Raw genomic sequence first — 115343 nt, 5'->3', positions numbered from 1 at the left:
CACGAAAGGGTAGAACGAGTTCCGCCCGATAATCGCCAGCATGGCAGGTACGAGCGTTAAGCTAGCGATTCCCATTATCAATATCGCGATGCTGAACGGAGCGGCGAATCGGTGATAGGCACCGTATTCCGCGACTAGCAGCGCAAGCAAGGATAGTACGACGGTCAAGCCGCTCATGGCGATCGCTCCCGATGATCCGGTAATCGCGCCTAGCAGCGCCTTGCCTTTGTCCCTCTCTACTTTCAGCAGTTGGCGGAAGCGGGAGATCAGGAACAAACAATAATCCGTTCCGGCTCCGAACAACAGCACGGTCATGATGGAGATGGCTTGACCGTCGACGACGATCCAGCCTTCATGCGCCATCCAGCCGAGAATCGGACTGATGACCCCATAAGCGAATCCTACCGCTACCAGAGGCATTAGCGCCAAGATTGGAGAACGGTAGATCAACAACAAAAGGACGAGCACGAGCAACACGGTACCGATCATCAAGCTGACGTCGGCGTTCTTGAACAATCCGGTCGCATCGATCTGAATGCCTACCGGACCGGTTACCCGGGCGCTTAATCCTTCTTCGGAACGATTGTCCGTCGCGAATGGATCCGTTCCGAATATCGTTTTCGTTTGTTCTTTCAGTTGCTCGATGCCTTCTTTCAACTGGTCGACATCCGCTTGTTTGCCGAAGAACACGGGAGACACGAAAGTGCTGCCGTCCTTCGATAATTGTCCCTTCAACGCAGGAAGCGGCAACTGATGAAGAGGGGGGACGGAAGTCTGATGCGGAACCGGTTCGCCCGCGAGTTGACCGTACAGCTTCTGAACGTTCTGCAAGTCGGATTCCGTTAACCCGCTTTGTTTATGCCAGACGAGAAGCGCCGGAATATCGGATCCGCTGGGGAATTCGCGTTCCGCGACGGCGTCGGCTCTTACCGACGGCTTGGAGTCGCTTAAGTTAGGAGCGTTATTGATTTCCTCATTATTGACCGACGGCAGCAGCGCGCTCAGAAGCCCGGCGGCGACGATCCAAACCAGCAGAGTGATCCACTTGCTTCTTTTCCCGGCTACCCATTTTCCTAGTCCTCGGTTTTCGTGCATGTTATCTCGTTCCTCCTTAACAAAATCGACGATGAAAGCATTTGGAATTTGGGATATAATCGTAAGATGAGTTGCAAATTAATTATATATACCGGAAGGTTAATTATGCAATGGCGAATTTCCGAACAAAGGAGGGGACCGCGATGACGACCCCCCGATCCAAGCGTTCTCCCGGCAGGCCGAAAGGAAACGTCGACCAACCCTCGATGCGCGATAAAGTATTGAACACGGCATCCGTTCTTTTCATGGAATTAGGCTATGAGCCGGTATCGATCAATATGATCGCGGAACGAGCCGGAGTGACCAAGGCGTCGGTCTATTACTATTTTACGAATAAAGCGGTGCTCTTCACGACTTCCGTTACGGAAATGATGGCGAGGATTTGCTTCTTTACGCAACGGATCATCGATGCTCACCCGGATATAAGGACGAGACTCGAACAGATCGCGTTTACGAAAATGTCCAAATCGCATGTGGAATTCGAGAGTCTGATGAGGGAAGCCATTCCTTTCTTGACCGTGGAGCAGCGGGACGATATCCGCTTGGCGGAGCATAAGATCCATGAGGTTATGGCGGCTACTTTCCGCCAAGCGATGGAGGCAGGGGATATCGCGGAGGGCAATCCGATGCTGCTTGCCCATGCTTTCGCCGCGTTGTTGATGATCGGGAACCGGGAGATTGTCGGCGATGCTGAATATTCCCCGCAAGAGTTGTCGTCGGCGATCGTCGGGGTGTTCTGGAACGGAATTTCGAACCGATGATCGGGGCAATCGGCGCTGTTCGCTTGACATGAATCGAGCAAATTGGCTATAATCATGGCATACTTTGGCTGTGATAAGGAGCAGTACTCGTTAGACGTTACCCAGAGAGCCGGCGGTTGGTGCAAGCCGGTTAACGCGAACGACGAACTCGCCTTGGAGCCTCCGAACCGAACGAATAAGCCGTTGGAATGCGGATGTTCGACAAGTTGGGCGTTTCCTCTCGTTACGAGGCACGAGTGGGCGGCAATCCAAGCAGGATGTCCGTCAACTAGGGTGGTACCACGGGAATTTATACTCTCGTCCCTAGCGATAACGCTAGAGGCGGGAGTTTTTTGTTGACCTTTCAGAAAGTATAAATTCGCTCTACTTTACTGAAACGTCTCCGACATAAACGCTCCCCCGCCATCCCAAAGGACGGCGTAGGCTGTTTATGCTTGCGCTTCAAGAACAAGAGAGATGATAACAAGGGAGTTAACACACATGTCGCATGAGAACGGGCAAGGCTATCAACCGCTGAAGATCGAGCCGAAATGGCAGAGCTATTGGGATAAGAACAAAACGTTCCGCACAACGGAAGAAGCGGGAAAACCTAAGTTTTACGCATTGGATATGTTCCCGTATCCATCCGGGGCCGGACTTCACGTCGGTCATCCGGAAGGTTATACGGCAACCGATATCGTCAGTCGCTTCAAACGGATGAAAGGCTTTAACGTGCTTCATCCGATGGGATGGGATGCCTTCGGCTTGCCGGCGGAGCAGTATGCGCTGCAGACGGGTCGCCATCCGCGCGAGATCACGGTGGAAAACATCGATAATTTCCGCCGTCAGATTAAGTCGCTAGGGTTTTCCTATGATTGGGATCGCGAATTCAGCACGACGGATCCGGATTATTACAAGTGGACGCAATGGATCTTCATTCAACTATATAAAAAAGGATTAGCATACGTCGCGGAAGTTCCGGTGAACTGGTGTCCGGCTCTCGGCACTGTGCTGGCGAACGAGGAAGTCATCGACGGACTAAGCGAGCGCGGAGGACATCCGGTCGTTCGCAAGCCGATGCGCCAATGGATGTTGAAAATTACCGAGTACGCGGAGAGATTGCTCGAAGACCTGGAAGAATTGGACTGGTCGGAAAGCATCAAGGACATGCAACGCAATTGGATCGGCAAATCGACTGGCGCCGAAGTGACGTTCGCCATCGATGGACACGACTCCGCGTTGACGGTGTTTACGACTCGACCGGATACGTTGTTCGGAGCGACCTATTGCGTACTCGCTCCCGAGCACGAGCTGGTAGGCGCGATCGCGTCTTCCGAGCAGAAAGCTGCGGTCGAAGCTTACGTTGAACAGGCTGCGCGGAAAAGCGATCTAGAACGTACGGACTTGGCTAAGGATAAGAGCGGAGTGTTCACGGGTGCTTATGCGATTAATCCGGTCAACGGCGGCAAAGTGCCGATCTGGATCGCGGATTACGTGCTTGGCGGATACGGTACGGGAGCGATCATGGCCGTTCCGGGACACGACGAGCGCGACTGGGAATTCGCGAAGAAATTCGGGTTGCCGATCGTTGAGGTCGTTGCGGGCGGAAACGTAGCCGAAGCGGCTTATACGGGAGACGGCAAACTGGTCAATTCCGATTTCTTGAACGGGTTGTCCACGGCGGAAGCGATCGCCGCGATGATTGCTCGTCTGGAGAAGGACGGCAATGGTAAGGGCAAAGTAACGTACCGTTTGCGCGATTGGCTGTTCAGCCGCCAACGCTACTGGGGCGAGCCGATTCCCGTCTTGCATTACGAAGACGGAACGATGGATACGATTCCGGAAGAAGATCTTCCGTTGCTATTGCCCGACGTAGAAGCGATTCAGCCATCGGGCACGGGCGAATCACCGCTAGCCAACGTTACGGAATGGGTGAACGTTATCGATCCGCGCAACGGACGCAAGGCGCGCCGCGAGACGAACACGATGCCGCAATGGGCGGGCAGCTGCTGGTATTACTTGCGCTTCATCGATCCGAAGAACGAGAAAGAAATTTGTTCGACGGAAAAACAAGCCGAGTGGCTGCCGGTAGATCTGTACATCGGCGGCGCGGAGCATGCGGTTCTGCACTTGCTGTACGCGCGCTTCTGGCACAAGGTACTGTACGACATCGGCGTCGTGAAGACGAAAGAGCCGTTCCATAAACTCGTCAACCAAGGCATGATTCTCGGCATGAACAACGAGAAGATGTCCAAATCCCGCGGCAACGTCATTAATCCGGACGATATCGTCGGAGAGTTCGGAGCCGATACGCTGCGGATGTACGAGATGTTCATGGGGCCTCTCGAAGCGACGAAGCCGTGGAACACGAACGGGGTGGAAGGCGTCTATCGTTTCTTGGCTCGCGTATGGAGACTGTTCGTAGACGATAACGGCAATTTGAACGGTAAAATCCAAGACGTTGCAGGAGACGATAGTTTCCGTAAAGTTTGGCATAAGAGCTTGAAGAAGGTCGGCGAGGATTACGAGGCATTGCGCTTTAACACGGCGATTAGCCAGATGATGATCTTCGTGAACGAGGCATACAAAACGGAAAAGTTGCCTAAGGAAGCGTTGGCTCATTTCGTTCAGATGTTGTCCCCGATCGCTCCGCATATCTCGGAAGAGCTGTGGGAGAAGCTGGGATACACGGGCTCTGTCTCCTACGTCGCGTGGCCGCAATACGATGTCTCGCTCACGGTGGATGCCGAAGTCGAGATCGTCGTGCAAGTAAGCGGCAAAATCGCCGATCGCCTGAACATTCCGGCCGATCTCGACGAGGCGGGCATGCAGGCGCTGGCGCTTGAGTCCGAGAAAGTGAAGGAGCTTATCGCCGGCAAGACGATTCGCAAGGTTATCGCGGTTAAAGGAAAACTCGTCAACATCGTCGCCAACTAATACTTTTTGCAGCGTGAAGCACACGCCGCTTGTCTCCACTTTATGGTGGAGCGGGCGGCTTTTTTTTATGAACATGGATGCGAACACGAAAAAGGCGGACTAAGCGCCCGCCATGGATAAACCCTATTTTTAACTGCGAATTTTACTCAAGCTCAATCCTGGCTCAAACCCGTTCACGTACGTTCGCTGGAAAATAAAGAAGAATCGACCCGATCCAGATCCTCGGCGAATTTCTCGTGCGTCGTATACAGCACTTGCAGGAATGCGCCGCGGGTAGACTTGCGCAGCACCTCCAATGCAGCCGCAGTGATGCCCCCGGGTACGGAAACTTTGGCTTGGAGCTCGCTCGGCGAGCAAGACTGCTCCAGCATCAGCCGCGCGGTTCCGAGCATCATTTCGCAGGCGAGTTCGGTAGCCGTTTCCCGTTCCATGCCGGTAGACATGACCGCCGCGTCGATAAATTGCTCTAACAAGCAAGCAAGGAACGCCGGCCCGCAACTGGATATATCGGATGCAACGCGGACCTCATCTTCTATGATGACGATGGGTCGGCTGATGGAGGAGAACATTTTCCATAATGCGGTTTGATCCTCGTCCGACAAACGATTGCCCCACATGAACAAAGACGCTCCGCTGCCGACGGCATTGACGACGCTTGGAATGATTTTGGCAACTTTGCACGGAAGCAGCTCTTCCAGCGATGAAATTTTTACGGGGCTCGTAATGGAGATGACGATCTGATCTTTCGTGAGCACGGACGAGATTTCATCGATGACTTTACGGAAATCCATCGGTTTGACGCACAAGAACAAATAATCGGCTCCGCTCGCCGCCTCCATATTAGTAGAGACAGGTTGTAATCCCGGATGTTGATCTGCCAGCGTTGACAGCTTGGAATACGTTCGTGAACTGACGACGATGTCGCCCGGCCGCATGGCACCGGCGCGAACGAATGCTCCAATAAGCAAGCTTCCCATGCTTCCCGCACCGATGAAGCCGATTTTCATCCCATTCCCTCCCACGACGAACTATCTATTTCATATTGTATGAATCAGCGCTTGGCCGACATGAACGATTTTTCATTCCCCGGATCGATTCTAAACCAGGAGGTTTGATTATGAAAAAAGTTAAGGAAATAGGTTCGATAAAAATAACCGCAATAAGCCTGCTCATCATGGGCGGGATTCTGCTCGGGTATGTTTTCTTGCAAGGATCGACGTCCGCATCCATACCTGGTTGGTCACCTGTCAATGAACCGTTGGAAGACGCAATCGACGACTTAACCGCAACCCGATCCAGCACGACTGAACCTATTGCCGGGTCGACAAACGATTCCCCGTCCGATACTCCGCTTCCGTCTGGCCGCACGGAAAGTACGGCCGATGTATCCCGTGAAACCGGCGTAACCCCGATAACCACCGAGTCGCCTGCATCGTCCGCAGATTTAAGCCCTCCGCCGCCTCACTCGGTAGCCGCTCAACCGGAGATTCCTTCTTCCGGTCTTATTGATCTCAACCAAGCAATCCAATCCCAGTTGGAAACGTTGCCCGGCATCGGACCATCTAAAGCAAAAGCGATCATAACCTATCGTGAACAGCATGGCGGCTTTCAAAATATCGATCAACTTCTTGAGGTGAAGGGAATCGGACCAAAGGTATACGAGAAGATTTCCGACTTAGTCGATGTATCAACCCGGAAATAAAATCCGTTTATGCTTTAACATTTGCCGTAAATATGAGAAAATGATAAAGAAATCTATTATTATCTATTTCGGGAGGTTTATTGAATGAGCCAAGAATCATCCTATTCATTGGAAACACTCGCCGTACACGGCGGCCAACAGATCGATCCGACAACGATGTCCCGCGCGGTACCGATTTACCAGACGACATCCTACGGGTTTCGCGATACGGAACATGCGGCCAACCTGTTCGCCCTGAAGGAATTCGGAAATATTTATACCCGCATCATGAACCCTACTTCGGATGTTTTCGAACAACGCGTTGCTGCTCTGGAAGGCGGTGCCGCGGCATTGGCCGTTGCTTCCGGTCAATCGGCGATTACATACTCGATTCTAAACATCGCGGGCGCGGGAGACGAGATCGTCTCCGCTGCAAGTCTGTACGGCGGTACGTATAACTTGTTCGCGATTACGTTGCCTAAGCTAGGAATTACGGTTAAATTCGTGGATCCTTCCAATCCGGAAAACTTCCGCGCGGCTATTACGCCGAAGACGAAAGCCATTTTCGCGGAAACGATCGGTAATCCTAGAGGAGATATTCTGGACATCTCCGCCGTTGCGGCCGTCGCGCATGACAACGGCATTCCGCTGATCATCGACAGCACTTTCGCGACTCCGTTCCTTTGCCGTCCGTTAGAGCACGGCGCGGATATCGTGCTTCACTCCGCAACTAAGTTTATCGGCGGACACGGAACTTCCATCGGAGGAATCGTCGTAGACGGCGGCAAGTTCGATTGGAAAGCAAGCGGCAAATTCCCGGGCTTGACCGAACCGGATCCGAGCTATCACGGCGTCGTATACGCGGATGCGGTCGGACCGGTGGCGTATATCATTAAGATGCGCGTGCAACTGTTGCGCGACATGGGAGCGGCACTAGCTCCGTTTAACTCCTTCATGTTCCTACAGGGCCTTGAAACTCTACATCTTCGCATGGAGCGCCATAGCAGCAATACGTTGGCCGTCGCCAAATTCCTGGAGTCGCATCCTGCGGTAGAGTGGGTTAACTATGCAGGGTTGGAGAGCCATCCTTCTTACGAGTTAGGTCAACGTTATTTGCCTAACGGACAAGGAGCGATTATGACTTTCGGAATTAAGGGCGGAGTAGAGGCCGGCAAAAAGGTCATTAACGCGGTCAAGTTATTTTCCCATCTGGCAAACGTCGGAGATTCCAAGTCGCTTATCATCCATCCCGCGAGCACGACGCATCAGCAGCTTACGGAAGAGGGCCAGCTTGCGGCGGGCGTTCAGCCTGGAATGATTCGTCTCTCGGTCGGTACGGAAGGGATCAAAGATATTATTCACGATTTGGAGCAAGCTTTGGCGGCAAGCCAGAAGTAAATCGTTCATGCAAGCTATAGTTGGAGGTTTTAACAGATGACAGGCCTACGTAAGGACTGGGACACGTATTTCATGGATATCGCTTTTATGGTTTCGACCCGGTCGCGCTGTCCAAGGCGTCACGTAGGTACGGTGCTCGTACAAGGGAAGAAGTTGTTAGGCACGGCTTACAACGGAGCTCCGATGGGCGTTCAAGATTGCTCCGAAGCAGGTTGTATGATCGTGGAGGAATTCGAATCCGCTCCCGAAGGCGCGCCATCGACTGAAATGATCAAGAAGCAGCGCTGCATCAGGACGATCCATGCGGAGCAGAATCTTCTGTTGTTCACGGATCGCGTGGACCGCGAAGGATCCGTCGTGTACGTAACGGACCAGCCTTGCTGGACTTGCGCGAATATGCTGGCGAACAGCGGCATCGCGGAGATCGTTTATTACCGGCCTTACCTGAAGGATCATGGAAAAGTAGCCGCGCTAATGGAACAACGAGGTTTGCTCTTCCGGCAAATCGGGAGTTACGTTCCTCCGGCGGATACGGAAGTACAAGACGGATCGTAGCTCTGCTGCGTCCTTACCTTTAGGTAGTCCTATGTAGAAGAGGAAGCACCTCTTCGCCGAGTTAACTCGGCGAAGGGGTGTTTTTTATTTGACGCGGATGAGGTGAAAGATGAACGGAAGACCGTTAGTCGCGGTATGTTGTTGCTGGATCGTCGGCGTTTCGATTGAATCGTTGGTTCAAGGGTTTAGCTCTATCATCGTTTTAGTAGCCTTAATATTATTTTTGATCGGATTGGCAATCTTGGGAAAGTTGAATCCGAAGCTAACGTTTATATGCGGGTTAGCATTACTGCTCGCTTATGGCGAAAGGGCGTGGGTAGAGAACCGGAACGAGTCGGATCTTGCGGTTTCGACGGACGCGGTAGGTGCGGAGGCCGTATTAACGGGTCGCTCCTCTTCGGTCATCGAAGTAGACGGGGACGTGGCGATGTTCAAGCTCAAAGCCGAATCCATAAAACGCTCTTCCGCCGGCAATGAACTTAAGATTACCGATACGGTGCTGATCAGAATTAAGCTGGCTAAGCAAGAGGATCAGCAGATCGTCTCCGATTGGCGCAGGGGCGATCGTATACGAATAGCGGGAGTTCTGGAATTGCCCGGCGAAGCGGGCAACTTCGGCGCGTTCGACTATCGTAACTATTTGAGCAAGCAAGGGATTCATTGGCAACTCTCCGCCAAAGGTTTGAATTCCGTCACGTTTACGGGAGAACCTGGATCAATCCTCAACGTGCCGCTTAGGGTTTTGGACGACTTGCGTATGGGGATCGGCAAAATCATGGATCGAATGTACCCGGGCGGCGACTCGGGATACATGAAAGGTTTGGTCGTCGGCATCCGTTCGGATTTGGAGCCCGAGCAGTTCGATCAATTTGCCCGCCTTGGCTTGACCCACGTGCTCGCGATCTCCGGATTGCATGTCGGAGTCGTCGTTTATTTACTGTTGCAAATCGGAGCATGGATGAGGCTAACCCGGGAACGCACGCTGGATATGACAATCGCGATGATGCCGCTATACATGCTGATAACCGGGGCTTCCCCATCGGCCGTACGCGCATGCGTGATGGCAATGATCGCATTGTGGTTAGCGCGTAAAAACGCGTTAAAGGACGGTCTCCATCTCTTGATGGCAGCGGCTTTGCTAATGCTCATATGGAATCCGTTGCTGATTGAGAACGTCAGTTTCCAACTATCTTTTATCGTCACGGCCGGATTGATACTATTCGTTCCAACGGTTACGGCGTCGCTCCCCATTCGCTGGAATTGGCTGAAGGGAGCGGTGGCCGTTACTTTAACCGCACAGTTCGTCTCTTTTCCGGTTACGGTTTATTATTTTAACGCCGTTCATTTGCTATCGCTGCCCGCTAATTTCGTGCTAGTGCCGTTTATCAGCTTTATTGTCATGCCGCTCGGTATGGCATCCATCGTATTGGGCGGGATATGGCTGCCTATGGGAATCATTCCGGCAAAGTTAGCCTCTATGGGAAATGCGTTGACCTTCGGCATCGTGGACTGGTTGGACGCATTCGTTGGACTTAGATCGGTATGGCCGAAGCCCTCTTTGCTGTGGGTAGCAAGCGCTTATGTTCTTATGGGGTTGGCTATTGCGGGGTTGAAGCAAAGATTAGCGCGCAAGCTGGAGCGAGAGTGGTGGAAACAACAAGCCGTTGAAAGCGAGGATTCCACGGCCCCGCTCTCCGCCGAGTATAGCGGTAACGTCAGGAACTTACGCAGGACTGTACTCCCCTATGTTGCGTTCGCGTTTCTCGCGGTAAGCTGGCTGTTATGGGGATATCGGCCGGCAGCGTTCGATCGCGATGCCTCAATTTCATTCCTTAATGTCGGGCAAGGCGACAGCATCTTGATTCGCACCGGTAAAGGCAAGATCATCATGATCGATGCCGGAGGAACGGTTAATTTCCGTAAACCGGGAGAGGAATGGAAAAATCGCAGCGATCCTTATGAAGTCGGGCGCAAGCTGATTGTGCCTTTATTGCTTAAACGGGGCTTTAGTGATATAGACGCGTTGGTGTTGACCCATTTCGATGCCGATCATATCGGCGGGGCGGAAGCCGTTCTGAACAATATTCCCGTACGTTCCCTGCTGTTCAACGGGACGTTGAAGGATTCTCCTAGCACCTTGAAGTTGCTTCGATTAACGATGGATAAAAATATTCCTTCCTATGCCGTTCAAGCAACGATGGAGTGGGAGGTGGATGAAACGACCAAATTACTAGCTCTGTATCCATACGTACAACAATCCGATCCCGAAAATAGGGTCGAGGTGCGGAACGAGCAAAACGACCTCAGCATCGTGTTCATTCTAACCGTATATGGTCGAAACTTCTTGCTTCCCGGAGATTTGGAAGCAGGCGGCGAGCGGGATATCGTCGAAATCGAATCCGAACGCGACGGGAATGTTATTTTCCGGCAGATAGACGTGCTTAAAGCGGGGCATCACGGCAGCAAAACTTCGACGACGGAACCATGGGTCGACTATTGGTCGCCTCGCGAAACGGTCATATCCGTCGGCATTAACAACTTCTATGGTCATCCTAACGAAGGCGTGCTCGAAAGGCTTAAAGATGCGGGCAGCCTTATTTGGCGGACGGATTTGCACGGTGAGGTACAATATCGAATTCAGCCAAACGGCGACATGGAACGAAGAATGATGCGGGATGCCGAATAGATAGCGAAAAAACCGCCGAAATCCATGGGAATCGGCGGTTGCGGGAATTTTATTCTGATGCATACCGGATATTAGAGATAACCGCGAGAAGTAAGGGGCGGAGTTTACCGATGTCGTCGGTACTGCACCGTACGGCGATATAGGTCCTATTGTCGGAGTCATGCTCGTATAAGAAATAGTCGTACCTAATGTTCTGCTCATCGCCCCAGAACTCCGTGCCCACGTAATCGGAGTAACTCTCAAGATCTTTTTCTTTACGCAGCGTTGGAAGATTGCCTTCATTCGCTTCCCTTAATTGAATGATGGCATCGCCGACCGTGGATTTGTACTCGTATCCGTCTTCGAACTTGACCGTCCGAATATCGGCCGGAAGGTAGATGCCGAATTTTTTGAGAGGATCTTTAACCCAGCTTGCATCAATCTTCGTCCCGTCCACGTTCAGTTGAATGGAGTCGTTGCCGTCGTAAGTACCGCCGACGATAAGCCGGTTCTGATCCTTCTCTATAGGATCAACGCGTTCTAAGATATCTTCGCCTTTTTTATATTGATAGCTTACACTGCGGTCGGCGAAGATAGCCGTGAAAGTTCGCGAGTTACCGTCATATTGGACGGAATTAGGATGTTCCGCTTGTAACGCGATATTCAGATCGACGAACTTGACTTGATCGTTAAAAGTTTTGTAGACTTGCACTTTGGCAATCGTTGACGATTCCGTAGAGACCAGTTCGGGAGTTCCGTCTTCGTCGAGATCGACTTCCTGAGCGTGGGCATTCAGTCGGATATCGCTGATCGGAACGCCGGGTACGTCTTCCTCGAAATGAATCCAGTTATTCGTTACGCAATTGGCGCCGCAAACTCCGTATATCCGGAGATGGAAACGTCCGAACAAATTGCTTTTCGTAATTTGGACGTCGTTCAGGTAGGTAAGGTCACCGACGATGCCAATCTCGTATATGTCATCCGTGGGAGAGGATCCCAGGCCAGCCGATACGATTTCCATCCCGGCGTAAAGCTGGGTATCGTTTTTATTTTTAACGTAAAGGAAATAATTTCCTAGTTCGTCGACTTCGATGACCCGTTTCACGATCACGGATGATTTCGGAATTCGAGTCGCTTCGATGCGATCCAATTCGACCGGATAATTTCCTAAAGTGCCTAACGAACCTCTGGGATCCTCATAAGCGAGCTTGACCTGTTCCTCGGCAATAGGGGGTTGCGTTTCGGTAGGCGGATTGCTCTCGGTAGGAAGCGGATTCGGGCTGTTAATATCAGGAGTCGTAAGGGTTCCGGCAGGGGCTGGAGGCTCATCGATCGTACGCGCAGGATTAATCAAGAGGAAGGCCGCGATGCATATTGCAAAGGCCGTAACGGCGGCAACAACCCATTTCCCGCTTTTTTTACGCTCGGGCTGACGCTCGAATATTTTCCGGCTTACTTCTTGTTTCATAGGTTCGGTGAAGTTGGCTTGACCTAGTCCTCCCTTGGCTTGCTCGTACCAATCCGGTTTGGTCGTATTCATTGTACCCACCCCTTTAATTGGTTCTCGACTTCCTTGCGAGCGCGATGAAGCCTGGATTTCACGGTTCCCTCCGGAAGATTAAGCAATTTAGCCGTTTCTTGAACGCTCAGCTCATGCTCTAGATCAAGAACGAGCACCTCGCGCAATTTGTGCGATAGTTTCATAATGATTCCCCAAACCTCCGAAGCGGATTGCTCGTCTAGAAAAGCCGTTTCGGCCGAAGGCGCCGACTGGGGCGTCTTCATGTTTCCGAATAAGAGAATTTTGCGAAAATAACCGGATGATAAGTAGTTTAACGATAGATTTCTCGTAATCGCAAGCAACCAGGTCTTAATCGTGGACTGCCCTCTAAACGTATGGATATTGTAGTGCGCTTTAATAAACACCTCTTGAGCGATATCTTTGGCTTGCTCTCTGTTTCTAGTTAAAATATAGGCATATTTCCATACTTCGTTTCCATATTGATCCATAAGCAGTCTAAGCTCCGAATCATCGACGGTATCGACATGCTTTAAGTATTCCGTCCTCATATGTTCACCTCTACCCTATTAGACAGTGTATAATGGGGATCGGTTCCGTTATCCAACATAAAACATTATGCCTTTGCGAACAATTTTGCTAGACTAAAAGTTAGAGAAATTAAAATACCGAAAATTCCCTCTAAGGGAATGCAACCTTTAATCCGACATTGACGTCTGAGAGGGTGCAGGGGAGGAGGATCTTCTGTGGTGGAGCCGGCTCTGATCAAAGCCGCACAAGCGGGCGACCGAGAAGCACTCGTTACGCTACTCCGCGAAATTGAGAATCAAGTTTATCGTACGGCTTATTATTTGCTTAATAACGAGCAAGATGCCATGGATGCGTCGCAAGACGCTTTAATCCGGATTTATACGAAAATTGATTCCTACGAGGAAAAAGCTCAATTTCGCACTTGGGTGCAGCGGATCGTGACCAACATATGTATCGATAAATTTCGGCGCAAGAAGCCTTCCGTATCGATTGACGAGCATGAAATGGTTTTTCATGCGGGAGATAACGTGGAGACCGAGGTTCTTTCCGCATACGCTGCGGAGGAAATACGCGAGGCCATCGGTAAGCTTCCCGAGCATCACCGCACTGTGGTCGTCCTCAGATATCTGCAGGATTTTTCGTACAACGAAATTGCCGACTCTTTAAATTTACCCTTGAACACCGTTAAGTCCTACTTATTTAGAGCCCGGCAACAATTGCAAATCCTACTTCACGATTATCAGAAAGGTGGTGTCCGGGGATGATTTGCCAAGAGGTGATGGAACTCATGCAGCGTCACATTGACGGGGATTTAGATCAACAAGAAACATCGCTCATGATGGATCATGCTGGTCAATGCCCTGACTGCGCCGCCATGTTAACTAGGTTGCAGAAGCTGTCGAGCGAGTTGGAGCAATTGCCCCGGGTCGTTCCCAAATACAGTCTCGTAGATGCCATACTTCCGGAATTGGAACGCTTGCATACCGCGGATAAGCTAAACCATTCGAACGTAAGTGGAGAAAACGCCGCTAACGTCGATTCGAATCCGGTACCGGTAAGGTCGAATCGTCCTGCGAGACATCTATTCCGCAAAATATCGGGAGTAGTGGCCGCTGGCGTCGTCGTTGGTTTGCTGCTGTTCAGCAATCCCGGCCAATGGACGCTGGGAGGCTCCGGCAGCCACAACGATGCGGCGGCTCCCGAGTTGATGTCTGCTGCGGAAGGTGCGGACTCCGTACAGAAAAGAAGCATGGGCATCACGGCCGAAGAAGTGCCACAACAAAAAATGGCGGATCAATACGGCGAGCCTGCCGCCAACTCCGCTTCCGAAGCGGGAGAGAGCGGCGGGGGAGCGGATAAACAAGATCTGGGCGACACGAAAGGTTTCGCGCTGGGTGGAGACAATCTGGAAGACCCGGAATCCGTGGGTCCTCTTAGATCGGCTTACGGTCTTCCGGCTACCGTAGACTCTCCGGATGGCAAATGGAAAGCGGTCGCGATGGAAAACGCGGGCACGTTCCAGATTCTCAACAACGAAGACGGCAGTTCCTACTACGACTCCAAAGCCAAGGAAGGTACGATCAGCTTGCTTAGTTGGAATGACGAAAGCAACGTGCTGTATTTTACGGTGACGGATGACGGCGGAACTCAAACTCAGTGGCAATTCGATATCGCGACTTCCGAAGAATCCCAGCGCTAAAACGTTAACCGATCGTCACCTTTCGCGCGTGCTCCGCGTATAGTGTACAGATGAAGTTGACGATCGTCTTTGGACCATCGTCACGGTCGTTCGCGCACGGCACCATGGGCCGGCCGGCGAACGTTGATATAGATGTCCGAGGACAAAGAGATCGCTCCTTGCATAAAGGTGTGATCTCTTTGTTGTTTGTTGTACAATCAAGGGAGTACATAAGGTTGGGGGCTCGCCGCAATGGATGCTAAACAGGCTTTTCGATCGATTAAACAAGGAAATTTATTGCCCGTATACGTTTGCTACGGAACTGAAGCTTATATCATGAACGAGTTCGTCGAACGATTGTTAGAGCAGCTCGTGCAGCCCGAACATCGGGAGATGGCCGTCGTTCGATTCGATTCCGCGGAGACGACGATCGATACGATCATCGAAGAGGCGGAAATGCTCCCGTTCCTCGTCCCCAGCAAAATCATACTCGTCCGGGATAGCGTACTCTTCGCGGCAGGCAAAGAATCCACACGCGTAGAACACCGTCCGGAGAGTTTGCTTGCTTATATGGGCCAGCCCTCGGATACGTCCGTACTGATTTTTATGGTGCCCCACGAGAAGCTGGATGAACGCAAGAAGCTTGTGAAAACGGCCAAAACGAAAGAATTCGTCATCTCTTTCAGTCCGTTGCAATCCGAAGAATTGCTGCAATGGTTGCTTAAACGCGCATCTTCCCAAGGCCGATCGATGGATGGGAAGACGGCGGAGGAATTATTGAGGCGCGTGGGCACGGACATGCACGCCCTGGCGGCCGAAACGGATAAGCTTTGCCTTCATGCTGGGTTGAGCGGCTCTGTCACTCTCGAAGCCGTACGATCGCTGGTGCCTATGGCCACGGAACAGAACGTTTTTAAGCTAACGGAGGAGCTGGCCGCGCTTCGAACGGCTGAAGCGATCGCGCTTTATTACGATTTGCTGAAGCAACGGGAGGAACCGATCAAGCTGATGGCGTTGCTCGTCCGGCAATTTCGCAACATGCTCTACGTCAAAGAACTCGGAAGCCAAGGGTACTCGCCGCAACAAATGGCTTCCCAGCTTGGCTTGCATCCGTACGCCGTGAAAATCACCGGCGAGCAAGCGCGCAAATTCAGCCAGGAGCGTTTGGCCTCGCTATTGTCCGAGCTTGCCGATCTCGATTATGCGATGAAAACAGGCCGCGTCGAGAAGACGCTGGGACTCGAGCTTTTCCTGCTCAAAACCGGTTCTCAAGGAGCGAGTTAATATCAAATTAGAAACCGGATAAATGAAAGAACACCAAAAAAGCCATCCTATAAGCGAGGATGGCTTTTTCATGGCTGCTACATCTGATGCGGCAGCCGCATATGCGTCAGGCACAAGCTTAGGCTTGCGCGGACAATGCGTTGAGTTTTTTGGCCAGACGGGACTTTTTGCGAGCAGCTGCATTTTTGTGAATGAGCCCTTTGGTTGCCGCTTTGTCCAACTTCTTCTGAGCCGCGCCGTAAGCCGCTTTAGCAGCGTTTACGTCCGTTCCTACGACCGCTACGTCAGCTTGTTTAACTGCTGTACGAAGAGCGGATTTAGCCGAAGCATTGCGCAGACGGCGAGCTTCGTTCGTTTTGGTACGTTTAATGGCGGATTTGATGTTTGGCATTCTTTTCACCTCCAGATAAAACAGAAGTATTTCTCCACACAACTTGTAACATTCTATCATGCAAGGGGGTAAAAAGCAAGCCGATTTCCCACCTCAATCCGCATGAGAAAGGGGTTTGATTTGACCCAATGGATCACGAATTGTCAATGTACAATATCCGCACGGATCTGGCGTTAGAGGCTCAGGAGATCGCGACGCAAGGGCAAGAGACATCGGCCATACCGGGAGTATGGTCGGAGAGCGAAAGCGCCGACGGCATTTCCGTAACCCGAATGGAGATTAAGACCGATCAAGCGGCCCAGCAGATCGGTAAAATGGTCGGGCATTACGTAACGCTCGAGGTGCCGGATTTACGGCAAGGAGATTCGACGTTGCAGGATAAGGTCGCGACTTCATTCGCGAAAGAATTCGAAGCCTTCTTGAAAAGGATCGGAATAACGGAGAATAGCAGCGTGCTTATCGTCGGTCTGGGCAATTTAAACGTAACCCCGGACGCGCTAGGTCCCGTCGTCGTGGACAACATTATGGTCACGAGGCATTTCTTCGAGCTGATGCCCGATCAAGTGAGCCCGGGCTACAGGCCGGTTAGCGCGATCGCTCCGGGCGTACTGGGCACGACGGGAATCGAATCGAGCGATATCGTACAGGGAATCGTCGAGAAGTCGAAGCCGGATCTGATTATCGCCGTCGACGCTTTGGCGGCCAAATCGCTCGAACGGGTGAACACGACGATCCAAATCGCGGATACCGGCATTCATCCGGGATCGGGAATCGGCAACAAACGCAAGGGGTTGACGAAAGACATCTTAGGCGTTCCCGTTATCGGAATCGGAGTTCCGACCGTCGTGTACGCTTCGACGATCGTGAACAATACGATGGACCTCGTGTTCGAGCATATGAAGAAGCATACGGAGAACACCGATCCGCTGTTCGGAGTGTTCGGGAAAATGGAGGAAACGGAGCGGCTCCAGCTCGTGAAAGAGGTGCTTAACCCTCTCGGGCACGATCTGCTCGTTACTCCCAAGGAAATCGATAAGTTCATGGAGGATATCGCCAACGTAATCGCGAGCGGACTTAACGCGGCGCTTCACGAAGCGGTGGATACGGATAACGTAGCCGCTTATACGCATTGACGCTGTCGACCGATCGTCTTTCCATCTTTTCAACGCTTCCGCCTGGCTTGCAAGAGCCGGGTTTTTTTGTTTTCTTTTTTGCGCGACTCTCAGACAATATAAAATCTCCGATTCTATTAACCTCTGAAATGTGGTGGTTCTATCATTTTCTGTTCGCTCATAGGATAGGATACCTAGGAAATAAGAGAAGGGGTCTTGGCAGGTTCGAGGCTCCGGGGAGGACATCGGATGAAACGCAACGTCGTGCCGAATTGGCCGTTAATGCGAGCGAGATGGCGTAGAATTCTCATTACCGGCCGAGCGTTTTTTATTTTGAGCGTCGGCTCCATGGTGCTGTTCGTTCTATTGGGAATAGGCGGAATGCTGCAGAAATCGATAGCGGCTTCTCCGGTCCAATCGATGAAAGGTTTTGCGGCATCGTTGTCCGGGCAGTTTTTTCAATCGTTGCTCAGCATGGAGCTGCCGCATATGGATGCACCGGAGAAGTCTCCTTTTCAAACCGGACGAATGGCCGCGTTCCTGCTGCGTTTTATGACGGACATGAACCCTAACGATCCCAAGAGCATGCTCGCGCTAGAGATGCCGGGGATGGCTAGGGATCAATCGGTGTTGCTCCGTCCGGGATCCGGCGAACCGGAAGCTCCCGAGGATCACGAGCCTTTGGGCGAAGCGGATCATCCTTCGGATAACGGCTTGCCCGGCATTCCCGGTTGGCCTGACCCGGACTTCGGGCAAGGAGAAGCGACGACGCCGAGGGAGGAAATCGCGCAGCCCGAGCCAAACCCTTCCGAAGAACCGCCTAGCATGACGGAGAAGCCATCCACGGAGGGACGGAAAGTCGTATTCATCTATCATTCGCACAATCGCGAGTCTTGGTATCCGGAGTTGAAATCGGACAAGAAGGATCCGAACTCCGATGACGTTAACGTAACTTTGGTGGGAAAAAGATTGGCCAAATCGTTAGAATCGTTCGGCGTCGGATCGACTCATTCGGCTAAGGATTATCCTACCGCCATTCAGGGCTATAATTGGAATTATTCGTACAAATATTCTTTGCAGACGGTCCGCCAAGCGCTGGCCTCCAATAAACAGTTGAAGTTTTTCTTCGATATTCACCGTGATTCCCAGCGGCGCAAGAAAACGACCGCAACGATCAAAGGAAAAGATTACGCTCAAGTTTATTTCATCATCGGGCATCGCAATCCGAATTGGCGGGAAAACGAACAATTCGCGAATCAAATACACGAGCAGTTGGAGCAATCGTACCCGGGCTTGTCGCGGGGAGTATGGGGCAAGACGGCTGCGAACGGCAACGGGGAATACAACCAATCGATCGCGCCGGATAGCGTTCTGCTTGAAATCGGCGGCGTCGATAACACGTTGGAGGAATGTTACCGGACGGCGGACGTGCTCGCGAAGGTCATCGCCGAATTGTATTGGAAGCAAGAAGATACGGTTAAAGCGAGCGCGCAGAAAAAATAGGAAGGAGAGAACGGAGATGCGTCGAGATTCGTTTAAACTGCTGATTTTTGCGGGTATTATCGGATTCGCGATTTTATACGGCATGGAGCTGTCCTCTAAGGGGATCGAAACCGTGAACGGCCCGTGGGAGACGCCGCAGCCAAGCTCGCAGGGGCAGACGCTTACCGAAGGAAGCGAAAGCGATTGGACGCTGCCGGCTAGAGGAAGAGAGCAGAGTCCGGCCGAATCGCCTGCGTATCCGCCGGACAGTGAACAAACGGAGCAGTATGGAATCCCTCGCTACGACAGGGAACCGATCGTCGATCGGGTTTCCGGCAAAACGGCGGAAGTGCTACACGATTTGTCCCGCAACGGAATCCGCATGGTCGTCTCGATATTCGATCGCGTGTTGGGCTGATGGATCGAATGGGTAATGGCTACCGTATGCGAACATCGGGCCATATGCGAACATCGGGCTTGACGTCATCGTTGCGCTGGTCTAATATGATGTTAATTATGTTCTAAGGGGAAATTTTAATGTTGGTATTGGTTCTGAACTGATTTATCGATATGTCGCGATTGAGCATTAGGAATGATGACCGTCGATTCGAGGGTTTATTTTCTAGTGGCTTGGCGCGGCTCTGATAACCAGTGAAGAACCGGTCAAGACCGCCCCTTACGAAGAAAATTTCGGGGAGATCAGCCGTGCTCATCAGGGTACGGCTTTTTTTGCGCAATAAAAACGGGATGGATCCTGTCCCGCTTTCTTGCGATTCCGCGAAATTTACATTTCGATAGGCTGCGAGCTTGCGCCGATGGCGCTTGTTCGCGGCCTATTTTTACGTTTCAGAAAGTATAAAATTCGTTCTACTTTTCTGAAACGTCTTCGACATAACCGTTCTCCCGCTGTCCCTAAGGACTGCGCAAGCCGCTTATGCTTGATTTCCAACAAAACAGGAGGGTTTATTCTTGAGAACACATTCGCTAAACAAACTGGAGTACGACCGCGTGATCGGCATTCTTTCGAGTTACGTTTCCACCTACTTGGGCAAACGCCATGTCGAGCAGCTATCGCCGTTTCAGGATCGGAACGTTATCGCGCGTAGGCTTGCGGAGACGCAAGAAGCTAGCCGCTTGCTTGCCAAGGGAGGACACCCGCCATTGCCTTCGCTTGAAGGCATGGAGACGTTAACGGCATTACTGGGGACGGGATACGTGATGACCGAGCAGGAATTCGGATTCGCCGCGCAATTCGCCCGCAGCTGCGAGCAATTGCGCCAATATATGGCGGCTAAGAAAGCCGACTCTCCGGAGGTCGCGGCTTACGGGACATCCATGTTCGATCTTAAACCGCTGCGCGAGACGATCGAAGCTTGCATCGATCGAGGGCACATCGTAGATACGGCCAGCGCAGAGTTGCACAAAATCCGCAAAAAAATACGCACGGCGGAAGAAAGGTTGCAGAAGAAGCTGGAAGGAATGCTATCGCGCTACTCGGATATTTTGCAGGAGAGGCTAGTTAGCCAACGGAGCGGAAGGTATGTACTGCCGATAAAGAAAGAATACCGCAAGCGAGTTCCCGGAACGGTGCTCGATGAATCTTCCAGCGGGCAAACGGTATTCGTCGAGCCGTCCGAATCAGCGGGGCTGCAAATGGAACTAAGCGCTCTAAGGACCGAGGAGAATCGGGAACAATCGCAAATTCTCGCTCGGCTTACGGGTGAAATAGAATCTTACTCGCACGAGATTTCCGTGAATATGGAAACCGTAGGCCATTACGACTTTCTATTCGCGAAAGCGAAATGGGGTCTTGCGATCGGAGGAGTCGCCCCGGAGCTAAACGACGATCGCTTGATCGATCTGCGGGAAGCCCGCCATCCGTTGCTCGCGGCCAAACCCGTTCCGCTGAACGTTCGGTTGGGAGACGGTTATCAAGCCCTGCTCGTAACCGGTCCGAATACGGGAGGAAAGACCGTAGCGCTCAAAACCGTCGGCCTATTGACGTTAATGGCGCAGTCCGGCTTGCTTATTCCGGCTGCGCCAGGCAGCCGAATAGCGGTGTTCCGCTCGGTTGAAGTCGATATCGGCGACGACCAGAGCTTGGATTCTTCCCTAAGCACGTTCTCTTCGCATCTGCGCAACGTCATCGACATTCTCGCTCATGCCGGATCGTCTACGCTCGTTCTGCTCGATGAGCTGGCGACCGGAACGGATCCGGGAGAGGGCGTAGGCTTATCCATCGCGGTGCTGGAGGAATTGCATCGCAGAGGTTCCGTGCTTATGGCCACGACCCATTTTAACGAGATCAAAGAATACGCCCGGGTAACGCCGGGATTCCGTAACGCGAGAATGGCGTTCGATGAAGAAACGTTAAGTCCGCTGTACCGTCTGGATATGGGGGAAGCGGGTAATAGCTACGCTTTCGTCATCGCGGCGAAACTCGGCATCTCCAAGGCGATTATCGAGAGGGCGCGCACGATCGCTGACAGCTTAAAAGAAAACCGGGGCCAGACGTCGATTCCGGCGCAATCGGCCGCACCTTCGGGATCCCCGTATGCCCGATCAGGACGCGACAATCGCAACGAGAACAGAAAACCGATCAAAGAAGTCGCGGAAGGCGGAGATTCATTAAAGAAGATAAGCTGGTCCGTCGGGGACGTCGTCTTCATCCCGCAGCTTCGTAAGCCGGGAGTCGTCTACCGGTTGCCCGACGAGAAAGGAAACATGATCGTTCAGGTACAGAAGGAGAAAATCACGATCAACCATAAGCGAATTCGCAAATTTATCGACAAGAAACATCTCTATCCCGGAGAAAATTACGATATGGATATCGTCTTCGACACCGTCGAAAACCGCAAGAAACGCCATTTGATGGGCAAACGGCACGTGGAGGGACTTATTATCGAGAAGCCGGGGGAAGATTAATCGCGATTGCGAAAGACAGGCTCATTGATGCGTCGGTTATACGCTGTTATAATGAAGTGATCGTCATCTGACGCATGGAACCGGCTGGGGGTACTTATTGTAATGGCTGAACTTACTTTTAAACAGAGTCACATTCGCAATTTCTGTATTATCGCGCATATCGACCACGGTAAATCGACTTTGGCCGACCGCATTCTGGAATATACGGGTACGCTTACTTCTCGCGAAATGCAAGATCAAGTGCTGGATTCAATGGATCTTGAACGCGAGCGCGGAATAACGATTAAATTGCAAGCCGTTCGTCTGTTATACAAAGCGGACGACGGGGAAACGTACATGCTTCATCTGATCGATACTCCGGGGCACGTGGATTTCACTTACGAGGTGTCCCGGAGCTTGGCGGCTTGCGAAGGCGCGTTATTGGTCGTCGACGCCGCGCAAGGCATCGAGGCGCAAACGTTGGCGAACGTCTATCTGGCGCTCGACAACAATCTGGAGATCGTGCCGGTCATTAACAAAATCGATCTTCCTAGCGCCGATCCGGAACGGGTCAAGAAAGAAGTCGAGGACGTTATCGGACTCGATACGAGCGATGCGGTTCTTGCTTCCGCGAAGAACGGGATCGGAATCAAAGAAATATTGGAGCAAGTCGTACAGAAGGTTCCGGCTCCGACCGGAGATCGGAATAAGCCTCTGAAGGCGCTCATTTTCGACTCTCATTATGATCCTTACAAAGGGGTCATTTGTTACATCCGGATCGTGGACGGTACGATTCGCGCGGGCACGCGCATGAAATTCATGGCGACGGGCGCGAACTTCGACGTGGTCGAAGTCGGTACCTTCATGCCGCGTCCGACTGCGGTAACGGAATTAGGACCCGGAGACGTAGGCTTCGTGACCGCTTCGATCCGGAACGTGAAGGATACGCGCGTAGGGGATACGATTACGGATATGAAGAATCCGACGGCCGAAGCCCTTCCGGGCTATCGCCGGGTTAACCCGATGGTATTCTGCGGATTGTATCCGATCGAGACGACGGATTATAACGATCTGAGGGACGCTCTGGAGAAGCTTGAGCTTAACGATGCTTCCCTCCGGTATGAGCCAGAGTCTTCGCAGGCGCTAGGTTTCGGCTTTCGCTGCGGGTTTCTAGGCATGCTTCATATGGAGATCATTCAGGAGCGCATCGAGCGCGAATTTAACATTCCGCTGATCACGACGGCTCCGAGCGTTATTTACAAAGTCACGCAAACGAACGGCGAAGTATTGGATATTTCCAATCCGGCCGACTATCCGGAAGCGGGCAAGATCGACTTCGTAGAAGAGCCTTACGTTAAAGCTTCCATCATAGTACCCAACGAATTCGTAGGAGCGATCATGGAGCTTTGCCAAGGCAAACGCGGCGAGTTCATCGACATGCAATACCTGGATACGAATCGAGTAACGTTGAAATATAACATGCCGTTAGCGGAGATCGTATACGACTTCTTCGACCAATTGAAGTCCAGCACGAAAGGGTATGCTTCGTTCGATTACGAATTAACCGGATATCGTCAATCCAGTCTTGTGAAGATGGATATTTTGCTTAACTCGGAGAAGGTTGACGCGCTTTCCTTCATTGTCCATAAGGACCGGGCTTATAACCGCGGCCGCGTCATTTGCGAGAAGCTTAAAGAGCTCATCCCTCGTCAAATGTTCGAGGTGCCAATTCAAGCCGCTATCGGTCAGAAGATCGTTTCCCGCGAATCGATCAAGGCGATGCGCAAAAACGTACTCGCGAAATGTTACGGCGGAGATATATCCCGGAAACGGAAGCTTCTCGACAAGCAAAAAGAAGGTAAAAAACGCATGAAGCAGGTTGGTAACGTCGAAGTGCCTCAAGAAGCGTTCATGGCGGTACTCAAGCTGGATAGCGATTAAGCGATAAGTAACTTGAATGGCGGGCTTCCGGCCCGCTTTTCGCTATATAGGAGCAATAAGCAGCTTCAAGAGAGGTGAAGACAAAAATGACTAACCCATTGAACATGACAAATAACGTTCCGCAGGTTCACCAATGGACCCCGCGGGCGCTCTATATTCATATCCCGTTTTGCACGAACAAGTGCTTTTATTGCGACTTCAACTCGTACGTTGCCGCCGGTCAGCCGATAGACGCATACTTGGATGCGCTGGAAAATGAAATGAAGCTAACCGTCGAGACAATGCCGCCGGAAATCATTAATACCGTATTCGTCGGCGGAGGCACGCCCACCGTGTTAACTCCTCCGCAGATGTCTCGTTTTCTGGCTTCCGTTAAGAGGTACTTTCCGTTGGCCGATAACGTCGAGTTCACGATGGAAGCGAATCCCGGAACGACCGATATGGATAAACTTACGGCAATGCGCGAAGGCGGCGTAAACCGGATCAGCTTCGGCGCGCAAACTTTCGACGACGGCTTGCTGGCCACGATCGGAAGAATCCACGCGGCCCAGGACGTTATTCAGAGCATCGCGAACGCGAAAGCGGCGGGATTTACGAATCTGTCCATCGATCTCATGTTCGGCTTGCCGAACCAAACGCTGCAGCAATTGAAAGATAGCGTCACCAAGGCGTTGGAGCTCGATTTGCCGCATTATTCTCTCTATGGCTTGAAGGTGGAAGAGAACACGTTATTCCATCGGTTATATCAGAGAGACGAACTTCCGTTACCGGAAGAAGACGAAGAGTTGGCGATGTACGAGCACTTGATGGAACGGCTCGGAGAAGCGGGATATCGGCATTACGAGATCAGCAACTTCGCAAGACCTGGCTATGAGAGCAGTCACAACACGACCTACTGGCATAACGAGCCTTATTATGGACTCGGTGCAGGCGCCCATGGATATGCGTTGGGTCGTCGTCATATGAATATTAAAGGCGTTCAACCTTATATTGATTCGGCCAACAAGACTCTTCCGCGATTAGAACAGAACGTTGTGAGTCCCGAGGAAGCGATGGGAGATTTCATGATGGTTGGTCTAAGGCTTCAGGAAGGCGTTACTCGGGCGAGTTTCGCCCGGCAATTTAACGGCGAGAAACTGGAAGAAGTATTCGGCCAACAACTGGAACGCCTAGTATCGCAGGGATTGCTCGAGAAAACCGAACTAGATGCCGGGTATCGGTTGACTCCGCGGGGGTTCTGCTTGGCAACGAAGTGTTCGGCGCTTTCGTGTAATTAACGTTCGAATTCTTGTTCGAATTCTTGTTCAATTTCTTGTAAAAATGTCCCTTGAATGCCCATTCGTTTTGATGTATATTTATACATACACATTTGATGCAAGGAGAGAAGGGATCCACATGTCGATCGTTTGCCGGAAAGCGCTGCTCGAAGATGTCGATGCGCTATTTGAACTTATACAGGGTTATGCCGCTAATGGCATTATGCTGCCTCGGTCACGCGAGGCGTTAACCCGACAAATCGATACTTTTTTAGTTGCGCAGGACGGGGATCGTTTGATCGGCTGCGGTTCTTTGTTTCGGCTAGGGAGCGACTTGGTGGAAATACGGTCTCTCGGCATCGTGGACGGATACAAGGGTCAAGGGATCGGTAGTCGGCTCGTGGACGCGTTGATGGAAGAAGCAAAGCTCCAGGGCATTCCCAAAGTAATGGCTTTGACTTATGAATCGGCCTTTTTCCAGAAAAACGGATTTCATATCGTCGAAAAGGAAATTTTCCCGGAAAAAGTGTGGACGGATTGCGTTCATTGTCCTAAGCAGCACAAGTGCGATGAAATCGCCGTCGTGAGGTTGATTGAAGTCGCGCCGTCGACTGAGCAAATGAGTTTTGCCCAAATCTAATCGAACTGCCAAATCGGGCCGGAACGTCCTTGACACGACCGCCCTCGGTTTGGTATTTTTGTATTAGCCGTTAGCACTCATCGAAACGGAGTGCTAACGAAAGTAATTAGCGGAAAGCTTAAAGGAGGAGTTCGGATGCTAAGCGAACGTCAACGTATGATTCTGAACGCGATTATCGACGATTATATCCGTTCGGCCGAACCTGTCGGATCCCGTAGCATATCCAAGCGCGGCGACGTGACCTTTAGCCCGGCGACCATCCGCAACGAGATGGCGGATTTGGAGGAAATGGGTTTGCTAGAGCAGCCGCACACCTCCGCCGGCCGAATTCCTTCTATAAAGGGCTACCGCTACTACGTGGATCACCTCGTCACTTTGGACGGAGTAGAGGATCATGACGCCAGGAAGCTGCGTACTTTTTTCGCGGAGAAAATGAATCACTGGGAAGGCGTTATCGGGCACGCGGCGACGATTTTGTCGCAACTGACCAACTACACGTCGATCGTCCTCGGTCCGGAAATGTTCAGCACGACGCTAAAGCATTTTCAACTGATTCCGATTAACGAAGCGTCCGCCGTCGCCATTATCGTGGCGAATACCGGACACGTCGAGCACCGTACGATTACGATACCGGACGGAATATCGATGGAAGACATGAACAAGATCGTCAACATGTTGAACGAGAAGCTGACGGGAGTGCCCTTCTATAAGGTCAAATCCGTCCTGCATAGCGAGATTGCCAAAGAGCTAAGCCGTTACGTCGAGCACTGCGAGGATATCTTGACCCTTCTGGAAGACACGATTATGGAAGAACAGGAGCCGAAGGTGTACTTAAGCGGCGCATCCAACATGCTCACTCAACCGGAATTCAAGGATGTCGACAAAGCGAAGAACATTCTGGGAATGTTGGAGGAAACGCAATTGCTCATGCAATTGTTTCAATCCAATCCAGGCGGCATTCAGGTGAAGATCGGAACGGAAAACGCGCTCGAAGCGATCAATCAATGCAGTTTGATCACGGCCACTTATTCCTATGAAGGACAGTCGCTCGGTACGGTCGGAATTTTGGGGCCGACGAGAATGGAATACGGAAAAGTAATCAGCTTGCTCAATTTTCTATCCAAGGATATCGCTTTAATGATGTCCCGTTGGTATAAGTAAAGTCTGTATAGCCCCTTGTGAAGGGTGGCACGGTAAGGAGGTGAACTCTATATGAGTACGAAAGAGACGAAGGAGCCAGTAAACATGGAAGAGCATCAAGAGGACTCTTTGGAGCAGGAAACGGGTTCTGACGTGGAACAAACAACCCAATTGGACGACGAAACGCCGGCGGCTGAAGAAATCAACGCGGAAAATGCAGCCATTACCGAGCTTCAGCGCTTAGCGGATGATAATCATAGCCGATATTTGCGGGCGCAAGCCGATTTCGATAATTTCCGTCGTCGCACCGTTAAGGAAAAAGAAGAGCTAACGCAGTATGCTTCCTTGAAGCTGATCACGCAACTGCTGCCGGTATTGGATAATTTCCAGCGCGCTTTGCAGACCGGAGGCGAAGGCTCGGAAAGCGAATCTTTCGCTAAGGGCGTAGATATGATCTTCCGCCAACTGTCCCAAGTGTTGGAAGGGGAAGGGTTGAAACCGATGGAATCCGTCGGGCAGCCGTTCGATCCCGAATTTCACCAAGCGATCATGCAGGTGGAGAGCGAAGAGTACGATGAAGGCATCGTCGTCGAGGCGATTCAAACAGGTTACATCCTGAAGGATAAAGTCATCCGTCCCGCGATGGTTAAAGTTAGCGGCTAAGATGGTTATATACTTAAAAACAAGTCATGCACTTATATGAAGGAGGAAAATACAGTATGAGTAAAGTAATCGGTATCGACCTTGGTACAACAAACTCCTGCGTTGCGGTAATGGAAGGCGGAGAAGCCGTCGTTATCCCGAACCCGGAAGGCAACCGCACTACCCCTTCGGTGGTCGGTTTTAAGAAAGACGGAGAGCGCGTAGTCGGAGAAACGGCAAAACGCCAAGCGATCACTAACCCTGACCGTACGGTAAGCTCGATTAAACGCCACATGGGAACCACCCATAAAGAAACGATCGAAGGCAAAGCGTATTCCGCTCCCGAGATTTCGGCGATCATCCTGCAGAAGCTAAAAGCCAATGCGGAAGCTTACTTGGGCCAGCCCGTAACGCAAGCCGTTATTACGGTTCCTGCATACTTTAATGACAGCCAACGCCAAGCGACTAAAGACGCGGGTAACATCGCGGGCCTCGAAGTTCTTCGGATCGTTAACGAGCCGACGGCTGCGGCTCTCGCGTACGGCTTCGAAAAACAAGAAGACCAAACGATCCTCGTATTCGACTTAGGCGGCGGTACGTTCGACGTCAGTATCCTTGAGCTTGGCGAAGGGTTCTTCGAAGTTAAAGCAACAAGCGGCGACAATCACCTCGGCGGAGACGATTTCGACCAAGTCGTGATGGAATGGCTTGCAGGCGAATTCAAGAAAGAACACAGCATTGATTTGCTGAAAGACAAAGCGGCGGTACAACGCCTTAAGGATGCTGCCGAAAAAGCGAAAAAAGAGCTTTCCGGCGTTGTTTCCACAACGATTTCCCTGCCGTTCATCACGGTTGTAGACGGAGTTCCTCAGCATTTGGAGATCAATCTCAGCCGTTCCAAATTCGACGAATTGACGGCGAGCCTGGTAGAACGTACGATGGGACCGACTCGCCAAGCGCTATCCGATTCCGGATTGTCTGCTAAAGATATCGACAAGGTCGTTCTTGTCGGCGGTTCTACCCGTATTCCTGCCGTTCAAGAAGCGATTAAGAAGCTGACGGGACAAGATCCTCATAAAGGCGTTAACCCGGATGAAGTCGTTGCTCTAGGCGCCGCTGTTCAAGCGGGAGTACTGACGGGCGAAGTTAAAGACGTGGTATTGCTCGACGTAACTCCGTTGTCCCTCGGTATCGAAACCGCCGGCGGCGTTTTGACGAAGATGATCGATCGCAATACGACGATCCCAACGAGCAAATCGCAAGTGTACTCCACTTACGCGGATATGCAGACGCAAGTTGAAATTCACGTTCTGCAAGGAGAGCGCGCGATGGCGAAAGACAACAAAACGCTGGGTCGCTTTATTCTTAGCGATATTCCTGCGGCGCCGCGCGGCGTTCCGCAAATCGAAGTCACTTTCGACATTGATGCGAACGGTATCGTTAACGTATCCGCGCTCGACAAAGGCACGGGCAAGACGCAAAAAATCACGATCACTTCTTCCGGCGGTTTAAGCAAGGAAGAAATCGACCGCATGCAGCAAGAAGCCGAGCTTCACGCGGAAGAAGACAAAGCTCGTCGCGAGCTGGTCGAAGCGAAGAACGGCGGCGATCAACTGATCTATCAAGTAGACAAAACGATCAAAGATCTGGGCGACAAAGTCGACGCGGGCGAGATCGACAAAGCGAACGCGGCAAAAGAGAAGTTGACGACCGCTCTGGCTTCCGATAACCTTGAAGAGATCCAAAAGGCGACCGAAGAACTGACGGAAATCGTGCAACAACTTTCCGTTAAACTCTACGAGCAAGCTGCGCAAGCGCAAGCGGCTCAAGGCGGCGCCGACGGCGCGGCGGATGCCGGTCCTTCGAAGGATAATGTCGTTGACGCGGACTACGAGGTCGTTGACGAAGATAAGAAAAACTAAGGACTCGATGGCATAAACCGAAAGTCAAAGTGATTTCCGCCGACCGCGGAATCATTTTGACTTTCCTTCATGAGGAGGTGGAGAAGTGGCGAACAAAAGAGATTATTACGACGTATTGGAGCTGCAGAAAAATGCCTCCGCGGACGACGTGAAGAAAGCTTACCGGAAGCTGGCCCGCCAGTATCATCCGGACGTTAACAAAGAGCCGGATGCCGAGACGAAATTCAAAGAGGTCAAAGAAGCCTACGACGTGCTGAGCGACGATCAGCAACGGGCGCGTTACGACCAATTCGGCCATCAAGATCCGAACGCAGGGTTTGGCGGCGGAGCCGGCGGAGCGGATTTCGGCGGCGGTTTCGGGGATATTTTCGATATGTTCTTCGGCGGCGGTGGCGGGAGGAGAGATCCTAACGCGCCTCAACGAGGCAACGATCTGCAATATACGATGACGATCGAGTTCAAGGAAGCTGTGTTCGGCAAGGAAACCGATATTACGATTCCGCGCACCGAGACATGCGACACCTGTCATGGTAACGGAGCGAAGCCCGGAACGAAACCGGAGACTTGTACGGTTTGCCGCGGCTCCGGTCAACAGGAAGTGGCGCAGAATACGCCATTCGGCCGTATCGTTAATCGTCGCGCTTGTACGAATTGTTCAGGGCGCGGAACGATTATCAAAGATCGTTGCGGCACTTGTTCCGGCAGTGGTCAAGTGAAGAAGCAACGCAAAATTCACGTTAAAATCCCTGCCGGAGTGGACGAAGGCGCCCAGCTTCGCGTAAGCGGAGAAGGAGAAGGCGGTACTCGCGGAGGACCTGCCGGAGATCTGTACATCGTTCTGCGCGTGAAATCACATGATTTCTTCGAACGCGAAGGCGACGATATTTTCTGCGAGATTCCGTTAACCTTTACCCAAGCGGCATTGGGCGACGAGATCGAAATCCCGACTTTGACGGAGAAGGTTAAGTTAAAGGTTCCAGCGGGAACGCAAACCGGAACTTATTTCCGTTTGAAGGGCAAAGGCGTTCCGAAGCTTCGCGGATACGGTCAAGGCGATCAGCAAGTTAAAGTAACGATCGTTACTCCGACTCATCTAAGCGAAGATCAGCGGGAACTGCTTCGAGATTTTGCTTCCAAGAGCGGCGAATCTACGCATGAGCAAAGCAAATCCATCTTTGAACGCATGAAACGCGCCATACTAGGAGAATAACGATAATAACGGAAACCGTCCAATATAATGGGCGGTTTTTTGCGGCGTCATTTAAACTTGCGCGAATAAGCTTGGCTTCATCTGAGAAATCTAATCTAGATTTGCTTTGCAGGGTTAACCCCGGTATAACAAAGGAGGAATAACGGTTGAATAACGATCAAAACGATATCTCGATTGCTTTCGGCGAAGACGTGGAATTTTCCGAGGAGCTTGCGGATCAAGAGGATAAGGAAGCTCAAGAACGGGCGGCTGCTGCCGATCAGCGGATTAACGCCGCCGATGAAGGAGAATGACGCCGTTGGATATGCAGCCATTGCAGGCTAGCTTTGCGACTCAGGATCAAGCTGAATCCGTCATTCGCAAGTTAGCTTCTCTTCGCGGCGATCGTTTTCGGCTGGAGAGGGCTAGCGGGAACGCTAACCAATCATCGGAACTAAGTTCCGCTTCAACTGCCGACTCGGATAACCCAGCATCATCGTTGCTATCGAATTCCCGATTGGAAGCTTCCGAGGAATTAACGCCGGCTCGTTTAGGCTCATCCGCAGAATTCACGCTGTCCGCTAACGTGCCTGGCGAGGCAACAGAACAAGCACGAACCGTAATTCTCCAAGCCGGTGGCGTAATTTTATAAGCATCGTTGATCTTCGCATCACGCTTTGGCGTGGTGCTTTTTTTCGTAGCTATGTCCATTATCCCCGTTGCTTAGATACAGGATTAATTTCTTGCGCTATGTCCATTATCCCCGTCGCTCAGATGCAGGCTTGATCTTATATGTTCTATGTCCATTATCCCCGTCGCTCAGATGCAGGATTGAATTTATGTGCTATCTCCATTATCCCCGTTGCTCAGATGCTGGATTGTTTTCTTGTGCTATCGCCATTATCCCCGTTACTCAGTTGCAGGATTGATTTCTTGCACAATGGTCACTATCCCCGTTGCTCAGATGCTGGATTGAATTAATGTGCTATGGCCATTATCCCCGTCAGTCAGTTGCAGGATTGATTTCTTGCACTATGGTCACTATCCCCGTTGCTCAGATGCTGGATTGTTTTCTTGCGCTATCGCCATTATCCCCGTCGCTCAGATGACGATTGAATACTCGCGCTATGTCTATCTATTATCCCTTTCGTTCAGATACAGAATTGTGGTTTGCTAAAGCCTACTTATTATTCAGGATTGGTAATTCAGTAATTGACCATTGAAGATCGAAGTGAAATGATATCAAGGAATTAATTTATCCTGAGCAGAAGGGATAGAGACAAAGGACTTTGAACGATTGCACCAACGACGTGCACCAGCTTATTAATGAAGTTTCACCCCGACTAACCACTTCCCGATCAATTTTCCAACCTATCGAACTCCACTCCGAACGATAGAACGGCACCAAGCGACGAGAACTGACGGTTTAACCTGACTGAAGGGGATAATGGACATAGGTGTCCCGCGGACAGACAGCCCAATCCGAACGTCGACGCCCATGAAGCGAGCACATTACTCGATTGTCCGATCAACCGGCACCAGTCGACGAGAACTGACGGTTGAACCTGACTGGATGGGATAATAGACATACGTGCCAACAAATAGATCGCCCCACCCGATCGTCGACCATCAACCCTCATGTGCGGTGTGACCCGCCGACCGTCAAACCCCATAAACCGAGTGCACCACCCATCGACGAATCAAACGTACCAAGCGACGAGAACCGATGGTGAACTGACTGAAGGGGATAATGGGGATACGCGTCGGAAACGAGAGAAGCTGCGATACGATTGCTTAGTGTTTTGCATCCTGCAAAACAGTACGTGTATAATGAGATTCATTGAGCAATCACAAGGCTGGGAGTCATGAGGAGGAAAAGATTTGCGCTGGCATGAAATTACCGTCCTGGCGACGGAATCGTCTCAGGAAATGGTTACGCATTATTTAACGGAGCTTGGAGCGGGGGGAGTTTCGGTAGAGGAAGCCTGGTCGGCGGATAAACCGAGAGACACGACCTACGGAGAATTGTATGATACTCCTCTGAACAACATCAGACCCGGCTATGCCGAGTTTAAAGCTTATTTCTCGGAAGATACGAAAATGGAACCGATCGCCGTCGAGCTGAAGACTTTGCTTGAAGGGCTGCCGGAGTTCGGTTACGATGCGGGAGAGTTTACGATTACGGTCGGCGACGTACACGAGGACGATTGGGCGGACGCATGGAAACAATATTTCAAGCCGATCGCGATTACGGAGCGTTTAACGATTAAGCCGACTTGGGAGGAATACACTCCGCAAGGAGACGAGCTTATTATTGAAATCGATCCGGGTATGGCATTCGGGACGGGGGCGCATGCAACGACCGCCCTTTGTTTGAAAGCGTTGGATAGCGCGATAAAAGGCGGAGAGCAGATCATCGACGTCGGCACCGGTTCGGGCGTACTAGCGATCGGAGCTATGAAGCTGGGAGCATCGAAAGTGCTCGCTTTGGATTTGGATCCCGTAGCGGTGAAGTGCGCGCAAGAGAACATCGAGTTAAACGGCTACGAGAAAGAGGTAGAAGTCCGGCTCAGCGATTTGCTTGGCGTGCTGCACGAGAGCGAAAATATCGGCAATGACTCATCCGCGAACGTTTCCAATGGGATCACAACGGCCACGGTCGGCGTTACGCCTCCTGTCGATCTTGTCGTCGCCAATATTTTAGCAGAGATTATTTTGCTGTTCATCGGCGATGTCATGGAAGTACTTAAGCCCGGCGGAATCTATATTACTTCGGGAATTTATAAAAACAAAGAAATGATCGTCGAAGCGGGATTGCTCGCTGCCGGATTCGAGATCATCGACGTATTGAGACAAGAGGAATGGATCGCGTTCGTCGCTGGAAAACCTAAGGGGGAAAGCTAGTGGATAACTTTTTCTGGTTTCCGATTGCGCATCTGCCCGTTATCATTCTCATTATGCTTATCGCCTTTAGCGTCCATGAGTTTGCGCATGCTTGGACCGCATGGAAGTTCGGAGACGACACGGCGTATCGCGAAGGCCGGGTAACCTTGAATCCGATAGCCCATTTGGACTGGATCGGGATGTTATTCTTAGTGTTAGCGGGGTTCGGTTGGGCGAAGCCGGTACCGGTAAGACGCAGCAGATTCAAGAATCCTAGATTGATGAGCATCATCGTAACGGCAGCCGGACCGATCAGTAATTTGCTTTTGGCTTTTCTGTTTCTGTTTCTCATTTATTTATTGAACGCTTTGAACGTTTTTGATCATGTCTCGATGGATTTCTGGAATAATCTTTGGACTTTCATCGAATATTGGATGTCTATCAACCTTGCGTTGTTCATCTTCAACTTGATCCCCGTACCCCCTTTGGATGGCTACCGGATCGTGGAAGAGTTTTTGCCGCTCAGAACGAGAATCAAAATTCAGGAAATGGGCCAATGGATCACGTTCATTTTCCTTTTGATTATCTTTATTCCTCCGCTTCGGAATTCGACGATCGCACCGTTGCTGAGCTTGCGAGAACCGATTTGGAGAGGGATGGACCGAATCCTGAACCTCATTTTCTAGCGACGGGAGATCGGATCGATTTTCCTCATAATTGCAAGGTAACGAATGTAGCGAAAATAACCCGAACAAGGTATGATGAAGCATGGAACATAGGCAGGAGGCTGTTTGAGAGATGCAGCGTTATTTTGTGCCTCCGGCATTGATGGGCGAGATGTCCGTCTCGCTTGAAGGAGAAGACGCCCGGCATGCGGCCGCCGTCATGAGATCCAAACCGGGAGATTGTTTTATCGCTTGCGATGGTAACGGCCGAGACGTGCTGGCTAAGATCGTATCGCTTGATAAAGATAGCGTGCAAGCGGATATTATCGAAGAGTTATCCGTCACGGCCGAGATGACTTGGCAAGTTACGGTAGCTCAGAGCTTGCCCAAAGGGGATAAGCTCGAGATCGTTATCCAGAAAGGGACGGAAGCGGGAGCGTCGGCTTTCCAGCCCTTCATATCGCAACGTACGGTCGTGCAGTACGACGAGCGCAAGGAAGCGAAACGGATCGATCGTTGGCGTAAAATCGCCAAAGAAGCGGCTGAGCAAAGCCATCGCAGCGTCGTTCCGCAGATCTACGCGGTTAATTCATGGAAATTATTTTTGAAACAGCTCGCTGAGTTCGACTTGGTCTTGTTCTGTTACGAGGAAGAAGGGCGCGCCGGCAACGGACTGCGCGATGTACTCTCTCGGTTCAAGTCTGAGCGGACGGGCAAACCCGCGGCGCGCGTAATGGTCGTTATCGGTCCCGAAGGGGGCTTTACCCCGGAAGAAGCGGGAGCGGCTGCCGCGTCCGGAGCGACTTTAATCGGTTTAGGCAGAAGAATATTACGGACGGAGACTGCGGCGTTGTTCGCGCTCGCTTGTCTCGCATACGAATCCGGAGAGTTGGGAGGAATCTGAAGATGCCGAACGTGGCATTTTATACGCTTGGCTGCAAAGTCAACTTTTACGATACCGAGGCCATTTGGCAGTTGTTTAAGAACGAAGGCTACGAGCAAGTCGACTTCGAGCAGACGGCTGACGTCTATTTGATTAATACGTGTACGGTTACGAATACGGGCGACAAGAAGAGCCGGCAAATTATCCGACGCGCCGTGCGCCGAAATCCGGACGCCGTTATCGCGGTTACGGGCTGTTATGCGCAAACTTCTCCAGCCGAGATTATGGCGATTCCGGGAGTCGATCTGGTTATCGGCACGCAAGACCGGGAGAAGCTGATGTCTTTTGTTACCGACATTCAGAATGATCGCAAACCTGTAAACGCGGTGCGCAACATAATGAAAACCCGGGAGTTCGAGGAACTGGACGTTCCCGATTTCGCGGAGCGCACGCGCGCGTTCCTGAAAATCCAAGAGGGTTGCAACAACTTCTGCACGTTCTGCATTATTCCGTGGTCACGCGGACTATCTCGCAGCCGAAAGCCGGAAAGCGTGCTGGAGCAAGCTCGCCAACTCGTTGCCTCGGGCTACAAGGAAATCGTGCTGACCGGCATTCACACCGGCGGATACGGAGACGACTTGGAAAACTACCGGTTAGCCAACTTGTTAACCGATCTGGATAAGATCGACGGGTTGGAGCGGATTCGCATCAGCTCCATCGAAGCCAGTCAGATCGACGAGAAAGTAATCGCCATCTTGAACAGCTCGCCGAAGATGTGCCGACATCTGCACATTCCTCTTCAAGCGGGCGACGACGATATTCTGAAAAGAATGCGTCGCAAATACACGACCGCCGAATTCGCGGAGAAAATCCGCTTGATTCAAGAAGCGATGCCGGGAGTGGCGATTACGACGGACGTCATCGTCGGTTTCCCCGGCGAAACCCAAGAGCAATTCGAGAAGGGCTACAAGTTCATGGAAGCGATGAATTTCGCGGAAATGCACGTATTCCCGTATTCTAAGCGGACCGGAACTCCGGCGGCTCGCATGGATGAACAGGTAGACGAGGAAGTGAAGCACGAACGCGTGCATCAATTAATCGACCTGTCCGAGCGCATGCAAGCGGCATATGGTCGTGAGTGGGTCGGTAAAGTGCTTGACGTTATTCCTGAACGGGAAGCGAAAGGCGCGGAAGGAACCGGGTTAATTTCGGGATACACCGACAATTACATCCAAGTCGTACTTAACGGGGATCCGTCGTTGATCGGCAAGCTGTGCCGGGTTCGCATTACGGATTCTTCCGTGAACGAGTGCCAAGGCGAGCTTCTTGAAGTCATTGAAGCGGATTCGCAGCAGGTGGCCATGCAAGCTTGATTTTCGGACGAAGATTTCATCGCGGGGCGGATTTGCGCAAGCTTCCTCCTTTCGGTGAAGTCTTTTTCTCATACAGAGGAACTATAAGGGGGGAATCGGCGAGATGAAAAAAGAGATTTCCGCGGGTGGAGTCGTCTATCGTCAACGCGACGGGCAATTGGAAATTCAATTGATCGAGGATCGATTCGGTCGGATGACGCTGGCTAAAGGTAAAATGGAGCCTGGAGAGACGATCGAACAAACCGCGCTAAGGGAAATTCAAGAAGAAACGGGAATAACGGGGCAACTGTCCGCGCCTCTTCAAGTGATTTCATACGTATATGAGCATGCGCAACTCGGGACGGTGCAGAAGGAAGTCCATTACTATCTCGTTGAAGCGGGCGAAGGGCAACTCCAAGCACAGGTGGAGGAAATAACGGGAGTGGCCTGGTACGAGCCTTCGACGGCATGGCGGTTGCAACTTGATGCGGGATACGACAATAACGATGATGTGCTTAGGCTTGCTCTTGAGAAGCTGGGAATCCAGTTGGCCGGCTAAATACGAGGTGATCTCTTTGTCCGAGGAAAGACGTTTTCCTTCTTGGCAATCGAACGACAATTTGGCAGCTTTTACGGATTATACGCTTGTATCCGCCGAGGCTGGCGCTGGCGCTTTTCTCGATCTGTGCTCGGAAGCGGTCGCGGACGGTTATTACGGCGTGTGCGTTAGCGGCGGATGGGTTCGCTTATGCCGGGAGCGGTTAAGCGGGACTAAAGCGAAAGTCAGCGCGGTTGTCGGATTTCCGCTTGGAACGCACGCGACCCGCGCCAAAGCTTTCGAAGCATCGGCGGCGCTGGATGACGGCGCATCGGAGATCGATATGGTCTTACCGATCGGAAGGTTAGCGGACGGGGACTATGATTCGGTAGAGCGCGATATCGCCGCGGTCGTTCAAGCGGTTCAAGGCGGGGCGCTAGTGAAGGTGATTTTGGAAACGGGGATGTTGACCGAAGAGCGGATAACCGCCGGCGCCAAGATCGCGGAAGCGGCGGGCGCGGATTACGTCCAGACTTCTACCGGCTTCGGGGGCAGGGGGGCATCGGTATCCGATATCGCGCTGATCAGGTCGGCGGTATCGATTGAAATGGGGATAAAAGCATCGGGAGGTATCCGGAACGCGCAATCGGCGATCGAATTATTGGCCGCCGGAGCTAATCGGATCGGGAGCAGCTCCGGCAAAGCGATCGTTCACGGATTATCGAAGCTACTCTAAGCTAGGCGGAATCGGGATCGGAAGAACGCCAGAAGGGCATGTAAGCGATCGGAAGGGCGATCAAAGAGCATAACACGTTAAAAATCGTCTGGGCGTGGGCGATTTGTGCGGACGGATCGCCGGGGGCGAGGAAGGCTGCTGCCGAATGGAGCGCGCCGATCAACGGATAGAAGAGCAGCGCTCCACCCGCGTTAAGGGCAAGCTGGGAGAGCGCGACGAAGCGGCCTCCTTTTCCTCCGCCGAGAGAGGCGACCAACCCGGTAAAGCATGTACCGATGTTGGCGCCAAGGACGATCGCTATCCCGGCTTCGGGCGAGATCGCTCCAGTGGCAGCCAGACCCATGCACATGGCGATGACCGCGGCGCTGGAATGGACGAGAGCGGTAAGCGCCGCACCGCCTAGGACGCCCCAGATTAAGTTCTCGTTCGTATGTTGCATCAATGTCTCGAACATGCCGTTGGTCCGCAGGGCCGGTCCCATCCCTTGGAGCAGTTTAAAGCCGAGGAGAAGCAACCCGAAGCCTCCCAAAGCGACGGATACATAACGCAACGCCATTCCGATTCGGGGATCGGAATCCGGACTTCTCATTTCGTTCATCATATAAGTCGCAAGCCAACCGGCAGCGCTTATGGCAAGAATAGCCATTCCGAAACGATGAAGCTCCAAGCTCATCAGCTCCGTCGTGAGACAAGTTCCTACGTTGGTTCCGAGGATAATGCCGAAGCTTCGGGAGAGGGAGAGCCAGCCCGCGTTCACGAAGCCGATCGTTAGGACGGTTACGGCCGTGCTGCTCTGGAGCAGAGCGGAGGCGGCGGTTCCGACGGCAAAACCTCGGAGCGGCGTCGAAGTCGAACGGGACACCCAGGTAGTCAGCTTGCGTCCCGCCCAACGTTGCAACGAGGTTTCCATGACCTTCATACCGGACAGTAATAACGCGAACCCGAGTAAAGACGGGATTATGAAGCTGGCAATCATATTCGCACCCCCATTTAACACTATGCGAAAACAGGACAAGTTTATGATCGGATATGGAATCGATAAGGAGTGGAAGGTTAATGAGCAGTCAAGCCGCAGTATGGTTAAATAAAGGGAGACGTCAGCGTCTTGAGGAAGGACATCCTTGGATTTATGCGAACGAGATAGCCAAGATGGAAGGCGAAGCGAAGCCGGGTCAATTAGTCGAGGTGAAGGATCATCGCGGACAATTGCTTGGCACCGGCTATTGGAACCCGGCTTCGCAGATCACGGTTCGTATCGTAGCTTACGGGCCGTTGGAAGCGATGGACGAAGATTTCTTCCGAAAACGTTTCGAGCGCGCGAAGGATCATCGTTATCGTTTTCTTGGCGAAGAAACTTCTTGTCGCCTTGTTTACGGGGAAGCCGACTTTCTGCCGGGGCTAGTCGTCGATCGGTTTAACGACGTTCTGGTTGTTCAAGTGCTTACGCTGGGCATGGACGTCGCGAAAGAAGCTTGGCTTCCGGCATTGGTCGATGTGTTCGCGCCTCGCGGCATTTACGAGAGAAGCGACGTAGGCGTTCGCACGTTAGAGGGTCTAGAAGAAACAACCGGCGTCTTGTACGGGGAATGCCCGAGACTCGTGGAAATCTTAGAAAACGGGTTAAAAGTTCAGGTCGATATCGAGGGCGGCCAGAAAACGGGCTATTTTTTCGATCAGCGAGAGAACCGGGCTTCGATTAAGCCTTTGGTGAAAGGTTGGGGCGCTCGGAGTGGTATTAAATTGGTGGAGCAAGTAACGGAGAATGGAGGCCTTCGGACGGTTCCGATAAACGAGAAGGGGAGCGTCGTCACGTTCCCTTATTGGGATGGGGCTACCGTACTGGAATGTTTCGCCCATACGGGAAGTTTTACGCTGCATGCCTGCGACTACGGAGCCAAGAAAGTCACCTGCCTCGACATTTCCGAGCACGCGCTGCAAACCGCTCGGCATAACGTAGAAATTAACGGGTTCTCGGATCGCGTGGAATTCGTGGCCGCGGACGCTTTCGAGTATTTACGACAACAAGTAGCAGGACGGGACGAGCGTCAAACGAGAGCGAACGCCAAGGCAGCAGGCGTAAAAGTGGATACTTCCAAGCCTCTTGCATCCGAAGGAAGGACTTGGGACGTCATCATTCTCGATCCTCCGGCCTTCGCCAAGACGAAACGGGCAGTCGAAGGAGCTTGCCGCGGATATAAGGACATTAACCTTCAAGCGATGAAGCTGCTTAACGAAGGGGGCTATCTGGTGACGGCTAGCTGTTCATATCATGTGAGGCCGGAGCTGTTCCTGGAAACGATCCAGGACGCGGCCAAAGACGCGGGCAAGATCATTCGCCGGATCGAATGGCGCGGCGCGGGCAAGGATCATCCTCAGCTTGCCGGCGTTGAAGAAGGACACTATTTGAAATTCGGAATATTCGAGGTGCGAAGCCGCAAAGAGCTGTAATTTCAAGGCGCGGACAATTTGTTAAGAAATTGTTAGCAAATCGAAGGATGTTTTCATCCCGTTTAGGGAACATTTCTAACGCCTCTGGATTATGTTTAATCTATAGGCAAGGAAACGGGAGGTAGCATCATGGTGCATGAAGTGATTTTGTTCGGCAAACGCGCGGTGCCATTGGAAAATAGGGCTAAAGCCCTGAGTAGCCGCAGTCGGTTTAACAATCGAATGAGAGCTATGGCGGACGACCTGGAGTTCCGCCGCCGTTGGAAAAAAGTCAGTTATATCGAGTTGTGGTCGGATGCCGCGATTTTCAAATACGAGGACGGCACGAAGTGGTATATGAATATCTCATAATCAAGCAGCGAAAACGATTCGAACGCCGGGGAAATCCGGCGTTTTTCTTATGCGGTCGGATTGTCGGCGGTAAATGACAATTTCGCGAACGCCTGTGCGCCTTTAGGGTGCCTATGGTACAATGGTCGAAGAAGGTTGTCGCGAATGTCACGCAATAAGCGGCATCTAGATTTGATCAGGATATCGGAATTGATTTGGAGGGTTGACGCATGTCGCTTCGGCTAATAACGGGTCGTTCGGGTAGCGGAAAGACGCAGCTGATATTGAATGAGATACGGAGTAAGCTGCAGAGCGATCCGTTGGGAACTCCGCTAATATTGCTCGTGCCGGAGCAAGCGACTTTCCAGATGGAATACGCGATGGTGACGACGCCGGGATTACCCGGGTTTCTTCGGGCCCAAGTACTCAGTTTCCGCAGGCTCGCCTTTCGGGTGATGCAGGAAACGGGCGGCTCAGCCGTCGTTCCGATACACGATAACGGTAAAGCGATGCTTTTACATAAGGTGCTGGAAGCCCGCAGGGAAAGCTTAAGATTGTTTCGCGGAGGGAAAACCGAATCGGGCTTAATTACGCGAATCAACGACTTGTTGACGGAAATGAAAAGATACGGAATCGGCAGCGATAAATTATCGAAGCAAGCGACGGCGACGGCCGAACGGGTAGCGGCGACGAAAGAGTCGGCTCTGCTAGCGGACAAGCTTCACGATCTGTCAATGATCTATACCGACATGGAGCAACAATTGGTCGGTCATTGGTTGGACGGAGAGGACATGCTGGGTTGGCTTGCGAGGGGCGCCGCGGGATCGACTTTCCTCAATGGCGCGGAAATTTGGCTAGACGGATTTCATGGCTTTACGCCGAGCGAGTACGCGGTTATCGAAGCTCTATTGCGAAAAGCGGATAAGGTTAGCGTTAACCTGTGCCTAGATCGGCCTTATCACGCCACAGAAAGGCCGGACGAGCTTGATCTGTTCCATCCTACGGCGGAGACGTCGGCGCAATTGTGCGAGCTGGCGCAGGCGTCCGGCGTGCATATGGAGCCGCCGGTCGTCCTTGATCCTGAAGTCTCGCCGCGTTTTCGGAACAACCCGATGCTTGCTTTCTTGGAACGGAATTGGGGAAATCGCAAGAAGTGGACGGGAGAATCCGCGTTCTTGGCGCCGGAGCATCCCGGCTGCGGGTTACATCTTTACGCGGCGGCCAACCGCAGGGCGGAAGCCGAAGCCGTTGCCCGGGACATGCTGTATCGGGTGAGAGAAAATGGGAACCGGTGGAGAGATATGGCTCTATTCGTCCGTAAAATGGACGATTACGCGGATTTATTAGCCACCGTATTCGGCGACTATGGCATTCCGTATTATTTGGACGGCAAGGCATCCGTATCCCACCATCCTCTAGTAGAATTCGTGCGTTCCGCGCTCGAATGCGTCGCCGGCGGATGGAAAGCCGAAGCCGTATTTCGCTGCGCCAAGACGGATTTGCTGGGAACGCCTGACCGACGCGTCTCGCGGGACGAAATCGACCGCTTGGAGAACTACGCGCTGGCCGCGGGAATCGACGGCTGGCGCTGGCATTCGGCACAAGCCTGGTTCCCGTTGTTCAGGGGAGATCTAGAGGATGAAACATCCATTATGGATGCCGAGGAAGCGATGCGAGGATTGCTCGACGTAAGGGATGCGCTGCTGAAGTCGTTATTGGCGCTAGAAGAAGGTATGAAGTCCGCAAAAACGATCAGAGAGCTGTGCGAGAGCTTATACGGGTTTTTAGAGCAAACCGGAGCGGCGGACATGTTGGAACAATGGAGCAGAGAGGACGGAGCGACGGGGAAACCGGGTCGCATGGCCGTTCATCGCCCGTTATGGGATGGAATGATCAATCTGCTAGATCAATTGGTAGAGTTGATGGGGGATAACTCCGCGGATATTCAATTGTTCGCGGGTATGGTGGATTCAGGCTTAGAAGAATTAAAGCTGGGAGCGGTTCCGCCGTCGCTTGACGGCGTCTTGATCGGCAGCCCGGAGAGAACCCGATCCGATCGCGTTCGGATCGTCTATTTGCTCGGCGCGAACGACGGGGTGCTTCCGATGCGGATATCCGAGAACGGCTTGTTCGCGGAAGAGGAACGCGACAGATTAGCCGTCACGGGTTTATCGCTAGCGCCGGGAGCGCGCAGAAGGCTATTGGACGAGGCGTTTTTGGCCTATTTGACGTTTACGACCGCTTCCCAGCATCTATGGGTTAGTTATCCGCAAGCAGACGATGAAGGCCAAGGTTTGCTTCCGTCGGAGTGGATCGGCAAGCTGAGGAGCCGGTTTCCGGGCATTCCGATTCGCTCGGTCGCCGCGGAGCCGCTGGAAACGCAAACGGAAGCGGAGCAGTTGGAGTACGCGGCTCATCCGGGAAGGGCTTTGACCCATTTGTTGACGAGACTTCGCGGCTGGCGGCAGGGAGAAAGAATTTCCGCGGGCTGGTGGTCGGTATACGATTGGTTAAGGGATCGGGAAGATTGGAACGTGAGGCTTTCCTCCCTGGTCGCCTCGTTGAATTACTCGAACGTGGAGGAGCCGCTGACTCCGGAGACGAGCCGATTGCTGTACGGGGATCGTCTATTGGCGAGCGTGTCGCGGATGGAGCGGTTCATCGCTTGTCCGTTCCAACATTTCGCCGTACATGGCTTGCGGCTGCAAGAACGGCGCTTGTTCAAGGTGGATTCGCCCGACATCGGGCAATTGTTCCATGCGGCGCTACGCCAGACGACCGAGAAGCTGTTCGCGGAAGGACCGGCCGGGATGGATGCCATGCGTTGGCAGATCGAAGCGGCCGCCGCGGTGGACAAGCTACTGCCTCGCGTTCAATCGCAAATCTTATTATCTTCCCACCGTCATCAGGTGATGGCGCGCAAGCTTCGGGATATCGTAACGCAAGCTTCGGCCATCCTGGGAGAGCATGCCGCGTTATCGGCTTTCAAGCCCGTCGGACTCGAGATGAGCTTCGGGCCTAAAGGCTTGTTGCCGGCGCTTTCGCTGCAATTGGACGGCGGACGCTGGATGGACATCGCCGGAAAAATCGACCGCGTCGACGCGGCTCAATCCTCGTCCGGGTTGCTCCTTCGCATCATGGACTATAAATCTAGCGCTATGAAGCTTAAGTTGGACGAGGTGGCGCACGGACTTTCGCTTCAGATGCTTACTTATTTGGACGTCGTCGTTTCCCATGCGCCTCATTGGCTCGGACAAGCGGCCAAACCGGCGGGCGTGCTTTATTTCCATGTGCAGAATCCTCTGTTGCTTACGCCGAACGGAATGCCCAAAGAGGAGGCTCGCAACGCCTTATTCCGTCAATACCGCATGCAAGGCTTGCTGTTGTCCGACGGAGAATCGGTCAAGCTTATGGACGAATCGTTGAATCAGAACAGCAAATCGGCGGTTGTTCCCGTCGAATTCAAGAAGGACGGCGCGTTCTCCGCGCGATCCCAAGTCGCCAACGAAAGCGAATGGGAAGTGCTGCGGGGATCGGTTCGTTCTCAGATCCGCCGTATCGGCAAACGGATAGTCGACGGTGACGTGGCGATTACCCCGTACCGGATGGACAAGCGCAGCCCGTGCACGTTTTGCGATTTCCGGCCGGTGTGCCATTTCGATAGCCAAGTAGAAGGCAATGCGTATCAGGCTTTAAGCAAAGCCGGCAGCAAGGAAGAGTTATGGCAGCGGCTGGCCAACGGCGCGCAAGGGAGTGAATCGAATTGAAGCAGCTTAGGATATGGCCCGCAAAGCCGGAAAACAGTCGTTGGACGGACGAGCAATGGGCCGCGATAACGGCGGACGGTTCCAACTTGCTCGTGGCCGCGGCGGCGGGCTCGGGCAAAACCGCTGTGCTCGTCGAGAGGATCATTTCGCGAATCGCGGACGAATCTCGTCCGCTCGACGTTGACGCCATGTTGGTAGCTACGTTCACGAAAGCGGCCGCGGCGGAGATGAAGGAAAGAATCCGGCATGCGCTCGAGGAATCGTTGGAGAAAAATCCGGACTCCAGGCATTTGCGCCGCCAGATCGCCCTTCTTCCGCGAGCGTCCGTTACGACTCTTCATTCGTTCTGCCTAGAGATCGTCGAGAGGTACGCGCCGCTAATCGAGCTTGATCCCGGCTTCCGAATGGCGAACGAGACGGAGGCAGAGCTCTTGCGAATGGATACGCTGGACGAGCTGTTCGAGGAGCGCTACGAAGCCGAAGGAGAAGCGGGCCCGTTGGCGGCTCTCGCCGATCATTTCGGCGGAGAACGAAGCGACGAGCCCCTTCACAGGCTTGTGCTGGAGCTGTTCGAATACGCGGGCAGCCATCCTTGGCCGGAACATTGGCTTCGAAAGACGGCCGGAGAATTCGAACGCGCCGAAGCGGAAACGCTTCTAAATTCCTTGTGGGTGAAAAGTTTGCGCGAAGATGCCGTATTACTGTTGCAGGGTACGCTTCATCTTCTGCGAAGCGCGTTGCGGATCGCCCATGAACCGGGAGGTCCGGAGCCTTATATCGATACGCTATTCGCGGATATCGACGGATTGGACAGGATTGCGCGAGCCTTTGACGATGGCGTCTGGGAGGACTGGCAAGCCGCGGTAGCGGATATTTCCTTCGGGCGGCTTAAGCCGTGCAAAGGCGACGAGTACGATCCGCTTCTTATCGAGCGGGTCAAAGGGTTGAGAGACGCGGCCAAGAAAGCGGCAGGCAAGCTGTCCGAGGAGTGGCTTGTCCGTTCTCCCGAGCAGTACGCTTCCGAGCTGCGCGCGTTGGCTACGGCGATGGAGCAGTTGGCCGAGCTAGCCGTGCAATTCGGAGAGCGCTACGAGCAGGCCAAGCGGGCTAAGGGGCTGCTCGATTTCAGCGATCTCGAGCATTACGCGCTGCGGATATTGCGGGATTCTTCTTCGACGCCGGAAGGCAGTTTTCCCTCTCTGGCGGCACTCGGATTTAAGGATCGATTCGCGGAAATCTACCTGGATGAATACCAGGATACGAACGAGGTTCAAGAAGCGATCGTTTCGCTAATTTCGAGGAAAGAACCGGGAAACGTGTTCATGGTCGGCGACGTGAAGCAGAGTATATACCGGTTCCGTCTGGCCGAGCCGGGTCTGTTTCTGGAGAAATACAAAACGTACGAAGCCTATTCCGGTTCCGCGGATCCGGAAGACGCTTCGTCTTTCACGGCGGATGAGGATGGGCTGCGCATTGATCTGGCGCGAAACTTCCGTAGCCGCAGGGAAATCTTGAATGCGGTCAACCATGTGTTCAGGCTGATCATGAGGGAGCCCGTCGGAGAAATGAATTACGACGAACGGGCCGAACTCATCTACGGCGACGGATATCCCGACGCCGGTGAGCCGAATCCTTATTCCGTGGAGTTAATCGTATTGGATTCCGCGCCGGTTGCGGCTTCCGAAGGAGACGCTGCTCAAGGTGCGGACATTACGGAAGCCGGCGCCGCGGAAGTAAACGAGAACGGCTCCGCGCCCGCGGAAGAAGCCGAGGACGCGGAGTCCGCGCAGTTGGAAGCCAGATGCATCGCGGCCGAGATCCGCAAGTTAATGGGATCGGACGAAGAAGATCGGCTTCCGTTCGCGGTTTATGACGGTAAAGCCAAGCTGCATAGACCCGTACAGTTCAGGGACATCGTCATTCTGCTAAGAGCGGTTTCCGCGCTTGCGCCCGCGTTCCTTGACGAGCTGAAAGCGGCAGGAATTCCCGCTTACGCGGATCTTGCGACGGGTTACTTCGCCGCAACCGAAGTCGATATCCTGTTATCGCTCCTGTCCATCATCGATAATCCGCATCAGGATATTCCCCTTGCCGGCGTGTTGCGTTCGCCGATCGGAGGATTTACCGCGGAGCAGTTGGCGCGAATCCGTCTAGCTCGCCGCGGCGGTTCTTTCTGGGAAGCCGTTAACGTTGCCGCGAAGGGCAACGAGGATGGCGCCGATTCGGTATCCGCGGGGGAATTGCAAGAGGCGATAGCAAAATTCGTTAGCAAGCTGGGGGAATGGCGGAATTTCGCGCGAAGGGAGCCGCTCGGGGATTTGCTGTGGATGTTATACCGCGAGACCGGCTATTACGACTACGTAGGCGGATTGCCGGGAGGCGGGCAAAGGCAGGCGAATTTGCGAGCGCTTGTCCATCGGGCGGTCCAATACGAACGTTCCTCGAAATTCCGGGGGTTGTTCCGGTTTCTCCGTTTTCTGGGCCGGATGCGGGATACGGGAGCCGATCTCGGAGCGGCACGCGCGCTCGGGGAGAGCGAGAACGTCGTGCGTATCGTATCTATTCATCGCAGCAAAGGATTGGAGTTTCCGGTCGTGTTCGCCGCTGGGCTGGGTCGGAATTTCAATCGCCGGGACTTAAACGGAGCGTTCTTGAAACATAAGAAGCTAGGCTTCGGACCTCGGGTCATGGAGAAAGAAACCAGGGTCGCCTACCCGACGTTGCCTCAACTCGCCATTCGCAGGAAGCTGGCCGCGGAAATGCTCGCCGAAGAAATGCGGGTGCTGTACGTGGCTTTGACCCGGCCCAAAGAGAAGCTCTATCTCATCGGTACAAGCAAGGATGCCGTTAAAACGTGGGAGCAATGGAGCGAAACCGCGGCTATGGCGGACGGGAGCTTGCCGACGTTCGCCGTCGGCGCTGCCTCTAAGTATTTGGATTGGTTGGGTCCTGCGGCGGTAATCGCTAGCGAATTTGCGGATCCCGCGCGCAGATGGAACTGTCGGATCGTTCCCGCGATTTCGTATACCCGCCAGTCGACGGAATTACAGGAATCGAACCCGGACGAAGCGAGGTTATGGAATGCGGTTTTGAACGGCGAGAAGGTTGGCGCTGGGAAATCGGACGCATCGGAACGAATAAATCGCATGCTGTCTTGGGAGTACCATGAAATCGCGGCCACACAAGTCGCGGCCAAAACTTCGATCACGGCCTTGAAGAGCAGGATAAACGCGTCCCAACCGTCAATTGTCGAACCTCCAGTCGCTTACGAAGACGAGCTTCAGCTCCATGAGCAGCAAGAGCGTTCCTCCGCGGAAGGTTGGACGGAAACGGATCCGCAATTCGGCGGTTCGTCCGTCAATCCCGTAGTCCTTCCCGCGGCCACGTACCGGCTTCGTCGCCCCCGCTTCATGTCGGCTAAGCATTTAACGCCAGCCGAACGCGGCACGGCATTTCACTTGGTCATGCAGCACTTGCCAATCGAAGCGGGAACGACGGAGCGACGGGTCCATGACCTGCTCGAGAGCTTGACGGAACGGCGCATATTGTCCGCCGCGCAACGCGAAGGCGTCGAAGCTTCCGTCATCGCGGCGTTCTGCGAGACCCCGCTGTATTCGCGCCTCGGCAAAGCGCTGCAAGTATGGCGGGAAGTCCCATTTACTTACGGGCTAGATGCGGCCTCCGTTTATTCCGGTTCTATCGAGCCCTCTGCCGAAGAGACCGTCATCATTCAAGGGGTCATCGACTGCTTGTTTTCGGAGGAGGATGGCCTTGTGCTTGTAGACTATAAGACGGATGCTCTTAAGGGAGCCGATGCGGCGGACGCGGCGGAGAAGCATCGCTTTCAGGTGGAACAATACTGCGAAGCGGTACAATCGATTCTCGGTACGAAGGTCAAGGAAGCTTACGTTTATTTTTTTGACGGGGGACAGACGATTCGTTTGCTCTGAACAAAATAGGTTAAGCTTCGCAATAATCGATTAATTATTAGCGGTTGCTCGGGAGGATTTACCATGTCGGATAAAGCTCAAAACAAAAGAACGTACACGATCCCGGTTCTCTATATCGTTATCGTATTGATGATGACTTTAATTATCGTCGTTTATTCCAAATATTTGTTGACCAAACAAACGCATACGACGGATTTAGGGAAACAATTATCCGAGCAGTATAGCTATGCGTTGATTTATGCCGATCGGCTTCATGACGGCGCAGACCTCTTGCTGAGCGCCAAGACGGAATCGAAACGGTTACAAGCGGCGCAATGGCTCGGAGAGGCTCATCTGGCTTCCGGCGAGACCGTAGGCCTATTCGTGGAAGCCGCCTCTCTGACGACCGGGCAATCGAGAGAAGAAGCAAGCAAGCCGTTATTCGTCGCGATGAACGCCGTGATGGGTCAGGAAGGTCCGATAGCGTCGATCGGCGATATTGACGGGCCGTTAACCGACGATCAGAAAGCGAAACTGACAATCATTCGCGACGCTGCAGCGCAAATGCAGGAAGCTCTGAATCGCTTTCGTCCGCCCTCCGGGGAAGCGGGCTTCCGCCAGATGATCACGATTGCGGATTGGGTTCCGAACGCGGTCGAAGCGAGTAAAAGTTTAGAACGATTAGCCGGAAATCTGTAGTCGGCTAAGCGTATAGGGCTATTCCGCTGGGGCTTTCGCGCCCCGTGGGATCAGCCCTCGTTTTGTTGCGCCCATTTCTTTCACCCTTAAGTAGCCATTCGCCTAGTTCCGCATATGATGTTGGAGAAGGCAAGTGCCCAAGGAGGGATTGCAAATGGAGAAACCAAAACCCCAGCCAGCACCGCAACCAATCCAGAAACAAGCAGAAAAACCGAATGTATTCCCAGTGGAGGAAGTCCACCACGAGCATAAACATCCGCACGAGCATAAACTTCCGATTTATCCGCATCCGATGTATCCGAAACCCGTCGCCAAGAAAGTAACGAAATCTTTGTGCGAATCTCATATGCATCGCTACGTGGAAGTTCAAGCCGCGGATGGCTACTGTTACGACGGAATCGTGGAGCACGTCGACGACGAATGGTTATGTTTGGCGGTACCCGGAATGGCGGATCAGATGCGCGCATTCGGTCCGTTCTATCCCTATCGGCCAAGACGGTTTAACCGGCTTGTGCTGCCCCTTGCGGGGCTGGCGGCCATATCGTTGCTGCCCTATTACTGGTGATCGTCATGCGATCGTAACAAGTCTGCAGCCGAGCTGCAGGCTTTCTTGTTTTGCGTACCGAGTGATGACGTATAGTTGGACGGGGACGCTGGAAATGCGTTATGATAATTGCAAAATGATTTTCTAGGGGTGCGTAAATTGTCGGATTGCTTATTCTGTAAAATCGTCGAGGGAACGATTCCCGCTCGCAAAGTATTCGAAGACGATCAAGTCGTCGCTTTCCACGATATTCAACCGCAAGCTCCGGTCCATCTGTTGGTTATCCCGAAGAAGCATATCGCTTCGATGAACGAGTGGGAAGAGGGAGACGCCGCTTTGCTCGGGCATACGTTGTTAAGCGCCCAACAGATCGCCAAAGAAGCGGGGCTCGCGGATTCGGGCTATCGGCTGGTCAACAACTGCGGCAGCGATTCCGGCCAATTGGTTTTCCACGTTCATTGGCACATTCTGGGCGGCGAGAAACTGGCCGGTCTTAACCCGCAAACAAAATAGGAAATGACTCATTTCGTTAACCGATGACGAAGAGGAAAAACTTAGTGTCAAAGGATTCGTATTTTTCGGCAGACTCAAGTTGACACCCCCTTTCCTCATCACATATAATATAGTTTGATAACCGTGTTGGGTCTGTTGCGGAGGGAGGGAAAACAGGTGGCCGAAACAAAAGTACGAAAAAATGAAACAATCGACGCTGCACTCCGCCGCTTTAAGCGTTCCATTGCCAAAGACGGCGTTCTCGCGGAAGTGAAGAAACGTAAACATTACGAGAAACCGAGCGTTAAGCGCAAGCTGAAATCCGAAGCTGCGCGCAAACGGAAGTTCTAGGAGGAATCCGCACTCATGAATCTTGCGGAAAGATTGAATGAAGACATGAAGCTGGCGATGAAGAGCGGCGAGAAGTTTCGCCTTCAAACCATTCGCATGGTTCGGTCTTCGATCAAAAACCAAGAAATCGAGCTGCGCCGCGCGCTTGACGATAACGAAACGCTTAATGTACTGAGCCGTGAACTCAAGCAGCGACGCGATTCCCTCCAAGACTTCGAAAGAGGCGGACGGGAAGATCTCGTAAGCAATGTCAAAGCAGAAATTGAGATCATCTCTGAATATCTTCCACGACAGCTAACGGAAGAAGAAGTCAAAGCCATTGTTGTACAGACCATGCAAGAAACCGGTGCTTCTTCTAAAGCCGACCTGGGGAAATTGATGGGCGCTTTAATGCCCAAGGTGAAGGGAATTGCGGACGGTAAGCTCGTCAACGCAATCGTCCAACAATCTCTGCAGTAAACTCCGACATGAACGACAGGCACTCCCCTAAGGGGGTGCTTTTTGCTTTATTATCGGGACAGCAAGCAACCACGCTGTTAATGGACAGGCGTATTGAAACGATACTCTTGTCGAATCGTATTAACTACATATCGAATAAAACGCGATAGGAGGAATGAAATTGAGAATATTTCATCCGAACCGCCATCAAATCGTCGACTGGGGAAAGGCATTGAGATTAGCGCTGTTGCTAATGCTATCGGTAATTCCTTTGATCGGCATTGCCCTTGGCAACGCGCGCGCGGCGGAAACGCCTTCCGCCGGAGCGGTATACGTCATTCCGGTGCATCAGACGGTCCAAACCGGGCTTGCGTCCTTTCTGGATCGAGCGCTGGAGGAAGCGGAAGAGGCCAAAGCTTCGTTAGTCGTGCTCGATATTGACACACCCGGAGGACGACTGGACACCGCGGAGGAGATCGGTAAGCGCATTCGTGGCGCTACGGTTCCTACCGTTGCCTACGTCAGCGGTAAAGCCGCGTCTGCCGGCGCATACTTGGCGCTGAACGCGGGGGGCATCGCAATGGCGCCGGGCACGACGATCGGAGCGGCGATGATCGTGGACGGCTCGGGCAACGCGGTCGAGAATCCGAAGCTTGTCTCGTTCTGGAGCGAAGAGATGGCATCCGCCGCGGAATTAAACGGTCGCGATGCGAATATCGCGATCGGAATGGTTGATCCCGATCGGGTAGTCGAGATGAAAGCGATCGGGGAGACGAAACAGAAAGGTCAGATCATCTCCTTAAGCTCCGAGAAAGCTTTAAAGGTCGGCTATGCGGATAAGATAGCTAAGACTCCGGAAGAAGTCATCGCGTGGAAAGGGTTATCCGATCGAACGGTGGTGGATCTCAAGCCTTCGTTCGCGGAAAAAGTATCCACGGCGGTTACGAGTCCGGGAATCGCGACTCTGCTTCTTATTATCGGAATTGCCGGCGTAGCGATCGAACTGCTTGTACCGGGTTTCGGAATACCCGGAATTATCGGTCTTCTCTCGTTCGGACTTTATTTCTTCGGTCAATCGATCGCAGGTTTTGCGGGCATGGAAGCCCTGGTCGTATTCTTGCTTGGAATAGCGCTGCTTGTTCTGGAAGTATTTATTCCAAGCTTCGGCATTCTGGGCATTCTAGGAATCGTAGCGATTATCTTCGGCATTACGATGGGCGCTTACGATACCGGAAACGCGCTTCGCTCATTGGGTATTGCGAGTCTGGTCGCCGCCGTCATCGTTGCCGTGTTCGTGTATGTTTTCCGCAAACGCGGCGTTTGGAATCGATTTATTCTTAGCGAGCAGTTAACGACGGATAAGGGATACGTCCCGCAAGTCTCCCGCGAGAAATGGATCGGACAGGAAGGGGTCGCGACTTCGATGCTTCGCCCTTCGGGCATTGCCGAGATCGAGGGACAGCGGCTGGATGTTATTACTTCCGGGGAGCTAATCGAAAAAGGCAAGTCGATTCGGGTCGTATCGGTAGACGGAACCCGTATTCTCGTGAAGGAGATATAGGCCTGTAGGCCGAATTTATTTAAGAGGCGAGATTATTGCCTGCTAAATGAAATCGTAGCGCACAATAAACTCTTGGAGGTACAAAATGGATAATATGGACGTGCAGTTACTCGTTATTATCGCAGTGGCCGTAGTCGCGGTATCGGTATTCTTGAGCTTTTTCCCCTTTATGTTATGGATCTCGGCACTGGCGTCGGGCGTTAAAATCAGCATAATCACTTTAGTGGCCATGCGGTTGCGTCGCGTCGTGCCTAGTCGAATCGTGAATCCTTTGATCAAGGCGACGAAAGCCGGGCTAGGATTGAACATCAACCAGCTCGAAAGCCATTTCTTGGCCGGAGGCAACGTCGACCGCGTCGTCAATGCGCTTATCGCGGCGCAACGCGCGGATATTCCTCTCGTGTTCGAACGGGCCGCGGCGATTGATCTCGCAGGCCGTGACGTACTCCAAGCGGTACAAATGAGCGTTAACCCGAAAGTCATCGAGACCCCGGTCGTGTCCGCGGTGGCCAAGAACGGCATCGAGGTTAAAGTTAAAGCTCGCGTAACGGTACGCGCAAACATCGACCGCTTAGTCGGGGGCGCCGGAGAAGAAACGATTCTCGCCCGCGTCGCGGAAGGGATCGTCAGCACGAACGGTGCATCCGAGTCGCATAAGGACGTTCTGGAAAATCCGGATCTGATCTCCAAGACCGTGCTTAACAAAGGATTAGATGCGGGAACGGCGTTCGAAATCCTATCGATCGATATCGCGGACGTAGACGTTGGCAAGAACATCGGCGCCCATTTGCAGACGGAACAAGCGGAAGCGGACAAACGGATCGCCCAAGCGAAGGCGGAGGAACGCCGCGCGATGGCCGTTGCCCAGGAGCAAGAAATGAAAGCTCGCGTAGTCGAGATGCAAGCTAAAGTCGTCGAAGCCGAATCCGAGGTGCCGTTAGCGATGGCGGAAGCCTTAAAATCGGGTAAGCTTGGGGTAATGGATTACATGAACTTGAAAAACATCGAAGCCGATACGCAAATGCGCGGCTCCATCGGCAAACAAAATGACTCGCTAGGCGGGAACAATAAGCCCTGATCGCTAGCAAGGAGGGATGAACCGTGGAGGACTTAATCACGCTCCTAACGAACAACTTTCATTTCGTTATCATCGCGATAGGAATAATCTACTCGCTTTTCTTTCGTAAATCCCAGACCGAACGGCCGCGAACTCGGTGGCCGGATGTCGGCGGCGACGGCGAGCAGCGTTCTAGCCGGACAGGGCAGCCGGATTCCCCGGATGATGCCGCCGCCCCAACCCAGACGCGTCCTACGCCTGTGGAAGCCCCTTTTCCCGAGCTGAGACAGACGGTCCGGTCGGATACCCGCAGGGAGCCTTCGGTTGCCGCACAGGCTCCCGTAGCTGCGGCAGCGGAACGCAAAGGTAGCAAAGCGACCTCTCCAGGACTTTCGGGAACGGAACTATCCCGCGCCGTGATGTGGGCGGAAATTCTCGGCCCCCCGAGAGCTCGCCGGCCTTATAGACGCTAGAAACGAAGAAACCTCCTGCTATCGGGAGGTTTTTTTGACGCGACGCAAGCCGGTTATGAGTGTTTCATCGAAAATCATAAAATGTGTACAAAGAAAAAGCTTTTTTTGTCCATTGCAACCGCGATTCGGCGAGGCTACAATAACTGGGGATGTAATTGAGAATAAATATCATTTACAAGAACCGATCCGAAGCTTACTGGAGGAATGTTATCGTGGCGGAGCCATTGGAACTATATGACGTAACCATTATCGGCGGGGGACCTGCGGGCATGTATGCGGCTTTCTATAGCGGGATGCGGGATCTTAAGACAAAGCTGATCGAAGCGAAGGAAGAGTTGGGCGGACGTCTGCTGATTTATCCTGAGAAGATGATATGGGACGTGGGAGGATTCGCGCCGGTTAAGTGCGAGCAGCTAATCGCTCAATTGGCGCAGCAAGCGAGGATCTTCGATCCGACGGTCGTTTTCGGACAACAGATTACAGGGCTTTCGAAACAAGAGGACGGTACGTACGTGCTCGAAGCGGAATCCGGAGAGAAGCACTGGACAAGGACGATTATACTGGCTCTCGGCAGAGGAATCTTGAAAATGGAGAAACTGAACATCGAGGGCGCGGAGCGTTACGAGGTCACGAACCTTCATTACACCGTTCAGGAATTGGAGCCGTTCCGCGGCAAGCGGGTCATCATATCCGGAGGGGGCAATTCCGCGGTCGATTGGGCGAACGAGCTAGAGTCGATAGCGGCTAGCGTAACGGTTATCCATCGGCGGGATTGGTTCGGAGGTCACGAGAAAAACGTGCTCCGGATGAAAAACTCATCCGTACAGGTTCGAACGCTGCACGCCATTACGCAGTTGCATAGCGACGACGGGGAGACGATCGGCAAGGTGACGGTGTCCGACTTAGAAACGGGCGTCACTGAGGTGCTGGAAACGGACGCGATCATCGTGAACCACGGACTGAAGTCGGATTTTACCGGCATTACCGATTGGGGACTCGACATGGACGATTGGAACGTGTTCGCGAACGGCAAGCTGGAAACCAATATTGCGGGGATTTACGCGGCGGGCGATTTTGCCAGCTACGACAGTAAAGTGAACCTGATCGCGGGCGCCTTCTCGGATGCGGTGCTTGCTTTGAACAGCGCGAAGCTTTTCATAGATCCGGAAGCTCCCCGGGTAGCATATGTCTCATCGCACAACGATCGTTTTAAGGAAAAGAATCGAGCGTTAGGATATAAGGACGAGGACGACGAATAGAACGTCCCAATTGAAAGATCGGATCAACGGGAAGCTTCCGGTTGGTCTTTTTTGCGTGCGGCGGAAAATCGGATCTGCGGCTTGACCGCGCATCGCTTCATAAAGAACCCGCTAGGCGCATATGTTTAACGTATAGGAGGGAGGACCGCCCAATGATGCGTGTAAGTCGGAAGCTGCGCAAATGGACCGCAACGATTCTCGACCTGCCGCAGGATGTGGTGCTGGACTTGCCGCGCATCACGATGATCGGGGGCCTTCAGGTTACGGTGGAGAACCACCGTGGAATCCTCCATTTTTCCCCGGATAACCTTCGTCTAGCTATGGATAACGGGATAATGGAAGTAACGGGCCAAGATTTGATTATTCGGAATATCGGGGCAGAGGAAGTATTCGTGGAAGGAAAAATAATGGGCGTTCAGTTGCATGCGAAAGGGAAACCGCCCAACTGAATGCTCGAGCTATTTTAGCATCCAATAGGTCGCCGTCTCGGATTACCGATCGTTGCAGCTCCTTGAGCTTTGATCGTTCGTTGCTCCGATGACGGCGGAACCGTTTTTTAAGTGAACGCATTCGTTCGCTGGCACTAGGACAAGCCCTTATCCGGGAGGAGAGTCAGGATGAAAGGAACATGGGTTGCGACAATGCGCGGTTATGTGTGGATCAAACTCGTCGGGGGAGAAAACGAGGATTTCCTCAACTCGGCTACGAGGGAAAAAATCTCTCTTTGGAATATTTCGTTTAATGCTGCGGGGGAAATGCTATTCGGAGTGTCCGTTCCCGATTTTTTCCGATTGCGGCCATTGTTGCGAAAGAGCGGGAGCCGTATACGGATTCTCTCTCGTCATGGGCTGCCATTTCAGTTGGCGCGGCTTTCGCGAAGAAAGACGTTCGCGGGAGGAATGCTCGCGTTCGTCGTTGCGTTATTCATTCTTTCCACGCTCGTATGGGACGTCCGGGTCGAAGGCAATTCTTCTATCTCCGAGGAAAAAATACGTCAAGCGGCCAAAGCCGAAGGAATCTATCCCTATCAGTGGTCGTTTCGGCTTCAGGATGCCGCGTCTTTGTCGCAACGATTGGCTCTTCACTTGCCCGAAGCGGCTTGGATCGGCGTGGACAAGCGGGGCACGTCCATATCGATCACGGTTATCGATTCGACGAAACCCGAGGTTAAAACGCTGGAGGGGCCGAGACATTTGGTCGCCAAAACGGATGCGGTCATCACCCAGATTATCGCGGAGAACGGGCGTCCGAAAGTTGTGCGCAACGATAGGGTCCGCAAAGGCGATATTCTGATTTCCGGCATTCTGGGAGACGCGAATCATTATAAGACCGTCGCTTCCAAAGGCAAAGTGATGGGTCTTGTCTGGCATGAATATCGTATCGTATCTCCGCTCGTCACGAAATCCAAGAGTCTAACCGGGTTGACCAAAGAACGCACTTATTTGTTGATCGGCAACCGGGCGCTGCAGATCTCGGGTTACGGAGGGCAAACGTTCGACAACTCGCAAACTCGTTCGACCGTCAATCAAGTGCAGCTGTGGAAGCGGCTTATGCCCTTCGGCACGATTAAGGAGCACGAGCAGGAAGTCGTGGAAATCGAGAAGACGCTGACTCCCGAGGAAGCCAAGCAGGCGGGATTGGCGCAGGCTCGCGCGGAATTAATGGCTAAATGGGGGAAAGATACGACCATCAAGGCGGAAAACATTTTGCATGAACATACTGAGAATGGTAAAGTGATGTTAACCGTTCTTTTCGAGGTGGAACAATCCATCGAGGTCGAACGTCCTATAGGATAAGGATCTACCGATTAGGGGGAATGAGTTTTTTTGACGGAACTGAAAGAATATACGACTATCCCGTTACGAAATGCAGCTGAAGGATTGGCGCTGTTCGGCCCGCAGGACAAATTCCTGCGACTAATCGAGAAGGAAACCGTGTCGCTTATCCATTCGAGGGACGCGGAAATTCATATTGAAGGACCCGCGGACGAAGTTCGGTCCTTGCAACAATTATTCGATACGCTTATCCAACTCATTCAAGGCGGGCTGCAGTTAAACGAACGCGACGTTCGCTACGCTTTGGAGTTATCGCGCGAGATGAAGGCGGACGAGCTGCTTACCTTGTTCAAAGGCGAGATCACCGCGACCTTCCGCGGAAAGCCGGTTGTTCCGAAGACGCTCGGTCAGCGGCATTACGTGACGACGATCCGGAAGAAGGACATCGTCTTCGGAATCGGGCCTGCCGGCACGGGCAAGACGTATTTGGCCGTTATGTGCGCGGTCGCCGCGTTGAAGGAAGGCAAGGTCAAGCGCATTCTGCTGACCCGTCCGGCCGTCGAAGCGGGTGAAAGCCTGGGATTCCTGCCCGGCGATCTGCAAGAGAAGGTAGACCCGTATTTGCGTCCTTTGTACGATGCGTTGAACGACGCGCTCGGATTGGAAGGCGTAGCCAAGGCAATGGAACGCGGACAGATCGAAATCGCGCCGCTTGCTTACATGAGGGGCCGAACGTTGGACGATTCCTTCGTTATTCTGGATGAAGCGCAGAACACGACACCCGAGCAGATGAAGATGTTCCTTACGCGATTAGGTTTCGGCTCGCGTATGATCATTACGGGCGACGTGACCCAGATCGACTTGCCGAAAGGGAAAAAATCCGGTTTGATCGAAGCCGAGCGTATTTTGCGCGAGATCGAAGAGATCGGGATGGTATACTTTACGGATCAAGACGTCGTCCGTCACGCCCTTGTACAGAAGATCATTTTAGCCTACAACGCAAACAACGAACAACAATAATCATAGGGAAGGGGAGTGCCGGATGAGTCGGAATAATGGCGGCCAACCTAGCAATCCGCTTACCTTATCTGGGGCAGCGGCAGGATGGAAGCACAGCGCAGCGATGCGCTGGCTCCTGCTCCTGCTTTTTGTATTTTTGTTTTACTTCAGCGTTGCCCCGCGGCTCGTGCCGGAAACTTACGACATTACGTTAAACGGCAAAAGCGACAAAGACATCAAAGCTCCTCGCCAGGAGTTGGACGAGAAGGCGACTTTGAAAGCGCAAGAAGAAGCCGCGGAAACGGTAGGCCCGATCTATTCCATCGTGGCGCTGCGGAATGAAGCGCTGATCAACGAAATTTTCACGAGGATCGAGGAGCTGAATTCCGACGATCAAATTACGGATAACGACAAGGTGGAAATCTTTCGTCGCGTCATCCCGGAACGCGTAGACCAATACATCGCCAATTTCATCGTCGCGAACAAAGGCTCCGAAACGTATTCCGAAGGTTTGTTAACGGAAATGCAGCAAGCGGTGTTCTCCCAGAGGTATGCGATACCCGAGGAAACCTTTTATAAGATTCCTCGGTTGACGCCGGAACAACTGACGGAGATGCGCTCGGTCGGCCGCGACGTCGTTCGCAAGCTTACGGGCGAATCCTTGACGCAAGCGGAAACGGGCCGCACGAAAGTCGCGGAGCTCGTCAACGCGAGCTCGCTTTCGTTGAAGACGGAACGGGAAATCGTGCAAGAGCTTGCGCGCCTCGCTATTCTGCCGAACAAATTTTTCGATAAGAAGGCAACGGAAGACGCCAAGGTCGAAGCGAAGCAGAATACGCCTCCCGTCCTCATTAAGCAAGGGGACATCATCGTTAAATCGGGACAAGTCATTACGGAAAATATCTACGAAAAGCTAGACTCGATGGGGCTGCTTCAAGAGCGAAAAAATTACTTGCCTCAGCTGGGCGTCCTATTGTTTTCGGTAATTTTCACTTTGGCTTTATACGGTTACGGCGAATTGACTTCCGGCGGTTCCGGCGCTCAGCAACGAACGAACGTCCATTGGGTCATGCTGTTGTTGATCTTTGCGTTAAACATACTGTTCATGCATCTAGTTGCGTTGACCCATAGCGCGGATTGGCCATTCGTTGGTTATTTGGCCCCAATCGCGATGGGGAGCATGCTCGTGACGCTTCTGCTCGACTTGCATCTCGGACTGGTCAGCTCTTTCCTATTTACTTTGTTGGCGAGTCTCATTCTGAATGTGGAACAGGAGCATATTTTCGACTTTCACTACGGATTCGTGGCGGCCGTCGTTTCCTTCACTGCCGTTCTGGCGATCCATAGAGCGAGCCAGCGATCGTCCATATTAAAGGCGGGAATCATGGTTAGTCTGTTCGGGTCGGTAGCGGTAATCGCTTTAATGCTCGTCAATCCCGAGCCTAGCCGAATTCAACTCGTCCAATCGGTGATCTTCATGTTCTCGAGCGGACTATTAACCGCCGTGCTTGTCATCGGGTTGATGCCGTTCTTCGAAGTAACGTTCGGAATATTGTCCGCGCTTAAGCTTGTCGAGCTGTCCAATCCGAATCATCCTCTGCTTCGCAAGCTGCTTACGGAGACGCCGGGCACCTATCATCATAGTCTTATGGTCGGCAACTTATCGGAGGCGGCAGCCGAATCCGTCGGGGCCAACGGTCTGTTATGCCGCGTAGGATCTTTCTACCACGACGTGGGCAAGACGAAGAGACCGCTTTATTTTATCGAAAATCAGAACGCATCGGGCAACCCTCACGACAAGCTCGACCCTAAGGTCAGCGCTTCGATCATTATCGCGCATGCGAAGGATGGGGCGGACATGCTTAAGGCGCATAAGCTGCCTAAGCCGATTCGGGATATCGCGGAACAGCACCACGGCTCGACCTTTCTGAAGTATTTTTACTACAAGGCGGTTAAACAAGCTCAGGAACAAGGAGCGGACATCGACTTTACGGAGGACGATTACCGTTATCCGGGGCCTAAAGCGCAGTCGAAGGAAGCGGCCATCGTCGGCATCGCGGATTGCGTGGAAGCGGCCGTTCGATCGTTGAATCATCCTCGCGTGGAACAAATCGAGGAGATGATCGGCAAGATCATTAAGGATCGATTGGACGATAATCAATATAACGAGTGCGACCTGACGTTAAGGGAATTGGATAAGATCGCGGAGACGCTTAAGGAAACGGTAATCGGAATGTTTCATTCCCGCATCGAGTATCCGGACGATAAAGAATTGAAAAAGGCGATGGACGCAAAGGAGAACAAAGAATGACTCTTAGCTTGGAATGGATCGACGAACGCGAAGGCGGAGCCGGTGCGCGGGAAGAGCAATGGATGGATATGTTGGAGAAGCTGCTTCATATCGCGGGGAACAAGGAAGACGTGACCTCCGGGATCGTTACGCTCACGTTGACGGACGATGAAGGGATTAGGGAATTAAATAAACAGTATCGGGGATTGGACAAGCCGACGGACGTGCTCTCGTTCTCTTTGCTTGAAGGCGAGGAGCCGGATATTCAATATAACGGCGAATACGAAGCTTCCGAAGAAGGCGAAGAGGAATGGAAGGACGAAGAGAAAGCCAGCAACCCGTTCTCCGAGCTGCTCGGGGATATCGTGATCTCAGTTCCCAGAGCCGAGGCGCAAGCCGAGGATTACGGACATAGCTTCGAGCGAGAGCTCGGTTTCTTATTCGTGCACGGCTTTCTTCATGTGATCGGTTACGATCACGGGGATGAAGAGCAGGAACGGGAGATGTTCTCCAAGCAGGAGGAAGTATTGAAAGAGGCGGGGCTTCTGCGATGAACGGCTGGCGTTCGCGCGAGATCAGATCGTTCCGCCATGCTTTCGCGGGGATCTACGAAGCGTTGCGGAGTGAACGCCATATGCAATTTCATTTAGGAGCTGCGTTACTCGTCATTGCCCTCGCGGCATGGTTAAGGTTGTCCGCAGGGGATTGGCTATGGTTGCTCGCGGCCATAACCGGCGTATGGGTTGCGGAACTGATCAATACGGCGATCGAAAGAACGGTAGACCGCATTTCCTCGGAGCAGCATCCGCTTGCTAAAGCCGCGAAAGATACCGCTGCAGGCGCAGTGCTTATCGCGGCTCTCTTCGCGGTGGGCGTCGGATTGATCGTGCTTGGCCCGCCCTTGTGGAAGGCTTGTTTTCAATAGTCGGATGATTCGGAGGGAATCATAATGGATATCAGCGGACTTTCTCTAACGATAGAACGATTTATGGAAGAAGCTACGATTGCTCGTTCGCGAGCTTACGTTCCTTATTCCGGCTTTGCGGTCGGCGCTGTGGCGCTTGATGCTCAAGGACGATTGCATCATGGCTGCAACGTGGAGAACGCGGCCTACGGGCCGACGAACTGCGCGGAACGCACGGCGTTATTCCGGGCTATAGCGGACGGCTGCGCGGCAGGCGAATTCCAGGCCGTCGCGGTAATCGGCGAAACGGATCAACCGATCTCGCCTTGCGGAGTATGCCGTCAAGTATTGGCCGAGCTTTGCCAACCGGATATGCCGGTCATTCTAGGTAACCTGTCCGGAGACTACCGGGTGACGACGGTGTCGGAACTGCTTCCGGGAGCATTCACCTCGCGGGACCTGAACAAATGAGATAGATAGCGGAAGTTCACACATGACAAGGAGATTGCAGCATGCAGAAAAAAGGTTTCAAATCAGGGTTCGTGGCCATCGTCGGCCGTCCTAACGCGGGCAAATCGACGCTAATGAACCAAGTGATCGGTCAGAAGATCGCGATCATGTCGGATAAGCCCCAAACGACGCGCAATAAAATTCATGGCGTCTACACGACGGACGACGTTCAAATTGTATTTTTGGATACGCCCGGCATTACGAAACCGAACTCGAAGCTGGGCAATTACATGCTCAAAGCCGCAGAAAGCGCGTTTAACGAAGTGGAAGCGATTCTGTTTCTTACGGACGTTACGGAGCCGATCGGAGGCGGAGACCGCTACATTATCGAGCAGTTGAAGAAAGTGAAAGATACGCCTGTATTTCTCGTGCTCAACAAGATCGATAAGATCCATCCGGAAGAGATGCTTCCGGTCATTGACAAATACAGGAAGTTGATGAATTTTACCGAAGTCGTGCCCGTATCCGCGCTTAACGGAAATAACGTTAACGCGTTGCTCGAGCAAGTGTCCCGTTACCTGCAAGAAGGCCCGATGTATTACCCGGCCGATCAAATTACCGATCATCCCGAGCAATTCGTCTGCGCGGAGTTGATCCGCGAGAAGCTGCTGCAGCTTACGCGGGAGGAGATCCCGCATTCGATCGCGGTGGAGATCGAGAGCATGAGCGTCGCGGATAACGGGCTCGTGAACATCGGAGCGGTCATTTTCGTCGAACGGGATTCGCAGAAGGGGATTATTATCGGCAAAAGCGGCGCGCTGTTGAAGGAAGTCGGCAAGCTGGCCCGAATAGATATGGAAAGACTGCTCGGTTCCAAAATCTTCCTCGAGCTATGGGTGAAGGTGAATAAAGACTGGCGCAATCGCGAATCGATCTTGAAAACGCTCGGATATCGCAACGACTAACGAATAGCCGAAACCGGTCTATCCAACGGTTCGCCGTTGTGCAAAAAGTGTCAAGCATACCGAAGCGGTCCTCGTGACATCCTAATCCTTGAAAGTGCAATCCATTTTCGCCCGGAGAGGATGAGGCGCTGTGCGGGATTTCACGTGGCACGTGTTTACGCAAACCGGCGATATCGAAGCTTATCTGTTGTACAAGGAAGTTCACAATCTCGGCGCTTCCGAACTGGGAGCGAATGCCGGAGATGAAAGCGAAGAGGGCAATGTCGCGGACGAGGAATGAGTGCCGATGTTATATCGGGTCGAAGGACTAGTGATTCGAAGTACCGATTACGGAGAAGGAAATAAGATCATTACCCTGCTTACGCCGACATACGGGAAGCAGGGCGTTGTCGTGCGCGGAGCCAAGAAGCTGAAGAGCCGTTACGGCGCGTTGGCCCAACTGTTTACATACGGGGATTTTTCCTATTATAAATCGGGGACGCTCGGAAACTTGAACAGCGGGGAAATTCTCGAGTCGTTCCATGAACTTCGGGAAGGGCTGGAAGGCCCGGCTTATGCGGCTTACGCGGCGGAACTGACGGATCGGGCAATTAACGATGACGAAGCTGCCGCCTATTTGTTCCATCAATTGAAAGCTTGTCAGACCGCACTCGCGGAAGGCAAGGATCCGCAGATCGTCCTGCGGGCTTACGAGATGAAGATCGTCAACGCCGCGGGATATGCTCCTTTGCTGGACGAATGCGTCAGTTGCGGGAAGTCCCAAGGGCCATTTCGGTTCAGCGCCATCGCCGGCGGCGCGCTGTGTCTTCAATGTCGGCACAGGGATCCTTCGGCTCTAGAGCTGGAAGAGACGGTGTGGAAGTTGCTGCGCGTGTTTTCCGCGTTGGATTTGCGCAGATTGGGGAACATTACGGTCAGGGAAAGCTCCAAACGTCAATTGCAGCTTGCGATGAGAAGATGGATGGATACCCATTTGAATCTCGTCTTGAAGTCTCGCAACTTTCTAGATCAGTGGGAGAAATACGGAGATATGCTTGGCGAGCGGATGAAACGCCCCGAGCCTTCTGCAAAACCCGAAGAGGCCGGAGACGGAACGGTTTGACAGTCCGCTCACCGGTAGTTTAGAATGACATCATAATCGATATTGTCTCTGCGAAGGAGAAAAGTAGTCGAATACCGTTAGCAACGCAGCGAGCCGGGGACAGTGCAAGCCCGGAGGCGACGGATCGGCGAAGGGCGCTCTGGAGGGACTCCGAACGAATGAGGAGGGTTGATCTCGGGCGATCAGGCGCTTATGCCGACGTCGGAGGAAGACCAAGTAGGGTGGAACCGCGGGTATAGCTCCCGTCCCTATGTCTGCAATGGCAGACGTGGGATGGGGGCTTTTTATTATGGGCGGCAACGCCGAAGGAGCGAATAACGAGTGAATTTTCAACAAATGACGTTAACGCTGCAGCAGTTTTGGGCTGAGCAGAATTGTATCGTCGTACAACCGTACGACACGGAGAAGGGCGCGGGGACGATGAACCCGATGACTTTCCTGCGGGCGATCGGACCGGAGCCTTGGAACGTCGCGTACGTGGAGCCTTCCAGGCGGCCGGCGGATGGCCGTTACGGAGAAAATCCGAACAGGCTCTATCAGCATCACCAATTCCAAGTGATCATGAAACCTTCGCCGGACAACATTCAGGAGCTCTATCTCGAAAGTTTGAAGAAGCTCGGGTTGGATCCGCTCCATCACGACATTCGTTTCGTCGAGGATAATTGGGAGTCTCCTACGCTGGGCGCATGGGGTCTTGGTTGGGAAGTATGGCTCGACGGCATGGAGGTCACGCAATTTACTTATTTCCAACAGGTAGGCGGGATCGATTGTCACCCCGTAGCCGTGGAAATTACGTACGGCATGGAAAGGTTGGCTTCCTACATTCAGAACAAAGAAAACGTATTTGATCTTGAATGGGTTAGCGGCGTAACTTACGGCGACGTATTCAAGCAACCCGAGTACGAGCACTCCAAATATACGTTCGAAGTGTCGGATACGGCCATGCTGTTCCAATTGTTCTCGACTTACGAGAGCGAGGCGAAGCGGGCGATGGACGTTAATCTCGTATTCCCCGCTTACGACTATGTGCTGAAATGCTCCCACGCGTTTAACTTGTTGGATGCCAGGGGAGCGATCAGCGTAACGGAACGCACGGGGTACATTACGCGGGTTCGGAATTTGGCCAGACAGGTCGGAGCCACGTACTTGCAAGAACGGGAACGGCTGGAATTCCCGTTGCTGAAGAAAGGAGCGGTGAACAATGGCTAGAGATCTGCTGTTAGAAATCGGATTGGAAGAAGTGCCTGCCCGTTTCGTGCGCGGCGCTATGGAACAGCTTAAAGAGAAGACGGAGAAGTGGCTGTCGGACAGCCGCCTTGAATACAGCGAAGTTATCGCTTACGCGACGCCGAGAAGATTGGCGGTCCATATCGTCGCTCTCGCCGATAAGCAAGCGGACGTCACCGAAGAGGTTAAAGGGCCTTCGCGCAAAATCGCTTACGATGAGAACGGGGCTCTCAGCAAACCCGCGCAGGGGTTCGCCAGAAGCCAAGGCGTCGAACTGGACACCTTGTTCATTCGCGAATTGGCGGGCGTCGAGTATCTTTATGCCAAGAAGAGCAGCTTAGGAGTGGAAACGGCTTCGCTGTTGCCAGAAGCGCTTCCTGCTCTGGTGACTTCCCTTACGTTCCCGAAAAATATGCGTTGGGGGAATTACGAGCTTAAGTACGTCCGACCGATCCGTTGGTTGGTCGCGTTGCACGGGACCGATGTCGTTCCGTTCGAGATTACCGGCGTCGCGTCAGGTAACGTTTCGCGGGGTCATCGTTTTCTCGGCGCCGAAACCGTCGTCGAAGAGCCTCGTTTATATACGGAGAAGTTGCTTGCCCAACAGGTTATCGTAGACGTAGAACAACGTCGGAAGGCGATCGTTGAAGGAATTCAAGCCTTGTCCGCGGAACGGGGCTGGAATATCGCGGTGAAAGAAGACCTGCTGGAAGAGGTACTCTTCTTGGTCGAAACGCCGACGGTGCTTGCCGGATCCTTCGATCCGTCGTTCCTGCAGATCCCGCAGGAAGTACTGATCACGTCCATGCGCGAGCATCAGCGTTATTTCCCGGTTTTCGACGGCGAAGGCCGCTTGCTTCCGCATTTCGTTACGGTTCGCAACGGCGACTCTTTATCGCTGGACGTCGTTTCCAAAGGAAACGAGAAGGTGCTGCGCGCGCGTCTGTCCGATGCGAAATTTTTCTACGAAGAAGACAAAAAGCTGGTCATCGAGGACGCCTTGGCCAAGCTTGAAAATATCGTGTACCACGAGGAGCTCGGCACCGTGGCGGACAAAGTTCGCCGCGTAAGAATCGTAGCCGATCGGATCGCCCAACATTTGCGCTTAGACAAGGACGACCTCGCCGACGTCAGCCGTACGGCCGATATTTGCAAATTCGACCTTGTGTCCCAGATGGTGTACGAATTCCCCGAGCTTCAAGGCATCATGGGCGAAGACTACGCGCGTAAAGCCGGCGAGCGGGAAGCCGTAGCTAAAGCGATCAATGAGCACTATTCGCCAAGAAACGCGGGAGATCGTCCGGCGGCATCGCTAATCGGAGCCATCGTCGGAATCGCCGACAAGTTGGACACGATCGCGGGATGTTTCTCGATCGGCATCATTCCGACGGGATCGCAAGATCCGTACGCGCTTCGCCGGCAAGCCGCCGGTATCGTAAATACGCTGCTGGCGCACGAGTTGGAGATTTCGCTGGCCGAACTGTTCCAGATCGCTCTGGACGTTCAAGCGGCCAGAGGGTTGAAGCGCGAAGCTTACGATATCGGTAAGGATATGCACGAATTTTTCGCGTTGCGGATCAAGAACGTATTGTCCGAACAAGAGATTCGATACGACGTCGTGGACGCGGTGCTTGGGGCCGGGGTTAGAGACGTTCGTCGGGTTTTACTTCGCGCCCGCGCTTTGCAAGAGGTCAACTCGGATAGCGGCAAAGCGGAGTTCCGTCCTGCCGTCGAAGCGTTTAATCGGGTTTGCAACTTAGCGGCCAAAGCGGACTCGAAGCAGGTGGACGCGAACTTATTCGCTGACGCGGCCGAGAGCAAGCTATACGAAGCTTGGCAGCAAGCGCATGGCCGGTACATCGGCGCAAGCGCGGAAGCGAACATGGCGGAAGCTTTATCCGCGCTCTCTTCCTTGAGCGGTCCGGTGACGACCTTCTTCGAAGCGGTCATGGTCATGGCGGAAGACGAGGCGTTACGGCGCAATCGCTTGGCCATCCTTGCGTTAGTGGCGGACGATGTTAAACAATTCGCCGATTTCTCGAAGTTGACGGGTTGATTATTCGAGAGGAAGGAGCTGGCCCAATGTCGCAAGCAAGCGTAATCGTATACGTCGTATCCGACTCCGCGGGGGACACCGGAGAGCTTGCGGTACGCGCTGCCGCCGCTCAGTTCCATCCTTTGTCCGTGAACATCCGCCGAGCGGCGTTCATTCAAACGAGGGACGGCATAGATTCTGTTCTCACGGCGGCCCAAGAAGATAATAGCATCGTACTCTTTACGCTAGTCATCCCGTTTCTGCGCGAGTACATGGTCGCGCAAGCGGCGAAGATGAAAGTAAAGGCGGTCGATTTGTTGGGACCGTTAATCGATAATCTTGAGCATGCGCTCGGTCATGAGTCCCGGCATGAACCCGGGTTGAACCACTTGCTGAACGCCGACTATTTCCGCAAGGTAGAAGCGGTGGAATTCGCCGTTCGTTATGACGATGCCAGGGACGTTACCGGAATTCTCAAAGCCGATATTATTCTCGTCGGCGTTTCGCGAACGTCCAAAACGCCTTTATCCATGGTGCTTGCGCACAAAACGTATAAGGTCGCTAACGTGCCTTTGATTCCGGAACTGGTTCCTCCAAGGGAACTCTATCTGGCTTCGCCGAGCAAAGTGGTCGGGCTAACGATCAATCCGGATGCGTTAAACGCGATTCGCAAGGAACGCCTGAAAGCATTAGGGCTGCCAGATTCGGCGCCTTATGCGACTCCTGAGCGAATTCTCAAAGAGCTGGATCACGCAAGGCAAGTGATGGAGAAGATCGGTTGCATCGTCATCGACGTTTCGAATAAAGCGGTGGAGGAAACGGCCAGCCTTATTTTGGAGCATTTGCAGAGATAGCGATTGCCTTGTCTTAAGTTAGGAAACGGAAGAGAACCGCGAGGTTCTCTTTTGATTGTTAATGAGCCGGGAATTGTGATGACGAACCGGGTTTAAATCAAATCGAAAGAGACGATGATAAGAAACATATAGTTCTATGTACGCAGAATTAATAAGCTTATATTTCCTTCTTATTTAGGATGTAAATATACGTCCATAGGACTTTTCGATCTATTACTATCATTTATGAGCATTTTGTGAACGAATTGAAAGGGATATAGGACAACGAAGCGAATATAGTGTATTCTGATAAACAAACTATTTGTCGAAAAATGTTGTTTTATGCGATATTGTGTCGATGCTGTAACTAACAATCTCTTGGTTGCGTATAGTTATTAGCGGATGATGAAATGACAAGCCTTATTTCGATTAATGACGAAGTTTCAAAAGGAAACAATTGGGGAACATAAAATTTGATGAGGGTAAGGCAGGATTTTGAATCCCGTTAGCGTATATATTAATACGGCAAACTTTGGGTGAATCGTGTGGTGATGTCGATGCTTGTTCCCCGTCTTAGGGTTGTGGTGGATGGCGATGCTTGTCCGGTAAAGTCGGAAATTGCCAGAACGGTCAGACAATGCGGAGCGACGGCATTGCTTGTATCGAGTCACGCGCATGTACTAGTCGCTGAGCCGTCCGTTGAAGTCGTGACTGTCGATGCCAGCGATCAAGCCGCGGATCTCTATATCGCCAACGTTCTGAGGAAGAGCGATATTCTCGTTACGGGCGATTATGGATTAGCCGCACTGGGACTTGCAAGGGGATCCGCCGTGTTAACGCCTAGAGGCAAAGAAATTCGGGAATCGGACATCGAAGGCTTGCTGGAACAGCGTCATTTCTCAGCGCGCATGCGCCGGGGAGGCATGCGGACGAAGGGACCGAGAGCGTTTACGGACGAGGATCGCGACCGGTTTCAACAAAAACTGACAACTCTATTGCAGGGGTTGCAGGAAAATCCCGACCTATAGCGAATTGTATTACGTGCAAGTAAGCGACCTTCAGAGCGGTGAAACTATCCATGCGGTCGCGCGCACTTAGGAAATAAGGTGGATTTCATGAATTACGGAATGATACCGCAATCGGTCATCGATGAAGTTTTGCGTCGCCATGAAATTTCCGATACGGTCGGCAAATACGTTCATTTGACCAAGAACGGGAAATACTTAAAAGGTCTTTGTCCCTTTCATTCCGAGAAAACGCCGTCGTTCACGGTCACGCCAGAGAAGCAAATCTTTCATTGTTATGGCTGTGGCAAAGGCGGCAATGTCATTAAGTTCGTCATGGACATGGAAGGGGAATCGTTTCCCGAAGCGGTCAAAGCATTAGCCGAAGAAGCCGGCATTCCCATTACGTGGACGACCGCAAGCGCCGAAGAACCTTCCGCGTTCCAGAAGGAAAAGAAAATCCTTCATGAAGCCCACGACTACAGCTCGAAATTGTATCATTATCTCCTTCGCAACACGGATGTCGCCAAGCCGGCGTTAGAGTACCTCCAATCGCGCGGGTTCAATGATGGACTGATCGAGCATTTCGGGATCGGTTACGCACCCGCAAGATGGGACACGCTAACCCAGGCATTGGAACGAAAAGGGTATTCTCCCGCGGAGATGGAAGCGGGCGGATTGTTATCCCGCAGGCAGGAATCGGATGGCTACGTGGATCGTTTCAGAGATCGGATTATCTTTCCTATCCACGATGCGAGCGGACAGATCATCGCCTTCGCGGGAAGACTCCTATCGGACGGTCAACCGAAGTACCTGAATTCTCCCGAAACGCCGCTGTTCAACAAGAGCAGAACGTTATACCGCTTGCATGAAGCGCGCCCGGCTATACGCCGCGCGAGGCAGGTGGTCCTTTTCGAAGGCTACGTGGATGTGATCAAGGCTTGGTACGCCGGAGTCCATAACGGAGTTGCCACAATGGGTACGGCTTTGACCGGAGAACACGCGGCACTGCTTAAGAGGTTCGCGGATGAGGTTATTTTATGTTATGACGGAGATGATGCAGGACAAGCCGCCGCACATAAGAGCATTCCTTTGCTGGAAGAGGCGGGATTCCGCGTTCGGGTTAGCGTGTTGCCGAATCGCATGGATCCGGACGAATACATTTCGTCCCATGGTCAAGAACCATTCGTTCGGGAATTCATCGAGGGAGCGGTATCCGCGGTCAAATTTCAGCTTATATATTTAAGGAAAGCCCATATACTCCTAGAAGAAGATGGAAGGATTAGGTATTTGCGCGATGCGGTTCGAATCGTAGCAAGACGAGATTCTCCAACGGAACGGGAATTGCTGCTGAAGGAGCTTGCCCAAGAGTTCGGCGTATCGTTAGATACGCTGAAGCAGGAAAGCCACGAGTTCAGACAGCAAGAGAAATTGGGAAACGCAGGGGATATTCCAGCCGGATCGTGGAATAATGTATGGAATGAAAAGAGATCTACCTCCAAGAACCCTCCATTGGGAGCCGCGCATGTGAATGCGGAACGCCAGCTGCTTTCGTGGATGATGCAGGACAAAGAGACGGCTCATCTCGTTCAACAAAGGCTTGGCGATCGTTTTCACGTTGAGGATCACGCGGCTTTAGCTGCTTATTTATATGCTTTTTACGCCCAAAACAATGATCCTGATGTCGGGAGGTTCGTTGCGGTTTTGCAGGATGACCGTTTAGAACGAGCCGCCAGTGCCATCGCATTAATAGACATTCCGTTTGGCGAACGGGAATTGGAAGATTGCATCCGAACGATCGGTCATGCTTCGCTTACGCGAGAAATCGAGCGGTTGACCGAAGAAGGCAAACGAGCGGAAAGAGCAGGAGATTCTTCTCGGGCAACACAAGTGGTATTAGAGATTATCGCCCTGGAAAAGCAGCGTAAGCAATTTTGATTGCGCGGGCTTCTCAGGGAGGAGGGAGTCGGTAATGGCAAACGATCAACACACCGGACTGGAAACGGAATCGACGTTGGAACAGGTCAAAGCTCAACTGATAGAACAAGGGAAGAAAAAGTCTACCTTGACCTATAAAGACATCATGGAGAAGCTATCGCCCTTTGATCAGGATCCCGAGCAAATCGACGAGTTTTTCGAACAATTGGCGGATATCGGCATTGAGGTATCCAACGATCATGACGAATTGGGACGCGAGAGACACGGTCATGGATCCGGAGAAGAGGAAGAACGCGACGAATTCAACTTCGACGACGACCTTTCGCTTCCACCGGGAATCAAGATCAACGATCCCGTGCGCATGTACTTGAAGGAGATCGGACGCGTTCCGCTTCTAGGCGCGGATGACGAGGTCGAACTGGCTAAGAAGATCGAGATCGGCGGACCGGACGGAGAAGAAGCGAAAAAAAGGCTGGCGGAAGCCAACCTTCGTCTAGTCGTCAGTATCGCGAAGCGTTACGTCGGACGGGGCATGCTGTTCTTGGATTTGATTCAAGAGGGCAATATGGGCTTGTTGAAAGCGGTCGAGAAATTCGATCACGATAAAGGCTTCAAGTTCAGTACTTATGCGACTTGGTGGATTAGGCAGGCGATCACGCGGGCAATCGCGGACCAAGCTAGAACGATTAGGATTCCGGTTCATATGGTGGAAACGATCAACAAGCTGATTCGCGTGTCGCGTCAATTGCTGCAAGAATTGGGACGAGAGCCTACGCCGGAAGAAATCGCGGAGCAGATGGAACTAAGCGTGGATAAAGTAAGGGAAATTATGAAGATCGCGCAAGAGCCCGTGTCGTTGGAGACGCCGATCGGCGAAGAAGACGATTCCCACTTAGGCGACTTTATCGAGGATCAAGAGGCGTTGGCACCTGCGGATGCCGCGGCTTACGAGCTTCTTAAAGAGCAATTGGAAGATGTCCTGGATACGCTGACCGAACGGGAAGAGAATGTTCTTCGCTTGCGTTTCGGATTGGATGACGGACGTACCCGTACGCTGGAAGAGGTAGGAAAAGTATTCGGCGTTACTCGCGAGCGGATTCGTCAAATCGAAGCCAAGGCGCTTCGCAAGTTGCGTCACCCTAGTCGCAGCAAACGCTTGAAGGATTTCTTGGAGTAAAATAAAGGATTAACAATAATAGTGGTGCGATAGAGACCTTTGCCGTTATGGTTGAAGGTCTTTTTCTTCAAATGGCGCGAGGAGGATCGTCGCATGGCTGGTTTGGATGAAGAGAAGCGCAATCTGGTCGTCAAGGAAATCGAATCTTGGCGTCGCAATAAGTTGTTGCCCGAGCAGTATTGCGACTTCTTGCAAAACATCTATTTGGAAGATCTGAATGAACGCCCGTTAGGGTTTATGGGTAACACCATTAAGAAAATCAGCCAAGCATCAGGGAAACAGTGGCTTCTTGCATTTGGAAGTTTTACCTTGATTTGTTTTGTTGTTCTTTATTTTAGCGTGTTTCCTTTGGCATTGCAAATAGGCTTAACAGCCGTTGTTACGGCGGCATTTACCGTAATGGGAGTAAGAAATAGGGAAGAAAATCCGGTACGCGGGCTGCTAACGATCGGCGTGGGGATGATATTCCTTATAGGGGTCGGGTTCGGTATTTTGCAGTTGAATGGCTGGATGGGCGGTACCGGTCCCTTGTGGTTGCTCGGCTTGTGTGCTGCCGCGTGGATCGGTTGCGGAATCCTTCTCCGCATTGCGATCGTCCATTGGTTCGGATGGATGGCCGTCGTCGTTTTATATGCCTTGTTGTTGGCGAGGCATGTTACGAATCCTTCCTTGCTGGAAGTTCAAATTTTCTGGATACCGGTTGCGTTATTGTTTTGCTGGCTAAGTTGGTTTCTGCATGTTCGTTTTCAATCGGCGGGGGCCGTATTGTTCGCGACTTCCCTTGTTCTATGGTTTATGCCCGAAGTTTACTCGGCATTGTATGCTCTTCATACGGAATGGATCCAGGTAGAGATTATTTTAAAGATCGTAATCGCGGGCGTGGGAATGTTCCGGTTGCGTAAACATTGGATGGAATGGGTTGCTTAATATGAAACAAATAAAGGAAAGCGGAGCAGGGCTGAAGCTGTCCCGCCGTTTGTCGGCGCTAGCGGAGTGGGTTCCTCAAGGGGCTCGCTTCGCGGATATCGGGACGGATCATGCGCTGCTTCCGGTTTTTCTGGCTTTGAATGGAAAAATCAGCTATGCCGTCGCCGGAGATATTCATGCCGGTCCGGTAGAAGCGGCTAAACGTCAGGTGGCCGAGGCCGGTCTTGAACAGACCGTGTCCGTTAGGCTAGGTGACGGAATGGCCGTTCTTCAGCCAGGGGAGGTCGATACGGTAACGATTGCCGGGATGGGCGGAAGCCTAATGGCAAGAATTCTCGACCAAGCTAACGATCGTCTGAACGGCGTGCGCACGTTAATCCTCTCGCCTCATGTCGCGGAAGATGCGGTAAGGCGTTGGCTCGTTCAGCATCGCTTCGTCTTAGATAAAGAGATGCTGCTTGAAGAAGACGGCGTCATTTATACTTTGATGCGGGCATTTCTGACGCCGGATCCAACCGAAGCTGAGAGTCTAAACAGCGCCTTATACGACGAGAAGCTTCTTGCCCCAGCCATCGCGAAGCTGCCGTCCGTGTTGCTTTACGAGATGGGGCCGTTGCTGCTGAGACGGCCGACGGAAGCCTTCCATCGGAAATGGGAAGAAGAGATCGCCAAGCGGGAAAGAGTGATCCTGCAGCTTAGCCATGCGACGGCTCCGGAAGCGGCGGAGAAGGCTAGAGAATGGGAAGAGGACGTAAGAGAAATTCGGGAGGTGCTCGCATGTTTGCCCGCGGAGAAACCATCCTCCAATTGATGGAGCGGTTAGCCCCTAAGCACTACGCCGTACCCGACGACAAAATTGGGTTGCAGGTAGGTACGGCAGCGAGAGAAGTTCGTCGCGTACTCGTTACGTTGGATGTTACTCCGGCGGTCGTGGAGGAAGCCGCTACGATAGGCGCTGAATTGATTATCGCGCATCATGCGGTTATTTTTCGTCCCATGGCGCATTTACGTACGGATACCCCTTCGGGGGCATTGGTAGCGGATTTGCTGCGCAAAGATATCGCGGTATACATCTCCCATACGAATCTGGATACCGCGGAGGGCGGCATCAACGATTGGATGGCGGAAGCGCTTGAGCTTTCCGGCAGAGACGTGCTGGAAGAGGTTCATACCGATAAGCTATATAAGCTTGCGGTGTTCATTCCCGAGTCGCATCACGAGAAGGTGCGTAACGCCATGTTCGCGGCGGGAGCCGGGTGGATAGGCAATTACAGCCATTGCAGCTTCAATATCGAAGGTACAGGTACATTCCTGCCACACGAAGGAAGCGATCCGTTCATCGGAGCGCAGGGCAAGTTGTCGGAAGCCCGCGAGATCAGGGTGGAAACCGTCGTGCCGCTTAGCGCCAAGAAAAAAGTAATATCCGCGATGTTGAAGGTGCACCCTTACGAAGAGGTCGCGTACGATCTTTATAGTATGGATCTCAAGGGACGGTCTTTCGGGCTGGGTAGAGTCGGCGTGCTCCCGGCGGTCGAAACATTAGATCGGTTCGCCGAACGGGTGAAGACGGCATTGCAAGTGCCGTTCGTGCGAATGGTAGGAGACGGTGCCAAGCCTATACGTAAAGTCGCCGTTTTAGGCGGCTCGGGCGCGAAATATATTCGGCATGCGATGTTTGCAGGGGCGGACGTCCTCGTAACGGGCGACATCGATTTTCATTCCGCGCAAGATGCGTTGGCTGCAGGAATGACGCTCATCGATCCAGGACACCATGCGGAGAAAATCATGAAGCCTAACGTCGCAAGCTGGCTCTCGGAGCAGCTTAAGGAAAAAGGGTACGCGACGGAAGTTTTCGCGTCGCAGGTCGATACGGAACCGTTTCGGTTACGCTAATTGAGCGGTTATTAGGGACGAATTAGGCGAAAAGGCGCGATCTTTTCTAGGAATCCATCGATTGCCGTTGTCACGGCGAGGAATTCGCGATATACTAGTCGTTGCAAACCGGAAAGTTTGACAGACAATCGCTGGTGGCTTCGCGCCACGAGAGGAAAGTCCGGGCTCCGCAGGGCAGAATGCTGGATAACGTCCAGTCAACGCGAGTTGAAGGATCAGGGCCACAGAAATGGACCGCCGATGATCTCTAATCGCCCAATTTGTTTTTGGGGTCCCCGCAAAGTAATCGGCATAAGCTTCGAAAGCTTAACGTCACTTTGTGGGGTAGAGAAACAGGCAAGGATGGAACCGTGGTGTAAGAGACCACGAGGAGCACTGGCGACTTTGCTCCTGGTAAACCCCATTTGGAGCAAGACCTAGGAGGACGCAGGCGTTAAGCCAGCCCTAGCCCGGGGTGCGTTCGGGTTGGTCGCTTGAGCCGTATAGCAATGTGCGGCCTAGAAAGATGATTGTCGCTTCAGTTCGTGGGAGGCTTGCTTCGCGCAGGCCGTTATGACCACTTGAAGTACAGAACCCGGCTTACGGCAAGCTTTCCGGCTTAATAAGACAATTGAAGGGCCTTCTCGGAATTTCCGAGAGGCCCTTTTCGTTGTTTATTTGTTCAACCGCTCAAGCTCGCGACGCACTTGCAGCGGATAGAGCTGCAAGGAAGTGCTGGAGCCGCTTGCGGAATTCAACGCCGAGACGACGTCGATCTGTCCGTAGCCGAAGTCTTTGTCCTTACCGCTCTGTCCTAGATCCTTGGCCGTTCTCCGCAGCAACTCCATAACCTCTTTATTCGTCAGTCCCGAATTCGCTGCGCGAACCAAAGAAGCAAGAGCAGCGACATGCGGGGATGCCATCGATGTTCCGGATAACGCCGCGTAACGGCTTCCAGGGTACGTGCTTGGTATGGAAGTGCCGGGAGCGGCTACGTCGATGTAATCGCCGTAATTGGAGTACTCCGCCTTAGATTCGTCGGGATCGGTGGCGGATACGGCAATGACTTCGTCGTAAGCGGCCGGATAGCCCGGGCGTTCGGTATTGTCGTTTCCGCTGGCGGCGACCAGCACAACCCCGTGATCATATGCGTACTTCAGCGCATCGTGCAGAAATTCGGCTTCCGCATAATTGCCCAAGCTCATGTTTATGATTTTCGCTCCATGATCCGTAGCCCATATGATCCCTTCCGCAACGGAATAGGTGGATCCGGCTCCGGAGCTATCCAGCACTTTGACCGGCATGATCTTCGTAAACCAAGTCATGCCAGCCACGCCTTCGCCATTATTGACTTCGGCGGCGATTATACCCGCCACATGGGTTCCATGTCCGACGTCGTCGTTAGGCGGCTTGGAGGGATCCACGATGTTCATTCCGGGAACGAGCCGCCCTTTAAGATCGGGATGATCGGCTTGCACGCCCGTGTCCAACACGGCTACGATAACGTCCGGGCTGCCTTTCGTAACTTTCCATCCCAATTCGGTAGTAATTTCGGGCAAATTCCACTGATATTCCGAATATAGTGTATCGTTGGGGATGATGGACTTACTGTTCGGATCGTTCCCCAGTTCATTCGTTAAATAGAGATAGTGCGGCTCAATGAATTCCGGTTTGTATTTGTCGACGAAATACTTTTTCAGTTCCATCGTTTTATGTTTCTTGGACCGGAATACATAAGTTTTACCGGTATGGCGCACGACGGAAAGATCGAGCTCCCTGCGGAGTTGGAGCAATTGTTTCTCCGTCAGCGGTTTCCGGAATTTAACTACGATCTCGTCTACCGCATAATGGCTGGCGTTACCGTTATCCTCTCCAGTCCGAACCGTCGTTTCCTTGTTGTTGCCGGGAGTGACGGATTCGATCCGGTATCTTCCTTCGGGAGGGTAGGGGATCAGCCGTAAATTGCGGCGCTGATGTCGTTCGACGGCTTGTATCACTTCCGTGGAAACGATAGCTAACACATTTTGTTTAGCGGCGACTTCGGACGAATGCCGGGCCAGCACGAAATAACTTTTCCCTCCGTGTTTAAACGTAGGGGAAGAGTAATTGCTGCCTTGTTTGACAGCCGTTCGGGCTTTGGTCAAATGCGTAGCGACTGCGGTAGCGAGTTCAGGCTTCAGCGATCCGGCTTTTTGCCGACCATTCCCGTTTCCCCACTCTACGTATAAGATTTCGGGGTGGGTACGCAGCAGATCCTTGATCGGACGATGCGCGTCCTTCGATTTCAAGAAATTTTGGATGTCACGTTCGATCTGCGCGCGGGATAGACGTTCGGTCGCTTCCATGTCCCGAAGCACGGTTTGTTGTTTGTACGAAGCCTCGTTCGAGGCCGATGGATGGCTAGGTACGCGACTTGGCACCGGAGAAGGCATTGGAAAAGCGGAAGGGGTCCGGTGGTTGGTACCCCTCATAGTCGGATACAACGGAATAGCGAATGCGATAACGGCAGCGGTAAAGAGCAAACCAAGCAGCGTGCGACGGCGCAAGCGGACCACTCCTTTTTATCCCGGTTCGAGCCGGGAGCACGGATTCCTGTCTTATAGAATGAAGGAAAATACACAAAAATATACGGATCAATTTACCCTTGCCAGTACCGTTTCTCCTGGAATTATGTTACGATGAACTTGGTTTCGCGAGAATAACGAGGAAGCCTATTTAGCTTGATACCTATCGATAACCCCGTTAAGGGAATTGTTTTGCATTGGAAAGGGGAACCATTCATGCCAGCCACTAATATCAAAGCGCTTGCCGAATCCAGTCGAGATAAATTGAAGGCAGCGATCGATCCGATTGAGCAGTTCTTAAACCACAATGCGCTCGAACAGCTTGTTCAGGCGGACAATCCGGATGGTCCTGGATTTTATACCGGGTTATTGTCGGATTTACGTCATTTGCTCGTATTTTCCGAAGTGGCTTACGAGAAGCTCGGAGCGGTATTAAGACGTCCGAATTTCGATAACGAGCTTGCGGAACGCGCGCTATACGAGGTGTATCATAACGGAGTGAATTCCTTTTTCTATCCGAAAAACGAATGTTATTCCGAAGATGGACGTTACGCGTACACCGGTCAAGACGCGATTCGTTTCCGGATGAAGCCGGTGCGTGCCGCGCGCGACGTCATCTTGAACATTTCCCGCGTTTACGAGGAGCTTCGCGATGACTTGTCTTATTATGAAAGCGACTATCTGACTCATCGCCGGATGCAAAACCAAACCAAATAACAATTATGCCTGTAACCTCCACCCCTCTGTCCGTATACCCGACTCCACAGGGTACACAATAGGACAGGGGGGTGATTTTAATGCCGAATGGCGTCGCATGCAGCGTAAGCAATTGTTCGTATTGGGGTCAAGGAAACCGTTGCGGAGCTAAAGAAATCACGATTGAAGTGGACTCTCACGCCAACCACCGTTGGCACGAAGAGTTTTCCGACGAATTTTTCACGCACGAAGACACGGCACCGACTTCTTCCGTTACTTGTTGTCTGACATTTAAGCCGAATACCGAAAAATAGTTCTAAGGAACCGGATATCGGGTTTTGTCGGGACTAGTCGGACTCGGGTAGTTGTTGTACAATGGAAATACTTACAATTTGACTACCGGGAGCTAACCGACGTGAATGTAACGACGGATCCGCGCATTTTGAAGCAAATGCTTCTCACGCAATGGATGACCGAAATGAATCCTTTAAGCAGCAAAGCCGCGGATGGAACGGCCAGCGAAACCTCCGGCATGTTCGAGATGCTGCTGAGCCAATTATCGGCTACCGATTCCGCATGGGAAACGACGAATTATTCCTTATCGCAATTGAACAATATATCCTCTCTAGCCATGCCGATCTCTTCCTTGGGAGGGGAATTGACCGCCGATTACAGTTCGTCCTCGGCCTACGACGATTTGATTTCCGCGGCTGGCGCTAAGTACGGCGTCGACCCAGCATTGATTAAGGGCGTCGTTCAATCGGAGTCGTCCTTTAATCCGAATGCCGTTTCTTCGGCGGGAGCCAAGGGGCTCATGCAATTGATGGACGACACGGCCCGCGGACTCGGAGTGGGCAACTCTTTCGATCCTGCTCAGAATATCGATGGGGGCACTCGATTCCTGTCTTATCTGCTTCGCAAATACGACGGCAACGTATCGACGGCGTTAGCCGCGTATAATGCCGGACCTGGGCGCGTAGACCGACTGGGAATCGAGAACGATCAGGATGTCGCGTTGAATCTTCATAAGCTGCCTTCGGAAACGCAGAATTATATTCGTAAAGTTCTGAATGCTTCCAACCAATGGAGCGTCTAGGTTCAACAGCCTGCTCATACAAGCTGCTATTGCATTTAATGGGGATCAAGACGGGAAGGCCAATGGCCCTCCCGTTATTGGTCCTTTTATTATGAAATATCCCGTAGACGACAGAATGGGGAAAATTATGAAAACCTATTATTATGATCATTGCGCTTCGACGCCGATGTTGCCGACCGTTATACAGACGATGACCGAACTCATGAGACTGCATTATGCCAACCCTGGCGCATTGCACCGTTCCGGCGCCGAAGCGATGAAGCTGGTTGACCGGGCTCGAGCTAGCGTTGCCGATAGGATGAGCGCAAGTCCGGGCGAAGTCGTATTTACGTCCGGCGGGACGGAAAGCAATAACTTGGCGATTAAAGGCTCCGTGAATAAGGTGGCCAGAACGACGAGGCATATCATTACTTCCGCGATCGAACATGCTTCCGTATACGAATGTTTCCGCCAACTGGAAACGACGGGTATCCAGACGACGATATTACCTGTCGATTCGTCAGGCAGAGTGAATCCCGATGACGTAGCGAAAGCGATTCAAAAAGATACCGTTCTCGTCAGTATTATGCAGGTCAATAATGAGACGGGCGTTATTCAACCTATTCGCGAGATCGGTCAAGCGGTGGCCGAAGCCCCGCATGTCCGGTTACACGTGGACGGCGTTCAAGCGATCGGAAAAGTTCCTTTTTCGTGGAAGGATTGGGGGGTGCATCTCTACTCGGGTTCCGCGCATAAATTCGGAGGACCGAAGGGGATGGGATTTCTACTCGCCAAGCAGGGAGTGGAATTGGCCCCTTTGCTGAGCGGCGGAGATCAAGAGCAAGGCGTCCGTTCTGGGACGCAGAACGTTCCGGCAATCGTGGCGATGTCGCAAGCTCTTAGGCTAGCGATGGAAGGACAAGAAACAAGGCGCGATCGGATGTATGCCATGAGAAGGCAATTGCTTAATATCGTTGCCGATATTCCGGAATTGGTCCTTAACGGAGTTCAAGCGGAAGATGACATCGAATCGGTTGCGGCTCCGCATGTCGTCAACTTGTCGTATCCGGGAATGCGGCCGGAAGTGATGATTCACATGCTGGAGAAGCACGGCATACTCGTGTCGACGCAATCGGCTTGTTCCTCCAAAAGCTTACGACCGAGTAGAGTTTTGCTGGCGATGGGACATGACGCAGACCGCGCATCGGGAAGCATACGAATCAGTTTCGGTGATGAACACGAAATGGAAGATATCGACTTATTAGGCGAAAGGCTCAAGATGGTCGTTGCCAATTTGAAGCCGTTGGAGAGGAATTCGAAATGAAATACGATCTCGTATTAGTCAGATTCGGGGAAATTACGATCAAAGGCCGCAATCGCAACCGGTTCGAGGCGATGCTGCTCACCCAGATCAAGCAGGCGCTAATAGCGATGCCGGCTTTGGAATACGTTAGAGGTTACGCGCGAGCGTACATCCATCTCAACGGCGAGAGCTATGAGCAAGTAGCCGCGCGGTTAAAGGATATTTTCGGAATATTCACCTTCAGTCCGGTAATCAGCTCGACGCAAGAGCTGGAAACGATTCGCGAGCGTTCGCTCGAATTGATGAGAAGCTTGAATCCGGCTCCGAAGACGTTTAAAGTATCCGTGAAGCGGGGCTGGAAGCAATACCCTCACGATTCCGTCGAGATGAACCATCTGGTCGGCGCCCATGTGCTGCGCAATACTCCCGATCTTAAAGTCGACGTTAGATCGCCGGAAGCGGAGCTGAAGATCGATATTCAGCATGAGAATACTTATATTTACTGCGAAGTCGTGAAAGGCGCGGGAGGATTTCCTCTCGGAATGAACGGCAAAGCGATGCTGTTGCTGTCCGGGGGAATAGACAGTCCGGTTGCCGGTTGGATGGCGATGAGGAAAGGGTTGAAGGTGGAGGCGGTTCACTTCCATAGCTACCCTTTCACAAGCGAAGAAGCGAAGGAGAAGGTTATTACTCTTGCCAAGCGACTGGCTTACTATAGCGGTAAAATCAAGTTGCATCTCGTGCCGTTCACGGAGCTGCAGACGAAATTAGCGCAATCCGGGCACGACAGCCTAATCATCACGTTAATGAGACGAAGCATGCTGAAAATTACGGAGAAGCTGGCCCAGCAGAGCGGTGCCTTGGCGATCGTCACCGGGGACAGTCTCGGGCAAGTCGCCAGCCAGACGCTCGGCAGCATGAACGTAATCGGTCGCTCCGCCTCGTTGCCGATGCTGCGACCGCTTGTCATGATGGATAAGCAGGATATTATCGGATACGCGGAAAGAATCGGCACGTTCCAGACTTCGATATTGCCGTTTGAAGATTGTTGTACGTTGTTCGTGCCTAAATCTCCGGCTACGAATCCGGATCTTAAGCTTGTTGAACGAATTGAAGCCCATCTGGGAGATGAATTCGAACGTTTAATCGAAGAAGCCGTGCAAGGTACCGAAGTGCTCGTGCTGCGCGAGGACGGCGGCTTAGAGGTTGACGGAGAGCGCAAAGAAGAAGACGCTTGGTTCTAAACGGGTTCTTAACCGGATCTAACAAAGGAAAAGCCGTAAAACGCAATTAATGCGTTTCACGGCTTTTTTTCGTTGCCAGCGTCGGTACGGGCTTTTTTTCATGGGCTCTTCGCGATTTGATCGCGTTCGTCCATACTCCCGCGACGACGACAAGAACGACCATCGTGGCGATGAAAATCCAGGTGAATACAAGGTTGCTCTCGAAGAAATGTTTGAATTCTCCTTCGTGCGTGATCATTTTGGCGGCCGTGTAAGCTAGTACCCCGGATCCCAAATAAATTATCCACTGATATTTCTCGATGACCTTGATGAACAACGTGCTTCCCCATACCACGATCGGGATGCTGATCAAGAGCCCTAAGATGACGAGAAAATAATCTCCGTGCGCCGCTCCGGCTACCGCGATGACGTTATCGAGCCCCATGGCTGCGTCGGCAATGATGATCGTTTGGATGGCGCTCCAGAGCGTTGTGCCGGCTTTGATGTCGCCGTGTTCGTTTTCTTGTATGAGAAGTTTGTAGGCAATCCACAGAAGCAGCACGCCTCCGATAGCGAGCAAGAACGGAATCTTGAGCAAGGATACGACGAGCATTGTAGCTACGATGCGTATGATTACCGCGCCGGCAGTTCCCCAGATGACTGCTTTCTTTTGCGTTTCCTTAGGCAGGCTTCTGGCTGCGAGACCGATTACGATTGCGTTATCGCCGGCTAGTAAGAGATCGATGAACACGATCGTTAGCAAGATCGTCCAGAAGTCCAAGCTTAGCAGATCCCATCCAAATAGTTCCACGATTAGTCCCTCCCCGCATATTCAGAGAGTAATACGTCTTCCTTAATAAATAGATTCAAAAAAGTGGAAAAAATGTAGCTTCATATCTGAGTCGGCTTGTACATAAAATTTGGTAGTGGGGGTGTCCGAATGGGATTGGAAACTTTATTCGTGTTTATGGAAATCGTGATGATCAATTTGCTCTTAAGCGGCGATAACGCGATCGTGATCGCGATGGCGGGACGCAGATTGCCGGCGCACCAGCGGAGACGAGCGGTCTGGTGGGGAGCCGTCGCGGCGATCGGATTGCGCGTCCTATTGACCTTGGGAGCAATCACGTTATTGCATGTGCCGTTCCTCCAGACCGCTGGCGCGGTACTGCTATTTGTTATCGCGCTGCAGCTACTGCTCGACAGCAAGGAAAAGACAGAGCACACGCCGGCGGCTACTACGCTTGCCGGGGCGGTATGGACGATCGTCGTCGCCGACTTCGTCATGAGCCTGGACAATGTTCTTGCGGTAGCGGCGATTGCGAACGGCGACACCGCTTTGTTAATCATCGGGATCGTCATGAGTATCCCGATTATTATTTGGGGAAGCTCCTTCATCATGAGGGTACTCGATCGGTTGCCCGGATTGCTCTACTTAGGCGGGGGACTTCTTGCTTATACCGCGGCCGAAATGATTTTGAGCGATCCCGGCATCAAGAGGTTCAGTCATCTGCTCCGCCCCGAAGCGGAAAAGATTTTTCCTTTTCTGGCGGTGTCCGTCATCTTGGTCGCCGCCTTGTGGATGCGCCGAAGAAGCAAGATTCCAATAGATTAGAATTCTTTAGGGAAATATTTGCTTTCATGAACTAGTTTTTTTCCCGCACTTCAATTAAACTAAAGAAAAAGATGTCACGTTCCGTAACTAAAAGTCGCGGCGTGCAGAGAATGGAATGAAGTGGGGGAACCATCGTGAATAGACAATCCGCCGCAGTCGGAATTGGAATCGTGGCTGTTGGATTGATAATTCTTCTAGGCAAACTAGGAGTTTTCGCTTTTATCGGAAACGTGTTCTGGCCATTGTTCGTTTTAATTCCGGGGGTACTGCTCCACGTTCTTTATTTCGGACGAATGGTTCCATCCGTCTCGTTGATTCCGGCAGGGATTTTGACAGTTGTTTCGGTCATTCTAATGATCGGCAATTGGTTTGGGTGGGGATTGATGAAGTATATGTGGCCTTTGTTTCCATTCGCAGTGGCCGTCGGACTCTACGAATATTACGTATTCGGCTTCAACCGCTCGAAGCAAATTTGGACGGCTGCCATGGGATTGGCGGTTCTCTCCATCGTTCTGTTCGGAATGACGCTTCTATGGACCTGGGGGATTTACTTACTCGCGGTTGCTCTTATCGGCTTCGGCGTTTGGCTCGTGATTCGTCGTCCAAGAAGTTGGTAATCCGTTAAAGTAAAAGTTTAGTTGGCTTTTCAAAAAAAGTAGCGTATAATATAAGGGATGAAGACCTAGCGTTTCTAATCAGAATTTACGCTGTGTCAATCGTACCGGTGATGCTAATTAACGTCGGCCTCGAGTCGGCGTTTTGTTTTGTGGATTTAGAGAACCCTAAGAAAAAGGCCTACGCCTGCCTAGGGGACCAGAGATAAACGAGGAGTGGAAGTATGCATTCAAGAGACAAAATTCGTAATATCGCAATCATTGCCCACGTTGACCATGGCAAAACAACGCTGGTTGACCAGCTGTTGCGTCAATCGGGAACATTCCGCGATAACGAGCAATTGCAAGACCGTGCAATGGATTCGAACGATATCGAGAGAGAGCGCGGTATTACGATCCTGGCTAAGAACACGGCTATTCAATACAAGGATACGCTGATCAACATCGTGGATACGCCCGGACACGCCGATTTCGGCGGAGAAGTAGAGCGGATCATGAAAATGGTCGACGGCGTATTATTGGTCGTTGATGCGTTCGAAGGCTGTATGCCGCAAACGAAATTCGTGCTTCGCAAAGCGCTGCAACAAGGTTTAACCCCTGTTGTCGTCGTTAATAAAGTCGACCGTCCGGCTGCGCGTCCCGTTGAAGTCGTAGACGAAGTTCTCGAGCTGTTCATCGAGCTGGAAGCGTCCGACGATCAACTGGAATTCCCGGTCGTATACGCTTCGGGACTTAACGGTATCGCGGGCAACACGCCGGATGACCTTAAAGAAACGATGGAGCCGTTGTACGAGATGATTCTCGAGCACATTCCGTCCCCTAAGGAAAATCCGGACGAACCTTTGCAATTTCTCGTTACGTTGCTTGATTACAACGAATATATGGGTCGGATTGCCATCGGTCGCGTAAACCGCGGTCGCATCAGCCAAGGTCAAGTCGTTGCGGTTATCGATCGCGATGGCGTCGTGAAACAAGCCCGGATCGAGAAATTGTTCGGCTTCCAAGGGCTGAAGCGGATCGAAGTCGAGGAAGCGGCGGCGGGAGATATCGTAGCCATTGCCGGTTTGAAGGAAATTAATATCGGCGAGACGATTGCCGATCCTGCTAAGCCTGAAGCGTTGCCTGTTCTGGCGATCGACGAGCCGACATTGCAAATGACGTTCCTTGTCAACAATAGCCCGTTCGTAGGCCGCGAGGGGAAATGGGTAACTTCGCGCAAATTGCGTGAACGCTTGTTCAAGGAGATCGAAACCGACGTCAGCTTGAGAGTCGAAGAGACGGACAGCCCGGACGCATTCGTCGTCAGCGGCCGCGGAGAATTGCATCTCGGTATTCTGATCGAGAACATGCGCCGCGAAGGCTTCGAGATCCAAGTATCCAAACCGGAAGTTATTCTTAAAGTGATCGACGGCGTTAAATGCGAGCCGATCGAGCGATTGTTGATCGACGTGCCGGAAGAGAGCATGGGTTCGGTTATGGAAAGCTTAGGAACGCGCAAAGCCGAAATGGTCAACATGATCAACAACGGCACCGGTCAAGTTCGTCTTGAATTTTTGATTCCGGCGCGCGGATTGATCGGCTACCGGACGAACTTCTTGACATTGACGCGCGGATACGGTGTAATGAACCATGCGTTCGACAACTACGGCCCGATGGTCGGCGGTCAAGTCGGAGGACGTCATCAAGGCGTTCTTATCGCCAGCGAAACAGGTAAAACGACAATGTATGGTATGATGTCCGTAGAGGATCGCGGTATTCTGTTCCTTGAACCGGGATTGGACGTATATGAAGGCATGATCGTAGGCGAGCATACTCGCGACAATGACATCATCGTCAACATCTGCAAAGAAAAAGCGTTGAACAACATCCGTACGGCGAATAAGGAAGAAACGGTTAAGCTCAAATCTCCTCGCCTGATGTCGCTCGAAGAAGCGCTTGAATATTTGAACGATGACGAGCTATGCGAAATTACGCCTAAGAGCATTCGTCTTCGCAAGAAAGTACTGAACAAAAGCGAGCGTGACAGATCCGAGAAACAACGCCGTATGGCGGAATCCGGAGTTTAATCGCAACCGTCATATCGCGATTGCATTCGATAGCGCGCCGATTAGGCGCGCTTGATCGAATTGCGCCGCCGAAGGAGGGGTTTCTTTGCAGCAGTGGTTCCATGATCATCAAGTGATTTCCTATCTGCTCATCGTCGCCTGTACGATCTATATTTTTAATACCGTTTTCAGAACGGGCAAACTTCCCATTCTTAAAGAGATTCTCGTACATATCGTATTGGCGCTCGGCTGTTTGGTGCTGCTCGTGCTGCAGTTGGACAAATTGCCGATCATTCAATGCATGGCCGTTGCCGTAGGGATGATGGCGCTTCTACGGATGCGTCAGTTTTACGACAAACGCAAAGCTAACCGCAACAACAAAGCTGGCGGTTCACCCGACGTGAAGTCCGCAGATCCGCAATAGCTTTCCTTGGGAGAGGGGCAACGGCCATGTCTTTAATGGATGCTTTGTTTTACTGGCTGCAGATGAAGTGGGTTTCCTCCGCGCATCCCGATGACGGGGCGGCAAGGGAGACACTTCTCTTTTTTGCGCAAATTTTGTCGGAAGACCACGAACTGGTGTCGTACGAAGTCAGTTCGATCGATGCGGGCAAAGTCCACGTCACTTATGCCAAGACAGACGGTTCCACTCGTACCGTATGGTTTGATCGGGAAGCCGTTGAGCAATTAAACCGGGATATGTTCAACGATCAGAAAGAATAAATTCGATGTCTTTTTTCTTATCTGATCGCTCGATACAAACGTGTATAGCCGTCTAAATGACGGCTAAGCCGTTTTACTTGGGACACTCGGATGACGCGGAAGAAAATCCCGGCATCGAGGATGAGGAGGAAATGGTTTGAGTCAGGATACACCGCTGCCGGCACGCGCGAAAAGTAGTCGCACCTCGGCTCCGAATGCTTCTAAACCGCCCGGCAAGAAGTTTCGTTGGGGCAGGTTTATTTTCCTATTGTTAGGCGTTATCATTTTGGCTTTGGCTTGTTACGTCGGCTATTTATTAGTCGTTGGAGATCAAAATCTGAACAAGATTTCCAAACCGGCGGATGCCAAGGGCGGAGTTACGATCGCGAAGGAAGAACGGGCACAAGTTAAACCGATTGCCCTTACCTTGTTAGGTTTGGACACCCGAAGCGAAACCGGAAGCATGAACACCGACGTTATGATGGTGGCGGCTTTTAATCCGAAAACGAAAACGGCTACGGTCATTTCCATTCCGCGCGATAGCGATCTGAACGTGGAAGGGTACAAGAAACACAAGGCGAACGGCTACTATGCCGCGTTCTACATGTACGGCAAGAACAAGGAAAACCTGGAAGGCGACGCGGTCCCGGCTTACGCTCGCGACGAAACCCGGCTGATGCTGTCTAAGTTTTTCGAAATTCCGATCGATTACACGGCAGTCATCGATTTTCAAGGTTTCGTTGACGTCGTGGACGCGCTCGGAGGCGTTGAAGTTACCGTAGACAAGGATATGCGATACGTCGACACTGTCGACGATACGGATATCGACCTGAAGAAGGGCGAACAGATGCTTAACGGAGAGCAGGCGCTCGGTTTCGTCCGTTACCGGAAATCCAATCCGGGCCGAGGTTACAAGCAGACGGCTGCATCCAGCGATTTCGAACGGAATGAAAGACAAAGTCAAGTTCTCGGCGCGATCACGGATCGATTGAAGTCGTTCAGCAACGTTACGAAGGTGGATAACATCCTGAATGCCGTTGGCGATAATATGAGAACGGATATTCCCAAGGCGCAAATCGAGAATATAATCGCTACATACTTCGGAATCAATCGTTCGGATATTCGCTTTATTCCTTTGACCGGTAATTGGAAAAGCCCTTATGTCTATTTAGACGAAGATAAGCTGCTAGAGGCGAAGAAGGCGTTAGCGGAAGAACTGATAACGACTGGACGTCCGGTTGCCGATGTTACACCGACAAGCTCAAGCTCTGCCCAAGCATCTGAGTAACTCGAATGTCCGTTGGAAATCGATTGTTCATGTGCTATAATGAAGCCAGTAATCCACTCAGGAGGGTTGCGGATGGCAGAATCGATAACTAACTATTCGTTAACGGACGCGCTACTTCCTAAGCAAACAATGGACATTAAACTTAGTGCGACTATTCGCTTGGATATCCAAGCTTTTGTTGCCATGAAGAAAGCCCAGTGATTTTCACTGGGCTTTTTGTCACTTCTTGAGCCTGTTTAAGGTTTTTGCCCCCATATCTTCCGGGGCTTTAGGCGGGACAATGTTACGCGGAATTTGCGGAATCAGCCGTCCGACCATGTCGGCAAGCTCTTCCGCGAATCCGGAAATCGGCCTACCCTTGCTGACGTCCGCGCGGATTTCGCGAACCCTCTGGGCTAGATCGATATCCGCCGTTACGACCGCATCGATTCCGTAAGGATCTTTGCGAAACGCTTCGGCTACGGCGTATTTGACCGTTCCGACGCGCGTGCGTTCCATCTTCTCGTCGACGTCGATACCGACGATTGCGTATTTGCCGAAGACGACGCAGTTGGCGCCCTTGACGCCTTGTACGCCGCGCGCGAGCGATTCCAGATGGGCGGCAACCTTCTTCGGATTCTCGATCTTGTGCTTAGTTGCGTTATTGTTCGCTTTTGCCTGAGCCTGAAGACGGTTTTCCGAATGATTCGCTGCCGATTGTTGTTTACCACAGCCTGCGGAGCCCATTGCTAAAGTTAGAAGGATCAGCAATGCGGTTGCGTAAGCGTTCATTTTATACTGCTTCAATGTTGTTCACCACCCTGGTTTGGAGGGATGCCCGTATTCGCCGATTTCGTAAGGTTTACTCGTCGTAATCGGCTATGACAGGAGAAAGCGTTCGATGGTCTTATTGTTCCCTGACATTCGCGCACTATGTAAGCTTGGATTTGAAGAAACCGTATTTCTAAATATTTCTAGGTTAAACCAAATTGCCGAACCGGGAGGGAACACCCATGCGTAAAATTTACGTACTCGATACGAATGTGCTTTTGCATGATCCGCTCTCCTTGTTTGCCTTTGAAGACAATGAAGTCATCATTCCCTCCGTCGTACTGGAAGAGATCGATTCCAAGAAGAGGCTTGCCGATGAAATCGGGCGCAATGCCCGGAATATCTCGCGCGAGCTGGACGGGTTGAGGGCATTAGGGCAATTGCATAACGGCGTCGTTCTTCCGAATGGCGGCCTGTTAAAGGTGGAAATGAATCATCGCCGTTTCGTGAGGGTACAGGAATTATTCGGTGAAATGACCAACGATAACCGTATTCTCGCCGTGGCGTTGAATTATCATATGGAGGAGCAGGAAAGCGGAGATCCGCGTCCGGTCATCATCGTCAGTAAAGACGTACTCGTTCGGGTTAAAGCGGATGTACTCGGAATCATCGCTCAAGATTATTTATCGGATCAAACCGTGTCGATATCGGATCAGTATTCGGGGCACTTGACGCTGCACGTACATCCTTCGGTCATTGACGAATTTTATTCTACCCGGTTTCTTGCCGTGAACCAGTTGGGGATCAAAGTAAACCTGCATCCGAACGAATTCGTGATCTTGCGCGATGAATTGGGAACGTCCAAGTCGGCGCTGCTTAAGGTCACTTCGGACGGGAATCGCTTAGAACCGCTTCATATGAGCAACGATCCCATTTGGGGGATAACGGCTCGCAACGCGCAGCAACGAATGGCGCTGGAGTTATTGCTGAACGATGATATCCCGCTGGTTACGCTGACGGGTCGCGCGGGTACGGGGAAAACGTTGATCACGCTGGCGGCGGGGTTAATGAAGGTGGAAGACGAGCACCGCTTCAAGAAGCTGCTCATCGCTCGGCCCGTAGTTCCGATGGGAAAGGATATCGGGTATTTACCGGGCGAGAAAGAAGAAAAACTGCGTCCGTGGATGCAGCCTATCTACGATAATTTGGAGTTTTTGTTCGATACGAAGAAATCCGGGGATCTCGATAAAATACTAATGGGAATGGGCAGCATTCAAGTGGAGGCGCTGACTTATATTCGCGGCCGCTCGATTCCGGGTCAATTCATCATCATCGACGAAGCGCAGAACCTAAGCAAACACGAAGTGAAAACAATCGTGTCCAGGGTAGGGGAGAACAGTAAAATCGTGCTTCTCGGAGATCCCGAGCAGATCGATCACCCTTATCTCGATTCGCAAAGCAATGGCCTTACCTACTTGGTTGAACGCTTCAAGGAAGAGGGAATCAGCGGACACGTGACGCTAGAGAAGGGCGAACGCTCCCGCCTTGCCCAGTTGGCAACCGAGAGGTTATAGCGTGCTCACCCGACCGACGCGCTATTGCCATTCGACGCTGCAGCGGTAGGCTTCGGCAATTCTGTCGGCCAACAGAGCAAGCTGTCGATCGATTAGGAGGAACGTCTTCCCCTCATTCGTAAACCGACCGATAAGATGTTCTTGCAACTGCATTAAAGCCGGAGCGGATTCCGCTTCCGGCTTTGACGCGTCAAGCGTGAATGGCGCGGTCAAAGCCAAGTCGAAGATTACATTCTCGTTGCCGGTTACGATGGCATAATCATCGAAGAGATCTCCGGCTTCTACTTGTTCGGAGGGCAGCATAATTAGCTCGCAACGATCGAAGAGTACCCGATAATGATCTAGCAGATCCATGACCGGCGGGAGATGTGCTTCCGATTCGAAGATAAGAAGTTCCTCATATTGGTCCGTTAACGGAGTCAGCCCGGCGATTTCCTTAACGATCCGCGTATAAAATCCGGGTAATTTACCTTCCGACAATCTCATTTCTAGGCCGATCATTCGTTTCATTATCACGAGCTCCCAACTTTCCAATGTTATTGGTATCCTTATTCCAGTTTCCCTGTTAAAGCGCTTTCCAAAAAAGCGAGACAGGCGGGCGATGTCCTGTTATCATGAATAAAGCGGTTAATGTTATGATGAAAAAGGTGAAGCTGTGGCACGAAGCAAATCGGCCTTAGTGTTCCTCTTGCTCTGTATAATGGTCTTGATCCTATCTCCATGGGCGGATGCGCCTTCTTCTCCGACGTCCTTCGTCGACGTGGTTCCCGAAGATAAATCGTTGGTAACCATCGAACCTATCGTTGCCGAAGAAATATCCAGCTTAGTCATCGAAGTAGCTTTAGACGAGCCCGCCTATCGCGCGCTAACCGTTCAAAACGATAATTTTATGCTAAATCATCCAAATATACTAGTGGACTTGCGCAGGATAAATCCCGAACAAGCCTACGATACTTATAAACGATCCTCCGTCTTGGAAGAATCGGCCGATATTATGTTGTTAGCGAATGAATGGATAATCGAATTCGCTTCCTCGGGGTATCTGCTGCCAACAGAAGCCGCGTTCGTAGGGAAAGCATTGGCCGAACAGTTCGATGCCGTGGCCGCTCCGCTAACTTGGAACAGTTATAAGTGGGGAGTGCCTCGCGACATGGATCCATACGTGCTTGTATGGAACATGAGCCGCTTACACGAATGGCTCGGCGAAGATGTCACGCTCCCGCTTACGCTTGAGCAATGGGCTGCCGTATCCGACAGGAGCGCGGAAACCCAAGGCGCGATTTCATGGTTATCGATCGATCGTAACGACCCGTTGGCGCTTCTGGCATGGCTCGAGAGCGCCACAGCGGAGAGAAGCGACGGAATATGGAGTAAAGATGCCGAGCCGTGGAACGGGACGTTATTCGAGCAGGCGATGCTGTTGCTCGATCTACATAAGGCAAATGTTCAATTCACGGCAACGGACATCGGGACGACCCCTGCGTTGAAAGAAGGAAATATTCTCGCCGCGGTCATGCCGTACTCTCGGGCTTCCGCTTTGGTCGCGCAGCCGCGCTTGGATCCGGAACCGGAGCTTGAGATCGATCATCAGTCGTGGAAGCTCCCGTACGTATGGCCGCGCGGAACTTCTTTTGCCGTCTCTTCGAATACCGAAGCCGAAGAAGCTGCATACGTATGGATATCCGAAATGACCGACGAACAGATTCAATTGCAGAATATGGAGGAGAGAGGGAAGCTACCCGTCTATCGTTCTCTATACGATAGCGATAGAACCCTCTCTAATCTGATTCCAGGAAGAACGGGGCAAAGCTTCCCGAGCCAATCTCCAATTGAGTTCGGTCCAGACCTCTCCGCCCAACTCGGGCAACTGCAAAGGATGTGGACGGAGTTTGCACGAGGGGCAATGTCGATCGAACGATGGAAAGAAGAATGGGCGAAACATAACTGACGGCATGGCAAGCTCGAATCTCGATTATCCTCCTATCGACAGTTGGACGACCAGTTCGCCGTTTTCCATGCTGACGCTTTGCGCTTTTACGAATTTGATTAGTTTTTGCGGGTAGAAGCCCAAATCGAATTCCCTCTCGAGATCGGCGCGGGTCGTATCCGGCAATTCCAAGCCGTTGAAGATCAAAGAATCGACATGGAACCGAATCGCGTTCTCCGGTTCGTTCTCGACGGTATATCTGCCTTGAATTTTCACCTTGATGTTACCGTTGTCTCCTTCCATCGTTAAGAGACCGTTCTCGAACGTAAACGCGAAGTCTTGAAAGCGATTATCCTCTTGACGAAGAAATTCGTTAAGCTGGTCATCCGAGAGCGTCAGCTTTGTTTTTAAACCGTTAGATTGAATGATGCCGGGTGTTTTTTTAACGAAATCCGGTAAATTCTGCATGGCTTCGGCTAGCGCTCTAAAATGTTGTTTGACCTCGTAAAGTCCTACGTTTTTCCAATAAGCCTGCAATTCCTCCATCAGCTTTTTCAGCAATTGCTCATCTCCGCTAGCGGCTAGCGCCTGATCCAAGTCCTTCTGAAGAGACAGGATTCGTTCGCGTTGAGCGATAAGCTGCGTCTCGACGGCGGCCAAATCCTCTTTGTCTTGCCGGAGCTTCCCGTAGCCCTGCTTCAAGTTACGGTATTCCTCGGCATAGCCGCTCATCGCCTTGCTATCGGATTGCATAATCATATCCATCGTGTCCCATACACGCACAAGCTGGGGCAGAGATTTCGCGTTTATTACGGCCGATAACCAGAAATCCTTGTATCCCATATAGTAGGATCGCAGTACCCGGCCGGCTTTTTCCCTCTGCACGGCGATAGCGATTTCTTGCTCGGCGATCCGCCGCTCGCTTTTCTCGATATCCGTCTGGGTCGTACCCTTGAGCTTGGATATTCGTTCAATCTCCCGGTCCAATTCGACGACGGACAAGCTTTTCTCCAATAGCTTGCGCGTCTCTTCGGGAAGCGGCTCCGCGTTGACGGGAAAGAGAGCTATGGATCGGGATAGGTAACCGAAAATCAACATTGTAAAAAGTAGTGCCAGTAACCAACGGCGCATCGGTGCCCCTCCTTTCCATGATGCGATCGATTGCTTGCGCATATGACGTTGCGGAACGGTCGTCATAACCGGAAGAACGGCGCGTTGTATGATCCTATGTTATTATAATATGACTACTAGGCTTGGGGAAGGTGTGGGACCTTTGAGCGCGGCGATTTCGGAAACGCCATTGACGGCCGTCATTAAAAATACGATCGGGTCAGCCCATCGCAAAGGAATGTCGGATGAAGGTAAAGAGTTGTCCGCCATCCCCTTTCATCAGTATATGATGCTTTGTCTGTATCATCCCGAATTTGGATATTATCGTTCGGGATCTACGAGGGTAGGACGGGACGGAGATTTCTATACGAGCTCCTATATCGGAGAACTGATGGGAGAGCAATTGGCTTCGGAAATATCGAGGCTTGCCAAACAATGGTTCGCCGATGCGGAAGCCGTGGAAGTCATCGACTGGGGCGGCGGCACGGGGCGTCTGAGCCGGCAAATGCTGGACGCATGGAAGGGGAGCGAGACCCGAAATTTCCGACTGACGTTGGTCGAAGGGAATCCGGTACACAGGCATGCAGCCCAGGAAGAATTGGCTGGAGAGATCGAATTCGGAATAGCTCGGATCATCGGGAGCGACGAAGGAGAATCGTTAACCTTCGAGACGAACGATCCGGTCGTCATCGTGGCGAACGAGCTGCTGGATGCTTTTCCGATCTATCGCTTAACGCAGCGGAACGGCAAGCTGCTGGAATGGGGAGTTTCCTGGAGCGACGAGCAAGGGTTGTTTTCGTGTCTCATGGAACCGGTTGAACCTCGCTTGAAGCAATGGATCGAAGCGGAAAACATCGTTTTGCTCGATAACCAGACGATTGAACTCAATTTGGACGCCGCGGATTGGGTAACGAACTTGACTAGCCGGTTAAGGCGCGCCATTCTCCTATTCATCGATTACGGGGACGAGACGGAAGAATTAATGTCCGAGCATCGCATGGACGGAACTTTGCTTTGCTACCGCGAACATAGAGCCCATAACGATCCTTATGCCGTTCCTGGCGAGCAGGATTTGACCGCTCACGTCAACTACAGCCATATTCGTCGGGCTGCCTTAGCGGCGGGCTGCAGGGAGTTGTGGTACGGTACCCAGAAAAGCTTCCTGCTGGAGTCGGGAGTATTGGGAAAGCTGAGCTCTCATGCGATTACGGATCCGTTCCATCCCATCGTTCGTCGTAACCGCGCCATACGTCAATTGTTATTGTCGGACGGCATGAGCGAATTATTTAAGGTTCAGGTGCTGTTGAAGGACGAATAGACGGCAACTTAAAGAAGCTGCATCGTGTCTACGCAGACAACGATGCAGCTTCTTTTGCTTGTTCATTTCATTACTGAGAATTAAGGTATGTATCCGTTCTTGAATACGGGCTTATACCGGCATCCCCATCTCGAATACGCTCCAATACGTAAATCCGAGGAAGGCGAGGACCATATATCCCCAGAACATCATGAGATACGTTCGTTCGGTAAAGTTCAAATACCCGAGCAAGAAGAAAACGGCAGTTTGCACGAAGAACAGCAACGCGAATTCGTACATGTTGCCTGCAAACGCCATTAGGGCAATTACCAGTGTCCAGAAGCCGAGCACCCTAAACATTCGTGCCATCGCAATATTCCCCTCTCATACGCAAGACGATTTCTAAAGCATATTATAACGTTTGGACAAAAGAGTGTAAACAAACAAGTCGTGACGAATCGGCAAACTTTTTACGGTTTAGGCCATATTGTGCTTAAAGTACGCGTTCAAAATTAATGTACCCCGCAATTCGGTAACTATGTATTCGCGCGTATGTTCGTTACGATTTCCCGACAAAAGGTATAGTGAATCAAAAAATGGATATAAATAGAAGTATCCGATAGATTCTATGAATTCTACTACGGGCATAGTAATGAAGAAAGCAGCAAAATATACGCAATATTTAAGGAGGGAAGGGCACCCATGACGGCTGTGAGACAAGACGCATGGAGTCCGGATGACGATTTGATCCTGGCGGAGGTAACACTTCGTCACATCCGTGAAGGCAGCACCCAATTATCCGCTTTCGAAGAAGTGGGGCAGCGAATTGCCCGAACTTCTGCCGCTTGCGGTTTCCGATGGAATAGTTGTGTCCGCAAGAGATACGATGAGGCAATCGGAATGGCCAAACAACAGCGTCAGAAACGGAATTATCTCAAAAAACAAGGGATTTCCACCATCTCGGGCACGGAAAGGCTCGTCGTCGAAGAAGGCGACAACGCGAAAGCGGAGCTATTGTCTGCCGAATCGATGTCCTTGGAGGCTATAATTCGTTATTTGCGCCAATGGAAAGGCACCGTACAGGAAATGAGCCGGCAGATTCGCCATCTCGAGAAGGAAAACAAGGATAAGGAAGATCGTCTGAACGAATATCGCGAAGTCAACGAGCGCCTGTCCAAAGAGGTAAACGAGGTGCAGACGGATTATCGCGTCGTTAACGACGATTATAAAGCGCTTATTCGAATTATGGATCGCGCGCGCCGTCTTGCATTCTTAACGGAAGAAGTAGACGAGGATCGCGCGAGGTTTAAGATGGACGCTAACGGAAATCTCGAAAGAATCGAATAGCCGAAAGATTCGGAGCTTTAACCCGCGGGGACTATCCTCGCGGGTTTTGCTTTGGTATGTTTATTAAAAACGGAACAAGGAGTTTCCAAACGATGGATAAGATAGCGGTGTTGGGCGGAGGCTCTCTAGGCTTGCTGCTTGCCGGAAAGATGGTTGCGTCGGGATGCGATTGTGAACTATGGACGAGAACGGGCGATCAAGCGGCTCTCTTGAATCGCAATGGCTTAACGATAGTCGAACAAACGGGCGGCGAGGTCAGAAAAGTAAATATTCGCGCGATTCCGATAGAACAAGCAACGTTGAGCGAGAATGGGATCGTTCTGGTCGCGGTGAAGCAAACGGCATTTACGCCCGAGCTTCTCGAACGACTAGCGGAGATCGTCCCGGACGGCGGTACGCTCGTGCTCTTCCAGAACGGGGTAGGACATCGTCAGTTGCTGACGCATGGATTGCCTGGTCGGAAACTCGTTATGGCGATTACGACCGAAGGCGCTCTTAGAATAAACGAGACAACGGTTCGTCATACCGGAATCGGCGAAACGACGATCGGCGAACTAGAGATAGCGACGAACGTGATACGTTCCGTAGAACGAATGTTGAAACAGGCAGGATTTACCGTTTTATTGTCGAAACAGTTGGAAGAAGCGATTATGCGTAAGCTGCTCGTGAATGCGGTAATCAATCCGCTTACGGCGATATTGCGATTGCGCAATGGGGAGCTTACCGAATCCACCGGCCGTTTGAATGCGATGAAGGCTTTATTTCAAGAATCGTTCGGAATTCTAAGCCTATATGGCTTAAAGAATGAACGGGAGCTATGGAATATCGTCTTGAAGGTATGCGCCGATACTCGGCTGAACGAATCTTCCATGCTGCAGGACGTGACCGCGCATAGGGAAACCGAGGTCGAGTTTATTAACGGGGCGATTTGCCGGATGGCGGCGGACAAAGGCAAGGAGGCACCTTGGAACAATGCCGTTACGGCGCTTGTCAAAGCGATCCATTAGAATAGGGGAGTGATTAACCTATGGGCTCCATCTGGAATGCGTTGGTGCAATCCTACGCTTTTTTGGCCACCGTGCCTATTATACCGTTCTTTCTCATCTATTTTGTATCCGCGGCTCGCGGCGGAGATCGCAAGAGAGCGATTAGACTTGCTATGGACGTAACGGTCGTTTTCCTGTTCGGTATCGTAGCCAGCAGGCTAAACCTTCGATTGCATACCAGCTTCGGACCTTTCTTCTTAATTCTGATCATGCTGCTTATTGGGGGATTGATCGGTAACGCGCAAAATCGCATAAAAGGCAAAGTAGATTCCAAGAAACTGTTTCGGGCCGTATGGAGATTATCCTTCTTCGGATTATCCGTCTTGTATATCATACTTATGCTTTTAGAACTGATTTTTCCGACGGCAAAGAGTGGATAGATTACTGATTTCGACATAGGTACTCCATCAAAAACAACCTCTAGGTAATATTTGGGTTGTTTTTTTTCAATTTTAAAACCGTATTTGTGTTATATAATGCAGATATATGTGTTATTAATACTTAAAAAGGGATATTTCTATGAAAAGGAAAAATATTCTAAATACTAATTTAATGAGGAAGCCGGGTTTCGTGATTGGGATATTCACGGGCATCATGGCTTTCATCGTGATTTCGGTCTTATTCATTAAGCCTTACGTTGGTATGGCCGATAACGGCGATTTTTTCCGGGAGATCCATAATGTCGGTCTTTATTATTTAACCGAAAGCTTCGACGATCGTCATTTCGGTTATTTCAATATGGAGTACGGCATACGGCAATATCCGTTCGAACGAACCGCTCTATTCGTATCCTCGTTGACCCTCATGATCCGTACGGCGCTCGCTTTGGATTTATGGTTCACCCAGGATAATCTTTTCGATATTCGGACGTTGGCGATATTGTACGGCATCGTTTTTATTACCGCTTTTTATTTATTGTTGAAAAACTTCGCCGATAGGATGACTTTCCCGCTTATTATCGCGACTTCGATATTAGCGATTATGATTTTCGGCGATGCGGGTTACATTTCTTATTTCAGTTCCTTCTATGGCGAACCGGCTTCCTATGTGTTCTTATTGTTGACTTTGGCATTCGGCTTCAGGCTTCTTAGGGACAAGAAGCCCTCAGTAGGGGAATATGTCCTGTTCTTCCTAAGCGCTGCCGTATTTATCGCCGCGAAGCAGCAGAACGCGCCGATCGGTCTATTGTTCGCCATCGTTAGCGTTAGACTGTTAAGCCTGCGAAAGGATAAGTTATGGAAGATTGTAATCGGCAGTACGACGGTGCTTCTGTTGAGCTTGTCCGCGTTCATCTATTTAGCGATTACGGATGGTATCGGTCACATCAACCAATATCATACTGTGACGAGGGGAATTCTCGAGGATTCTCCGAATCCGGAGCGGGATATGGAGGAATTGGGACTAGACAAGAAATTTTCATTGCTTGCGGGGACAACCTATTATGACAAATACAGCATCGAGAATTCGGAGTCGGCTTTGATGAACGAGCGATTTTATCCGAATGCGGGATATGGCGCCGTCATTAAATTTTATTTGCTCCATATGGACAGAGCTTTCGGTAAATTGGATTTAGCCGCCAAGCATGCCTACACGATCCGGCCGCTTGCGATCGGAAACTATGAAAAGTCGGAACGAAAAGGTTATGGGGCAAAAACGAACGATTTCGTCGTATGGAGCAGTCTGAAGGAAAAACTATTTCCGAAAAGCTTTCGCTTTATCCTTCTTTTCTACGCCTTATACTTCGGCAGCTTGTTGAAATTTTACGTCGATCGTTTCAAGAACGGCAACGTCCGAGGGATGATCCGGTTAGAGCTTTTCGGTCTTGTCGGCTTGATCGGCCTCATTCAATTGTCCGTGTCGTTCCTTGGCGCGGGAGATGCCGATTTGGCTAAGCATCTGTTCTTGTTTAACGTCTGCTTCGACTTTATGTTTGTTTCCGTCGTCGTTTATTCCCTTAATTCTTTGTATGTTAAATACAGTTCACGGAGAAAGGCTGGTGCTAGTCATTGGAAGCCAAAAAGCTCGATATCTGGGTAATCGTAATCGCGATATTGATGTACGGAGTCGTTAACTTGTTCATCTTGTTACCCAAGGAGCATTACTTCGAGAATATGATCATGCTCAGTCTTATTTTCGCGATCGGAATTATGTCTTATTTCTCCGGAATGGTCATTTCGTTGGGACTGGCGGCTGTCGTCATCTTCTTCTACGGAAGTTACGTCATGTACGGCAACGTGATTCTGGGCAACGCGGTCGAATCCCACGTTTACTATTGGATGGTGCTCCTGCCGACGGTTGCCATTATTACGTCGAATATCGGGGGCCAAGTTCGCGGCTTGCAAGCCGAGAATACGAAGATGAAACAAGAATACGCGGACTACGTTACCGTCGATGCAAGCACGGGCCTGGATAACGTAAAGGTGTTCTACGGCGTTCTGAACCAACACATGGGTTTGTCGCGCAGATTCGATTTGCCGCTTAGCCTAATGCTCGTAAACATCATGTACTTCGACGACATCAAAGGAATCGTAGGATCGGACAGGATGAAGGATATTCTGAAAACGATCGGAGGTCATCTCGTCGAATTCACGCGAACGGAAGATTGCAGCTACATGCTGGAAGACGGACGAACGTTTGCTTTGTTGCTCTTCACGAACAAGGAAGGCGCGATGATCGTCAAAGAGCGGATCAAGGAAAACATCAAACAATTGAACGTGGATAACTCGGCAAAAGCGGTTACGATCAAGCTCGAATTGAAAATCGGAATCTCCGAATACCTCGACCGCGAACAAGACGTGATCGGATTCCGCAAGTCGGCCGAGAAGGATATGGAATATGACGTTTAACCGTCTAATGATAGTCTTTCTCAAGATAAGCCTGGTTTCCATGCTGATATTAATACCGGTTTTTGCGGCGGAAGGCACTGTCCGGGCCGCAGGCATTCCTATCCCGGATAAATCAGCGGTCGTCGTGTATGGCGGCGACAACAACGAGGATGCCGGTCGGAACGGAAGCGGCAGACAACGGATCATGTCGCTCTACGGACTGCTGAGAGCCTATTGTTCCGAAGTGACGCTTGTCAGTCTAAACGATTACGAGGATCGGCTCATCCAAGGCAAGGACTACGTCATCGTAGTCGGAGTAACGCAAGAACCTGTCAACGTTATATTAGGCACGAGCCTAAGCAGCTTCGACGGGGAAATCGGCTGGGTAGGCGGGGGAATCGAAAAATACGCGGAATATGGGTTAATGGACGGTTTTAAGGTTGCGGGATACTCTAACCAGTTCGCGGAATTGACGTATCCATTCGACGTATCGCAAACCTCTATCGATGGAAAAGCGGAGACGATGCTGATCGGTCAGACGGCTCAAGTTCCGAAATTGGTCGCGCTGGCGGAGGACGGAGTCGAGGTCGTGGGAACTTTGTCGGACGGGAAGGAACGGTTTCCATATGCGATTCGGAGCGGACGCCTATGGAATATTGCCACGTACGGCAGCGGGGATGCCAACGGAGCGGCATTCAAGGATACGATCCGTCGGTTGCTGGGAACCGAGTCGCCGAAATGGCCTAGCGTCTACATTAAGCTGGACGATATCAGTCCATTCGTTGATTACGATAAGCTCGAACAAGCCGCACAGTGGTTAAGTGAACAAGGGGTCCCGTTTATTCTCGAATTAAGACCGGTATTCGTTAACACGGAATATAAGGAAATGGAACGTTATTTCGAAGTCGTAAGGCGAATTCAACATCTCGGCGGTACGGCGGTACTAGGGAATTTGCAAGGATGGAAACCGCCGGACGAATGGGGGACTTACATCGAGAGCTATTCGGATTCCAATGTCACTAGCCCGGAAAGCCCGGAGACATTGATCGATCTTGCTCTGGAAGCTTATATGGACGCGGGGATTTATCCGCTAGCCCTATCCGGTCCGCCCGATCTGCTCTTCGACCCGGAGTTCGCTAATGCTCTCTCTTATTTTACGACTTTTGTCCAGAATGGATCTTGGCAAGGATATGCGAGGGACCTATTTCCCGAGGAAACTTGGACAGGCCGTTTTATTGCGGATCAGCTCTTCTCTGTCGGGAGCCTTGGCCGAACCGGACAATTGCCGGGAACGGATATCGCCTCCGTCGTTAAGTTCACCGGAGAGAACGATTGGGAAGGCCTGCAGATGACCGTCGAGAAATTAAAGCAATCCGGAGCGTCGTTCGCGAATCTTCGCGATTCGGAAGGAGAAGTTGCTTTCGGGGATAAACGAATTACCGTAAGCGACGGGATGATTACGGTGAACGGTCAAAGGGCCGCGTATGAGGAAAAACCCCCGGATGATCAGACACCCCCTCCGGCGGGCGGCGAATTATCGGACGTGAACAAGCGGATCTCTCAGGTGTTGTTTATCGTGTTTATCGTGGCAGGGATCGTGATCTTATTTTTCGTTCTGGCTTTCGTCGCAGGCAAGCGAATCGACCGTAACAAGCATTTGAGGTGAGCGGAATGGGGAATAACCTGGGAATCGTCGACTACTTGTTCTTGTATTGCATGATCTCTATTTGGGTCATGTTGTTCGTGAACATCGTGTTAATGATCGGAGGGTACGTTTATTATTTGAAAACTTTGAAAATGAATGTAGACGAGCCGCTCGATGAATATCCGACCGTATCGGTGCTTGTCCCTGCGCATAACGAAGAGAAGGTTATCGAGCAAACCGTTACCGCTCTTATCGCTCTCGACTATCCGCGCGATAAGCTGGAAATCATCATTATTAACGATAATTCATCCGACCGGACGGGAGAAATCCTGGAAAAGGTCAAACAACGCAATCCAGGAGTGAACTTGATCATCCTTACGACGGACAAAGAGACCGGGGGCAAGGGGAAGTCCGGAGCGTTGAATAACGGGTACCTCATCAGTACGGGAGAGTTGCTCGCCGTATACGACGCGGACAATACGCCGGAGAAGAACGCGCTGAAGCTTCTTGTCCACACGATCAGCAAGGACGATTCCTTGGGAGCGGTTATCGGAAAATTCAGAACCCGCAACAAGAACAAAAACCTGCTAACCAAGTTCATCAATATCGAAACGCTCGGATTTCAATGGATGGTTCAAGCGGGCAGATGGCAATTGTTTAATTTGTGCACCATTCCGGGAACTAATTTTATTATTCGTAAACGGCTGATCCAAGAGATGGGCGGTTGGGATACGAAAGCGATCGCGGAAGATACGGAAATCAGCTTTAGGCTGTATCGTCTTGGATACAAGATCAAATACATGCCGTTGTCCGTGACATGGGAGCAGGAACCCGAGACGGTGAAGGTGTGGATGAGGCAGCGTAGCAGATGGGTGAAGGGCAACGTATACGTGCTCGTCAAAAACTTCAAGCTGATCTTCTCCAAGGAGTTCAGGCATGTGCGATTCGATTTGCTGTACTTCTCGTCCGTCTATTTTTTCTTCCTCAGTTCCGCGCTAATCTCCGATGCCATATTTATATTAGGCGCATGTAATCTAATCAAGTATAATGTCGCCGGAAATACGGTGCTGCTATGGATCATGGCTTATATCGTATTCATATTGGAGATGGCAATCGCGTTAAGCATGGAAAAAGGGGAAAGCAACTACAAGAATATCTCGCTAATAGCCTTAATGTATTTCACCTATTGCCAGTTGTGGTTATTCGTCGCCATGAAGGGCGTTTGGCAGTACTTCAGGGACAGCGTTCTAGGACTAGAGGCGAAATGGTATAAAACGGAGAGGTTCTAGGAGGTTCGTCATGAAATCTGTTATTTCCATATTCAACGCAGCTTTGCTTGTCGCGGTTCTAATGCTGACTTCATCGGCTAACGCATTCGCGGAGCAGAAGCATTCCGGCCAGGCTGCAGGCGCTCCCGGGCAATGGGAAGCGCCTGCCGGTTCGCCCACGTTGTCCAAAAATTATTTTCTTAACCGGGATATCGAGTTCCAAGGCAACTTCGGCTCCGATAGGACTTATATCGACGTGGACAAGCACTGGAAGGTTAGCGATGCTTGGCTTAACTTATCCTTGACCGCAAGCGAGCTATCCAAGTCTTCCGCGCTTACGGTATACGTGAACGACAAGCCGATTCATTCGGAGCTGCTGACCCCGGACGACGAACGAATCCAAACGTTAAAGATCGCCATTCCTCGTTACGCAATCAAAGAGGGCAGCAACGAGATCAGGCTGGAAGTCAGCCAGAAGCAGGAAGTCGCGGCATGCGTCGAAGATTCGCGAGACGGCAGATGGGTGCACGTACGAGATACGTCTTACGTTCATCTGGAGTTCAAGGAAAAACCGGCCGGCGGACCGATAAGCGAATATCCCTATCCGTTCCTTAAAGCGAGCGCCAGTCCGGAATCCCAATCGGGCTTAATCCTGATTCCCGATCAGGCGGACGAAGAAGAAATAGCGGCGGCTCTTAAGATCGCGTCGAGCCTCGGAGCGCGGATGAATGAAGAAAACGCCGATTTGAATTTGGTTAGAGACTCCCAAATTTCTTCGGACTATAAAGCAAACTACGATATTATCTACGTAGGGAAAGCAAAGCATTTGCCTCGGGAAATTCAAGAGAAAACGACTCGGAGCGAAGGGGACGAAACGCGCCAAGGGGCGGTAATTGTCAGATCCGCATCCCCCTATAACGCGGAAAGAACGCTTATGGCGATCGTCGCGAACCAAGACGACGGAGCTTTGGATACGGCCGCCAGATTGTTAATGAACAAAGATTTGACGTCGCAGATCGAATCGGACGTTCATTATGTCGCCAAAGAAACCGACGTAACCGTTACAGAGAACGCGTCGAACGATCAAATGCTATTGCAGGATATGGGATACCCGACCGGGATATACCTGGAAGGACCCTACAGGCAGCAGGCTTCCATCGGAATCAAAATGGCCTCTAACCGGTTAGTCGTTCCGGGAGCGAAAGCGACTTTGCAAATCAGATACGCGCAAAATTTGGATTTCAGTAAATCGCTGGTCACGGTTTACATTAACGGTATTCCGGCAGGGAGCAAGAAACTGGAGTCGGAAAAAGCGGGAAGCGATAAGATCGAGGTCGCTATTCCGAACAATGCCATTAAATCGCATTACGTGGAAATGAAAATCGCCTTCGATTTGCAGCTGACGAACGAGGAGTGCGCCCGAATTCAGAGCGATACCCCATGGGCGTTCGTCGACGCGCAGTCGTCCATCCTCTTGCCGACGAAGGACGAGCGGGCGCTATTATTGGAAAATTATCCGTGGCCGTTCATGAAAGACGGGCGGTTTAACGATACGGTCGTCGTTGTTCCGAACGAGATCGAGAATACCGAGCTTGATTTCCTAGCCGATTTGTACGGGTACTTAGGCAAAGAATTGCGTGATAACACGGGAGAACTCGTAGTCGTGAAAGATCGGGATTTCGTCGAGCCGGACCAATCGAGCAATTACATTGTCGTCGGCACGCCGGACAACGTCCGAGCGCTTCGGAATTTAAACGCCAGCTTATGGTTCAAATACGATGAAGGGTTCGGCTATTTTCAGTCGAATGAAATGAGAAGGCTGTTAGAAAATTTCTCGCGGAATTTAGCTTCGGTGCAATTGGTACCCAATCCCGGCAATCCGGAACGGGGCATTCTGTTCGCGACCGCACCTCTGGAAAATAATCTTCTTCATGCGAAGAAGTTTTTGACCGAAGCCAAGTTCGTGTCCGGCATGGTCGGCAACGCGATTCTAGTCGACCGATGGGACAACGCGACGAATCACTATTTTATCGAAGGGGATAGTCTGAACATAGCGGAGAAAGTAAGCTTCAGCAGTCCGGAGCTTAAACGCTTCGCCGTCATCTTCGGAACCTTATTGCTGATGATCGTTATCGGCGGCGTATGGTATTGGAGAAAATACCGAAGGAGGTAAGCGAGTTGTCGCGTTCCGCAATCCGACTTACGTCATGGCTCGCAGCTATTCTGGTCGTCGTTGCGTTAGGGGGAATGTGGCTCAAGTCGGCGAAGCCGGATCGTCCGATCGATTTGCTGGCTCGCTCGGTCAAATCGGGAAATCTGTCGGTCGATTATTCGATCGGACAAGCGCTTTCGGATGTGAAAAGGTTGTCCCTTAACACCGTGAACGTCCCTGTGATCGTTAAGATCGACGATTTGGATTCCAGCACGATGTCGCTTGATCCCGACAGCATCCTCAAAGCCCGCAAGTTAATGAAAGAGCTTCGGGAGAAAGGGATAACGATGATCGTTGAGCCTTATCCTTGGATCGGTGGCGGGCAATTTTACGAAACGGATTGGAACCCGAGCGACGTCGAAGCTTTTTTCGATAATTGGACGAACATCGTGAAGGAGCTTTTGGAGCAAGTGGTCGTTCCGGAAGGGGCTGCCGCGGTTTGCGTTGCATCCAATCTCGTTCATCTGGAGCATCGCAAGGATAGATGGAGCCGACTGATCGACGAGGTCAGGGGTGAATTTGACGGCTTGGTCACTTATAAAACGAATTGGTGGTATACCGCCGACTGGGACGACGAGAGCAAGCAAGCGTTCGAGCGAAAGCTGAACAACCCGATATTCGGCAAAGTCGATTTTATTTCTATCGCCTCCTATTTCGAATTGTCCGATCGCCCGGTCAATACGGTAGATCAACTTAAAGCGGATTTGCTTAAATCGTCCGCTTATTCCCGCGGTCAGAATATCGTCGGCGAGATTGAACGATTGCACGAGAAATGGAACAAGCCGATTTTCTTGGGGGAGCTCGGGTTTCCGAAACGGCAGTACGCCGCCCGGCATCCGTGGAATCCGAATCCGTCGGAACGTTACGACGGCGCCGAGCAGGCGAGAGGTTTCGAAGCTTACCGGCAATCTTTCGATCAGCCATGGTTCATGGGTTTCTCCGTCTTCGCGATCGGAGAAGACGGGGAAGACAAAAATTATTATCCCTCCGAGGAAAGCGCGGAAGTCATCCGAAACTGGTAGGAATAAGCCCGAACATCGGTATAGAAACAGGCGTATACTTGAGCATAGGACGAATCCCTCGCGATTTTAGGCGCGCAAACCTTTTGACGTGCATTCTGCTCTTGTGTACAATCAATCTGATGACACAACGACAGAACGGGGGAAACTTCCCTTTGAATATTATATCTATTGCAGAAACAAACCCAACCTCGTTAGCCGAAAGATATAGGTTGGGAGATTCGGTTGTTAGCGAGTTGTTCGGCAAGCATCCTTCGAATGACGAGAATTGGGCGGAAAGAGCGGCTTTCTTAGATCGAACGACAGGTTCGAGGGCGAGCATGAAACGCGTAACCGAGGCGCTGAAGAGCTATCAGGCACGATTGCCGGCTTACCCCGAGAGCGCTTTGTCGCTGGAGAAGCTGGATCAACCGAACAGTCTCGTTATCGTAGGCGGGCAACAAGCCGGATTGTTCGGCGGTGCCTTATTGATTTTCTATAAAGCTTTATCCGTCATTCAAGCGGCGCGAGAAGCGGAAAGAAAACTAGGCAGACCGGTCGTGCCGCTCTTCTGGATCGCGGGCGAAGATCACGATTTCGACGAAGCCAATCACGTGAATATTCAATCCTCTGAAGGCGCAATCAGACGCGTAAGGATCGAAAGGCCGGAAGGGCCGAGACTTGCCGTCAGCCGAACTCGACTGAGCGGAGAGCAGTGGGATGCGGCGCTTCAAGAGCTAGCCGCCCAACTGCCGGATACCGAATTCAAGCAAAACTTGCTGGAACGTCTTCAAAGCCATGTTAAGGATACGCCTTCGCTAAGTTTGGCTTTCGCCCGGCTGTTGGCGGACTGGTTCGGGAGTCAAGGGCTCGTGTTGTTAGATGCGGACGACCCTAATCTCAGGGCATTGGAAGGACCGATGTTCCGAGAGCTGATCGTCCGTAACGATAAGCTCGAAGCTGCTTTGAAGCAAGGAGAACAGCATGTGCTCGGCCGGGGATTCAAGCTGCAGGCGGAGACGACGGACGGAAGCGCGAACTTATTCCTTCATCATGAGCAAGGAAGGCTATTGCTTCATAAAGATAAGGAAAGTTTCATTGACCGAAAGGGAAATGTTTCCTACACTTGCGAACAGATGCTGGAGTTGACGGAATCGACTCCGGATCGCTTAAGCACGAACGCGCTGACGCGACCGCTCATGCAGGACTACTTGCTTCCGGTGCTTGGGGCAGTTCTCGGTCCGTCCGAGCTGGCTTATTGGGGCATTCTCGGTCCGGCCTTTGAAGAATTCGGAATGTCCATGCCGATACTTATACCGCGTCAATCTTTCATCTATCTGGAAGCGAATATAGCCAAGCTTCTGGATAAGTACGCCCTGTCCGTCGAGGAAGCGATGTCCGATCTGGATCAACGCAGGGCGGATTGGCTTGCTAAACAGGACGAATGGAATATCGAGGAGCAATTCGAACAGGTAAAAAGCCAGTTCAAACAATTGTATGCCCCGATCATGAATACCGTATCATCGGTCCAGCCTGGTCTCGCCTCCTTGGCGGTAAGTAACCGGGATAAAATATTGGAACAGATCACGTACTTGGAGTCGCGATCTATCGACGCGATCGCCAAGCAGCATGAGACTTCGCTCCGTCAATGGGACCGCATTCGGCTATCCTTCTCTCCGCTGGACAAACCGCAGGAGAGGGTTTACGGTACCGTCCACTTCTGGAATCGTTACGGCCCGGATTGGCTGGCCTTATGGGCGGACGTTCCTTACGAGAACACCGGCGGGAACCGCCTGGTGGAAGGCTTGACTACCACAGTTTGAAGAGGTTGTTCAAACATGCACTTAACAGAGAACCTGGAGGAATTATTTTATGAAAACGGCTTTAACAAGCATCGTACGCGATCCATCTTTGGCACCGGAAGGCAAGTTGAAAATCGATTGGGTACAAGCCCATATGCCCGTTTTGAACCAAATTCGTAAAGAGTTCGAACGCGATCAGCCGTTTAAGGGACTGCGCGTCGCGATTTCCTTGCACTTGGAAGCCAAAACGGCGTACTTAGCCAAAGTCGTTCAAGCGGGCGGCGCGGAAGTCGTTATCACGGGCAGTAATCCATTGTCTACGCAAGACGATGTCTGCGCGGCGCTCGTCGAAGACGGAATCGCGGTTTACGCGAAATATAATCCGGATCCGCAAGAATATAAGGATCTGATGGTCAAAACATTGGAAACGAAGCCGGATCTGATCATCGACGACGGCGGAGACCTGGTATCCATCCTTCACTCGGAACGCCAAGATTTGCTCGCGCAAGTCCGCGGCGGGGCGGAAGAGACAACGACGGGTATTTTGCGCTTGAAAGCAATGGAGAAAGACGGCTCGTTGAAGTTCCCGATGGTTGCCGTTAACGATGCGTATTGCAAATATTTGTTCGATAACCGTTATGGCACGGGCCAATCGGTATGGGATGGCATTAATCGTACGACGAACCTTGTCGTTGCGGGTAAGACTGTAGTCGTTAATGGATACGGCTGGTGCGGTAAGGGCGTGGCGATGCGCGCGAAAGGATTAGGCGCAAACGTCGTCGTAACCGAAGTCGACGCCATCCGCGCCGTAGAAGCATACATGGACGGGTTTACCGTGATGTCGATGGAAGAAGCGGCGAAAGTCGGAGAGTTCTTCGTTACGGTAACGGGCAACAAGGACGTCATTCGCGGCGAACATATCGCGAACATGAAGGACGGGGCGATCCTGTCCAATGCCGGACATTTCGATATCGAAGTGAACCTCGTGGAGCTTGCGGAACTATCGGTATCCAAACGCGTCGTACGCCGCAATATCGAAGAATACGTCCTGAAGGACGGACGTAAAATTTATGTGCTTGCGGAAGGTCGCTTAGTGAACCTTGCGGCCGGAGATGGACATCCTGCGGAAATCATGGATATGACTTTCGCGTTGCAGGCGATCGCTTTGCGCCATGTGAACGAGAACTACGAGAGCATCGGCAGCAAGGTCGTTAACGTACCTTACGAGCTGGATGAGCTTGTTGCCCGTACGAAGCTGGAATCGCTTGGGATCAAGATCGATACGCTATCGGAAGAACAGAAAGCCTACTTGGACAGCTGGGCATCCCACTAATGCTGTAATCTAACAAACCTAAAAACGTTTATTTCACCGATTATTTTCGGCGGAGTAAACGTTTTTTTATTTTAAACGGATGTATATTGACAATGATAATCATTATCATGTATTGTTCTTAATGAAAATGATTATCATTATCGACGTCATAATGATGATCATCGCAGAACTCATCATCTTCATAATCGGGAGGAAATAAAATGTATCGTAAAAAGTTGTGGACCGGAATATTATCGGCAGTCATCCTGTGGGGTGCCGCCGGATTAGCGCAACCCGCGGAAGCGGCATCGAATAACGCAATCAAGGTGGTCGTGGACGGTAAAGAAATCTCATTGTCGACCGCGCCTCAAATCGTAAAAGGCCGCTTGATGGTGCCTTATAGTAACGTCGTAACCGGCATGGGCGGCAAAGTGAGCTGGGATGCCAAGACGAAAACGGTAAAAGCGGTGAAAGACAAGAATACGGTAACCTATACTGTCGGATCTGCGACGGCATACATAAACGATCAGAAAAAACAGCTTGAATCCGCCCCTGTCAGCATCAACAACACGACATTCGTTCCGCTTCGCGCCCTGGCTCAGTCTTTCGGAATGTGGGTGAAATGGGATAACGCGAAAAAACAAGTCACAATCGCCAGCAAACTGACCGTGCAAACGAAAACGGGTCCCCTTACGCTAAACAAAGTTCCCGAACGCATCGCGACTTTATCCTCGTCGGATACGGAGATCGTGGCCGCCCTCGGCGGAAACATCGTCGGAAGGTCTACCGCGCTGGGCAAAGTTTATCCGCCGGAAGCCGCCTTGATACCGGAGATCGGCAGCGCGCATGGAATCAACTTCGAGACGCTGGCTACGTTAAAAGCGGACCTCGTTATCGGAAGCCCGTCCTTGCAGCCGCAAACTGCAACGCTCGAGAAGCTGGGAGCTAAAGTGTTATTGAACTCGCATAACGATTTCAAAGAAATCCAAAACTCCATTCGGCTTTATGGCGAAGTGCTCGGGAAAGAGGAAGAAGCAGCTAAGTTGATTAAACGAATGGACGAACAGCTGAAGCAAATTACGGCTAGCCAACCCGCGAAGAAACCTAAAGCGTTAATCCTCTATGGAGCAACGGGCAGCTTCGTGGTCGCCCTTCCGTCGAGTTACCCGGGCAACTTCCTTGATCTGGCCGGCGGAGAAAACGTAGCGGCTAAATTTCCGAAGATGGATACGATGCCGCAGTACGCCGAGTTTAGTATGGAAAGAATCGTGGCAGCCGACCCCGACGTGATCTACTTGATCACTCACGGCGATCCAGCGGAAGTAAAAGCAAGCTTCAAGAAGGAGCTGGAGAGCAATCCGGCATGGAAAAACCTCGGCGCCGTGAAGTCGGATCAGTTCGAGGTGCTGCCGAATGACTTGTTCGCGGCAAATCCGGGATTGCGGGCTCCCGAAGCGATTACGGCGCTGAACAAATTGCTTCTGCAGGCGAAATAACGGAATGAGCTTATCAAAACCATTGAGGAAAGATCCTCGAACCAGAAGAAGAATCCTGTTATTCGTAATGTTCATCGCATTAGTGATTCTCTCCATTCTGTACGGTTTAACGGTCGGTGCCATTTCCATACCGGCTAAGGAAGTATGGACGTCGCTATTCTCGAATACGGAAAACGAGTTTCGTCAAATCGTATGGAATTTGCGACTTCCGCGAGTGCTTACCGGATTACTCGTCGGGATATGCTTAGCCATCTCGGGTGCGTTTCTCCAAGGAGTATTCCGTAATCCGTTGGCTGATCCGGGGATTATCGGCGTGTCCGCCGGAGCCGGACTGGCCGCGGTTTCGATTATGATCTTATTCCCCGAACAGATGTCGCTCGTGCCGTTGGCGGCATTCTTGGGAGCTTTAGCGGCCGCCGCGATCATTTACGCGCTGGCATGGAATAAGGGGGCGCCGACCGGACGGATGATTCTGGCCGGCGTCGCCGTTAACTCCTTGCTCGGCGCGGGAATGACGACGGTCATGCTGCTGAACAGCGAGAAGGTGCAAGCCGTTCTGCCGTGGCTCGCAGGAAGCTTGAACGGCAAAAGCTGGCCGCACTTCGATACTATCGCTCCCTACGCGTGCATCGGAATACTGCTATCGTTATTTCTGATCAAGCATGCTAACGTTCTGATTCTGGGAGATGAAGTCGCGAAATTGCTCGGTAACCGTGTGGAAAGAAGCCGGATGCTTGTCATTCTCATGTCTACGTTCATGGCGGGCATCGCGATCAGCGTTTCCGGATTGATAGGTTTCGTCGGTCTGGTCGTGCCTCATATCGTGCGAATGCTCGTCGGTAACGACTACAAGTATTTCCTGCCTCTGTCCGCCCTCGGAGGAGGAGCGCTCGTCGTAGCCGCGGATACTTCGGCAAGGGCGTGGTTCGATCCGATCGAATTTCCCGTCGGCGTATTGCTGGCTTTGCTCGGAGCGCCGTTTTTCCTCTATTTATTGAAAAGGGGGCTTAAAGTTTGAAGAGCGCCTTAAACGCGGAAGGGATTTCTTTCGGCTATCAGGACCGAAACATCGTCGAGGACATCGGAATTCATTTTCGTCAGGGAGAAATAGCAAGCATCGTCGGGCCTAACGGTTCGGGTAAATCGACCGTACTGCGGCTGATGACGAGATTGGTACAACCGCGAAGCGGGGTCGTGTTCTTGGAAGGGGAAGCGATCGCCCGAATGAAAACGCGCAAGATCGCCCAGATGCTAACGATGCTGCCGCAGACGCAGGACCACAATCTGGATCTAACGGTGCGGGATCTGGTTAAGCAAGGCCGCCACCCTCATTTGAAGTGGTACGAGGAATGCCGGAACGAGCACGAGGACATAGTGGATTGGGCGCTCGAAATGACCCATTTGACCGAGATGCAATATCGCTCTTTATTCACATTGTCCGGCGGCGAAAGACAAAGGGCATGGATCGCGATGGCCGTTGCGCAAACCCCGCATACATTGCTGCTGGATGAACCGACGACGTATTTGGATGTTGCCCATCAGCTTGAAGTCATGGAATTGTTGCAGCATCTGAATCGAACGCAAGGCATTACGATCGTCATGGTGCTCCATGATCTGAATCAAGCGGCCCGTTACAGCGATCGAATCATCGCGATGAAGGATGGCGCCGTCGTTAGCGACGGTGCTCCGCATGAAGTCTACGTGCCGGCTTTCTTCTCTCAGGTATTCGGAATCGAAGCGAAGATTTACGAGGATGATGGGAAGCCGGTCTATACCCCGCGGGGCTTAGCTAAAGCGAAAGTAAAGGAGGAATCAGGCAATGACGTTGGAATCGCGAAAGCCGCTGGTGGCAATTGACCCGGATCTCGTTAAGTCGTTCGTAGCTTCGGCGCATGCCGATTTAGTTAAAGTAAATTAAAACAAAAGGAGAGATTCGAATGATCATCGTAACGAATACGATCCAAGCTAAGCCGGGTTACGGTAACGTCATACGGGAAAGATTCAAGTCTCCGAAAAACGTTCACACCTTTCCAGGTTTCGTGAGAATGGAACTGTTGCAAACGCAAGGAATAGAGGAATACGATGAATTCCAGGTTTGCACGACTTGGGACAACAAAGAGGCATTCGATGCTTGGGTGCAAAGCGATTCCTTTAAGCAAGCCCATGCGGCCCGCCGGGAAAACGGGAACGGCGATCAGGTGATCGGAAACAAAATCACTTTGCACGAAGTCATCGTTTCCCATCTTCCCGCGCTTCCCGCAGAAAACTAAATTGAAATGCTCCCGCCCGCAGGAAAGCGAAGCGGGTTTTCTTTTTTTTATTATTAGGAAACATTTTCCTATGCCACTGCGTCTATCCCAATAGATACCAATAAAAGGGGAGATCGAGATGAAGGGGAAACGAGAATGGGGCTTAAGGAACGGCGTGTTGCTACTCACGGCCGTTCTGCTGCTGTTAATGATGACGGCTTGCAGCAGTAACAACAAAGATAGCGATTCGATGGCTGCTGTGAACGAGGCGGCACCCGCGGCAATGCAGAGTTCGTCGAAACTGTCGGTCGCGTTCTCAGGAGATGCTGCCCTGTTGGCCGAAGCGGAAGCATCATCAGCTCCGGCCGCTGGCGAATCGTTAACGGTTAATGACCAAGCCGCAGCGGGAGGAGGAGGGATCGGCCCGATCGCGGACGCGAATGCGGGCTTCGGCCGTAAAGTCATTTACCGTGCCGACTTGGTCATGAAGGTCAAGGAATTCAAAGTCGCCGAAGAGCAACTGCTGAATTTAATTCATCTTGGCGGGGCGTATGTGTTGCAGTTTTCCGATAGCCGCAATACGAACGAGGTCGGCGCCACTTACGTCATTAAAGTTCCTTCCGAAGGCTTCTCCCCTTTCTTGGAAAGATTGCAGAAAATCAAAAGCCTGAAATTCGAACGCGAAGTGCAGGGCAACGACGTGACGGAAGAGTTCGTCGATCTTGACGCCCGTTTGAAAGCGAAGCAAACGGTGGAATCCAGGTTGCTGGCTTTCATGGACAAAGCGACGAAAACCGACGATCTCGTTCGTTTCTCCAATGAGCTGGCCAACGTACAGCAGGAAATCGAACAAATCAAAGGGAGAATACGTTTCCTGGATCAGAACGTCGCTTTCTCCACGATCAACCTTCGGCTCTATCAAACTTCCGGAATCGAAGAGATCAAGGAAGAGAAGACGGACGAGGAGGCGGGATTCGGAGAACGGATTTCGAACGCATTGTCGGGTAGCGCGAAGGCGCTGCGGGTTATCGGCGAAGGAATACTCGTCGTCATTGCCGCGTTGCTCCCGGTTCTCGTCGTCGTAGCCGTCATTGGAATTCCCGTTTTCTTGTTCGTCCGCAAACGCAACGCGAGCAGACGCGTCCGCTCGGAGGAGAGAAGGAGAACTTTGAACAGAACCGATGAACCGAACGGAGCTTCAACGGAAGCGATCGATGTCGGGGACGCGGATACCGCAACCGAGTCAGGGGAGGAAGGGCAACAACCGAAGGACGGGAGTCGTTAATCCCGTAAAATATATTTATTAAAATCCTGCCATCGTGGCAGGATTTTTATTTTATGCCGCGAATAATCATCATAAGTGGTTCAGAGTGGTGGAAAGTGGTGAATAGTGGAGGAGGTGTGGGGAGCTTATGTTTCTGGGGGAATTTCAGCACAGCATCGATGACAAGGGACGGATTATTATCCCGGCGAAATTCCGAGAAGCTCTCGGCACCGACTTTATCGTCACCCGCGGATTGGACAATTGTTTGTTCGTCTACCCTCGCGAAGAATGGGCCCAGCTCGAACAGAAGATCAAGACGCTGCCGTCTATGGCCGCAAATGCAAGAGCGTTCTCCAGGCTATTGTTTTCCGGCGCTTCCGAATGCGAATGGGATAAGCAGGGAAGGGTAAACGTACCTAACCATTTGCGCGAATACGCCAAGCTGGACAAAGATTGCACCGTTATCGGCGTATCCAGCAGAGTGGAGATCTGGGATAAAGCGACTTGGGAGGAATACTCCAAGCAGTCCGCCGACTCCTTCAATGAAATCGCCGAGAAGCTCGTCGATTTCGATTTTAACTTCTAAGCCGCTTACAACATCTAAAACCATACATAAACAAGAAAGACGGACCCATTGCCGGGTACCGGGAGGCAGCAAATATGTTTCACCACGTTACCGTATTGAAAGAGGAATCCGTAAAAGGCTTAAACATTCGTCCGGACGGCATTTATGTCGATTGTACCCTGGGCGGAGCGGGGCATAGCGAGCTAATCGCTTCCCAGCTCGGACCGCAAGGGAGATTGATCGCTCTGGATCAGGACGAAGCCGCCCTCGCCAATGCGCGCATGAAGCTCGCCGCTTACGGCGATATCGTAACGCTCGTGAAAAGCAACTTCCGGTACCTGAAGATGGCGCTGAAGCAAGCAAGGGTTCCGGAGAAAGACGGCATTCCGCAGGTCGACGGCATTTTGTTCGATCTAGGCGTCTCAAGCCCACAACTCGACGAAGCCGATCGCGGCTTCAGTTACAACCTTGACGCCGAGCTGGATATGCGAATGGATCGCGAACAATCGCTTACCGCGAAGGAAATCGTGAACGAGTGGGAAGAGCGAGAAATCTCCAACATTCTTCGGGATTACGGTGAAGAGAAGTTCGCCCGCAAGATCGCGGCCAATATCGTGAAAGCCAGAGAGAAGGCCCCGATCGATACGACGGGACAATTAGCCGAGATCGTCAAGGTATCCATCCCAGCGGCAACGCGCAGGACGGGACCGCATCCCGCCAAGCGTTCCTTTCAGGCATTGCGTATCGCCGTTAACGACGAGCTAGGAGCTTTCCAGGAAGCGCTGGATCAAGCGATCGATTGTTTGGCGCCCGGAGGCCGCGTCGCGGTAATCACCTTCCACTCGCTGGAGGATCGCATTTGCAAGACGACGTTCGCGAAGGAAGTCGCGAGCTGCAGTTGTCCGACGGATTTCCCGATATGCGTA

General features: G+C 51.9%; 105 protein-coding genes, 1 other RNA gene, 1 pseudogene and 1 other annotated feature (2 of these 108 only partly in view). Of the genes and pseudogenes, 94 read left to right on the top strand and 13 right to left on the bottom strand.

Annotated features, from left to right (window positions below; genetic code table 11):
• Positions 1 to 1095 carry the beginning of an MMPL family transporter gene (locus HH215_RS11210; RefSeq protein WP_169279979.1) on the bottom strand. 1131 nt of this gene lie to the left of the window's left edge, so 1095 of the gene's 2226 nt are visible here — the first part of the coding sequence; its start codon is at positions 1093 to 1095; its stop codon lies beyond the left edge, outside the window.
• 143 nt (positions 1096 to 1238) lie between these two features.
• Between HH215_RS11210 and HH215_RS11205 the strand changes: the two genes are divergently transcribed.
• A complete protein-coding gene (locus HH215_RS11205) occupies positions 1239 to 1856 on the top strand; it encodes a TetR/AcrR family transcriptional regulator (protein WP_169279978.1) in 618 nt (205 codons plus the stop codon).
• A gap of 61 nt (positions 1857 to 1917) precedes the next feature.
• Positions 1918 to 2164 (top strand) — a binding site (T-box leader).
• A 172-nt stretch (positions 2165 to 2336) separates the two neighbouring features.
• Positions 2337 to 4772, top strand: a complete 2436-nt coding sequence (gene leuS / locus HH215_RS11200; RefSeq protein WP_169279977.1) for a leucine--tRNA ligase — start codon at positions 2337 to 2339, stop codon at positions 4770 to 4772.
• Positions 4773 to 4945: 173 nt separating this feature from the next.
• On the opposite strand, the gene comER is transcribed toward leuS, so the two are convergent.
• The gene (gene comER / locus HH215_RS11195) at positions 4946 to 5779 is read right to left on the bottom strand and encodes a late competence protein ComER (RefSeq protein ID WP_169279976.1); all 834 of its coding nucleotides are present in this window, start codon (positions 5777 to 5779) and stop codon (positions 4946 to 4948) included.
• Positions 5780 to 5889: 110 nt separating this feature from the next.
• Between comER and HH215_RS11190 the strand changes: the two genes are divergently transcribed.
• The 4 genes from HH215_RS11190 (at position 5890) to HH215_RS11175 (ending at position 11092) form a co-directional block, all read left to right on the top strand.
• Complete coding sequence (locus tag HH215_RS11190; protein WP_169279975.1) at positions 5890 to 6474, top strand: ComEA family DNA-binding protein; 585 nt, start codon at positions 5890 to 5892, stop codon at positions 6472 to 6474.
• Positions 6475 to 6558: 84 nt separating this feature from the next.
• Positions 6559 to 7851 (top strand): homocysteine synthase, encoded by a 1293-nt coding sequence (locus HH215_RS11185; RefSeq protein WP_169279974.1) that lies wholly within the window; start codon positions 6559 to 6561, stop codon positions 7849 to 7851.
• A 36-nt stretch (positions 7852 to 7887) separates the two neighbouring features.
• Positions 7888 to 8406 carry a deoxycytidylate deaminase gene (locus tag HH215_RS11180; RefSeq protein ID WP_169279973.1) on the top strand — a complete coding sequence of 173 codons (519 nt, stop codon included), beginning with the start codon at positions 7888 to 7890 and terminating at the stop codon, positions 8404 to 8406.
• A 109-nt stretch (positions 8407 to 8515) separates the two neighbouring features.
• A complete protein-coding gene (locus HH215_RS11175) occupies positions 8516 to 11092 on the top strand; it encodes a DNA internalization-related competence protein ComEC/Rec2 (RefSeq protein WP_169279972.1) in 2577 nt (858 codons plus the stop codon).
• Positions 11093 to 11141: 49 nt separating this feature from the next.
• Here HH215_RS11175 and HH215_RS11170 read toward each other — a convergent pair whose 3' ends face one another.
• Together HH215_RS11170 and HH215_RS11165 are read right to left on the bottom strand one after the other, a co-directional pair.
• Entirely contained in the window at positions 11142 to 12611 is a 1470-nt protein-coding gene (locus tag HH215_RS11170) for a hypothetical protein (RefSeq protein ID WP_169279971.1), read from the bottom strand.
• Entirely contained in the window at positions 12608 to 13141 is a 534-nt protein-coding gene (locus HH215_RS11165) for an RNA polymerase sigma factor (RefSeq protein WP_169279970.1), read from the bottom strand. Before HH215_RS11165 ends, HH215_RS11170 begins: the two co-directional genes overlap by 4 nt.
• A 195-nt stretch (positions 13142 to 13336) precedes the next feature.
• On the opposite strand from HH215_RS11165, the gene HH215_RS11160 reads away from it, so the two are divergent.
• The 3 genes from HH215_RS11160 (at position 13337) to holA (ending at position 16083) form a co-directional block, all read left to right on the top strand.
• Complete coding sequence (locus tag HH215_RS11160; protein ID WP_169279969.1) at positions 13337 to 13885, top strand: RNA polymerase sigma factor; 549 nt, start codon at positions 13337 to 13339, stop codon at positions 13883 to 13885.
• Positions 13882 to 14820, top strand: coding sequence for an anti-sigma factor family protein (locus tag HH215_RS11155; RefSeq protein ID WP_310735585.1), 939 nt, complete (start codon positions 13882 to 13884; stop codon positions 14818 to 14820). Before HH215_RS11160 ends, HH215_RS11155 begins: the two co-directional genes overlap by 4 nt.
• A 231-nt stretch (positions 14821 to 15051) precedes the next feature.
• Entirely contained in the window at positions 15052 to 16083 is a 1032-nt protein-coding gene (holA, locus tag HH215_RS11150; protein WP_169279967.1) for a DNA polymerase III subunit delta, read from the top strand.
• A 118-nt stretch (positions 16084 to 16201) separates the two neighbouring features.
• Here the strand turns inward: holA and rpsT are convergent, their stop codons facing one another.
• Positions 16202 to 16474 (bottom strand): 30S ribosomal protein S20, encoded by a 273-nt coding sequence (gene rpsT, locus HH215_RS11145; RefSeq protein ID WP_169279966.1) that lies wholly within the window; start codon positions 16472 to 16474, stop codon positions 16202 to 16204.
• Between the two features lie 128 nt (positions 16475 to 16602).
• Between rpsT and gpr the strand changes: the two genes are divergently transcribed.
• The 13 genes and pseudogenes from gpr to HH215_RS11080 all read left to right on the top strand — a co-directional run bounded on the left by gpr (position 16603) and on the right by HH215_RS11080 (position 31354).
• Entirely contained in the window at positions 16603 to 17607 is a 1005-nt protein-coding gene (gpr, locus tag HH215_RS11140; RefSeq protein ID WP_169279965.1) for a GPR endopeptidase, read from the top strand.
• Positions 17608 to 17835: 228 nt separating this feature from the next.
• Positions 17836 to 19089 (top strand): stage II sporulation protein P, encoded by a 1254-nt coding sequence (locus tag HH215_RS11135; RefSeq protein WP_169279964.1) that lies wholly within the window; start codon positions 17836 to 17838, stop codon positions 19087 to 19089.
• Positions 19090 to 19105: 16 nt separating this feature from the next.
• Complete coding sequence (locus HH215_RS11130; protein ID WP_169279963.1) at positions 19106 to 19486, top strand: hypothetical protein; 381 nt, start codon at positions 19106 to 19108, stop codon at positions 19484 to 19486.
• A gap of 551 nt (positions 19487 to 20037) precedes the next feature.
• Positions 20038 to 21993: an endonuclease MutS2 gene (locus HH215_RS11125; protein ID WP_169279962.1), complete on the top strand. Its 1956-nt coding sequence runs from the start codon at positions 20038 to 20040 to the stop codon at positions 21991 to 21993.
• Positions 21994 to 22095: 102 nt separating this feature from the next.
• Positions 22096 to 23913 (top strand): translation elongation factor 4, encoded by a 1818-nt coding sequence (lepA, locus tag HH215_RS11120; protein WP_169279961.1) that lies wholly within the window; start codon positions 22096 to 22098, stop codon positions 23911 to 23913.
• A 104-nt stretch (positions 23914 to 24017) separates the two neighbouring features.
• A pseudogene (gene hemW / locus HH215_RS11115) lies at positions 24018 to 25186 on the top strand (radical SAM family heme chaperone HemW).
• A gap of 122 nt (positions 25187 to 25308) precedes the next feature.
• On the top strand, positions 25309 to 25809 hold the full coding sequence (locus tag HH215_RS11110; RefSeq protein ID WP_169279960.1) for an N-acetyltransferase: 501 nt from the start codon (positions 25309 to 25311) through the stop codon (positions 25807 to 25809).
• 135 nt (positions 25810 to 25944) lie between these two features.
• Complete coding sequence (hrcA, locus tag HH215_RS11105) at positions 25945 to 26970, top strand: heat-inducible transcriptional repressor HrcA (RefSeq protein WP_169279959.1); 1026 nt, start codon at positions 25945 to 25947, stop codon at positions 26968 to 26970.
• Positions 26971 to 27021: 51 nt separating this feature from the next.
• On the top strand, positions 27022 to 27612 hold the full coding sequence (gene grpE / locus HH215_RS11100; protein WP_169279958.1) for a nucleotide exchange factor GrpE: 591 nt from the start codon (positions 27022 to 27024) through the stop codon (positions 27610 to 27612).
• 56 nt (positions 27613 to 27668) lie between these two features.
• Positions 27669 to 29513, top strand: coding sequence for a molecular chaperone DnaK (dnaK, locus tag HH215_RS11095; RefSeq protein ID WP_169279957.1), 1845 nt, complete (start codon positions 27669 to 27671; stop codon positions 29511 to 29513).
• A gap of 85 nt (positions 29514 to 29598) precedes the next feature.
• Complete coding sequence (dnaJ, locus tag HH215_RS11090) at positions 29599 to 30723, top strand: molecular chaperone DnaJ (RefSeq protein ID WP_169279956.1); 1125 nt, start codon at positions 29599 to 29601, stop codon at positions 30721 to 30723.
• A gap of 146 nt (positions 30724 to 30869) precedes the next feature.
• Positions 30870 to 31016: a YfhD family protein gene (locus tag HH215_RS11085; protein ID WP_169279955.1), complete on the top strand. Its 147-nt coding sequence runs from the start codon at positions 30870 to 30872 to the stop codon at positions 31014 to 31016.
• Positions 31017 to 31021: 5 nt separating this feature from the next.
• Positions 31022 to 31354, top strand: coding sequence for a hypothetical protein (locus HH215_RS11080; protein ID WP_169279954.1), 333 nt, complete (start codon positions 31022 to 31024; stop codon positions 31352 to 31354).
• Positions 31355 to 32060: 706 nt separating this feature from the next.
• On the opposite strand, the gene HH215_RS11075 is transcribed toward HH215_RS11080, so the two are convergent.
• Positions 32061 to 32300: a hypothetical protein gene (locus tag HH215_RS11075; RefSeq protein WP_169279953.1), complete on the bottom strand. Its 240-nt coding sequence runs from the start codon at positions 32298 to 32300 to the stop codon at positions 32061 to 32063.
• A 283-nt stretch (positions 32301 to 32583) separates the two neighbouring features.
• On the opposite strand from HH215_RS11075, the gene prmA reads away from it, so the two are divergent.
• From prmA to deoC, 6 genes are all read left to right on the top strand, one after another.
• Positions 32584 to 33606 carry a 50S ribosomal protein L11 methyltransferase gene (prmA, locus tag HH215_RS11070; RefSeq protein ID WP_169279952.1) on the top strand — a complete coding sequence of 341 codons (1023 nt, stop codon included), beginning with the start codon at positions 32584 to 32586 and terminating at the stop codon, positions 33604 to 33606.
• Positions 33606 to 34271 (top strand): site-2 protease family protein, encoded by a 666-nt coding sequence (locus HH215_RS11065; protein ID WP_254450444.1) that lies wholly within the window; start codon positions 33606 to 33608, stop codon positions 34269 to 34271. The genes prmA and HH215_RS11065 overlap by 1 nt, the downstream gene beginning before the upstream one ends.
• A gap of 112 nt (positions 34272 to 34383) precedes the next feature.
• The gene (locus HH215_RS11060) at positions 34384 to 35154 is read left to right on the top strand and encodes a 16S rRNA (uracil(1498)-N(3))-methyltransferase (protein ID WP_169279951.1); all 771 of its coding nucleotides are present in this window, start codon (positions 34384 to 34386) and stop codon (positions 35152 to 35154) included.
• Positions 35155 to 35156: 2 nt separating this feature from the next.
• A complete protein-coding gene (gene mtaB, locus HH215_RS11055; RefSeq protein WP_169279950.1) occupies positions 35157 to 36506 on the top strand; it encodes a tRNA (N(6)-L-threonylcarbamoyladenosine(37)-C(2))-methylthiotransferase MtaB in 1350 nt (449 codons plus the stop codon).
• 103 nt (positions 36507 to 36609) lie between these two features.
• Positions 36610 to 37044, top strand: coding sequence for an NUDIX hydrolase (locus HH215_RS11050; RefSeq protein ID WP_169279949.1), 435 nt, complete (start codon positions 36610 to 36612; stop codon positions 37042 to 37044).
• A complete protein-coding gene (gene deoC, locus HH215_RS11045; RefSeq protein ID WP_254450443.1) occupies positions 36971 to 37759 on the top strand; it encodes a deoxyribose-phosphate aldolase in 789 nt (262 codons plus the stop codon). The genes HH215_RS11050 and deoC overlap by 74 nt, the downstream gene beginning before the upstream one ends.
• A gap of 1 nt (position 37760) precedes the next feature.
• Here deoC and HH215_RS11040 read toward each other — a convergent pair whose 3' ends face one another.
• On the bottom strand, positions 37761 to 38735 hold the full coding sequence (locus tag HH215_RS11040) for a Na/Pi cotransporter family protein (protein WP_169279948.1): 975 nt from the start codon (positions 38733 to 38735) through the stop codon (positions 37761 to 37763).
• Positions 38736 to 38815: 80 nt separating this feature from the next.
• On the opposite strand from HH215_RS11040, the gene HH215_RS11035 reads away from it, so the two are divergent.
• From HH215_RS11035 to rnpB, 33 genes are all read left to right on the top strand, one after another.
• Positions 38816 to 40207 carry a class I SAM-dependent rRNA methyltransferase gene (locus HH215_RS11035; RefSeq protein WP_169279947.1) on the top strand — a complete coding sequence of 464 codons (1392 nt, stop codon included), beginning with the start codon at positions 38816 to 38818 and terminating at the stop codon, positions 40205 to 40207.
• A 129-nt stretch (positions 40208 to 40336) separates the two neighbouring features.
• Positions 40337 to 40558, top strand: a complete 222-nt coding sequence (locus HH215_RS11030) for a hypothetical protein (protein WP_169279946.1) — start codon at positions 40337 to 40339, stop codon at positions 40556 to 40558.
• 209 nt (positions 40559 to 40767) lie between these two features.
• Positions 40768 to 44304 (top strand): helicase-exonuclease AddAB subunit AddB, encoded by a 3537-nt coding sequence (addB, locus tag HH215_RS11025; protein ID WP_169279945.1) that lies wholly within the window; start codon positions 40768 to 40770, stop codon positions 44302 to 44304.
• Complete coding sequence (gene addA / locus HH215_RS11020) at positions 44301 to 48254, top strand: helicase-exonuclease AddAB subunit AddA (RefSeq protein WP_169279944.1); 3954 nt, start codon at positions 44301 to 44303, stop codon at positions 48252 to 48254. Before addB ends, addA begins: the two co-directional genes overlap by 4 nt.
• Positions 48255 to 48317: 63 nt before the next feature.
• Entirely contained in the window at positions 48318 to 48932 is a 615-nt protein-coding gene (locus HH215_RS11015; RefSeq protein WP_169279943.1) for a hypothetical protein, read from the top strand.
• 154 nt (positions 48933 to 49086) lie between these two features.
• Positions 49087 to 49497, top strand: a complete 411-nt coding sequence (locus HH215_RS11010; RefSeq protein WP_375140495.1) for a hypothetical protein — start codon at positions 49087 to 49089, stop codon at positions 49495 to 49497.
• Positions 49498 to 49635: 138 nt separating this feature from the next.
• The gene (locus tag HH215_RS11005) at positions 49636 to 49989 is read left to right on the top strand and encodes a histidine triad nucleotide-binding protein (protein WP_169279942.1); all 354 of its coding nucleotides are present in this window, start codon (positions 49636 to 49638) and stop codon (positions 49987 to 49989) included.
• A 156-nt stretch (positions 49990 to 50145) separates the two neighbouring features.
• A complete protein-coding gene (rpsU, locus tag HH215_RS11000) occupies positions 50146 to 50319 on the top strand; it encodes a 30S ribosomal protein S21 (RefSeq protein ID WP_115990702.1) in 174 nt (57 codons plus the stop codon).
• 15 nt (positions 50320 to 50334) lie between these two features.
• A complete protein-coding gene (locus tag HH215_RS10995; protein WP_169279941.1) occupies positions 50335 to 50778 on the top strand; it encodes a GatB/YqeY domain-containing protein in 444 nt (147 codons plus the stop codon).
• Positions 50779 to 51010: 232 nt separating this feature from the next.
• Positions 51011 to 52318 (top strand): NfeD family protein, encoded by a 1308-nt coding sequence (locus tag HH215_RS10990; protein ID WP_254450566.1) that lies wholly within the window; start codon positions 51011 to 51013, stop codon positions 52316 to 52318.
• 94 nt (positions 52319 to 52412) lie between these two features.
• On the top strand, positions 52413 to 53396 hold the full coding sequence (gene floA, locus HH215_RS10985) for a flotillin-like protein FloA (RefSeq protein WP_310735613.1): 984 nt from the start codon (positions 52413 to 52415) through the stop codon (positions 53394 to 53396).
• 23 nt (positions 53397 to 53419) lie between these two features.
• Positions 53420 to 53848, top strand: coding sequence for a YqfB family membrane protein (locus tag HH215_RS10980; protein ID WP_169279938.1), 429 nt, complete (start codon positions 53420 to 53422; stop codon positions 53846 to 53848).
• A gap of 212 nt (positions 53849 to 54060) precedes the next feature.
• The gene (locus HH215_RS10975; RefSeq protein WP_169279937.1) at positions 54061 to 55107 is read left to right on the top strand and encodes an NAD(P)/FAD-dependent oxidoreductase; all 1047 of its coding nucleotides are present in this window, start codon (positions 54061 to 54063) and stop codon (positions 55105 to 55107) included.
• Positions 55108 to 55259: 152 nt separating this feature from the next.
• On the top strand, positions 55260 to 55556 hold the full coding sequence (gene yqfC, locus HH215_RS10970; RefSeq protein WP_169279936.1) for a sporulation protein YqfC: 297 nt from the start codon (positions 55260 to 55262) through the stop codon (positions 55554 to 55556).
• Positions 55557 to 55724: 168 nt separating this feature from the next.
• The gene (gene yqfD, locus HH215_RS10965) at positions 55725 to 56903 is read left to right on the top strand and encodes a sporulation protein YqfD (protein WP_169279935.1); all 1179 of its coding nucleotides are present in this window, start codon (positions 55725 to 55727) and stop codon (positions 56901 to 56903) included.
• Positions 56904 to 56933: 30 nt separating this feature from the next.
• Positions 56934 to 57902, top strand: a complete 969-nt coding sequence (locus HH215_RS10960; protein ID WP_169279934.1) for a PhoH family protein — start codon at positions 56934 to 56936, stop codon at positions 57900 to 57902.
• 22 nt (positions 57903 to 57924) lie between these two features.
• A complete protein-coding gene (locus HH215_RS10955; protein ID WP_169279933.1) occupies positions 57925 to 60192 on the top strand; it encodes an HD family phosphohydrolase in 2268 nt (755 codons plus the stop codon).
• Entirely contained in the window at positions 60189 to 60725 is a 537-nt protein-coding gene (gene ybeY / locus HH215_RS10950; protein ID WP_169279932.1) for an rRNA maturation RNase YbeY, read from the top strand. The genes HH215_RS10955 and ybeY overlap by 4 nt, the downstream gene beginning before the upstream one ends.
• Entirely contained in the window at positions 60722 to 61096 is a 375-nt protein-coding gene (locus tag HH215_RS10945; RefSeq protein ID WP_169279931.1) for a diacylglycerol kinase family protein, read from the top strand. The genes ybeY and HH215_RS10945 overlap by 4 nt, the downstream gene beginning before the upstream one ends.
• A gap of 24 nt (positions 61097 to 61120) precedes the next feature.
• Complete coding sequence (locus HH215_RS10940; RefSeq protein WP_169279930.1) at positions 61121 to 61546, top strand: cytidine deaminase; 426 nt, start codon at positions 61121 to 61123, stop codon at positions 61544 to 61546.
• A 41-nt stretch (positions 61547 to 61587) separates the two neighbouring features.
• Entirely contained in the window at positions 61588 to 62490 is a 903-nt protein-coding gene (gene era, locus HH215_RS10935; protein WP_169279929.1) for a GTPase Era, read from the top strand.
• A gap of 130 nt (positions 62491 to 62620) precedes the next feature.
• Positions 62621 to 62770, top strand: a complete 150-nt coding sequence (locus HH215_RS10930) for a YqzL family protein (protein ID WP_169279928.1) — start codon at positions 62621 to 62623, stop codon at positions 62768 to 62770.
• 6 nt (positions 62771 to 62776) lie between these two features.
• The gene (gene recO / locus HH215_RS10925; RefSeq protein WP_169279927.1) at positions 62777 to 63592 is read left to right on the top strand and encodes a DNA repair protein RecO; all 816 of its coding nucleotides are present in this window, start codon (positions 62777 to 62779) and stop codon (positions 63590 to 63592) included.
• A 321-nt stretch (positions 63593 to 63913) separates the two neighbouring features.
• Positions 63914 to 64801: a glycine--tRNA ligase subunit alpha gene (gene glyQ, locus HH215_RS10920; protein WP_169279926.1), complete on the top strand. Its 888-nt coding sequence runs from the start codon at positions 63914 to 63916 to the stop codon at positions 64799 to 64801.
• Positions 64794 to 66875 carry a glycine--tRNA ligase subunit beta gene (glyS, locus tag HH215_RS10915; RefSeq protein ID WP_169279925.1) on the top strand — a complete coding sequence of 694 codons (2082 nt, stop codon included), beginning with the start codon at positions 64794 to 64796 and terminating at the stop codon, positions 66873 to 66875. The genes glyQ and glyS overlap by 8 nt, the downstream gene beginning before the upstream one ends.
• A 26-nt stretch (positions 66876 to 66901) precedes the next feature.
• A complete protein-coding gene (locus HH215_RS10910; RefSeq protein ID WP_169279924.1) occupies positions 66902 to 67708 on the top strand; it encodes a pyruvate, water dikinase regulatory protein in 807 nt (268 codons plus the stop codon).
• A gap of 536 nt (positions 67709 to 68244) precedes the next feature.
• On the top strand, positions 68245 to 68715 hold the full coding sequence (locus tag HH215_RS10905) for a YaiI/YqxD family protein (protein ID WP_169284335.1): 471 nt from the start codon (positions 68245 to 68247) through the stop codon (positions 68713 to 68715).
• An 87-nt stretch (positions 68716 to 68802) separates the two neighbouring features.
• Entirely contained in the window at positions 68803 to 70629 is a 1827-nt protein-coding gene (gene dnaG / locus HH215_RS10900) for a DNA primase (protein ID WP_169279923.1), read from the top strand.
• 34 nt (positions 70630 to 70663) lie between these two features.
• Entirely contained in the window at positions 70664 to 71806 is a 1143-nt protein-coding gene (gene rpoD, locus HH215_RS10895; protein ID WP_169279922.1) for an RNA polymerase sigma factor RpoD, read from the top strand.
• 93 nt (positions 71807 to 71899) lie between these two features.
• The gene (locus tag HH215_RS10890; protein ID WP_169279921.1) at positions 71900 to 72733 is read left to right on the top strand and encodes a hypothetical protein; all 834 of its coding nucleotides are present in this window, start codon (positions 71900 to 71902) and stop codon (positions 72731 to 72733) included.
• 1 nt (position 72734) lies between these two features.
• Positions 72735 to 73544 (top strand): tRNA (adenine(22)-N(1))-methyltransferase, encoded by an 810-nt coding sequence (locus tag HH215_RS10885; RefSeq protein ID WP_169279920.1) that lies wholly within the window; start codon positions 72735 to 72737, stop codon positions 73542 to 73544.
• Complete coding sequence (locus HH215_RS10880; protein ID WP_169279919.1) at positions 73511 to 74626, top strand: Nif3-like dinuclear metal center hexameric protein; 1116 nt, start codon at positions 73511 to 73513, stop codon at positions 74624 to 74626. Before HH215_RS10885 ends, HH215_RS10880 begins: the two co-directional genes overlap by 34 nt.
• 112 nt (positions 74627 to 74738) lie before the next feature.
• Positions 74739 to 75223: RNase P RNA component class A (rnpB, locus tag HH215_RS10875), an RNA gene on the top strand.
• A gap of 56 nt (positions 75224 to 75279) precedes the next feature.
• On the opposite strand, the gene HH215_RS10870 is transcribed toward rnpB, so the two are convergent.
• Positions 75280 to 77151 carry a S8 family peptidase gene (locus HH215_RS10870; protein ID WP_445662479.1) on the bottom strand — a complete coding sequence of 624 codons (1872 nt, stop codon included), beginning with the start codon at positions 77149 to 77151 and terminating at the stop codon, positions 75280 to 75282.
• A gap of 234 nt (positions 77152 to 77385) precedes the next feature.
• Here HH215_RS10870 and HH215_RS10865 point away from each other — a divergent pair, with 234 nt between their 5' ends.
• From HH215_RS10865 to thiI, 5 genes are all read left to right on the top strand, one after another.
• Entirely contained in the window at positions 77386 to 77886 is a 501-nt protein-coding gene (locus HH215_RS10865) for a YpuI family protein (protein ID WP_169279918.1), read from the top strand.
• Between the two features lie 80 nt (positions 77887 to 77966).
• Positions 77967 to 78179, top strand: a complete 213-nt coding sequence (locus tag HH215_RS10860) for a DUF1540 domain-containing protein (RefSeq protein ID WP_169279917.1) — start codon at positions 77967 to 77969, stop codon at positions 78177 to 78179.
• Positions 78180 to 78280: 101 nt separating this feature from the next.
• The gene (locus HH215_RS10855; RefSeq protein WP_254450441.1) at positions 78281 to 78961 is read left to right on the top strand and encodes a lytic transglycosylase domain-containing protein; all 681 of its coding nucleotides are present in this window, start codon (positions 78281 to 78283) and stop codon (positions 78959 to 78961) included.
• A gap of 127 nt (positions 78962 to 79088) precedes the next feature.
• Positions 79089 to 80264 carry a cysteine desulfurase family protein gene (locus tag HH215_RS10850; RefSeq protein WP_169279916.1) on the top strand — a complete coding sequence of 392 codons (1176 nt, stop codon included), beginning with the start codon at positions 79089 to 79091 and terminating at the stop codon, positions 80262 to 80264.
• The gene (gene thiI / locus HH215_RS10845) at positions 80261 to 81487 is read left to right on the top strand and encodes a tRNA uracil 4-sulfurtransferase ThiI (protein ID WP_169279915.1); all 1227 of its coding nucleotides are present in this window, start codon (positions 80261 to 80263) and stop codon (positions 81485 to 81487) included. Before HH215_RS10850 ends, thiI begins: the two co-directional genes overlap by 4 nt.
• A 46-nt stretch (positions 81488 to 81533) precedes the next feature.
• Here thiI and HH215_RS10840 read toward each other — a convergent pair whose 3' ends face one another.
• On the bottom strand, positions 81534 to 82277 hold the full coding sequence (locus HH215_RS10840; RefSeq protein ID WP_254450440.1) for a TerC family protein: 744 nt from the start codon (positions 82275 to 82277) through the stop codon (positions 81534 to 81536).
• Positions 82278 to 82406: 129 nt separating this feature from the next.
• Here HH215_RS10840 and HH215_RS10835 point away from each other — a divergent pair, with 129 nt between their 5' ends.
• The 7 genes from HH215_RS10835 to HH215_RS36710 all read left to right on the top strand — a co-directional run bounded on the left by HH215_RS10835 (position 82407) and on the right by HH215_RS36710 (position 87931).
• Entirely contained in the window at positions 82407 to 83081 is a 675-nt protein-coding gene (locus HH215_RS10835; RefSeq protein ID WP_169279914.1) for a TerC family protein, read from the top strand.
• 134 nt (positions 83082 to 83215) lie between these two features.
• Entirely contained in the window at positions 83216 to 83698 is a 483-nt protein-coding gene (locus tag HH215_RS10830; RefSeq protein WP_169279913.1) for a hypothetical protein, read from the top strand.
• Between the two features lie 221 nt (positions 83699 to 83919).
• Positions 83920 to 85761, top strand: coding sequence for a translational GTPase TypA (gene typA, locus HH215_RS10825; protein ID WP_169279912.1), 1842 nt, complete (start codon positions 83920 to 83922; stop codon positions 85759 to 85761).
• An 85-nt stretch (positions 85762 to 85846) separates the two neighbouring features.
• On the top strand, positions 85847 to 86164 hold the full coding sequence (locus HH215_RS10820; protein ID WP_169279911.1) for a YlaH-like family protein: 318 nt from the start codon (positions 85847 to 85849) through the stop codon (positions 86162 to 86164).
• 26 nt (positions 86165 to 86190) lie between these two features.
• Complete coding sequence (locus HH215_RS10815; RefSeq protein ID WP_169279910.1) at positions 86191 to 86463, top strand: hypothetical protein; 273 nt, start codon at positions 86191 to 86193, stop codon at positions 86461 to 86463.
• Between the two features lie 136 nt (positions 86464 to 86599).
• Positions 86600 to 87730, top strand: a complete 1131-nt coding sequence (locus tag HH215_RS10810) for an LCP family protein (RefSeq protein WP_169279909.1) — start codon at positions 86600 to 86602, stop codon at positions 87728 to 87730.
• Between the two features lie 72 nt (positions 87731 to 87802).
• A complete protein-coding gene (locus HH215_RS36710; protein WP_256376720.1) occupies positions 87803 to 87931 on the top strand; it encodes a hypothetical protein in 129 nt (42 codons plus the stop codon).
• A gap of 18 nt (positions 87932 to 87949) precedes the next feature.
• Here the strand turns inward: HH215_RS36710 and HH215_RS10805 are convergent, their stop codons facing one another.
• A complete protein-coding gene (locus tag HH215_RS10805) occupies positions 87950 to 88516 on the bottom strand; it encodes a YhcN/YlaJ family sporulation lipoprotein (protein WP_254450439.1) in 567 nt (188 codons plus the stop codon).
• Positions 88517 to 88722: 206 nt separating this feature from the next.
• Here HH215_RS10805 and HH215_RS10800 point away from each other — a divergent pair, with 206 nt between their 5' ends.
• Entirely contained in the window at positions 88723 to 90054 is a 1332-nt protein-coding gene (locus HH215_RS10800) for a PhoH family protein (protein ID WP_169279908.1), read from the top strand.
• 21 nt (positions 90055 to 90075) lie between these two features.
• Here the strand turns inward: HH215_RS10800 and HH215_RS10795 are convergent, their stop codons facing one another.
• Positions 90076 to 90564, bottom strand: a complete 489-nt coding sequence (locus HH215_RS10795; RefSeq protein WP_169279907.1) for a hypothetical protein — start codon at positions 90562 to 90564, stop codon at positions 90076 to 90078.
• A gap of 145 nt (positions 90565 to 90709) precedes the next feature.
• Between HH215_RS10795 and HH215_RS10790 the strand changes: the two genes are divergently transcribed.
• Positions 90710 to 92002, top strand: coding sequence for an extracellular solute-binding protein (locus HH215_RS10790; RefSeq protein WP_169279906.1), 1293 nt, complete (start codon positions 90710 to 90712; stop codon positions 92000 to 92002).
• Positions 92003 to 92026: 24 nt separating this feature from the next.
• Here the strand turns inward: HH215_RS10790 and HH215_RS10785 are convergent, their stop codons facing one another.
• Complete coding sequence (locus HH215_RS10785; RefSeq protein ID WP_169279905.1) at positions 92027 to 93112, bottom strand: coiled-coil domain-containing protein; 1086 nt, start codon at positions 93110 to 93112, stop codon at positions 92027 to 92029.
• A gap of 142 nt (positions 93113 to 93254) precedes the next feature.
• Between HH215_RS10785 and HH215_RS10780 the strand changes: the two genes are divergently transcribed.
• The gene (locus HH215_RS10780; RefSeq protein WP_169279904.1) at positions 93255 to 94409 is read left to right on the top strand and encodes a class I SAM-dependent methyltransferase; all 1155 of its coding nucleotides are present in this window, start codon (positions 93255 to 93257) and stop codon (positions 94407 to 94409) included.
• Positions 94410 to 94520: 111 nt separating this feature from the next.
• Here HH215_RS10780 and HH215_RS10775 read toward each other — a convergent pair whose 3' ends face one another.
• Entirely contained in the window at positions 94521 to 94757 is a 237-nt protein-coding gene (locus HH215_RS10775) for a DUF2626 family protein (protein WP_169279903.1), read from the bottom strand.
• A 333-nt stretch (positions 94758 to 95090) separates the two neighbouring features.
• Here HH215_RS10775 and HH215_RS10770 point away from each other — a divergent pair, with 333 nt between their 5' ends.
• The 18 genes from HH215_RS10770 to rsmH form a co-directional block, all read left to right on the top strand.
• Complete coding sequence (locus HH215_RS10770; protein WP_169279902.1) at positions 95091 to 95735, top strand: RsfA family transcriptional regulator; 645 nt, start codon at positions 95091 to 95093, stop codon at positions 95733 to 95735.
• A 92-nt stretch (positions 95736 to 95827) separates the two neighbouring features.
• Entirely contained in the window at positions 95828 to 96742 is a 915-nt protein-coding gene (locus HH215_RS10765) for a ketopantoate reductase family protein (protein WP_169279901.1), read from the top strand.
• A 20-nt stretch (positions 96743 to 96762) separates the two neighbouring features.
• Positions 96763 to 97161 carry a DUF3397 domain-containing protein gene (locus HH215_RS10760; RefSeq protein WP_169279900.1) on the top strand — a complete coding sequence of 133 codons (399 nt, stop codon included), beginning with the start codon at positions 96763 to 96765 and terminating at the stop codon, positions 97159 to 97161.
• 190 nt (positions 97162 to 97351) lie between these two features.
• Positions 97352 to 98818: a glycan biosynthesis hexose transferase WsfD gene (gene wsfD / locus HH215_RS10755; RefSeq protein WP_169279899.1), complete on the top strand. Its 1467-nt coding sequence runs from the start codon at positions 97352 to 97354 to the stop codon at positions 98816 to 98818.
• Positions 98788 to 99627, top strand: a complete 840-nt coding sequence (locus HH215_RS10750; protein ID WP_169279898.1) for a diguanylate cyclase domain-containing protein — start codon at positions 98788 to 98790, stop codon at positions 99625 to 99627. Before wsfD ends, HH215_RS10750 begins: the two co-directional genes overlap by 31 nt.
• Positions 99617 to 101272: a DUF2334 domain-containing protein gene (locus HH215_RS10745; RefSeq protein ID WP_169279897.1), complete on the top strand. Its 1656-nt coding sequence runs from the start codon at positions 99617 to 99619 to the stop codon at positions 101270 to 101272. The genes HH215_RS10750 and HH215_RS10745 overlap by 11 nt, the downstream gene beginning before the upstream one ends.
• A 17-nt stretch (positions 101273 to 101289) precedes the next feature.
• Positions 101290 to 102540, top strand: coding sequence for a glycosyltransferase family 2 protein (locus tag HH215_RS10740; protein WP_217362312.1), 1251 nt, complete (start codon positions 101290 to 101292; stop codon positions 102538 to 102540).
• 10 nt (positions 102541 to 102550) lie between these two features.
• A complete protein-coding gene (locus HH215_RS10735; protein ID WP_169279895.1) occupies positions 102551 to 104692 on the top strand; it encodes a cellulose biosynthesis cyclic di-GMP-binding regulatory protein BcsB in 2142 nt (713 codons plus the stop codon).
• A gap of 5 nt (positions 104693 to 104697) precedes the next feature.
• Positions 104698 to 105753, top strand: coding sequence for a glycoside hydrolase family 113 (locus HH215_RS10730; RefSeq protein ID WP_169279894.1), 1056 nt, complete (start codon positions 104698 to 104700; stop codon positions 105751 to 105753).
• 152 nt (positions 105754 to 105905) lie between these two features.
• Complete coding sequence (gene bshC, locus HH215_RS10725; RefSeq protein ID WP_169279893.1) at positions 105906 to 107552, top strand: bacillithiol biosynthesis cysteine-adding enzyme BshC; 1647 nt, start codon at positions 105906 to 105908, stop codon at positions 107550 to 107552.
• 49 nt (positions 107553 to 107601) lie between these two features.
• On the top strand, positions 107602 to 108864 hold the full coding sequence (locus HH215_RS10720; protein WP_169279892.1) for an adenosylhomocysteinase: 1263 nt from the start codon (positions 107602 to 107604) through the stop codon (positions 108862 to 108864).
• Positions 108865 to 109064: 200 nt separating this feature from the next.
• The gene (locus tag HH215_RS10715; RefSeq protein ID WP_169279891.1) at positions 109065 to 110339 is read left to right on the top strand and encodes an ABC transporter substrate-binding protein; all 1275 of its coding nucleotides are present in this window, start codon (positions 109065 to 109067) and stop codon (positions 110337 to 110339) included.
• Positions 110340 to 110343: 4 nt separating this feature from the next.
• Entirely contained in the window at positions 110344 to 111357 is a 1014-nt protein-coding gene (locus HH215_RS10710) for a FecCD family ABC transporter permease (RefSeq protein ID WP_169279890.1), read from the top strand.
• Positions 111354 to 112196, top strand: a complete 843-nt coding sequence (locus tag HH215_RS10705) for an ABC transporter ATP-binding protein (RefSeq protein ID WP_254450438.1) — start codon at positions 111354 to 111356, stop codon at positions 112194 to 112196. The genes HH215_RS10710 and HH215_RS10705 overlap by 4 nt, the downstream gene beginning before the upstream one ends.
• A gap of 80 nt (positions 112197 to 112276) precedes the next feature.
• Positions 112277 to 112609 carry an antibiotic biosynthesis monooxygenase gene (locus tag HH215_RS10700; protein WP_169279889.1) on the top strand — a complete coding sequence of 111 codons (333 nt, stop codon included), beginning with the start codon at positions 112277 to 112279 and terminating at the stop codon, positions 112607 to 112609.
• Between the two features lie 118 nt (positions 112610 to 112727).
• Positions 112728 to 113873 (top strand): DUF4349 domain-containing protein, encoded by a 1146-nt coding sequence (locus HH215_RS10695; protein ID WP_169279888.1) that lies wholly within the window; start codon positions 112728 to 112730, stop codon positions 113871 to 113873.
• A 127-nt stretch (positions 113874 to 114000) separates the two neighbouring features.
• Complete coding sequence (gene mraZ, locus HH215_RS10690) at positions 114001 to 114438, top strand: division/cell wall cluster transcriptional repressor MraZ (RefSeq protein WP_169279887.1); 438 nt, start codon at positions 114001 to 114003, stop codon at positions 114436 to 114438.
• Between the two features lie 74 nt (positions 114439 to 114512).
• On the top strand, positions 114513 to 115343 hold the 5' portion of the coding sequence (rsmH, locus tag HH215_RS10685; RefSeq protein WP_169279886.1) for a 16S rRNA (cytosine(1402)-N(4))-methyltransferase RsmH. The gene runs 141 nt beyond the window's last position; the window shows 831 of its 972 coding nt (coding positions 1–831); it begins with the start codon at positions 114513 to 114515; the stop codon falls past the right edge of the window.

The sequence above is a fragment of the Cohnella herbarum genome, assembly GCF_012849095.1.
Classification (GTDB): domain Bacteria; phylum Bacillota; class Bacilli; order Paenibacillales; family Paenibacillaceae; genus Cohnella; species Cohnella herbarum.
Note: the sequence above shows the minus strand (reverse complement) of the source record. Positions and strands in the feature narration are given on the sequence as shown.

Coding starts and splice junctions, on each gene's coding strand:
- HH215_RS11205 (WP_169279978.1), top strand. CDS start 1,239: ATGACGACCCCCCGATCCAAGCGTTCTCCCGGCAGGCCGAAAGGAAAC.
- leuS (WP_169279977.1), top strand. CDS start 2,337: ATGTCGCATGAGAACGGGCAAGGCTATCAACCGCTGAAGATCGAGCCG.
- comER (WP_169279976.1), bottom strand. CDS start 5,779: ATGAAAATCGGCTTCATCGGTGCGGGAAGCATGGGAAGCTTGCTTATT.
- HH215_RS11190 (WP_169279975.1), top strand. CDS start 5,890: ATGAAAAAAGTTAAGGAAATAGGTTCGATAAAAATAACCGCAATAAGC.
- HH215_RS11185 (WP_169279974.1), top strand. CDS start 6,559: ATGAGCCAAGAATCATCCTATTCATTGGAAACACTCGCCGTACACGGC.
- HH215_RS11180 (WP_169279973.1), top strand. CDS start 7,888: ATGACAGGCCTACGTAAGGACTGGGACACGTATTTCATGGATATCGCT.
- HH215_RS11175 (WP_169279972.1), top strand. CDS start 8,516: ATGAACGGAAGACCGTTAGTCGCGGTATGTTGTTGCTGGATCGTCGGC.
- HH215_RS11170 (WP_169279971.1), bottom strand. CDS start 12,611: ATGAATACGACCAAACCGGATTGGTACGAGCAAGCCAAGGGAGGACTA.
- HH215_RS11165 (WP_169279970.1), bottom strand. CDS start 13,141: ATGAGGACGGAATACTTAAAGCATGTCGATACCGTCGATGATTCGGAG.
- HH215_RS11155 (WP_310735585.1), top strand. CDS start 13,882: ATGATTTGCCAAGAGGTGATGGAACTCATGCAGCGTCACATTGACGGG.
- holA (WP_169279967.1), top strand. CDS start 15,052: ATGGATGCTAAACAGGCTTTTCGATCGATTAAACAAGGAAATTTATTG.
- rpsT (WP_169279966.1), bottom strand. CDS start 16,474: ATGCCAAACATCAAATCCGCCATTAAACGTACCAAAACGAACGAAGCT.
- gpr (WP_169279965.1), top strand. CDS start 16,603: ATGGATCACGAATTGTCAATGTACAATATCCGCACGGATCTGGCGTTA.
- HH215_RS11135 (WP_169279964.1), top strand. CDS start 17,836: ATGAAACGCAACGTCGTGCCGAATTGGCCGTTAATGCGAGCGAGATGG.
- HH215_RS11130 (WP_169279963.1), top strand. CDS start 19,106: ATGCGTCGAGATTCGTTTAAACTGCTGATTTTTGCGGGTATTATCGGA.
- lepA (WP_169279961.1), top strand. CDS start 22,096: ATGGCTGAACTTACTTTTAAACAGAGTCACATTCGCAATTTCTGTATT.
- HH215_RS11110 (WP_169279960.1), top strand. CDS start 25,309: ATGTCGATCGTTTGCCGGAAAGCGCTGCTCGAAGATGTCGATGCGCTA.
- hrcA (WP_169279959.1), top strand. CDS start 25,945: ATGCTAAGCGAACGTCAACGTATGATTCTGAACGCGATTATCGACGAT.
- grpE (WP_169279958.1), top strand. CDS start 27,022: ATGAGTACGAAAGAGACGAAGGAGCCAGTAAACATGGAAGAGCATCAA.
- dnaK (WP_169279957.1), top strand. CDS start 27,669: ATGAGTAAAGTAATCGGTATCGACCTTGGTACAACAAACTCCTGCGTT.
- HH215_RS11060 (WP_169279951.1), top strand. CDS start 34,384: ATGCAGCGTTATTTTGTGCCTCCGGCATTGATGGGCGAGATGTCCGTC.
- mtaB (WP_169279950.1), top strand. CDS start 35,157: ATGCCGAACGTGGCATTTTATACGCTTGGCTGCAAAGTCAACTTTTAC.
- HH215_RS11050 (WP_169279949.1), top strand. CDS start 36,610: ATGAAAAAAGAGATTTCCGCGGGTGGAGTCGTCTATCGTCAACGCGAC.
- deoC (WP_254450443.1), top strand. CDS start 36,971: ATGCGGGATACGACAATAACGATGATGTGCTTAGGCTTGCTCTTGAGA.
- HH215_RS11040 (WP_169279948.1), bottom strand. CDS start 38,735: ATGATTGCCAGCTTCATAATCCCGTCTTTACTCGGGTTCGCGTTATTA.
- HH215_RS11035 (WP_169279947.1), top strand. CDS start 38,816: ATGAGCAGTCAAGCCGCAGTATGGTTAAATAAAGGGAGACGTCAGCGT.
- HH215_RS11030 (WP_169279946.1), top strand. CDS start 40,337: ATGGTGCATGAAGTGATTTTGTTCGGCAAACGCGCGGTGCCATTGGAA.
- addB (WP_169279945.1), top strand. CDS start 40,768: ATGTCGCTTCGGCTAATAACGGGTCGTTCGGGTAGCGGAAAGACGCAG.
- HH215_RS11015 (WP_169279943.1), top strand. CDS start 48,318: ATGTCGGATAAAGCTCAAAACAAAAGAACGTACACGATCCCGGTTCTC.
- HH215_RS11010 (WP_375140495.1), top strand. CDS start 49,087: ATGGAGAAACCAAAACCCCAGCCAGCACCGCAACCAATCCAGAAACAA.
- HH215_RS10995 (WP_169279941.1), top strand. CDS start 50,335: ATGAATCTTGCGGAAAGATTGAATGAAGACATGAAGCTGGCGATGAAG.
- HH215_RS10990 (WP_254450566.1), top strand. CDS start 51,011: ATGCTATCGGTAATTCCTTTGATCGGCATTGCCCTTGGCAACGCGCGC.
- floA (WP_310735613.1), top strand. CDS start 52,413: ATGGACGTGCAGTTACTCGTTATTATCGCAGTGGCCGTAGTCGCGGTA.
- yqfC (WP_169279936.1), top strand. CDS start 55,260: ATGATGCGTGTAAGTCGGAAGCTGCGCAAATGGACCGCAACGATTCTC.
- yqfD (WP_169279935.1), top strand. CDS start 55,725: ATGAAAGGAACATGGGTTGCGACAATGCGCGGTTATGTGTGGATCAAA.
- HH215_RS10955 (WP_169279933.1), top strand. CDS start 57,925: ATGAGTCGGAATAATGGCGGCCAACCTAGCAATCCGCTTACCTTATCT.
- ybeY (WP_169279932.1), top strand. CDS start 60,189: ATGACTCTTAGCTTGGAATGGATCGACGAACGCGAAGGCGGAGCCGGT.
- HH215_RS10945 (WP_169279931.1), top strand. CDS start 60,722: ATGAACGGCTGGCGTTCGCGCGAGATCAGATCGTTCCGCCATGCTTTC.
- HH215_RS10940 (WP_169279930.1), top strand. CDS start 61,121: ATGGATATCAGCGGACTTTCTCTAACGATAGAACGATTTATGGAAGAA.
- era (WP_169279929.1), top strand. CDS start 61,588: ATGCAGAAAAAAGGTTTCAAATCAGGGTTCGTGGCCATCGTCGGCCGT.
- recO (WP_169279927.1), top strand. CDS start 62,777: ATGTTATATCGGGTCGAAGGACTAGTGATTCGAAGTACCGATTACGGA.
- glyS (WP_169279925.1), top strand. CDS start 64,794: ATGGCTAGAGATCTGCTGTTAGAAATCGGATTGGAAGAAGTGCCTGCC.
- HH215_RS10910 (WP_169279924.1), top strand. CDS start 66,902: ATGTCGCAAGCAAGCGTAATCGTATACGTCGTATCCGACTCCGCGGGG.
- HH215_RS10905 (WP_169284335.1), top strand. CDS start 68,245: ATGCTTGTTCCCCGTCTTAGGGTTGTGGTGGATGGCGATGCTTGTCCG.
- dnaG (WP_169279923.1), top strand. CDS start 68,803: ATGAATTACGGAATGATACCGCAATCGGTCATCGATGAAGTTTTGCGT.
- rpoD (WP_169279922.1), top strand. CDS start 70,664: ATGGCAAACGATCAACACACCGGACTGGAAACGGAATCGACGTTGGAA.
- HH215_RS10890 (WP_169279921.1), top strand. CDS start 71,900: ATGGCTGGTTTGGATGAAGAGAAGCGCAATCTGGTCGTCAAGGAAATC.
- HH215_RS10885 (WP_169279920.1), top strand. CDS start 72,735: ATGAAACAAATAAAGGAAAGCGGAGCAGGGCTGAAGCTGTCCCGCCGT.
- HH215_RS10880 (WP_169279919.1), top strand. CDS start 73,511: ATGTTTGCCCGCGGAGAAACCATCCTCCAATTGATGGAGCGGTTAGCC.
- HH215_RS10865 (WP_169279918.1), top strand. CDS start 77,386: ATGCCAGCCACTAATATCAAAGCGCTTGCCGAATCCAGTCGAGATAAA.
- HH215_RS10860 (WP_169279917.1), top strand. CDS start 77,967: ATGCCGAATGGCGTCGCATGCAGCGTAAGCAATTGTTCGTATTGGGGT.
- HH215_RS10850 (WP_169279916.1), top strand. CDS start 79,089: ATGAAAACCTATTATTATGATCATTGCGCTTCGACGCCGATGTTGCCG.
- thiI (WP_169279915.1), top strand. CDS start 80,261: ATGAAATACGATCTCGTATTAGTCAGATTCGGGGAAATTACGATCAAA.
- HH215_RS10835 (WP_169279914.1), top strand. CDS start 82,407: ATGGGATTGGAAACTTTATTCGTGTTTATGGAAATCGTGATGATCAAT.
- typA (WP_169279912.1), top strand. CDS start 83,920: ATGCATTCAAGAGACAAAATTCGTAATATCGCAATCATTGCCCACGTT.
- HH215_RS10815 (WP_169279910.1), top strand. CDS start 86,191: ATGTCTTTAATGGATGCTTTGTTTTACTGGCTGCAGATGAAGTGGGTT.
- HH215_RS36710 (WP_256376720.1), top strand. CDS start 87,803: ATGGCAGAATCGATAACTAACTATTCGTTAACGGACGCGCTACTTCCT.
- HH215_RS10800 (WP_169279908.1), top strand. CDS start 88,723: ATGCGTAAAATTTACGTACTCGATACGAATGTGCTTTTGCATGATCCG.
- HH215_RS10795 (WP_169279907.1), bottom strand. CDS start 90,564: ATGAAACGAATGATCGGCCTAGAAATGAGATTGTCGGAAGGTAAATTA.
- HH215_RS10785 (WP_169279905.1), bottom strand. CDS start 93,112: ATGCGCCGTTGGTTACTGGCACTACTTTTTACAATGTTGATTTTCGGT.
- HH215_RS10775 (WP_169279903.1), bottom strand. CDS start 94,757: ATGGCACGAATGTTTAGGGTGCTCGGCTTCTGGACACTGGTAATTGCC.
- HH215_RS10770 (WP_169279902.1), top strand. CDS start 95,091: ATGACGGCTGTGAGACAAGACGCATGGAGTCCGGATGACGATTTGATC.
- HH215_RS10765 (WP_169279901.1), top strand. CDS start 95,828: ATGGATAAGATAGCGGTGTTGGGCGGAGGCTCTCTAGGCTTGCTGCTT.
- HH215_RS10760 (WP_169279900.1), top strand. CDS start 96,763: ATGGGCTCCATCTGGAATGCGTTGGTGCAATCCTACGCTTTTTTGGCC.
- HH215_RS10745 (WP_169279897.1), top strand. CDS start 99,617: ATGACGTTTAACCGTCTAATGATAGTCTTTCTCAAGATAAGCCTGGTT.
- HH215_RS10735 (WP_169279895.1), top strand. CDS start 102,551: ATGAAATCTGTTATTTCCATATTCAACGCAGCTTTGCTTGTCGCGGTT.
- HH215_RS10720 (WP_169279892.1), top strand. CDS start 107,602: ATGAAAACGGCTTTAACAAGCATCGTACGCGATCCATCTTTGGCACCG.
- HH215_RS10715 (WP_169279891.1), top strand. CDS start 109,065: ATGTATCGTAAAAAGTTGTGGACCGGAATATTATCGGCAGTCATCCTG.
- HH215_RS10710 (WP_169279890.1), top strand. CDS start 110,344: ATGAGCTTATCAAAACCATTGAGGAAAGATCCTCGAACCAGAAGAAGA.
- HH215_RS10700 (WP_169279889.1), top strand. CDS start 112,277: ATGATCATCGTAACGAATACGATCCAAGCTAAGCCGGGTTACGGTAAC.
- HH215_RS10695 (WP_169279888.1), top strand. CDS start 112,728: ATGAAGGGGAAACGAGAATGGGGCTTAAGGAACGGCGTGTTGCTACTC.
- mraZ (WP_169279887.1), top strand. CDS start 114,001: ATGTTTCTGGGGGAATTTCAGCACAGCATCGATGACAAGGGACGGATT.